Annotated in this window: 114 protein-coding genes and 1 tRNA gene (1 of these 115 cut by a window edge); 62 read left to right on the top strand and 53 right to left on the bottom strand. The window is 62.9% G+C overall.

All coding sequences use genetic code 11. The features are described from left to right. From NKI85_RS20360 to NKI85_RS20340, 5 genes are all read left to right on the top strand, one after another. Window positions 1-250: response regulator transcription factor (locus NKI85_RS20360; RefSeq protein ID WP_352777638.1), on the top strand; the 250-nt coding region annotated here is incomplete at its 5' end. Window positions 251-457: 207 nt separating this feature from the next. Further along, a complete protein-coding gene (locus tag NKI85_RS20355) occupies window positions 458-1,858 on the top strand; it encodes an ArnT family glycosyltransferase (protein ID WP_352777636.1) in 1,401 nt (466 codons plus the stop codon). A 95-nt stretch (window positions 1,859-1,953) separates the two neighbouring features. Continuing rightward, window positions 1,954-2,253: a hypothetical protein gene (locus NKI85_RS20350; RefSeq protein WP_352777634.1), complete on the top strand. Its 300-nt coding sequence runs from the start codon at window positions 1,954-1,956 to the stop codon at window positions 2,251-2,253. Window positions 2,254-2,401: 148 nt separating this feature from the next. Further along, window positions 2,402-3,613, top strand: coding sequence for a hypothetical protein (locus NKI85_RS20345; protein ID WP_352777632.1), 1,212 nt, complete (start codon window positions 2,402-2,404; stop codon window positions 3,611-3,613). Between the two features lie 58 nt (window positions 3,614-3,671). After that, window positions 3,672-4,103 carry a hypothetical protein gene (locus tag NKI85_RS20340; protein WP_352526508.1) on the top strand — a complete coding sequence of 144 codons (432 nt, stop codon included), beginning with the start codon at window positions 3,672-3,674 and terminating at the stop codon, window positions 4,101-4,103. A 16-nt stretch (window positions 4,104-4,119) separates the two neighbouring features. On the opposite strand, the gene NKI85_RS20335 is transcribed toward NKI85_RS20340, so the two are convergent. The 4 genes from NKI85_RS20335 to NKI85_RS20320 form a co-directional block, all read right to left on the bottom strand. Next, entirely contained in the window at window positions 4,120-4,608 is a 489-nt protein-coding gene (locus NKI85_RS20335; RefSeq protein ID WP_352526510.1) for a GNAT family N-acetyltransferase, read from the bottom strand. Window position 4,609: 1 nt separating this feature from the next. Continuing rightward, entirely contained in the window at window positions 4,610-6,109 is a 1,500-nt protein-coding gene (gene gatB / locus NKI85_RS20330; RefSeq protein WP_352526512.1) for an Asp-tRNA(Asn)/Glu-tRNA(Gln) amidotransferase subunit GatB, read from the bottom strand. A gap of 239 nt (window positions 6,110-6,348) precedes the next feature. Continuing rightward, a complete protein-coding gene (locus NKI85_RS20325; protein WP_023717464.1) occupies window positions 6,349-6,780 on the bottom strand; it encodes a CBS domain-containing protein in 432 nt (143 codons plus the stop codon). Window positions 6,781-6,880: 100 nt separating this feature from the next. Beyond that, complete coding sequence (locus NKI85_RS20320) at window positions 6,881-7,651, bottom strand: rhomboid family intramembrane serine protease (protein ID WP_352777629.1); 771 nt, start codon at window positions 7,649-7,651, stop codon at window positions 6,881-6,883. A 391-nt stretch (window positions 7,652-8,042) separates the two neighbouring features. Here NKI85_RS20320 and NKI85_RS20315 point away from each other — a divergent pair, with 391 nt between their 5' ends. The 3 genes from NKI85_RS20315 (at window position 8,043) to NKI85_RS20305 (ending at window position 10,421) form a co-directional block, all read left to right on the top strand. Continuing rightward, window positions 8,043-8,681: a PAS domain-containing protein gene (locus NKI85_RS20315; protein ID WP_352777627.1), complete on the top strand. Its 639-nt coding sequence runs from the start codon at window positions 8,043-8,045 to the stop codon at window positions 8,679-8,681. 116 nt (window positions 8,682-8,797) lie between these two features. Then, complete coding sequence (locus NKI85_RS20310; RefSeq protein WP_352526518.1) at window positions 8,798-9,415, top strand: PilZ domain-containing protein; 618 nt, start codon at window positions 8,798-8,800, stop codon at window positions 9,413-9,415. Window positions 9,416-9,815: 400 nt separating this feature from the next. Beyond that, window positions 9,816-10,421, top strand: a complete 606-nt coding sequence (locus tag NKI85_RS20305) for a transglutaminase-like cysteine peptidase (RefSeq protein WP_352777625.1) — start codon at window positions 9,816-9,818, stop codon at window positions 10,419-10,421. Window positions 10,422-10,551: 130 nt separating this feature from the next. Here NKI85_RS20305 and NKI85_RS20300 read toward each other — a convergent pair whose 3' ends face one another. Then, on the bottom strand, window positions 10,552-11,079 hold the full coding sequence (locus NKI85_RS20300; protein ID WP_352526522.1) for a gamma carbonic anhydrase family protein: 528 nt from the start codon (window positions 11,077-11,079) through the stop codon (window positions 10,552-10,554). A gap of 19 nt (window positions 11,080-11,098) precedes the next feature. Continuing rightward, entirely contained in the window at window positions 11,099-11,443 is a 345-nt protein-coding gene (locus NKI85_RS20295; RefSeq protein WP_352526524.1) for a DUF6949 family protein, read from the bottom strand. Window positions 11,444-11,569: 126 nt separating this feature from the next. On the opposite strand from NKI85_RS20295, the gene NKI85_RS20290 reads away from it, so the two are divergent. Next, window positions 11,570-12,301 (top strand): hypothetical protein, encoded by a 732-nt coding sequence (locus NKI85_RS20290; protein WP_352777621.1) that lies wholly within the window; start codon window positions 11,570-11,572, stop codon window positions 12,299-12,301. Window positions 12,302-12,373: 72 nt separating this feature from the next. Here NKI85_RS20290 and NKI85_RS20285 read toward each other — a convergent pair whose 3' ends face one another. Together NKI85_RS20285 and cysE are read right to left on the bottom strand one after the other, a co-directional pair. Then, entirely contained in the window at window positions 12,374-12,577 is a 204-nt protein-coding gene (locus tag NKI85_RS20285; RefSeq protein WP_023674799.1) for a DUF3126 family protein, read from the bottom strand. 333 nt (window positions 12,578-12,910) lie between these two features. Then, window positions 12,911-13,759: a serine O-acetyltransferase gene (gene cysE, locus NKI85_RS20280; RefSeq protein ID WP_352526528.1), complete on the bottom strand. Its 849-nt coding sequence runs from the start codon at window positions 13,757-13,759 to the stop codon at window positions 12,911-12,913. A 145-nt stretch (window positions 13,760-13,904) separates the two neighbouring features. On the opposite strand from cysE, the gene NKI85_RS20275 reads away from it, so the two are divergent. Then, window positions 13,905-14,528 (top strand): HD domain-containing protein, encoded by a 624-nt coding sequence (locus NKI85_RS20275; protein ID WP_352777619.1) that lies wholly within the window; start codon window positions 13,905-13,907, stop codon window positions 14,526-14,528. A 42-nt stretch (window positions 14,529-14,570) separates the two neighbouring features. On the opposite strand, the gene NKI85_RS20270 is transcribed toward NKI85_RS20275, so the two are convergent. From NKI85_RS20270 to NKI85_RS20255, 4 genes are all read right to left on the bottom strand, one after another. Next, complete coding sequence (locus NKI85_RS20270) at window positions 14,571-14,942, bottom strand: hypothetical protein (RefSeq protein WP_352777617.1); 372 nt, start codon at window positions 14,940-14,942, stop codon at window positions 14,571-14,573. 133 nt (window positions 14,943-15,075) lie between these two features. Then, window positions 15,076-15,843: an alpha/beta fold hydrolase gene (locus NKI85_RS20265; protein ID WP_352526533.1), complete on the bottom strand. Its 768-nt coding sequence runs from the start codon at window positions 15,841-15,843 to the stop codon at window positions 15,076-15,078. Between the two features lie 20 nt (window positions 15,844-15,863). After that, window positions 15,864-16,427: a DUF192 domain-containing protein gene (locus tag NKI85_RS20260; protein WP_352526535.1), complete on the bottom strand. Its 564-nt coding sequence runs from the start codon at window positions 16,425-16,427 to the stop codon at window positions 15,864-15,866. 19 nt (window positions 16,428-16,446) lie between these two features. After that, on the bottom strand, window positions 16,447-17,043 hold the full coding sequence (locus NKI85_RS20255; protein ID WP_502896009.1) for a cold-shock protein: 597 nt from the start codon (window positions 17,041-17,043) through the stop codon (window positions 16,447-16,449). A 215-nt stretch (window positions 17,044-17,258) separates the two neighbouring features. Between NKI85_RS20255 and gloA the strand changes: the two genes are divergently transcribed. Together gloA and NKI85_RS20245 are read left to right on the top strand one after the other, a co-directional pair. After that, window positions 17,259-17,699, top strand: a complete 441-nt coding sequence (gene gloA / locus NKI85_RS20250) for a lactoylglutathione lyase (RefSeq protein WP_352777614.1) — start codon at window positions 17,259-17,261, stop codon at window positions 17,697-17,699. Between the two features lie 168 nt (window positions 17,700-17,867). Then, window positions 17,868-18,161: a DUF2218 domain-containing protein gene (locus NKI85_RS20245; protein WP_352526539.1), complete on the top strand. Its 294-nt coding sequence runs from the start codon at window positions 17,868-17,870 to the stop codon at window positions 18,159-18,161. An 8-nt stretch (window positions 18,162-18,169) separates the two neighbouring features. On the opposite strand, the gene NKI85_RS20240 is transcribed toward NKI85_RS20245, so the two are convergent. Both NKI85_RS20240 and ilvA read right to left on the bottom strand, forming a co-directional pair. Beyond that, window positions 18,170-18,742, bottom strand: a complete 573-nt coding sequence (locus NKI85_RS20240; protein ID WP_352777611.1) for a DUF1697 domain-containing protein — start codon at window positions 18,740-18,742, stop codon at window positions 18,170-18,172. Next, window positions 18,739-19,995, bottom strand: coding sequence for a threonine ammonia-lyase IlvA (gene ilvA / locus NKI85_RS20235; protein WP_352777608.1), 1,257 nt, complete (start codon window positions 19,993-19,995; stop codon window positions 18,739-18,741). Before ilvA ends, NKI85_RS20240 begins: the two co-directional genes overlap by 4 nt. A gap of 128 nt (window positions 19,996-20,123) precedes the next feature. Here ilvA and NKI85_RS20230 point away from each other — a divergent pair, with 128 nt between their 5' ends. The 3 genes from NKI85_RS20230 (at window position 20,124) to NKI85_RS20220 (ending at window position 24,012) form a co-directional block, all read left to right on the top strand. After that, window positions 20,124-21,518: a hypothetical protein gene (locus NKI85_RS20230; RefSeq protein ID WP_352777606.1), complete on the top strand. Its 1,395-nt coding sequence runs from the start codon at window positions 20,124-20,126 to the stop codon at window positions 21,516-21,518. A 102-nt stretch (window positions 21,519-21,620) separates the two neighbouring features. Continuing rightward, the gene (locus tag NKI85_RS20225; RefSeq protein WP_352526546.1) at window positions 21,621-22,694 is read left to right on the top strand and encodes an alpha/beta hydrolase; all 1,074 of its coding nucleotides are present in this window, start codon (window positions 21,621-21,623) and stop codon (window positions 22,692-22,694) included. Between the two features lie 154 nt (window positions 22,695-22,848). Then, window positions 22,849-24,012, top strand: a complete 1,164-nt coding sequence (locus NKI85_RS20220) for an alpha/beta hydrolase (RefSeq protein ID WP_352777604.1) — start codon at window positions 22,849-22,851, stop codon at window positions 24,010-24,012. Window positions 24,013-24,030: 18 nt separating this feature from the next. Here NKI85_RS20220 and ade read toward each other — a convergent pair whose 3' ends face one another. Continuing rightward, on the bottom strand, window positions 24,031-25,842 hold the full coding sequence (ade, locus tag NKI85_RS20215) for an adenine deaminase (RefSeq protein ID WP_352777602.1): 1,812 nt from the start codon (window positions 25,840-25,842) through the stop codon (window positions 24,031-24,033). A gap of 487 nt (window positions 25,843-26,329) precedes the next feature. On the opposite strand from ade, the gene NKI85_RS20210 reads away from it, so the two are divergent. Further along, window positions 26,330-26,415 (top strand) — tRNA-Leu (locus NKI85_RS20210). Window positions 26,416-26,480: 65 nt separating this feature from the next. Here NKI85_RS20210 and NKI85_RS20205 read toward each other — a convergent pair. Next, window positions 26,481-27,059, bottom strand: coding sequence for an NUDIX domain-containing protein (locus NKI85_RS20205; protein ID WP_352526551.1), 579 nt, complete (start codon window positions 27,057-27,059; stop codon window positions 26,481-26,483). A 153-nt stretch (window positions 27,060-27,212) separates the two neighbouring features. Here NKI85_RS20205 and NKI85_RS20200 point away from each other — a divergent pair, with 153 nt between their 5' ends. The 8 genes from NKI85_RS20200 to NKI85_RS20165 all read left to right on the top strand — a co-directional run bounded on the left by NKI85_RS20200 (window position 27,213) and on the right by NKI85_RS20165 (window position 33,928). Further along, window positions 27,213-28,319, top strand: a complete 1,107-nt coding sequence (locus tag NKI85_RS20200; protein ID WP_352526553.1) for an NADH:flavin oxidoreductase/NADH oxidase — start codon at window positions 27,213-27,215, stop codon at window positions 28,317-28,319. A 125-nt stretch (window positions 28,320-28,444) separates the two neighbouring features. Beyond that, on the top strand, window positions 28,445-28,762 hold the full coding sequence (locus tag NKI85_RS20195; RefSeq protein ID WP_352526554.1) for an SH3 domain-containing protein: 318 nt from the start codon (window positions 28,445-28,447) through the stop codon (window positions 28,760-28,762). A 59-nt stretch (window positions 28,763-28,821) separates the two neighbouring features. Then, complete coding sequence (locus tag NKI85_RS20190; protein ID WP_352467305.1) at window positions 28,822-29,115, top strand: DUF982 domain-containing protein; 294 nt, start codon at window positions 28,822-28,824, stop codon at window positions 29,113-29,115. A 28-nt stretch (window positions 29,116-29,143) separates the two neighbouring features. Further along, entirely contained in the window at window positions 29,144-29,383 is a 240-nt protein-coding gene (locus NKI85_RS20185) for a DUF2188 domain-containing protein (protein WP_023674770.1), read from the top strand. A 154-nt stretch (window positions 29,384-29,537) separates the two neighbouring features. Then, window positions 29,538-30,623, top strand: coding sequence for an ABC transporter ATP-binding protein (locus tag NKI85_RS20180; RefSeq protein ID WP_352777598.1), 1,086 nt, complete (start codon window positions 29,538-29,540; stop codon window positions 30,621-30,623). 38 nt (window positions 30,624-30,661) lie between these two features. After that, window positions 30,662-31,987, top strand: coding sequence for an ABC transporter substrate-binding protein (locus NKI85_RS20175; RefSeq protein WP_352777596.1), 1,326 nt, complete (start codon window positions 30,662-30,664; stop codon window positions 31,985-31,987). Between the two features lie 194 nt (window positions 31,988-32,181). Then, on the top strand, window positions 32,182-33,033 hold the full coding sequence (locus NKI85_RS20170; RefSeq protein ID WP_502896011.1) for a carbohydrate ABC transporter permease: 852 nt from the start codon (window positions 32,182-32,184) through the stop codon (window positions 33,031-33,033). Between the two features lies 1 nt (window position 33,034). Continuing rightward, on the top strand, window positions 33,035-33,928 hold the full coding sequence (locus tag NKI85_RS20165) for a carbohydrate ABC transporter permease (protein WP_352526560.1): 894 nt from the start codon (window positions 33,035-33,037) through the stop codon (window positions 33,926-33,928). A gap of 81 nt (window positions 33,929-34,009) precedes the next feature. Here the strand turns inward: NKI85_RS20165 and NKI85_RS20160 are convergent, their stop codons facing one another. Then, window positions 34,010-34,288: a hypothetical protein gene (locus tag NKI85_RS20160; RefSeq protein ID WP_352777593.1), complete on the bottom strand. Its 279-nt coding sequence runs from the start codon at window positions 34,286-34,288 to the stop codon at window positions 34,010-34,012. Window positions 34,289-34,443: 155 nt separating this feature from the next. Then, window positions 34,444-35,430, bottom strand: a complete 987-nt coding sequence (locus NKI85_RS20155) for an alpha/beta fold hydrolase (RefSeq protein ID WP_352777590.1) — start codon at window positions 35,428-35,430, stop codon at window positions 34,444-34,446. Window positions 35,431-35,578: 148 nt separating this feature from the next. On the opposite strand from NKI85_RS20155, the gene NKI85_RS20150 reads away from it, so the two are divergent. From NKI85_RS20150 to NKI85_RS37935, 8 genes are all read left to right on the top strand, one after another. Beyond that, window positions 35,579-36,328 carry a competence/damage-inducible protein A gene (locus NKI85_RS20150; protein ID WP_352526566.1) on the top strand — a complete coding sequence of 250 codons (750 nt, stop codon included), beginning with the start codon at window positions 35,579-35,581 and terminating at the stop codon, window positions 36,326-36,328. A gap of 79 nt (window positions 36,329-36,407) precedes the next feature. Further along, the gene (locus NKI85_RS20145; RefSeq protein ID WP_352526568.1) at window positions 36,408-37,241 is read left to right on the top strand and encodes a universal stress protein; all 834 of its coding nucleotides are present in this window, start codon (window positions 36,408-36,410) and stop codon (window positions 37,239-37,241) included. Window positions 37,242-37,470: 229 nt separating this feature from the next. Next, on the top strand, window positions 37,471-37,971 hold the full coding sequence (gpt, locus tag NKI85_RS20140) for a xanthine phosphoribosyltransferase (protein WP_352526569.1): 501 nt from the start codon (window positions 37,471-37,473) through the stop codon (window positions 37,969-37,971). A 221-nt stretch (window positions 37,972-38,192) separates the two neighbouring features. After that, window positions 38,193-38,681, top strand: coding sequence for an NUDIX hydrolase (locus tag NKI85_RS20135; protein ID WP_352526571.1), 489 nt, complete (start codon window positions 38,193-38,195; stop codon window positions 38,679-38,681). A gap of 647 nt (window positions 38,682-39,328) precedes the next feature. Further along, window positions 39,329-43,087, top strand: coding sequence for a vitamin B12-dependent ribonucleotide reductase (locus tag NKI85_RS20130; protein WP_352526573.1), 3,759 nt, complete (start codon window positions 39,329-39,331; stop codon window positions 43,085-43,087). 7 nt (window positions 43,088-43,094) lie between these two features. Continuing rightward, complete coding sequence (locus NKI85_RS20125; protein ID WP_352526575.1) at window positions 43,095-43,295, top strand: type II toxin-antitoxin system HicA family toxin; 201 nt, start codon at window positions 43,095-43,097, stop codon at window positions 43,293-43,295. 4 nt (window positions 43,296-43,299) lie between these two features. Beyond that, window positions 43,300-43,506 (top strand): type II toxin-antitoxin system HicB family antitoxin, encoded by a 207-nt coding sequence (locus NKI85_RS20120; protein WP_352526576.1) that lies wholly within the window; start codon window positions 43,300-43,302, stop codon window positions 43,504-43,506. Window positions 43,507-43,713: 207 nt separating this feature from the next. Further along, a complete protein-coding gene (locus NKI85_RS37935) occupies window positions 43,714-44,097 on the top strand; it encodes a hypothetical protein (protein WP_502896010.1) in 384 nt (127 codons plus the stop codon). 203 nt (window positions 44,098-44,300) lie between these two features. Here the strand turns inward: NKI85_RS37935 and NKI85_RS20110 are convergent, their stop codons facing one another. Then, window positions 44,301-45,320: a GH25 family lysozyme gene (locus tag NKI85_RS20110; RefSeq protein WP_352526580.1), complete on the bottom strand. Its 1,020-nt coding sequence runs from the start codon at window positions 45,318-45,320 to the stop codon at window positions 44,301-44,303. Window positions 45,321-45,563: 243 nt separating this feature from the next. On the opposite strand from NKI85_RS20110, the gene NKI85_RS20105 reads away from it, so the two are divergent. Further along, window positions 45,564-46,478 carry a hypothetical protein gene (locus tag NKI85_RS20105; RefSeq protein WP_352777585.1) on the top strand — a complete coding sequence of 305 codons (915 nt, stop codon included), beginning with the start codon at window positions 45,564-45,566 and terminating at the stop codon, window positions 46,476-46,478. 13 nt (window positions 46,479-46,491) lie between these two features. On the opposite strand, the gene NKI85_RS20100 is transcribed toward NKI85_RS20105, so the two are convergent. The 5 genes from NKI85_RS20100 to NKI85_RS20080 form a co-directional block, all read right to left on the bottom strand. Next, window positions 46,492-46,704, bottom strand: a complete 213-nt coding sequence (locus NKI85_RS20100; RefSeq protein ID WP_352526584.1) for a hypothetical protein — start codon at window positions 46,702-46,704, stop codon at window positions 46,492-46,494. A 118-nt stretch (window positions 46,705-46,822) separates the two neighbouring features. Then, entirely contained in the window at window positions 46,823-47,221 is a 399-nt protein-coding gene (locus NKI85_RS20095) for a GFA family protein (protein ID WP_352526586.1), read from the bottom strand. Window positions 47,222-47,416: 195 nt separating this feature from the next. Further along, the gene (locus tag NKI85_RS20090; protein ID WP_352526587.1) at window positions 47,417-48,373 is read right to left on the bottom strand and encodes an alpha/beta fold hydrolase; all 957 of its coding nucleotides are present in this window, start codon (window positions 48,371-48,373) and stop codon (window positions 47,417-47,419) included. A gap of 24 nt (window positions 48,374-48,397) precedes the next feature. After that, entirely contained in the window at window positions 48,398-48,883 is a 486-nt protein-coding gene (locus tag NKI85_RS20085) for an SRPBCC family protein (protein ID WP_352777582.1), read from the bottom strand. A gap of 119 nt (window positions 48,884-49,002) precedes the next feature. Further along, window positions 49,003-49,251, bottom strand: coding sequence for a ParB N-terminal domain-containing protein (locus tag NKI85_RS20080; RefSeq protein WP_352777578.1), 249 nt, complete (start codon window positions 49,249-49,251; stop codon window positions 49,003-49,005). Window positions 49,252-49,406: 155 nt separating this feature from the next. Here NKI85_RS20080 and NKI85_RS20075 point away from each other — a divergent pair, with 155 nt between their 5' ends. Genes NKI85_RS20075 through NKI85_RS20055 form a run of 5 tightly spaced genes read left to right on the top strand, consistent with a single transcriptional unit; the run spans window position 49,407 to window position 54,912 of the window. Further along, window positions 49,407-51,047 carry a N,N-dimethylformamidase beta subunit family domain-containing protein gene (locus NKI85_RS20075; RefSeq protein WP_352777652.1) on the top strand — a complete coding sequence of 547 codons (1,641 nt, stop codon included), beginning with the start codon at window positions 49,407-49,409 and terminating at the stop codon, window positions 51,045-51,047. 1 nt (window position 51,048) lies between these two features. Beyond that, window positions 51,049-52,416, top strand: a complete 1,368-nt coding sequence (locus tag NKI85_RS20070; protein WP_352526592.1) for an aminotransferase family protein — start codon at window positions 51,049-51,051, stop codon at window positions 52,414-52,416. A 10-nt stretch (window positions 52,417-52,426) separates the two neighbouring features. Continuing rightward, the gene (kce, locus tag NKI85_RS20065) at window positions 52,427-53,356 is read left to right on the top strand and encodes a 3,5-dioxohexanoate:acetyl-CoA acetone transferase (RefSeq protein ID WP_352526594.1); all 930 of its coding nucleotides are present in this window, start codon (window positions 52,427-52,429) and stop codon (window positions 53,354-53,356) included. A gap of 15 nt (window positions 53,357-53,371) precedes the next feature. Continuing rightward, window positions 53,372-53,884: a GNAT family N-acetyltransferase gene (locus tag NKI85_RS20060; protein WP_352526596.1), complete on the top strand. Its 513-nt coding sequence runs from the start codon at window positions 53,372-53,374 to the stop codon at window positions 53,882-53,884. Next, window positions 53,881-54,912, top strand: a complete 1,032-nt coding sequence (locus NKI85_RS20055; RefSeq protein ID WP_352526598.1) for a histone deacetylase family protein — start codon at window positions 53,881-53,883, stop codon at window positions 54,910-54,912. The genes NKI85_RS20060 and NKI85_RS20055 overlap by 4 nt, the downstream gene beginning before the upstream one ends. A gap of 19 nt (window positions 54,913-54,931) precedes the next feature. Here NKI85_RS20055 and NKI85_RS20050 read toward each other — a convergent pair whose 3' ends face one another. Next, window positions 54,932-56,197: a cysteine desulfurase-like protein gene (locus NKI85_RS20050; RefSeq protein WP_352777572.1), complete on the bottom strand. Its 1,266-nt coding sequence runs from the start codon at window positions 56,195-56,197 to the stop codon at window positions 54,932-54,934. Between the two features lie 42 nt (window positions 56,198-56,239). Next, a complete protein-coding gene (locus NKI85_RS20045) occupies window positions 56,240-57,307 on the bottom strand; it encodes an aldo/keto reductase (RefSeq protein ID WP_352526600.1) in 1,068 nt (355 codons plus the stop codon). Between the two features lie 383 nt (window positions 57,308-57,690). Here NKI85_RS20045 and NKI85_RS20040 point away from each other — a divergent pair, with 383 nt between their 5' ends. Further along, a complete protein-coding gene (locus NKI85_RS20040; protein ID WP_352526601.1) occupies window positions 57,691-57,855 on the top strand; it encodes a hypothetical protein in 165 nt (54 codons plus the stop codon). Window positions 57,856-57,984: 129 nt separating this feature from the next. Here the strand turns inward: NKI85_RS20040 and NKI85_RS20035 are convergent, their stop codons facing one another. Beyond that, on the bottom strand, window positions 57,985-58,491 hold the full coding sequence (locus NKI85_RS20035; RefSeq protein ID WP_352526602.1) for a DUF1993 domain-containing protein: 507 nt from the start codon (window positions 58,489-58,491) through the stop codon (window positions 57,985-57,987). Between the two features lie 122 nt (window positions 58,492-58,613). Here NKI85_RS20035 and NKI85_RS20030 point away from each other — a divergent pair, with 122 nt between their 5' ends. Further along, window positions 58,614-59,663 (top strand): DUF1176 domain-containing protein, encoded by a 1,050-nt coding sequence (locus NKI85_RS20030; protein ID WP_352526603.1) that lies wholly within the window; start codon window positions 58,614-58,616, stop codon window positions 59,661-59,663. Here NKI85_RS20030 and NKI85_RS20025 read toward each other — a convergent pair. The 7 genes from NKI85_RS20025 to NKI85_RS19995 all read right to left on the bottom strand — a co-directional run bounded on the left by NKI85_RS20025 (window position 59,660) and on the right by NKI85_RS19995 (window position 66,160). Next, a complete protein-coding gene (locus NKI85_RS20025; RefSeq protein ID WP_352526604.1) occupies window positions 59,660-60,577 on the bottom strand; it encodes an alpha/beta hydrolase family protein in 918 nt (305 codons plus the stop codon). The genes NKI85_RS20030 and NKI85_RS20025 overlap by 4 nt on opposite strands. A gap of 33 nt (window positions 60,578-60,610) precedes the next feature. Next, window positions 60,611-62,221, bottom strand: a complete 1,611-nt coding sequence (locus tag NKI85_RS20020) for an NTP transferase domain-containing protein (protein ID WP_352526605.1) — start codon at window positions 62,219-62,221, stop codon at window positions 60,611-60,613. A 66-nt stretch (window positions 62,222-62,287) separates the two neighbouring features. Further along, entirely contained in the window at window positions 62,288-63,025 is a 738-nt protein-coding gene (locus tag NKI85_RS20015) for an XdhC family protein (RefSeq protein ID WP_352526607.1), read from the bottom strand. Window positions 63,026-63,090: 65 nt separating this feature from the next. After that, window positions 63,091-63,429: an XdhC family protein gene (locus NKI85_RS20010; protein ID WP_352526608.1), complete on the bottom strand. Its 339-nt coding sequence runs from the start codon at window positions 63,427-63,429 to the stop codon at window positions 63,091-63,093. Window positions 63,430-63,455: 26 nt separating this feature from the next. Next, the gene (locus NKI85_RS20005; RefSeq protein ID WP_352526610.1) at window positions 63,456-64,700 is read right to left on the bottom strand and encodes a vWA domain-containing protein; all 1,245 of its coding nucleotides are present in this window, start codon (window positions 64,698-64,700) and stop codon (window positions 63,456-63,458) included. Window positions 64,701-64,704: 4 nt separating this feature from the next. After that, window positions 64,705-65,634, bottom strand: coding sequence for an AAA family ATPase (locus NKI85_RS20000; RefSeq protein WP_352526612.1), 930 nt, complete (start codon window positions 65,632-65,634; stop codon window positions 64,705-64,707). A gap of 31 nt (window positions 65,635-65,665) precedes the next feature. Next, window positions 65,666-66,160, bottom strand: a complete 495-nt coding sequence (locus NKI85_RS19995; RefSeq protein ID WP_352526614.1) for a flavin reductase — start codon at window positions 66,158-66,160, stop codon at window positions 65,666-65,668. Between the two features lie 179 nt (window positions 66,161-66,339). On the opposite strand from NKI85_RS19995, the gene NKI85_RS19990 reads away from it, so the two are divergent. Next, the gene (locus NKI85_RS19990) at window positions 66,340-67,413 is read left to right on the top strand and encodes a branched-chain amino acid ABC transporter substrate-binding protein (RefSeq protein WP_352777567.1); all 1,074 of its coding nucleotides are present in this window, start codon (window positions 66,340-66,342) and stop codon (window positions 67,411-67,413) included. Next, complete coding sequence (locus tag NKI85_RS19985; protein ID WP_352777649.1) at window positions 67,413-68,432, top strand: P1 family peptidase; 1,020 nt, start codon at window positions 67,413-67,415, stop codon at window positions 68,430-68,432. Before NKI85_RS19990 ends, NKI85_RS19985 begins: the two co-directional genes overlap by 1 nt. A 31-nt stretch (window positions 68,433-68,463) precedes the next feature. Here the strand turns inward: NKI85_RS19985 and NKI85_RS19980 are convergent, their stop codons facing one another. Next, entirely contained in the window at window positions 68,464-68,718 is a 255-nt protein-coding gene (locus tag NKI85_RS19980) for a DUF2171 domain-containing protein (protein ID WP_352526617.1), read from the bottom strand. A gap of 262 nt (window positions 68,719-68,980) precedes the next feature. Between NKI85_RS19980 and NKI85_RS19975 the strand changes: the two genes are divergently transcribed. From NKI85_RS19975 to NKI85_RS19960, 4 genes are read left to right on the top strand one after another with little or no spacing between them, the layout of a single operon-like run. Beyond that, on the top strand, window positions 68,981-69,706 hold the full coding sequence (locus NKI85_RS19975; protein ID WP_352526619.1) for a DUF2259 domain-containing protein: 726 nt from the start codon (window positions 68,981-68,983) through the stop codon (window positions 69,704-69,706). Window positions 69,707-69,717: 11 nt separating this feature from the next. Then, on the top strand, window positions 69,718-70,218 hold the full coding sequence (locus NKI85_RS19970) for a hypothetical protein (protein ID WP_352526621.1): 501 nt from the start codon (window positions 69,718-69,720) through the stop codon (window positions 70,216-70,218). Window positions 70,219-70,277: 59 nt separating this feature from the next. After that, window positions 70,278-71,585, top strand: coding sequence for an adenylosuccinate lyase (purB, locus tag NKI85_RS19965; RefSeq protein ID WP_352526622.1), 1,308 nt, complete (start codon window positions 70,278-70,280; stop codon window positions 71,583-71,585). Beyond that, window positions 71,585-72,157 (top strand): RBBP9/YdeN family alpha/beta hydrolase, encoded by a 573-nt coding sequence (locus tag NKI85_RS19960; protein WP_352526624.1) that lies wholly within the window; start codon window positions 71,585-71,587, stop codon window positions 72,155-72,157. Before purB ends, NKI85_RS19960 begins: the two co-directional genes overlap by 1 nt. A gap of 7 nt (window positions 72,158-72,164) precedes the next feature. Here the strand turns inward: NKI85_RS19960 and NKI85_RS19955 are convergent, their stop codons facing one another. Further along, entirely contained in the window at window positions 72,165-72,977 is an 813-nt protein-coding gene (locus tag NKI85_RS19955) for a VOC family protein (protein WP_352777563.1), read from the bottom strand. A gap of 278 nt (window positions 72,978-73,255) precedes the next feature. Here NKI85_RS19955 and NKI85_RS19950 point away from each other — a divergent pair, with 278 nt between their 5' ends. Next, entirely contained in the window at window positions 73,256-73,804 is a 549-nt protein-coding gene (locus NKI85_RS19950; RefSeq protein WP_352526667.1) for an RBBP9/YdeN family alpha/beta hydrolase, read from the top strand. On the opposite strand, the gene NKI85_RS19945 is transcribed toward NKI85_RS19950, so the two are convergent. Together NKI85_RS19945 and NKI85_RS19940 are read right to left on the bottom strand one after the other, a co-directional pair. Beyond that, a complete protein-coding gene (locus tag NKI85_RS19945) occupies window positions 73,801-74,574 on the bottom strand; it encodes an HpcH/HpaI aldolase family protein (RefSeq protein WP_352526628.1) in 774 nt (257 codons plus the stop codon). The genes NKI85_RS19950 and NKI85_RS19945 overlap by 4 nt on opposite strands. Window positions 74,575-74,694: 120 nt before the next feature. Further along, a complete protein-coding gene (locus NKI85_RS19940) occupies window positions 74,695-75,015 on the bottom strand; it encodes a DUF1476 domain-containing protein (RefSeq protein WP_023674726.1) in 321 nt (106 codons plus the stop codon). Window positions 75,016-75,283: 268 nt separating this feature from the next. On the opposite strand from NKI85_RS19940, the gene purC reads away from it, so the two are divergent. From purC to NKI85_RS19910, 6 genes are read left to right on the top strand one after another with little or no spacing between them, the layout of a single operon-like run. Next, on the top strand, window positions 75,284-76,078 hold the full coding sequence (gene purC / locus NKI85_RS19935) for a phosphoribosylaminoimidazolesuccinocarboxamide synthase (RefSeq protein ID WP_023674725.1): 795 nt from the start codon (window positions 75,284-75,286) through the stop codon (window positions 76,076-76,078). 40 nt (window positions 76,079-76,118) lie between these two features. After that, the gene (purS, locus tag NKI85_RS19930) at window positions 76,119-76,361 is read left to right on the top strand and encodes a phosphoribosylformylglycinamidine synthase subunit PurS (protein WP_352526668.1); all 243 of its coding nucleotides are present in this window, start codon (window positions 76,119-76,121) and stop codon (window positions 76,359-76,361) included. Between the two features lies 1 nt (window position 76,362). Then, complete coding sequence (gene purQ / locus NKI85_RS19925) at window positions 76,363-77,031, top strand: phosphoribosylformylglycinamidine synthase subunit PurQ (protein WP_352526630.1); 669 nt, start codon at window positions 76,363-76,365, stop codon at window positions 77,029-77,031. Window positions 77,032-77,062: 31 nt separating this feature from the next. Beyond that, window positions 77,063-77,728: a glutathione S-transferase family protein gene (locus tag NKI85_RS19920; protein WP_352526632.1), complete on the top strand. Its 666-nt coding sequence runs from the start codon at window positions 77,063-77,065 to the stop codon at window positions 77,726-77,728. Window positions 77,729-77,730: 2 nt separating this feature from the next. Beyond that, entirely contained in the window at window positions 77,731-78,141 is a 411-nt protein-coding gene (locus tag NKI85_RS19915; protein ID WP_352777560.1) for a hypothetical protein, read from the top strand. A gap of 4 nt (window positions 78,142-78,145) precedes the next feature. Next, entirely contained in the window at window positions 78,146-78,790 is a 645-nt protein-coding gene (locus NKI85_RS19910; protein WP_352526634.1) for a Pr6Pr family membrane protein, read from the top strand. Window positions 78,791-79,213: 423 nt separating this feature from the next. Here NKI85_RS19910 and NKI85_RS19905 read toward each other — a convergent pair whose 3' ends face one another. Continuing rightward, window positions 79,214-79,516 carry a type II toxin-antitoxin system prevent-host-death family antitoxin gene (locus NKI85_RS19905; RefSeq protein ID WP_352526636.1) on the bottom strand — a complete coding sequence of 101 codons (303 nt, stop codon included), beginning with the start codon at window positions 79,514-79,516 and terminating at the stop codon, window positions 79,214-79,216. Window positions 79,517-79,684: 168 nt separating this feature from the next. After that, complete coding sequence (locus NKI85_RS19900; protein WP_352526637.1) at window positions 79,685-79,936, bottom strand: DUF1127 domain-containing protein; 252 nt, start codon at window positions 79,934-79,936, stop codon at window positions 79,685-79,687. Window positions 79,937-80,029: 93 nt separating this feature from the next. On the opposite strand from NKI85_RS19900, the gene NKI85_RS19895 reads away from it, so the two are divergent. From NKI85_RS19895 to NKI85_RS19885, 3 genes are all read left to right on the top strand, one after another. After that, entirely contained in the window at window positions 80,030-81,442 is a 1,413-nt protein-coding gene (locus tag NKI85_RS19895; RefSeq protein WP_352526638.1) for an aminotransferase-like domain-containing protein, read from the top strand. A 149-nt stretch (window positions 81,443-81,591) separates the two neighbouring features. Then, window positions 81,592-83,829, top strand: a complete 2,238-nt coding sequence (gene purL / locus NKI85_RS19890; protein ID WP_352526669.1) for a phosphoribosylformylglycinamidine synthase subunit PurL — start codon at window positions 81,592-81,594, stop codon at window positions 83,827-83,829. 101 nt (window positions 83,830-83,930) lie between these two features. Beyond that, window positions 83,931-84,164: a BolA/IbaG family iron-sulfur metabolism protein gene (locus tag NKI85_RS19885; protein ID WP_023798252.1), complete on the top strand. Its 234-nt coding sequence runs from the start codon at window positions 83,931-83,933 to the stop codon at window positions 84,162-84,164. A 12-nt stretch (window positions 84,165-84,176) separates the two neighbouring features. On the opposite strand, the gene NKI85_RS19880 is transcribed toward NKI85_RS19885, so the two are convergent. Beyond that, window positions 84,177-85,022 carry a phosphodiester glycosidase family protein gene (locus tag NKI85_RS19880; RefSeq protein WP_352777555.1) on the bottom strand — a complete coding sequence of 282 codons (846 nt, stop codon included), beginning with the start codon at window positions 85,020-85,022 and terminating at the stop codon, window positions 84,177-84,179. A 123-nt stretch (window positions 85,023-85,145) separates the two neighbouring features. Between NKI85_RS19880 and grxD the strand changes: the two genes are divergently transcribed. After that, window positions 85,146-85,481, top strand: coding sequence for a Grx4 family monothiol glutaredoxin (grxD, locus tag NKI85_RS19875; protein WP_352526641.1), 336 nt, complete (start codon window positions 85,146-85,148; stop codon window positions 85,479-85,481). A 162-nt stretch (window positions 85,482-85,643) separates the two neighbouring features. Next, window positions 85,644-86,888, top strand: coding sequence for a multidrug effflux MFS transporter (locus tag NKI85_RS19870; protein ID WP_502896012.1), 1,245 nt, complete (start codon window positions 85,644-85,646; stop codon window positions 86,886-86,888). 15 nt (window positions 86,889-86,903) lie between these two features. On the opposite strand, the gene NKI85_RS37930 is transcribed toward NKI85_RS19870, so the two are convergent. From NKI85_RS37930 to rpsD, 4 genes are all read right to left on the bottom strand, one after another. Beyond that, entirely contained in the window at window positions 86,904-87,311 is a 408-nt protein-coding gene (locus NKI85_RS37930) for a UCP034077 family protein (protein WP_352526643.1), read from the bottom strand. Window positions 87,312-87,333: 22 nt separating this feature from the next. After that, window positions 87,334-88,161, bottom strand: coding sequence for an inositol monophosphatase family protein (locus tag NKI85_RS19860; protein ID WP_352526645.1), 828 nt, complete (start codon window positions 88,159-88,161; stop codon window positions 87,334-87,336). After that, window positions 88,151-89,038 (bottom strand): tRNA 2-thiocytidine(32) synthetase TtcA, encoded by an 888-nt coding sequence (gene ttcA / locus NKI85_RS19855; protein WP_352526647.1) that lies wholly within the window; start codon window positions 89,036-89,038, stop codon window positions 88,151-88,153. The genes NKI85_RS19860 and ttcA overlap by 11 nt, the downstream gene beginning before the upstream one ends. 151 nt (window positions 89,039-89,189) lie before the next feature. Further along, on the bottom strand, window positions 89,190-89,807 hold the full coding sequence (rpsD, locus tag NKI85_RS19850; protein ID WP_352457789.1) for a 30S ribosomal protein S4: 618 nt from the start codon (window positions 89,805-89,807) through the stop codon (window positions 89,190-89,192). A gap of 379 nt (window positions 89,808-90,186) precedes the next feature. Here rpsD and NKI85_RS19845 point away from each other — a divergent pair, with 379 nt between their 5' ends. Further along, entirely contained in the window at window positions 90,187-90,393 is a 207-nt protein-coding gene (locus tag NKI85_RS19845; protein ID WP_352526649.1) for a hypothetical protein, read from the top strand. A 92-nt stretch (window positions 90,394-90,485) separates the two neighbouring features. On the opposite strand, the gene NKI85_RS19840 is transcribed toward NKI85_RS19845, so the two are convergent. The 4 genes from NKI85_RS19840 to NKI85_RS19825 all read right to left on the bottom strand — a co-directional run bounded on the left by NKI85_RS19840 (window position 90,486) and on the right by NKI85_RS19825 (window position 93,296). Beyond that, window positions 90,486-90,674 (bottom strand): DUF3008 family protein, encoded by a 189-nt coding sequence (locus NKI85_RS19840; protein WP_352526651.1) that lies wholly within the window; start codon window positions 90,672-90,674, stop codon window positions 90,486-90,488. Between the two features lie 18 nt (window positions 90,675-90,692). Beyond that, the gene (gene murI, locus NKI85_RS19835; RefSeq protein WP_352526653.1) at window positions 90,693-91,565 is read right to left on the bottom strand and encodes a glutamate racemase; all 873 of its coding nucleotides are present in this window, start codon (window positions 91,563-91,565) and stop codon (window positions 90,693-90,695) included. 140 nt (window positions 91,566-91,705) lie between these two features. Beyond that, window positions 91,706-92,350 carry a DUF805 domain-containing protein gene (locus NKI85_RS19830; protein WP_352777549.1) on the bottom strand — a complete coding sequence of 215 codons (645 nt, stop codon included), beginning with the start codon at window positions 92,348-92,350 and terminating at the stop codon, window positions 91,706-91,708. Between the two features lie 79 nt (window positions 92,351-92,429). Beyond that, window positions 92,430-93,296 carry an RNA methyltransferase gene (locus NKI85_RS19825; RefSeq protein WP_352777547.1) on the bottom strand — a complete coding sequence of 289 codons (867 nt, stop codon included), beginning with the start codon at window positions 93,294-93,296 and terminating at the stop codon, window positions 92,430-92,432. Between the two features lie 206 nt (window positions 93,297-93,502). Here NKI85_RS19825 and NKI85_RS19820 point away from each other — a divergent pair, with 206 nt between their 5' ends. Beyond that, window positions 93,503-94,714, top strand: coding sequence for an NADP-dependent isocitrate dehydrogenase (locus NKI85_RS19820; protein ID WP_352526658.1), 1,212 nt, complete (start codon window positions 93,503-93,505; stop codon window positions 94,712-94,714). A gap of 11 nt (window positions 94,715-94,725) precedes the next feature. Then, the gene (locus tag NKI85_RS19815) at window positions 94,726-95,352 is read left to right on the top strand and encodes a glutathione S-transferase family protein (RefSeq protein ID WP_352777545.1); all 627 of its coding nucleotides are present in this window, start codon (window positions 94,726-94,728) and stop codon (window positions 95,350-95,352) included. 201 nt (window positions 95,353-95,553) lie between these two features. Here NKI85_RS19815 and NKI85_RS19810 read toward each other — a convergent pair whose 3' ends face one another. From NKI85_RS19810 to recA, 3 genes are all read right to left on the bottom strand, one after another. Continuing rightward, window positions 95,554-96,333: a PhzF family phenazine biosynthesis protein gene (locus NKI85_RS19810; RefSeq protein ID WP_352777646.1), complete on the bottom strand. Its 780-nt coding sequence runs from the start codon at window positions 96,331-96,333 to the stop codon at window positions 95,554-95,556. Window positions 96,334-96,407: 74 nt separating this feature from the next. Next, window positions 96,408-99,074: an alanine--tRNA ligase gene (gene alaS / locus NKI85_RS19805; RefSeq protein ID WP_352528810.1), complete on the bottom strand. Its 2,667-nt coding sequence runs from the start codon at window positions 99,072-99,074 to the stop codon at window positions 96,408-96,410. A 262-nt stretch (window positions 99,075-99,336) separates the two neighbouring features. Further along, entirely contained in the window at window positions 99,337-100,434 is a 1,098-nt protein-coding gene (gene recA, locus NKI85_RS19800) for a recombinase RecA (RefSeq protein WP_352528801.1), read from the bottom strand. 277 nt (window positions 100,435-100,711) lie between these two features. On the opposite strand from recA, the gene NKI85_RS19795 reads away from it, so the two are divergent. Beyond that, window positions 100,712-101,659, top strand: a complete 948-nt coding sequence (locus tag NKI85_RS19795; protein WP_352528799.1) for a carbohydrate kinase family protein — start codon at window positions 100,712-100,714, stop codon at window positions 101,657-101,659. 44 nt (window positions 101,660-101,703) lie between these two features. Here NKI85_RS19795 and NKI85_RS19790 read toward each other — a convergent pair whose 3' ends face one another. After that, window positions 101,704-101,873 carry the 3' portion of a TfoX/Sxy family protein gene (locus NKI85_RS19790; protein ID WP_352528797.1) on the bottom strand. Its footprint extends 154 nt past the window's final position, so 170 of the gene's 324 nt are visible here — the last part of the coding sequence; the start codon falls outside the window, past its right edge — the gene reads right to left on this strand; its stop codon occupies window positions 101,704-101,706.

Below are 101,873 nucleotides of genomic sequence, written 5' to 3'. Positions count from 1 at the left end.
GGCCGGTTCAGCACCAATTCCGGCGCTGGACGCCATTGCGGCGCTGTTCGGACTGACCGCGGCGGAAAGGCGCGTCGCCGGTCACGTTGCCGCCGGCCTGACGCGAAAGGAAATCGCCGCAGCCGGCGGCGTCTCGGACGGCACCGTCAAGTCGCAGCTGGCGACGATCTTCGACAAGACCGGTACCGGCGATCAGCGCGAGCTCGAACTCTTGATGCGCGAATTGTCGCCGCCGTTGCGCTCCAGTTGATTTGCGCCGGTTTCCCGGACCGGCGGTGGTCCAAGGAGCTCGGCCGGTAAGTTTTCCAAGCCTTTAAGAACATCGTCCGCAAAATCTGCGAAACGAAACCGGCATCGTTGCAATTCGGCCAAAATCATGGTGCGGTCGTTCGCGGTCCAGAAACGCGGCGCTGTGCTCGGCTGGAAAGAAAATGGTTTCTGGCGCGGATCTCAATCTTTGACACCGACATCTACCGAGCGGCTGCTCCCCTACCTCTTCCTGCTTGGGCTGATCGTAATCGCGGTCGCTTTCCGGCCACTGCTGCCCGTCGACGAAACGCGATATCTCAGCGTCACCTGGGAAATATATCTGAGCGGACAGGTCTTCGTCCCGACGATGAACTTCGCGCCCTATCTGCAGAAGCCGCCGCTGCTGTTTTGGCTCATCGACCTTGTCTGGAGCATTTTTGGCGCCAGCCGGCCGGCGGCGATGCTGGTCATCTTCGCCGCCTCCTCGCTCGTCATCTGGCTGACGACGACTTTGGCAAAGACCCTGTTTCCCGGCCGCGACGACATCGCACGGCGCATCCCCTGGCTGGTCGCCGGAAGCAGCGTGTTCGTCATCTATTCGACGCTGATCCTGTTCGACCTGTTGCTGACGGTCTTCGTGCTCGCCGCGCTGTTGTCGTTGATTGCCTTTGCCCGGAGCGGCAACCGCTGGCACGCCATATTGGCCGGGCTGTTCATCGGAATGGGCGTGCTGACGAAAGGCCCGGTGGTGCTCATCCATATCGGCGCACCCATCCTGTTCTATCCGTTCTGGCGCGACCGGCGGGCGGGACTGGCGACGCCGAACTTCCTCGCTGGAGTGGGCCTGGCAGTGCTCGCCGCGTTAATTCCGGTGGCGATCTGGCTGGTGCCGGCGACCATCCTGACGAAAGGCGATTTCGTCTACGATCTCGTCTGGAACCAGTCGGCGGGGCGCGTCACCGGCAATTTGCGCAATTCGCACGGCCGGCCGTTCTATTTCTACCTGCTGCTGCTGCCGGTCATGTTCATACCGTGGATCTTCATACCCGAGGTGTGGCGGTTGAAGCTGCGCACGCGGATACGCAGCCTGATCGACGCGAAGTCGCCGGATCTGCGCGCCTTGCGCCTGCTGTCGTTCTCGTTCGTTGCCGTGTTGCTGGTGTTCAGCGCGATATCCGGCAAGCAGCCCCACTATGTCGTGCCGATGTTGCCGTTCGTGACCATCCTGTTCGGATATTTCATGGCGGAGATCCCGCTCGCCAGGCTGAAAAGCTCGGCCGTCGTCATGCTTGTCATTTTCGGCATCGGCCACGCGGTGGCATCGGCAACTGCGTTCAAACGCTATGACCTGACGCCGCTCGCCAACTTCATCGACGAGCGAAAGGATGCGGACTGGGCCGTGGCTTTCGACTATCAAGGCGAACTCGGCTTTCTGGCCCGGTTGCAAAGGCCATTCGAAAGCACCGACAAACCGGAAGAATGGCTTAGCTCGCATCCCAGCGGCTATGTCATCGACAAGGTTCCCAAGGATCCCGGGACTGCAGGGCAAATCGCGTTCCGGCTTCGCGTCGAACGCGGTTATCTCGTCGTGCTGAAGGGACAGCATTGACGATCGTCCCCGGTATGCGAGTTCGTCCCCCGCGCGGGAGATGAAGGCGTTGCTGCTCCGTGGTTCCATCGCTCGATAGAACCGGGAGGTATTTCATGCGCAAGCTCATCTCGACAATGCTTTTTGTCCTATCGCTCGCCGTGATCGGCCTTGCCGCCGATCCGGCGTGGAGTTTCAAATGTCAGTCCGGAACGATCGGGCAAGGCAGTTGCTCCTGCTCCGGGACCGCCGACTGCACCGACATGCGGCATTCGAAAATGTGCAAGGGCGACCTGAATTGCGGTTCGGGCAAATGCTCCTGCACGGCCGCGTTGATAAGCGATCCCGGCCCGAAAACCCCCAAGCCCAAGGTCGTCGCGCCGAAGGCGACGACCAAGGGCGCCGTGAAGCAGTAGACATCCACTCCGAAGAACCGGCGGCGGCTCGACGTCGCTGGTCCGCCCGGTGTTTCACGGTCCATCCCCCGTGCGGGCGATGAATCGCCATCGAAGAAATGGTGTTGTCCAGCCGGAGGGTGGTTTCCAACCACGGAGCGAGGGTACCATGTTGAAAACCTGCACGATGCTGTTCTTCTGCCTGATGGCGGCCACCGCGGCCGCCCAGCCGCCGCCTTCGGGGCCGCCGGTTCCCAGTGCGACACTTGCCTCATGCAATCCCGCACAATCGAACAAGCCCTGCAAAGCCGATCTCGGCGTGTTCCTGATCACCAACACCGTCCGCAACCTGGCGCAAGCCAAGGTAGACGCCACCAACGCACAGTTAAGCGCCCAGGGACGATCGTCGCGCGCATCGATCGAATCGCTGAAGCAATGGCGGCCGTCGCGCTTTGCGACGCAGATGCTGAACCAGCCGAACAGCTGGTTTGTCAAAGTTCCCTATATCCTGACCATCAAAGTCTCGATCCCGGTGACGTCCGACCGCCACATCGGCATTCCCATAGACGTCAACGTCTTCTGCAGCCGCTGGCAGACCGATTCCAGCCAGGTCATCATCCGCTCGCAACCCGGCCCGGCGAGCTTCGAAGGCGGCAACGTCCTCGAAGACGTTTTCAACGTCGGCAATTACATCGACGCCCAGGTACGCAGCTCGTTTTCGGCACCGCTGCCGGTGACGACGCCGGTTCCGAATTCGAAATGCTCGGCCATAGACGGCTCCGATGCCGGCACGCAAGCCACCGGCGATGATCTCATCTTCTGGACCGTGCCGCGGCGCGGCCTGGTGGTGACGGACGCCATAGCCAAGCCGACGGTTGAAGTGACATTCGACAGCCTCACGCGCCTGGCAGCCCGCGACTTCCACAACAATGTGGTCTATGCGGTATCCGAGGCCATAAACCTCAACGTCTACGCCAATCAGGACGGCCTTCAGAAGGCGCTGACGATGCGCGAAGGCGACGTGGCTGCGCTGAACCTTCCCGCACTCAGGCTCGACGCGCGAAAATACGATTCGCTGGTCGTCATCGGCAATGTCGACCAGCCGCCGAACGATCCCAGAGACAGCGCCTTCGCGGTAGCGGCCAAGACTGCGGGATTCGGTGCCGGTTCCAAGATCATGCAGATCCCGAAGTGGTATTCGAGGCCTCCGGACCAGTTCAATCACAAGCCTACATGGATCAGAGTTCCGGGCTACGAGCTGCACTATACGGTACGCTATCTCAACAGCGGCGGGCTGGCCGTCGACGGTGGAGCCAGTACGGTCCGGCCCCCAAAAGTCGCCGTTCCGATAAAGACGCTCATCAAGCCGAAAACGCCCTGACGCGGCCGCTCGCGGATGACGGCGGCGGTTCAGACTGCTGCCGCCCCCCGCGCGGCAGATGCGGCAGGCCCGGCTTCATGGCCTGATCTTGCGGGAACAAACGCGCCGCTTCGCCAAGAGCGAGTGGCGCCATCGATGGAGACAAACGATGCTGCACCTTCCCCACACCATGCCCGCCGCGCGGATCATTGCGGCAATCTCACTGCTTGCTTTACCGAACTTCTTGCCGCCGGTCACGAGCCCGGCGAACGCTTTGCCGGTCAGCCAATCCTGCCGGATCACCACCTATTACAAGACGGCGGCGAAGGCGACGGAGGTTGGCGTGCGCTCGACGTGCCAGGGCGTTAAAAAATGGGGCGTCACCTCGAAATATTACGAGGTCGAAAAAATCGAAGCCGCTACGCCCCCGCACACGTCGGGCGGCGGCGGCAGCCTGCCGTGCGAGTTTCTCGCTGCCGGTTGCTCCAACCTGCCTGAGAAACGCAACTGAGCGTCAGGCGAACGAGCTATCCGAGTGGCTTCTCCAAAACCAGCGCCGGCAACCCTGAGGCGCCACCGCAATCGGCCGTGTTACCGGCGGGCAAGAACCCCCTCGAGCGGTAGAAGGCGATGGCCGGAGCATTTGCTTCCTCGACCTCGACGCGCAGCGTTCGGGCCTCCGGAAAGCTGGCCTCGATCTCGTCCAGCAGCGCCTGGCCGATGCCTTGCCTCTGCCAGGCAGGATGCACGTAAAGCTGGTTCAGCATGACGATCCTGGCATCCGTGGTGGCGGCGGCGAAAGCCATGCCGCCAATGCTTTTGCCGTCGTCGGCGACCAGGAACTCCGAGTTCGGCCGCGTCAGCCGCGCTTTGAGCGCGGCGATCGAATGCCATTCATCGGTGATTTCGGTAACCCGCGCCGCGCCGTAGATGGCGTCATAGGTGGCATGCCACGTCTCGATCAGCAATGCGCGCACCGCCGCCAGATCGCGCTCGCCGGCGGTGCGGATGAACATCCTACTCGATCCCGAGCTTGGCCTTGACCAGCTCGTTGACCGCTTGCGGATTGGCCTTGCCGCCGGTCGCCTTCATCACCTGGCCAACGAACCAGCCGGCCATGGTCGGCTTGGCGCGCGCCTGCTCGACCTTGTCCGGGTTGGCCGCGATCACCTCGTCGACCGCCTTTTCGATGGCGCCGGTGTCGGTGACCTGCTTCATGCCACGGCTTTCGACCAGCTGACGAGGATCGCCGCCCTCGTTCCAGACGATCTCGAACAGATCCTTGGCGATCTTGCCGGAGATGGTGCCTTCCTTGATCAGGTCGATGACCGTACCAATCTGGTCGGGCGAAACAGGAGCGTTTTCAATATCCTGGCCGGCCTTGTTCAATGCACCCAGCAGATCGTTGATGACCCAATTGGCGGCGAGCTTGCCGTCGCGCCCGGCCGCCACCTTCTCGAAATAATCGGCAATCGCCTTTTCCGACACCAGGATCGAGGCGTCGTAGGTCGACAGGCCGAGCGAAGCGATCAGCCGCGTCTTCTTGGCGTCCGGCAGTTCCGGCAGGTCCTTTGCCAACTCGTCGACATAGGCCTGGTCGAATTCCAGCGGCAGAAGGTCGGGATCCGGGAAATAGCGATAGTCGTGCGCTTCTTCCTTGGAGCGCATCGAGCGCGTCTCACCCTTGTTGGGGTCGAACAGCCGCGTTTCCTGCTCGATCCTGCCGCCGTCCTCGAGGATGGCAATCTGGCGGCGCGCCTCATAGTCGATCGCCTGGCCGATGAAACGGATCGAGTTGACGTTCTTGATCTCGCAGCGCGTGCCGAATTCGCCGCCGGGCCGGCGCACCGAGACGTTGACGTCGGCGCGCAGCGAGCCTTCGTCCATATTGCCGTCGCACGTGCCGAGATAGCGCACGATGGTGCGCAGCTTGGTGACGTAGGCCTTGGCTTCATCGGCGGAGCGCATATCCGGCTTGGAGACGATCTCCATCAGCGCCACGCCGGAGCGGTTGAGATCGACATAGGACATCGTCGCATGCTGGTCGTGCATCGACTTGCCGGCATCCTGCTCCAAATGCAGGCGCTCGATGCCGACCTCGATGTCCTCGAACTCGCCCTGCCGATCCGGGCCGACCGAGACGATCACCTTGCCCTCGCCGACGATCGGCTGCTTGAACTGCGAGATCTGGTAGCCCTGCGGCAGATCGGGATAGAAATAGTTTTTCCTGTCGAAGACGGATTTGTGGTTGATCTCAGCCTTCAGGCCAAGCCCGGTGCGGATCGCCTGCTTGACGCATTCCTCGTTGATGACCGGCAGCATGCCGGGCATCGCCGCATCGACCAGGCTGACATTGGCATTGGGAGCGGCGCCGAAAGTGGTCGAGGCGCCGGAAAACAGCTTTGCCTGCGAGGTCACCTGCGCGTGGACCTCGAGGCCGATGATGATCTCCCAGTCGCCGGTGGCGCCGGGAACCAGGCGCTTGGCGTCGGGCGTGCGGGTATCGATGATGCTCATAGGGGCCTGCATATTGGAATTGCGGATATGCGAGAACGCATATTTGATGTGCAACTTCGCTAGTGCAAACCGCCAAAAGAGACAAGCGCAAAGCCGCAGGCTGGCCTGTTCCGCCGCTTTCGCCGCTCATCCCAATGGAGAGTGGATGTCCACTTACGCTCAGGCTCGGTAAGGCCCTGACCTCCTAGCCGCATCTACGGCGCCGCCCGTCCTTTTGGACGCGCAAAGGACGCCGTGCGCTATGCCGTGGCGATATAGGCCCTGATCTCCTCGGCCTCGCGCTCGACATCCTCGATGCGCCGCTTGACTACGTCGCCGATCGACACGATGCCGTCGAGCAGCCCGTTCTTTTCCACCGGCAGATGGCGGAAGCGGCCCTTGGTCATGATCTCCATGACCTCGTTGACGGTGTGGTTCTCGTTGCAGATCTTCACCTTAGGCGTCATCGCCGAGCGGATGGCAAGGTCGAGCGCCGCCGCCCCTTCCTTGGCGAGCACCCGCACCACATCGCGCTCGGAAAGAATGCCGACGATCTTGTGATCGCCGTTGGTGATGACCAACGCGCCGATCCTGTGTTCGGAGAGCATGCGAATGGCTTCGCTGAGCTTTTCGTTCGGCCCGAGCGTCACCACGTCGTGGCCTTTTGCCTCGAGAATTGCCTTAACAGTCATGGCGTCCTCCTCTGTATTTCCTGCCGGCTCCTGCCCTGGCCGGCTTTCCCTAGTATGAACATGGTGCGCCGCGATCGGTTTCATTTCAAGTGCGGAGGTCTCAGGTGTCCGGCTCGTCCGCCTGTTGGGGCGCCTGCTCTCGCCGGTCAAAAAACCGCAGGCCGAAGAAGCCGGCAAGAAAGCCGCCAATATGGGCTTCCCAGGCGATCTGGCCGTCGATGCCGGGCGCCAAGCCGAAGAGGCCGGTCGCCAGGTTGATCACCATCCACATGGCGAGAAAGGTGACGACGCCGCGCGAGCGCAGCACCGCCTCCATCGGCAAAGGCTGGCCGGCGAAGGCGGCCTTGCCCGACGAGCGGTCGATGCGGAAGCCGTAGCGCGCCGCCGCACCCATCATGCCGGAAATCGCGCCGGAAGCGCCGACCAGCGGCGCCTCGCCAAGCGGATGCATGGCCCAGAACAGTGCCACCGCCGCCAATCCGGTCGCGGCGAAGAACAGGCTGAAGCGCAACGCGCCGAAGCGGTTGGCCAGCGGTGAGCCGAAGGCCGCGAGCCACACCATGTTGACGGCAAGATGGGCAAAGCCGCCATGCAGGAAGGCATAGGTAAAGGGGCTTGAAAACGCGAAGAAATCCAGGTCGAAGCGGCCTGAATAGCGGATCGGCACAAAGGCTGCCCGTATCAGCAGTTCAAAGTCCTGGTCTTCGGTCAGCCAATAGACCCGGATCAGATGGACGGCGACGCAGATGCCGATCACCGCCAGCACAACGGGAGGCAGGTTGAACACCGGTTCGCGGCGCTGCTCCGGTTCGCGGGCGGCAGGCCCGCTCTCGCCCTGCTCGATCTCCGGTGGGCTTTCTGGGTCGCTCATATGGCTTGCACTCAGTCGCTGGATTGGACTTCGCGAGCATGTAGATCACGGCCAACCGAATCACAAACGGCGAATCAGGCAGCCCGAATCAAAAAAGAAGCCGTCCAAGGTTTCCCTTGAACGGCTGGTCGAGCCCCCTTGCTCCCCCTGAACTCTTGACTGAAGTGCTGCCGATCGTCGCAAAACGACCGCTTCTGGAGTGGTTTTGGTGTGCCACAGGCCTGGCCGGCGCGCAACGTAAACCACTTGTTAACCTTAACCGCCCCGACCCGTGAACAAGTATTAACGATGCTGGCACGCATCCTGCTCCGCAACGCATGTAGGTCATCGGAGGGCGCCCTTCTGTTCACCGATGGGACATCAGAAGACAGAATGCGCGGAGCAGCATAGCATGAACCAGAACGGATCGATCACGCTGTTCCATTATTGGAACCGGTTGCGTGACGGACGCCCTGCCCCGAAGCGCTCGGAAGTCGAACCGGCCGATATCAAGTCGCTGCTGGCCGACACGTTCATCCTGGAAAAGGACACGCGCGGCGAAGCGGTGTTCCGGCTCGCGGGCACCAGGCTCTGCGCGGTCTATGGCCGCGAACTCAAGGGGTTTTCGTTCCCGTCACTGTGGCGCGAGAAGGACCAGCGGCTAATCTCACGGCTGACCGATGGCGTCTTCGACCTGAAATCGGTGGTGCTCATCACCTATGAGGGTTTCAGCCGCAACGGCCGTTCCAACAGGTTCGAGCTGCTCGCGCTGCCGCTCGACGGCGGTGTCGAGAGCCCGCGTTGCCTCGGCGTTATAAGTGCCGTCGAAAAGCCCTTCTGGCTGGGTGCCGACCCGGTTCTCGACGCGTTGATCGATTCGATCCGTGTCGTCGATCCCGACAAGGAACCGATGTTCGTGAAGAACCGGCCGGCGATAGAGGTTCCCTCGCTCGCCCCGTCGGAATTCGACCCGCCCGAGACGATTTCGGCGCTCGGCCAGGCCCGCCGCATCCGTCACTTGGTCGTCTTCGACGGCGGACGCGAGGAATGATCCCAAAGCTTAAAGCAACAGTGCCGGGCTTTCCCCTTTGTTAACCTGCTTTGTTGTAGTTTTCCGCTGAAATTCCCCGCATCCAAGCGCGGAATGCCGAACGGGGTATGGCAGTGATGAGGTCAGCGGCGGTCGACCATGCACCGTCCCAAGCTGAAAGGCGTAACTTTCAGCGCGTCCGTGTGAAAATTTACGGACGTTTCATGCTGGAGGACCGCACCGAACATCCGTGCCAGGTCGTCGACATGTCGCCCGGCAACGTCGCGCTTCGCACCGAGCGCGTCGGCCTGCCGGGCGAAAAGGTCATTGCGTATATCGATCACATCGGCCGCATCGAAGGCGTCATCACCCGCACCTCGCAGGATGGCTTTGCAATGACCATCATCGCGTCGGACCGCAAGAGGGACAAGCTCGCCGCGCAACTGACCTGGCTTGCCAACAAGCACGAGCTCGACCTGCCGGAAGACCGCCGCCATGAACGCGTGGCGCCGCGCAACCCGACCAGCGTGCTGCAGCTTGCCGACGGACGGCAGTACCAGTGCCGCATCATCGACCTGTCGCTGTCGGGCGCCGCGATCGAGATCGACGTCAAGCCGGCGATCGGCGTCCAGGTCACGCTGGGCACCATGCGCGGCCAGGTGGTGCGCCATTTCGAAGATGGCGTCGCCATCGAGTTCGCCGTCATCCAGCGGCCGGAAACGCTCGACACCGAATTCAGCTCACCGCGCGGCTGACGTAGAAGCGCCAGCGCCATCCGAGAAGAGAGGCTGGCGATCCTTCGCGCCCCCTTGTGTCCTGCCGGACATCTCCCCCACGAGGGGGGAGATCGGCAGCTTCGGCGCCCCGCTCTCTCCTGCGACGCTGAAGATTGGCGAAAGCCGAGATGAAGGCCAATCTCCCCCCTTGTGGGGGAGATGTCCGGCAGGACACAAGGGGGGCGCTGTCCCGCCAACGTATGCTCGAACAGGGCCGGCGAAGCGCTTGAAGGGGTCGCCTAAAAACATGAACAATCTTATACTTGATTGATTCAAATTTTATGCGTGTTCTATTGGCGTTTTACTTAATGTCTACTTCGCGCTTTTGCGTCAAATAAATCCAGCCGTGTCATTGTCTCCTCAAACGGGAGACTGAATAATGAAAAAGACGAGGGGCAAGCTGTTGCTGGTGGCAATAGCGATGCAGCTTTTCGGCTGGGGGAGTGCAAATGCGGTGGAGCCGGCCTTCATGCACACCGGCGGGCGCACCACACAGCCGGTCGGTCACTACGAATTGTGCCAGCAGCTTCCGCAGGAATGCAATCAGAGGACGCCGAACCGGGCACCGGTCGAACTCACCCGCAAGCTGTGGGCGACGATCGTCAAGATCAACAATTCGGTCAACAGCAAGGTCGCGCCGCGCACCGACATGGAAATGTGGGGCAAGGAAGAAGTCTGGTCGTTTCCCAACGGCGTCGGCGACTGCGAGGATTATGCGCTGGAAAAGCGCCGCGAGTTGATGAGCATCGGCATTCCGGCCGGCGATCTGCTGATGACGGTTGTCCGCCAGCGCAACGGCGACGGCCATGCGGTGCTGACCGTGCGCACCAGCCTTGGCGAGTTCATCCTCGACAATCTCCAGCCTAAGGTGCTGTCCTGGACCAATACCGACTACACCTACCTGAAACGCCAGTCCGAGCGGAATTCCGGCGCTTGGGTAACGATCAACGACGGCCGCTCCGACGCGGTCGCCAGCGTCCGCTGAGGACGCGACGCAAAACCCGGTCGAGTCCCCACCCTCCCCGTCCCCAACGACCGGGTTTAGGAGCCGGCCCCGTCCCCGGGCCGGCTCCACCATTTCTAGGCAAGCGCCACCAGGCAATCCCGCGTTGAAACTAGACCTTTTTCAGCCCCGCCTTGAACCGCTTGCCGTTGGCGACGTAGTGCGCGGCCGAGGCGCGCAGCCTGGCGATAGCGGCGTCGTCCAGCGTCCTGACCACGCGCGCGGGTGAGCCGACGATCAGCGAATTGTCGGGGAATTCCTTGCCTTCGGTGACCAGCGCGCCGGCGCCGACCAGCGAATTGTTGCCGATCCTGGCGCCGTTCAGCACGATGGCGCCCATGCCGATCAGGCTGTTGTCGCCGATCGTGCAGCCATGCAGCAAGGCGCGGTGGCCGATCGTGCAGCCTTGGCCGATGGTCAGGGCAAAGCCGGGATCGGTGTGCATGATTGTGTGTTCCTGCACATTGCTGTCGGCGCCGATGACGATCGGCTCGTTGTCGCCGCGGACGACGACGCCGAACCAGAAGCCGGCATTGCGGCCGACCCGCACATCGCCGATCAGCGTGGCGTCGGGCGCGATCCAGTTGCTGTCGGCGTCCTCGAAAGCCGGCGCTTTCCCGTCAATCGCGTAGATCGGCATCGCTGTCTCCAGATCGTTCTCACACCGACAAGCCGCCAGACCCTAGAAGCGAAGCCGCCCATGAGGCAATGGGGATCACCACCATCCCCAGCGCCAGCGCCCAGATGGTGGCGGTGCAGCCGCAGGAGACCAGACCCAGCACCGAAATGCGACGCTCGCGCCAGGCGTCCAGCGCCTCGTTGGCAAACATCAGCGGCCCGGCGCAAGCAGTCGCGGCGAGCGAGCGCAGCATGTGCTTCGACGACACATAGGGTTGGACGAAGGCAAGTCTGCGGCCGGCGATCAGCTCCATCGCCGATCCGGCCAGGCCGCAAGCCGTCAGCCCAGCCATAAAACTGAATATGATTTGTTCGACCAGGCCCATCTTTACCCTCCGTTTACCATGAAATCGCACAGTCGCCTGCAAAAGCTGCGTAGCAAGAGCCGTGCCGCGCCGAGATGTGCCGCTCAGGCACACCCGATGGAACGGCGACGGCAAACGAGGATCGCGATGAAGCAGGCAGTCGCCACAGAGGGCCCGCAGCCCAGCGTCGTCGATTCGACGCTGATGAAGCGGGTGTTTTATGCATTCGCGACGCTGGCGCTGCTGTCGGTGGCAATCAGCCTCGGCGGCAAATGGTTCGGCCGCTCGATCGCCATGGCCGGGTACACCGACGACACCACGGTCCACGAGGTCGTCATCGGCAACAACGTCGTCGCCGTGCCGGCCAATGTCATCCGCTTTGCCCAGGCGCGGCGCGACGGCATCGCCTCGCGGCTCGATCTCTATGTGCGCTATCCCGAGATGGACGGCTACAGCGAGGCCGCCCGTGACGACTTCAACCACACCGGAGCCAGCAAGGACATCGTGTTCCTGTCGTTCGAGCCGCAAATGATGTCGCGCGACATGAGCGGCCGCTTCGCGCCGATCTACAGCGCGCTGATCGCCCAGCCCGGCACGCCCGGCCCTGGCGGGACGCTGCTCTATACGTTCAGCGACAAATCAGGCTATCTCAACGAAGTGCTGGCGGTCGCCAACCGCCCCGGCAAGGATCCGTTCGTTGCCCGCTGCCTGAGCGGCCCGAGCGCGGACGAATCGCTGGCGCCCTGCGAACGCGACATCCTGGTCGGCGATAATCTCAGCCTCACTTACCGCTTTCCCCGGGAATTCCTGGGCGAGTGGCAGGCGCTCGACGCAGCGATTTTGGGCGAGGCAGCGCGTGTCCTGAAGACGGGGCGGTAGGCAACGAAACGGGCCGTTACGTTGTGATCCTTCGCGCCCCACTGTCCCGCCGGCGCCAGCCGCAATTCCGGCTCAGGCCAGATCGATGTCGAGGATCGCCATCGAGAAATTATAATCGCCGTCGTCCTCGTCCTTGAAGACGATGCCGAGGAACTCGTCGCCGACATAGACCTCGGCCGAATCTTCCTTGCGCGGCCGCGCCTTCACTTCGAGTTTGGGGTTCTGGAAGGTGCGCTTGAAATAGGCGTCCAACTTTCTGATTTCGTCCGGCTTCAACAGTCTTCTCCGATCGTCGGCTTCTTCGTTTGAGCGCGCTTCTGGCACGTCGACAATGGCCATGTAAAGGCAAGCCGGCGAGAGAACACGGGCAATCGCCTCACGTTTGCGCTGCCCCTCATCGCCCTGCCGGGCACTTCTCCCCGTATAGTGACGGGGAGAAGGACGCCTTCGCAAAGAATTTCGCCAATCTCCAGCGTTATAGAAACAGTGCCGAGGCTGCAGTCAGCCCCTTCTCCCCGTCACTATACGGGGAGAAGATGCCGGCAGGCAGATGAGGAGCGGCGCCGACATCGATAGTTGGTCCGACGCGACAAGCCCCTGCTCGAGCACTCAGATGTCGAAGCTGACGACGTGGTCCATCGTCTGCGACGGCAACAGCTGATCCATCTGCCGCGAGGGCTGGTCGCAGCCGGTCTCGCCGACGACGCGGGCCGGCACGCCGGCAACCGTCTTGTTGTGCGGCACCGGCGATAGCACCACCGAGCCGGCCGCGATCTTCGAGCAATGACCGATCTCGATGTTGCCGAGGATCTTGGCGCCGGCGCCGATCAGCACCCCGTAGCGGATCTTAGGATGACGGTCGCCGCCGGCCTTGCCGGTGCCGCCCAGCGTCACGCCGTGCAGGATCGACACGTCGTCCTCGATCACCGCCGTCTGGCCGACGACGAGGCCGGTGGCGTGGTCGAGGAAGATGCCCTTGCCGATGCGGGCGGCCGGATTGATGTCGGTCTGGAACACCGAGGACGACCGGCTCTGCAAATAGAGCGCGAAATCCTGGCGGCCCTGGTTCCACAGCCAATGCGCCAGCCGGTGCGTCTGGATGGCATGAAAACCCTTGAAATAGAGCACCGGCATGATGAAGCGGTCGCAGGCCGGATCGCGGTCGTAATAGGCCTGGATATCGACGCGCACCGTCGTCGACCAGTCCTCGTCGTCGGCCGCCATCGCCTTGAAGGTCTGGCGGATGAGGTCGGAGCCTATGTCCTGGTGGGCGAGGCGCTCGGCCAGCCGGTGAATGACCGCTTCTTCCAGGTTTTCCTGATTGAGGATGGTCGAATAGAGGAACGCTGCCAGCAGCGGATCGCGGTTGACCGCTTCCATCGCTTCGTCGCGGATCGAACGCCAGATCGGATCTACCGGCTGCACCATGGTGGGACGGGAAATCGTAACGCTATTCATCTGATGTCTCCGGCCATCTAATGTCTCCGGCTTGGCGGCTTGCCTATTCTCCGGCCGCTCCTATAAGCCAGATCATAGCACGGGTGAACTCAATTTTCCTTAGTGCTTCGTCAAATGGATTTGGTTCGCGGAATTTCAAGCAGCCATGGAAAACGCAGCCTTGATGGACGAGAAGCTGAAGCGCGAGCTTTCGGCGCTCTACAAGGCCGAGGATCGCCACTATCACAGCCTTGGCCACATCGAGGCGATGCTGGCGCTGGCCAACGATTACAAGGCGTTGCTGCACGATCCTGAAGCGGTCGAAGCGGCGATCTGGTTCCACGACGCGATCTATGACAGCCGCGCCAGGGACAACGAGGCGAGGAGTGCCGCACTTGCCGAGAAAAAGCTCGCCGGCCGCGCCGACGCACAGCGCCTCGGCCGCATCGCGGCGATGATCGCTGCCACCGCCGGCCACGAATTGCCCAGCCTGCAAAGCCCCGGCGACGAACATTTTGTCCGTGACGCCGCGCTGTTCCTCGACATGGACCTGGCGATCCTGGGTGCTGTGCCTGACGTGTTCGACGCCTATGAACAGGCGGTCCGCCGGGAATATGGCTGGGTCGAGGCGCCGATGTGGCGCGCCGGCCGTGCTGCTGTCCTAAAGGGCTTCCTCGCCCGCCCGCATATCTTCCACAGCGAGGAATTCCGCCGGCGATTCGAAACCCAGGCCCGGCAAAACATGGCGCGCTCGCTCAAGGCGCTTGGGCACAGCCCGGGCGGATCGTAGCCCGACGCGTCGCTCGCTTGCCTGCCGGAGAGTTGCCCGAAATCAGGTAAACGCGCCGATGGTCGATGCCATTCCCCACAGCATGAACACCCCGGCCGCAAGCGACGCGCCGTTGACCACGATGCCAGCCAGACCGAGCACACGACTGTCGTTCGAACGACCGAGCGCCATCAACCCGAAAACCACGCCGGTAAGATGTGCCAATGGCCCGGCCAGAAAAAATACCGCGGCGAAGAAGCCTGTCGCACTGTTCTGGAGCAGTGGGGACGCGTCGCTCGGCATTGCTATCAATGCGGTGATCGCAATCGCCCCTACCGCCAATGCGGCCAGCGCTAGAATAACGGATCGTTTGCCGAACGTGCTTTTCGCAACAACGCCCGGCAAAGCGGCGTCGCTTCTTCCCCATTGTGCCATCGTACCCCCTACCCTTCGTTCAGCGTGGCGGTTTTGAACCGATCCACACGCGCGCTTATTTACTCCTGTATCGTTGCAAAACCGCTAAGGACCCCAGCTTCAGGCCCGATGGCCGCTCTTGGGGAGCCATCCATCAGAGCGGATGCTCGGCATAAAACTCCAGCACACGCTGCTTGAACGTCTTGTCGCCGACCGCCAGCATGTGGTCGCGACCTTCGATGTGAAACGCCCTGGCGTTCGGCATCAAGGCGGCGAGCTCATCCGGCGAGCCGCCGATGTCGTCCTTGGTGCCGACGGCGATCAGCGTCGGCTGGGCAATGCGGGCAAGGTCGGCCTCGCTCAGCAATTCGCGGGAGGTGGCGATGCAGGCAGCGAGCGCCCGGCGATCGCTGCGGGTCTGATCGGCGAAGGCACGGAACGAGCGGCCGCGCGGATCGGTAGCGCCTGCCGGATCTTCGGCCAGAAGTGCGTCGGCTATCGGATCCCAGTCGCCGACGCCGTCGACCATGCCGATGCCGAGACCGCCGAAGACCAGCGTCGCCACCTTGTCCGGATCGGAGAGCGCCAGGAACGCCGATATCCGCGCACCCATCGAATAACCCATGACATGGGCGCGTTCGATGCCGAGATGGTTCAAAAGCGCTGCCCCGTCGGATGCCATCCTGGCCGGCGTGTAGTCTGCTTCGTCATAACTTTTCGAGGAAGAGCCATGGCCGCGATTGTCGAAGGCGATGGCGCGGTAGCCGGCGTCGTTCAGCGTCTTGAACCAACCGGGCGACACCCAGTTGACGTAATGGCTCGAGGCAAAGCCGTGGATCATCAGCACCGGATCGCCCTGCCCCGATGCCGGCTGGCGATCGAGGAAAGCAAGGTCGAAACCGTCATGGGAGAAGAACTGCATCGGCCGAAGATCCTGCCCGTTCAGTCGGAATCGACACTCGGCGCATCGCCCTTGTCGGGCGGCGGCATGGCAGGACCCGGCGCCGTGCCGATGGCGGGATGGCGCAGCAGATCGCCGTCCTTAATGCCCTTTTTGGCGGCGGTGCCTGCCCTGAGCTCGAGCACGAAGCGCACCGGTTCGTCCGGCGAGATGATCGCCTCCGACTGCGGCTCGCCTTGCTTGATCGCCCGGATCCGGCCGTCCTGGCCGACAAAGATCAGGTCGAGCGGCATCGGCGTGTTCCTCATCCAGAAACTCACATCTTGCGGCGCGCCGAACACGAACAGCATGCCGTGATTGTCGGCCATGTGCCGCCGGAACATCAGGCCGGCTTCGCGCTCGGCGGGCGTATCGGCGATTTCGACCGAAAAAGAGCGCTCGCCGGCCTTCGTCACCGCGACCAGTGGCGCCGGGTCGACGGGAAGGATCATCGCCTTGCCGTCGGCCGAACTCGGTTGCTGGAAATAGAAGAAGGCGCTTGCGGCGACGATGAGGAAAATCCCGGCGCAGAGCGCGCCCGCCGTCAGCCGGTTCCTGTGAGCCATATGAAATCCTCGGCCGGAACTAATGCGAGACCGGCAAGGTACCCATATCGGGGTGAATTTCGGCAGCCATAAGGCCTTTGTCGCCGCGTCCGAAGCGGACCAGCACCACCTGGCCCGGCCGGAGCTCGGTGATGCCGTAGCGGCGCAGCGTCTCCATGTGGACGAAAATGTCCTCGGTGCCCTCGCCCCGGGTCAGAAAGCCGAACCCCTTGGTGCGGTTGAACCATTTCACCAGCGCCCGTTCGAGGCCGCTTTCCGGCGTCACCGCGACGTGGGTGCGCTGCTCCTGCAACTCTGCCGGATGGATCGCAGTGGTGACATCCATCGAGAGCACGCGGAAAGCCTGCAGCCCACGCTCGCCCTGTTTGACTAGGCAGACGACGCGGGCGCCTTCCAGCGCGGTCTGAAAACCGTCCTTTCGAAGGCATGTCACATGGAGGAGGATATCGCCCGAAGAACCATCATCGGGAAGGATGAAACCGTAGCCCTTGGCCACGTCGAACCATTTGATGGCGCCGGCAATTTCGACGAGATCGGCCGTATCGGCGCTCTCATCCCGCTTCAACGCATCGTTACCGGCCCCGTCCCGCCCCATGAAAGAGGCCTTTTCCCCCATAAGAACGCCCCCTTTTTCAAGAAACACTGCAACTGATTCTTGGTATCAGATTAACACCGCGGCTTCCGGTGTGTGCAAGACCTGACGTGCCTTTTTTCACGGTTGCATACAGGAATAGCGGATTTGTCGTTTGCCGGCGCCAGCAAGCGGGACCAATTGCCCTTTGTCCGGGCCGCCCCTATGTTGCGCCGCAACGCAACATCGGAGGAAATCCCATGCGCTATCTGCACACCATGGTCCGCGTCGCCGACATCGATGCCTCGCTCGATTTCTACTGCAACAAGCTTGGCCTGAAGGAAGTGCGCCGCCACGAAAACGAGCAAGGCCGCTACACGCTGATCTTCCTTGCCGCGCCCGAAGACGAGCAGAGCGGCATCTCCGAAAAGGCGCCGCTGGTCGAGCTCACCTTCAATTGGGACCCGGAAGACTACAAGGGCGGCCGCAATTTCGGCCATCTCGCCTATGAGGTCGACGACATCTACGCCACCTGCCAGCGGCTGATGGACAATGGCGTCACCATCAACCGGCCGCCGCGCGACGGCAACATGGCGTTCGTCAAATCGCCGGACGGCATCTCGATCGAGCTTTTGCAGAAAGGCCCGGCCAAGTCCAAGGCCGAACCATGGGCGTCGATGCAGAACACCGGAAGCTGGTAGCCGATCACGCCATCTTGAGCCGACGTCGTCAGGCGGATATGTCCCGCAGCTTTTGGTTTTCGCGGCAGGCGCCTATCTAACCGGCGTTGCGCCTGCCCGCGAAGGCTGGCGCAACATCATGCAATAGGCGCTCGCCAAGTCCACAATGGGCTCCAGGAGAATTCATTCATGCCGACCAGCCATGTCGACGTCGCCACCGAACATGCCAGCCGCTATTTGCAGCAGCTGTGCAAGCATTGGGCGCACAAGTTTCCCGTCGAGTTCGACCCGAACCACGGCACCATCGATCTCACGCTCGGCCGCACGGTTCTCGATGCCGACCCGGCAGCGCTGCACATCGCGGTGACGACCGACGAGGCCGGTTCGCTTGAGCGCCTGGAGACGGTCGTCGCCGACCACATCAAGCGCTTCGCCTTCCGCGAGGAGCTGACATTCGACTGGAAACGCGCTCCGGCTGCGTAGACGACCTGTCAACCGCCTGCCTTGGCCATCTCCAGCAGCATCAGCACGGTGCGCCAATTGCGCGCGGTGCCGGGCACCTTCAAAACGCGCGGGATGAGATTGGCAAAGACCGATTTGCCGAGCCCGTCGGGCGCATGCAGATAAAACACGTCACCCTTGATCTCGAAGCGTTCGGGCCCGGTGCATTTTTCCGCCAGCCGGGCGACCTCTTCGGCGGTCGGCTCGCGCTCCAGCGCATAGGCGTGCAGCTTGGTCGGCTCGCCGGCCATTTCCGGATAGGGGTTCTCCGCCGCCAGCCGCTCGAGCCAGCCGAGATCGCGCACCATGATGCGCGAGTGGAATCCCCATTTCTTCTCGAATTCCGCTTCCAACTGGCTGGTCAGCATGACTGCATCGCCGTTTGGCGACCGGAAGACGGCGTTGCCGCTCTGCACATAGGTGGCGATATCGGAGAAGCCGAGCCGCTCGAAGAATGACCTGAGTTCCGCCATCTTGACGATGCGATTGCCGCCGACATTGATGCCGGAAAACAGCGCGACAAAGATCTTTCCCTCGGTGGTCAGAAGATCGTTGCTGCTCATATGATGAACCCAGCGAGCGTCTCGTTATCGGTGATGTCCTGATAGTGGACGCTCTCGGCGTCGAAATTCGCCTTGAGCAGGTCGAAATTGCGGCGGTCCTTGGTTTCGATGCCGATCAGCACCGATCCAAAATTGCGCGCCGATTTCTTCAGATATTCGAAGCGGGCGATGTCGTCGTCGGGGCCAAGCAATTCGAGGAAATCGCGTAACGCGCCGGGCCGCTGCGGAAAGCGGATGATGAAGTATTTCTTCAAGCCCTCGAAGCGCAGCGCCCGCTCCTTCACGTCCGGCAGCCGCTCGAAATCGAAATTGCCGCCGGACACCACGGCGACGATGGTCTTGCCCCTGATTTCCTTTTTGGAAAAATCCTTCAGCGCATCGATCGCCAGCGCGCCGGCCGGCTCGAGCACGACGCCCTCGACATTGAGCATTTCGATCATGGTCGCGCAGAGCCGGTTTTCCGGGATCAGCCGCACCGCGTCGGCGGCAAACTCCCTGAGGTGGCGCAGCGGCTCGCGGCCGATCTCGGCCACCGCCGCGCCGTCGACGAAATTGTCGACCTTGGCGAGCTTGATCCGTTTTCCGGCGGCGAGACTCTCGCTCAGGCTCGGGGCGCCGGCCGGCTCGCAAAAGACGAAGCGTGTTTCGCGGTGCTGGTCGGCGAAATAATGGGTGACGCCGGCGGCCAGGCCACCGCCGCCGACCGGCAGCATGACGATGTCGGGCATGCGCGCGCCGGGCATCTGGCCTGATATCTCGTAGGCGACGGTCGCTTGCCCTTCGATGATGTCCTTATGGTCGAACGGCGGGACCATGTGGGCGCCGGCAGTTTCGGTGAATTCGAGTGCGGCGCGGTAGCAGTCGTCGAAAAAATCGCCGACCAGCCTGATCTCGACGAAGGCGCCGCCGAACAGCCGCGTCTTGTCGATCTTCTGCTGCGGCGTCGTCACCGGCATGAAGACGACGCCCTTTTTGCCGAAATGGCGGCAGACGAAGGCAAAGCCCTGCGCATGGTTGCCGGCCGAGGCGCAGACGAACAGCTCGGCATTGTTGCCGGCGGCGAGCGTCTTGCGGAAGAAGTTGAAGGCCCCGCGGATCTTGTAGGAGCGCACCGGCGTCAGGTCCTCGCGCTTCAGCAGCACCCGCGCGCCGGTCTTCTTCGACAGATAGTCGTTTTCCTGCAGTGGCGTTTCCGGAAAGATCTCGCGGATCGCCGCGGCGGCAGCAGCGACGCGAGAGGAGAAACTGGTCATGGCAAGAGCACCCCAAAAGCTATGCGAGTTCGGTCCCGCTATTGCATATCCGGCCTCGCGAAGCCATTGTCCGGCCGCCCCGAAGGGGCATTTCCGGAATCAACGTAAGCATTTGGGGGCGTTTGCTCATGCCTGTCGCATCGGTTGCCCGGAAAACCGTGTCGCTGCCGGAGTTCGGCGAGCCGACGGTGATGCCGCTGGTGCCCCGCGCCGCCTACGAGGCCCGTATCGCGGCGCTGGTCGCACGTGGCGGGTTCGATGCCTTCGTCGTCTATGGCGACCGCGAACATGCCGCCAATGTCGCCTACCTCTGCGGCTACGACCCGCGCTTCGAGGAGACGCTGCTCATCATCGTTCCCGGCAAGCCGCCGAAACTGCTGGTCGGCAATGAGGGCTGGGGCTATGCCGAGATCTGCGACGGGCCTTACGAGCGCGTGCTCTACCAGACGTTCTCGCTGCCGGCGCAGCCGCGCGACCGCTCGCAAGCGCTGGCCGACATCCTTGCCGATTGCGGCCTGAAGGCCGGCCAGCGTATCGGCGCCATCGGCTGGAAACCGTTCGGCCCCGGCGATGCCGGCTTTGGGGAAACGACGCTCGACCTGCCGTCCTTCATCGCCGACACGCTGCGTACCCTTGCCGGCGATAGGGGCACGGTCGTCAACGCGGCGAACCTTTTGATGAACCCCGCCGACGGCCTGCGCGCCATCAATGAGGCCGACCAACTGGCGGCGTTCGAATTCGCCGCGACCTATTCCTCGCAAGGCCTGCGCAACGTCCTGCAAGGCATCGAACCCGGCATGACCGAATTGCAGGCGGCGCGGCTGATGGGCATCAACGGCCTGCCGCAATGCTGTCACTCGATGCTGTCGGCCGGCAGGCGCGCAGCCTATGGCCTGCCGAGCCCGCGCCTCGACATCATCAAGCGCGGCGACCCGATCACCATGGCATACGGCATCCAAGGTTCGCTCAACGCCCGCGCCGGCTTTCTGGTCGAGGATGCGGCCGAGCTTCCGAAGGGCATCCAGGACTATGTCGAAAAACTGGTCGCGCCGTATTTCTGCGCCGTCGTCGACTGGTACGAAACGGTCGGCATCAGCGTTCCCGGCGGCGCGTTGTGGAAGGCGGTGCACAACCGCATAGGCGATCCCTTCTTCGGCGTCTCGCTCAATCCCGGCCATCTCGTCCATATCGACGAATGGATGCATTCGCCGGTATTTTCCGGCTCCGACATCAGATTGAAGTCGGGCATGGCCTTGCAGGTCGACATCATCCCGGCGACCGGCACCGATTATTTCACCACCAACATCGAGGACGGCATCGCGCTGGCCGACGAGGAACTGCGCGAAGAGATCGCCGCGCGCTATCCCGAAACCTGGCGCCGCATCGAGGCGCGCCGCGCCTTCATGACCGACGTGCTCGGCATAAGGCTGAAGCCGGAAGTGCTGCCGTTTTCCAACATCCCGGCCTTCCTGCCGCCGTTCTGGCTTTCGCGCAACAGTGCGATGGCAGTCGAGAGGCGCTGAGCGCATTTCGGCGTCCGCGACTTACTTCCGCCGCACTTCGCCTGTCCGGGAGGTGCGGCGGAGGTGATGGGCCTTTGGTTAGGCCGGAGTGGAATTTCTTAAGTGTTTTTGAAGACGATTTGCATCATTCTCATTGCCGGGCTGCTCGCCGGCTGCGGCGGCCGTCAAACCGAGGAACTGCTCGGCAGCGCCATGATGGCTGCGCCGGTGACGGAAATCGCCGGCAACCACTCGATATTCATCGCCACCACGCGCAAGCGCTCCGACGATCCCAACAAGGTCTTCGACGGCGAGCGCTCGGCGACGCTGAACTATGCCCGCGTCAACGTCACCGTCCCCGGCATCCACAAGACAGGCCAGATCGAGCGGCGCTCGCGCGGCAAGTCGGACGATCCGGCCAAATACTTCATGGCTTCCGAGGTCGTCGGCTACGACACCCAGCCGAAATTCTCCAGCGCGCTCAGTGCCGACATCGCGGCGCGCGGCGGCCGCGTCATGGTCTTCGTCCACGGCTACAACACCGGCTTCGACGACGCTGTCTACCGCGTCACCCAGATCACCCATGATTCCGGCTATCCGGGCACTCCGGTGCTGTTTTCCTGGGCCTCGGGCGCCAAGACCACCGACTATGTCTACGACAAGGAAAGCGCCAGCGTTGCCCGCGACCAGCTGGAAGTGACGCTGAGAATGCTGGCGCAGACCGGCGCGCGGCGCATCGACATCGTCGCCCATTCGCTGGGGACCTGGGTGACCATGGAGGCGCTGCGCCAGCTTGCCATCACCGGCGACCGCGATCTCGGCGGCAAGCTCGGCGACGTGGTGCTGGCCTCGCCCGATATCGACGTCGACGTGTTCAAGAGCCAGATGCGCCGCTACGGCAAGCCGGACAAGCCGTTCATCCTGCTTCTGTCCGACGACGACCGGGCGCTGCGGCTCTCCGGCCTGATCGCCGGCGCGCGGCCGCGGGTCGGCGACTACAAGGACGCCGCCGACCTGGCCAGCTATGGCGTGTCGGTCGTCGACCTCTCCAGCGTCAAGGGAGCCGACCGCTTCAACCACACCAAATTCGCCGACAATCCGGAATTGGTGCAGTTGATCGGCCAGAAGCTGCGCGAGGATGACGGGTTTGCCAGCGACCGCGAAGTGACCGACCGCATCGCCTCGGTCGGACAATAGCTATCGTCCGCCGACAGCTACCTTCCGCCAGCTCGCGATTCTGTTCACGATTGCCGCACCATCGGAATAGTTTGAACTGGACCGTGCCGGCCTCTGCCTCTATCGGAATAGTCCAAGACGTCTTCGGCTCGACGTCGCCCTTGCGGGAGCCCGCGTGATCGTGCGTTCGAAGATCTTTCTCGTCGTTGCGTTCGCGCTCGCGGTGGCAGGCTGCGCCGGCCAGAACACGCATGATTTGCTCAACAAGACGACGATCACGGTGCCTGCTTCCGACATCGCGGCCACGCATAAGATCTTCGTCGCCACCACCCGGCAGAAGGCAACGAAAGAGCCCCGGCAGGTGTTCGACGGTGACCGTTCGCCCACGACCAGCTTTGCCAGCGTCGAGGTGACGGTGCCGAAGATCCATCAGGTCGGCGCCATCGAGCGGGTCAAGGGCTCCGCCAACAGCAATCCGGCGAAGGATTTCACGGCGACCGGCGTCACCTTCTACGAAGGGGCGCCGCAATTCGCCAAGGCGGTCGGCGCCGACATCGCCATGCGCGGCGACCGGGCGCTGGTTTTCGTGCACGGCTTCAACAACGGCTTTGACGACGGCATCTACCGCCTGACACAGATCGCGCACGACACGAAATACCCCGGCACGCCGGTGCTGTTTTCGTGGGCGTCGAGCGGCAAGACAACCGGCTACATCTACGACAAGGAAAGCGCCAATGCGGCGCGCGACGATCTCGAAGCGACGCTGCGCATGCTCGCCAAGACCCGCGCCAAGAGCATCGATATCATTGCCCATTCGATGGGGACCTGGGTGACGATGGAAGCGTTGCGCCAGCTTGCCATTACCGGCGACCGCGACCTCGGCGGCAAGCTCGGCTATGTCATCCTGGCCTCGCCCGACATCGACGTCGATGTGTTCAAGAAGCAGATGATCCGCTACGGCAAGCCCGACAAGCCGTTCGCCGTGCTGCTTTCGGGCGACGACCGGGCGCTCAGGCTCTCGACCCTGATCTCCGGCGACAAGCCACGCGTCGGCGACTATGGCGACGCGGCCGACCTCGCCAGCTATGGCGTCTCGGTGGTCGACCTGACCAAGACCAAGGGCGGCGACCGGCTGAACCACGCCAAATTCGCCGACAACCCGTTCCTGGTGCTGCTGCTCGGCGACCGCCTGCGTGCCCCGGCCGGCCTGGCCTCCGAAGAGACCGCGCCGGCCCAGCTCGACAATCTCGGCCAGGGCCTCGGCAAGGCCGTCGGCTCGGTTGCCGAGATCGTCATCACCACGCCGTTCAAGGTGCTGACCATCGCCACCGGCGGGTGAGCCGCGCCCCGGCCGCGTTCAGACGAACAAATCGACCTTCTGGAACGTCGTCACGTCGATCAGGCCGACATCGGAAATCCTGAGCTCGGGGATGACGACCAGCGCCAGCAGCGAGTGCTGCATATAGGCGTTGTTCAGCGAGCAGCCCATCTGGCGCATGGCGTCGCTGAGTTGGTCCGCCTTGGCGGCGACGATTTCCGCCCGCTCGTTTGACATCAGCCCGGCGATCGGCATTTCGACCAGCGCCAGTTCCTTGCCCTTGGAGAACAGGACGACGCCGCCGCCGACCTCGCCCAGCCGGTTCACAGCCAGAGCCATGTCCTGCTTGTTGGTGCCGACGACGATGATGTGGTGGGCATCGTGGGCCACGCTCGACGCCATGGCGCAGTCGCCGATATAGCCGAAGCCGGAGACGAAGGCGTTGGTGACGCCGCCCGTGCCCTTGTGGCGCTCGACCAGCGCGATCTGGCAGACATCGTTGCGGCGGTCCATGGCGACCAGCCCGTCCTCGACCGCAAGATCGGCCTCCAGCGCCCGCGTCGGGGCCTGGTTCTCGATGACGCCGATGACGCGTACCCGCACCTCGTTGGCGCCCTTGGGTGCCGCGATATCGAAATCCGCAGGTTTGAGCTTCTTGCCGAGCTTGACGGTGTTCTTCGCCGTCCGCGGATAGTCATAGGCCGGAATGTCGATTTCGAGCTTGCCGCCCTTGGCCAGCCTGACGCCGCGGGCATAGACTTCGTCGATGGTCATTTCGGCCAGGTCGGAGACGATCAGCAGATCGGCGAGCCGTCCCGGCGCGATCGAGCCGATCTCGCGCTCCAGCCGGAAATGCTGGGCGGTGTTGAGCGTCGCCATCTGGATCGCCGTCACCGGCTTCAAGCCCTGGCTGATGGCATGGCGGACGACCCGGTCCATATGGCCTTCGTGCACCAGCGTGCCGGAATGGCTATCGTCGGTGCACAGGATGAAGTTGCGCGGGTCGAGCCCGCTCTCCGTCACCGCCTTGATCTGCGAGGCGACGTCATACCAGGCCGAGCCCAGCCGCAGCATTGCCTTCATGCCCTGGCGGACGCGGGCGATGGCATCCTCGGCGCGCGTGCCTTCGTGATCGTCCTCGGGGCCGCCTGCGACATAGCCGTGGAACGGCAGGCCGAGATCGCGCGAGGCATAATGCCCGCCGACGGTCTTGCCGGCCCTCACCGTCGCGGCGATCTCGCCCGACATCACCGGATCATTGGCGGCGACGCCCGGAAAATTCATCACCTCGCCGAGCCCGATGATGTTTTCCCAGGTCATTGCCTCGGCGACGTCGGCGACCGTCAGTTCAGCGCCGGCATGCTCCAGCCCCGGTGCTGACGGCACGCAGGACGGCATCTGCACATGCACGTTGACCGGCATGGCGACGGCCTCGTCATGCATCAGCCGGACACCCGGCAGGCCGAGCACATTGGCGATCTCATGCGGATCGATGAACATCGAGGTGGTGCCATGCGGGATCACCGCGCGGCAGAATTCCGTCACCGTCACCATGCCGCTCTCGACATGCATATGCGCGTCGCAAAGGCCCGGCACCAGGTAACGGCCGCCGGCATCAACCACCTTGGTGCCCTGGCCGATGGCATGGCCGGCATTCGGCCCGCAATAGGCGAAGCGGCCGCCGGCAATGGCGATGTCGGTGCCGGCGATGATCTCGCCCGAATGAACGTTGACCCAACGCCCGTTGCGGATGACGAGATCGGCGGGTTTGCGGCCCATGGCGACGTCGACCAGATGCGTCGCCATCTCGGCCCAGGGTTTTGGTTTCGTCGCATTGGCGGTCTTCGGCATGAACAGGCTCCAATTTGCCCGACTGTGCCAAGCCGCGAGGATTTTGACCAGTGAGGAAGCGCAAGACCGGCGCGGTGGAGGCGATCAATCATCGACGTTGGCGCTGCCCCTCAACCTCCTGCCGGGACCTTCTCCCCGTATAGTGACGGGGAGAAAGAACGGCCGCAAACGCCGGCGTCCCCCTCTCCCCGTCCTTCACGGGGAGAGGGTAGGGAGGGGCAGCGCCAACCTGACACGATTGCGTTCGGTATTTTGTTCTTGCTTTGTGCCGGCAGCTATGCTACTAATTTCAGTATGGTGCTGATTCGCGCCGACGACCCGCCGCCGAGGCGGGTTTTTTGTTTCGGCCGATTTTCGTCATCGGCGCCCAGTGCCGCTGCGACGGTTCAGAGCACAACAATCCGCCGGCCGATTTTCTCGACCGCGAACCGGCGGCGGCAGAAGACGGCTTGACGGCCCCTGCCCGGCATCTGAAAAGGACTGGCCTGCGGACGTGGCGGAATTGGTAGACGCAAGGGACTTAAAATCCCTCGATCTCTGATCGTACGGGTTCGATTCCCGTCGTCCGCACCAGATTGGTCTCGTTTGATATCCTTCGCCTCTCGGAGCCCAGGACGCTCAACCCAACTCCACCACCCTCACCCCCCGATCGGGTTCAGCTTCAGGTGCTGGATCAGGATGATGGTCTTGGCGTCGATGATGCTGCCGTTGTGGATGCCGGCCAGCGCCTCGTCGAGCGGCATTTCGAGAACCTCGATGTCCTCGCCTTCGTCATGCGCGCCGCCGCCGTCGGAAACGCGGTCGGCGGGCGAATAGCGGGCGACGAAGAACCAGAGCCGCTCGGTCACGCTGCCGGGGCTCATATAGGGCGAAAACAGCCGCTGCACGTCCTTCAACCGGTAGCCGAGTTCTTCCTCGGCCTCCTTGCGGATGCAGGTTTCGGGATCGTCTTCGTCGAGCAGGCCGGCGCAGGCCTCGATCAGTGGCTCGCCGTGGCCGGTGACATAGGCCGGATAGCGGAACTGCCGCACCAGAAGCACCGTCGAGCGCTGGGGATCGAAAGGCAGGATCACCGCGCCGTCGCCGCGATCGTAGGTCTGACGGGTGTGCGTTTCCCATTTGCCGTCGCGCCGGCGATAGTCGAAGACGGTCTTTTTCAAGACCGCCCATTCGTCGGAAAGCACTTCCTCAGAACGGATGCGAATGCGATCTTCCATGGTGGACTCCCTGATGCCGCGGCAAGGCGTAGCCGCGAACGGTGGTTCACGCAATCCGGCCAGCCATTGGTCTAGTGCGCCGGTTCACCCTCTCGTGTCTGGCGCATCTGCAAGTGGCTGCCTAAATAGCGGCAACCCTTTCCGGAGTTTTTTATGACCTCATCTCTTTTCCAGCCGATCACCCTCGACGGCCTCACCTTCCCCAACCGCATCGCCGTCGCGCCGATGTGCCAGTATTCGGCCGAGGACGGCTCGGCCAGCGACTGGCACCTCTATCACTGGATGAACCTGGCGATGTCCGGCGCCGGCATGGTCACTGTCGAGATGACCGACGTCGAACGGCGCGGCCGCATTTCGCATGGCTGTCTCGGCCTCTATTCCGAGGACAACGAGGCGGCGGCGCGACGCACGCTGGATGCAGCCAAGCGCGTCGCCGCGCCGGGCACGAAATTCGGTACGCAGCTTGCCCATGCCGGCCGCAAGGCCTCCAACCGCAAACCTTGGGAGGGCGGCGGCCCGCTGCACGCCGATCAGGATCCGTGGCCGATCGTGTCGGCCTCGGCGATCGCCTACGACACCGGCTGGCAAGTGCCGCGGGCGCTGGAGGATGACGAGATCCTGCAAATCATCGAACGCTTCGCCGAAGCGGCACGGCGGGCCGAGCGCGCCGGCTTCGACTTCATCGAGCTGCATGCCGCGCATGGCTATCTGATCTTCCAGTTCCTGTCGCCGCTCTCCAACCGGCGCACCGACCGGTGGGGCGGCTCGCTGGAAAACCGCATGCGTTTCGCCGTCGAGATCGCCAAGGCGGTGAAGCAGGCGGTGCCCAGGCTGATGCTGGGGGCGCGTCTGTCGATCAAGGAATGGGTCGATGGCGGCTTCGAGGTCGAGGATGCGATCGAAGTGGCAAAAGCGCTGAAGGAGGTCGGCGTCGCCTATCTCTGCTGCTCGAGCGGCGGCAACTCGCCGTTGCAGAAGCTGCCGACCGGCCCAGGCTACCAGGTGCATCTGGCCGAAGCGATGCGCAAGGCCACCGGCATCGCGACGCGGGCGGTCGGCCTGATCGACGATCCGAAACAGGCCGAGGCGATCGTCGCCGATGGGCGCGCCGACATGGTGGCGCTGGCGCGCGCCTTCCTTGCCGATCCGCGCTGGGGCTGGCGCGCCGCGGCCGCCTTCGGCGAGAAGATCCATCCGGCGCCGCAGCTTGCCCGCTCGGTGACGACGATGCAGCATTGGATGCGGGGCAGCACTGGATGAAGGCGGCGAACCGACGGCGGCGGGTTCGTCTCACTGGATAGGGCACCATAGCTTCGCTTTAATCCTCTGCCGGTGTAGAGTGGCCAGGGCTGCGGCTGAGCGCGGCGGGTCGGGGGAGCAGAGACATGTCGTTCAGGGGGACTTCCATTGCGGTCGTAGCCGCGGTTTTGGCCGGGCTGTCGTTCGCCGCATCGACGCCGGCCGGGGCGCAATATTGCGAAGGTACGGTGCACGGTCTTTCCAGGCACTACAGTCTGGCAACGGGAAGCGGCTTTCTCGCCGTTCGGGCGCGACCGAACTCGTCGTCGCGCATGATCGGGCAATTGTTCAACGGCGACCAAACCGAGATCTTCGACCGCCGCGGAAACTGGTACCAGGTCGATTTCGGCGGCCGCACCGGCTGGGCGAACGCACGCTGGCTGCGCAACGATTGCGACTATTGAGCTATTTTCGCCTGAGCTAAAATAGCTGCAACCAAATCGGCCGTTCCGCGTTGGCGGCGATGATGGACAGCAAGCCATTTGAAAAGCCTGTCGTGGTCGAGCTCGGCCATGTCGGCAAATATCGCCATATCCGCAGCGCCCAGGAGGCGGCGGAGTGCCTGATGACGGTCTGGCCACTCAATCGCGGGCCGCGTCATCGTGATGCCCTCGACACTTGCCTAAAAGTGCTGGAAGGTTATCGTTCGACGGCGGATGCGCGCCGGGCATTGATCGAAGCCGCCAGGGAATCGGACGTGCTGGTCGCAGACGACAGGCTGCCAGACGACAGACTGGCCGACGATAGGCTGCATTGAGGCAACGGGCTTTCAACCGGAGGGTTTCATGGCGAAACTGACCTACAAGATCGTCGAGCATGACGGAGGCTGGGCCTACAAGGTCGGCTCGACATTCTCCGAAACGTTCCCCACCCATCAGGACGCGTTGCGCGCCGCCGAGATCGCTTCGGCCGAACAGCAGGTCGCCGGCAATACCGACGGCATCCAGTACGAGGACGCCGACGGCAAATGGCACGACGAGCTCGCCGATGGCCGTGACAGGCCGCAAACCGAGGTTTCGGATTAGGACGAGGTCTTCAATTAGACTTGGGTCGCTTTACAGGCCGGTTTGGTAGCGCTACCGTTTTACGTCGCGCGTGACCAGGGAGGAGCTTGGTCGCGGTCCAGACAGGAAGCGGTTTCCTTCGAAGTCGTCGCAGGAATCAGTCGGGAGGAAATCGATGGCGTCTGTCGCGATCGGCGATGTCTACAAATCATTTGGGACCGTCGAGGTCCTGCACGGGGTCAGCGTCGATATAGACGACGGCGAGTTCGTCACGCTGGTCGGGCCTTCGGGTTGCGGAAAGTCGACCCTGCTCAGGATGATCGCCGGCCTGGAAAAGATCTCGCGTGGCCAGATCGCGATTGGGAAACGTGTCGTCAACAACGTTGCGCCAAAAGAACGCGACGTCGCCATGGTCTTCCAGAACTATGCACTCTACCCGCATATGACGGTCGCCGAGAACATGGCGTTCTCGCTGATGCTCAAGGGTGTTTCCAAGACAGAGAGCGATGCCGGCGTGCAGCGCGCAGCCGAAATTCTCGGGCTGGTGCCGCTGCTGTCGCGCTATCCGCGCCAGCTTTCCGGCGGCCAGCGCCAGCGCGTCGCCATGGGCCGGGCGATCGTGCGCGACCCGCAGGTCTTCCTGTTCGACGAGCCGTTGTCCAACCTCGACGCCAAGCTCAGGGTGCAGATGCGCGCCGAGATCAAGGAGCTGCACCAGCGCCTGAAGACGACGACGGTGTACGTCACCCACGACCAGATCGAGGCGATGACCATGGCCGACAAGATCGTCGTCATGCATGACGGCATCGTCGAGCAGATCGGGCCGCCGCTCGAACTCTACGACCGGCCGAACAACCTCTTTGTCGCCAGTTTCATCGGCTCGCCGGCCATGAATATGCTCAGGGGCGAGATCGCAACCGACGGTTCGCCGTTTTTTCGCGGCGCCGGAGGGATTTCAGTCCCGTTGGCCTCAGCACTTTCCATCGGCAATGGTGAGCCGGTAGTGCTGGGAATACGGCCCGAGCATTTACGGCTGTCCGACCATCAGGGCATTCCGGTCACCGTCGCGGTGGTCGAGCCGACAGGGTCCGAAGTGCAGCTCATCGGCCGCACCGCCGGCGGCGAAGAGATCGTCGCAAATTTCCGGGAACGCCATTCCTTCACGCCGGGCGAAACCATCCGGCTTACGGCCGAGCCTGGCCTCATCCATCTCTTTCACGGCGAAACCGGACAGCGATTCGAAACACTCATCGAGCAGTAGGACTGCACGGCAGGGACAATAAGCAGGAGGAAGCGAGCATGAAATTCACCAGACGCGACGTGATCCGCACCACCGCCGGCGCTGCGGCGGGAGCCTTGGGAAGCCGGCTCATCGGCTCTCCGGCCTTTGCCCAGGATGGATTGAAATACAAGCCCGAGGACGGCGCCAAACTCAGGCTGCTGCGCTGGTCACCTTTCGTGCAGGGCGACGAGGATCAATGGCTGGCCAACACCAAGCGCTTCACCGAAGCGACCGGCGTCGAGGTTCGCGTCGACAAGGAAAGCTGGGAGGACATTCGCCCCAAGGCGGCGGTCGCCGCCAATGTCGGCTCCGGCCCGGACCTGATGTTGGTCTGGTTCGACGACCCGCATCAATATCCCGACAAGCTGCACGACGTGACGGAGCTGGGCGAATATCTCGGCTCGAAATACGGCGGCTGGCACGACGGACCGCACCAATATGCGACACGCGAGGGCAAATTCATCGGCCTGCCGCTGGCCACCATCGGCAATGCCATAGTCTATCGTGAAAGCTGGGTGAAAGAGGCCGGCTTCTCCGAATTTCCGAAGGACACGGCAGGCTTGCTCGAGCTTTGCAAGGCGTTGCAGGCGAAGGGGCACCCGGCCGGCTTCACGCATGGCCACGGCGTCGGCGACGGCAACAACTACGCTCACTGGCTGCTGTGGAGCCATGGCGGTCAGATGGTCGACGAGAGCGGCAAGGTGACGATCAACAGCGCCGAGACGCTCAAGGCGATCGAATACGCGCAGCAACTCTACAAGACTTTCATTCCGGGCACCGAAAGCTGGCTCGACGTCAACAACAACCGCGCCTTCCTGGCCGGGCAATTGAGCGTCATCGCCAACGGCATTTCCGCCTACAACACCGCCAAGATCAACAAGGACAAGGATCCGAAGCTCACTGAGATAGCCAAGGACATCCGCACCACCAACCTGCCTATCGGTCCGGTCGGAAAATCCGTCGAGCTGTTCCAGGTGACCACGGCCGTCATCTTCGACTACACGCCCTACCCCAACGCGGCCAAGGCCTACCTGCAGTTCATGTTCGAGGATCCGCAAATGTCGCAGTGGATCACGTCCTCGGCGGGCTATTGCTGCCAGACGCTCAAGGCCTTCGACAACAACCCGGTGTGGACGGCCGATCCGAACAATGCCGCCTACGCCAAGGCCTCGGCGACGCTGCGGCCCAACGGCTATGCCGGGCCGCTCGGCTACGCCTCGGCGGCGACCATGGCCGATTATGTGCTGGTCGACATGTTCGCCAAGGCGGTGACCGGCCAGGCAACGCCGCAAGAGGCGATGGAAGAGGCCGAAAAGCGCGCAAACCGCTACTATCGCGTTTGAGCCGAGCTCAACCGGGCAGCCGCGACCGCGCTGCCCGGTTCGGCAATCGTGCACGGCCGCCCGGCCGATCAATGAGACCTTAGAGGAGCCGACCCATGGCCGTGACCTCCGCTGCCGCTCAGCCACGCCGGTCGACGCTGTCGCGCATTCTGACGTTTGTGTCTGAAAGTCATAACGCGCTTGGCTTCGGCTTCATGCTGCCGGCGGCGGCGTTGCTGCTGGTTTTCCTGACTTATCCGCTCGGGCTCGGCGTCTGGCTCGGCTTCACCGATGCCCGCATCGGCCGCCCCGGCATCTTCATCGGCTTCGAGAACTATGAATATCTATGGGATGACGCCGTCTTCTGGCTCTCCGTCTTCAACACCTTGCTCTACACGATCAGCGCCTCGATCCTGAAATTCGCGCTCGGCCTCTGGCTGGCGCTTATCCTCAACCAGAACCTGCCCTTCAAGTCGTTCTTCCGCGCGATCGTCCTGCTGCCATGGGTGGTGCCGACGGTGCTGTCGGCCATCGCCTTCTGGTGGATCTACGATTCGCAGTTCTCCATCCTGTCCTGGGCGCTTATGGAAATGGGCCTGATCGACCATCGCATCAATTTCCTCGGCGATCCGGAGAATGCGCGGGCTTCGGTCATCGCCGCCAATGTCTGGCGCGGCATTCCTTTCGTCGCCATCACGCTGCTTGCCGGCCTGCAGACGATTCCGCAGTCGCTCTACGAGGCCGCCACGCTCGACGGCGCCAGCCGCTGGCAATTGTTCCGCTATGTGACGCTGCCGCTGCTGACGCCGATCATCGCCATAACCATGACGTTTTCGGTGCTGTTCACCTTCACCGATTTCCAGCTGATCTATGTGCTGACACGCGGCGGGCCGGTGAATGCCACCCATCTGATGGCGACGCTGTCGTTCCAGCGCGGCATTTCCGGAGGCCAGCTTGGCGAAGGCGCCGCGATCGCAGTGGCCATGATCCCGTTCCTGTTGGCAGCAATCCTGTTCAGCTATTTCGGCCTGCAACGCCGCAAATGGCAGCAGGGCGGCGGAGATTGATATGACCGCGATCGAAACGAGCAAACGCCCGGAACTCGACGAAGGCGGCATGGACTACCTGCAGAGCGTGCCGCGCCGCGTGGTGACGGTCTATCTGCCGCTGCTGGTATTCGTCATCGTGCTGTTGTTTCCATTTTACTGGATGACGATCACGGCGGTTAAGCCCAATCTCGAGATGACCGACTACGCCAATTTCAATCCGTTCTGGGTGGTGCATCCGACGCTCGAGCATATCCGTTATCTTCTCTTCGAGACGTCCTATCCGGGCTGGCTGCTCAACACGATCATCATCTCGACCGCCGCCACTTTCCTGTCGCTGCTGGCTGCGGTGTTCGCTGCCTATGCGATCGAGCGCTTGAGGTTTTCCGGGGCGCGGCAGGTCGGCCTCGCGGTCTTCCTTGCCTATCTCGTGCCGCCCTCGATCCTGTTCATTCCGCTGTCGGTGATGGTGTTCAACCTTGGGCTTTACGACACGCCCTTCGCTCTCATCCTCACCTATCCGACCTTCCTGATCCCGTTCTGCACATGGCTGTTGATGGGGTACTTCCGCTCGATCCCGTTCGAGCTGGAAGAATGCGCGCTGATCGACGGGGCGAGCCGCTGGCAGATCCTCACCAAGATCGTGCTGCCGCTGTCGGTGCCGGGCCTGATTTCCGCCGGCATTTTTGCATTCACCCTGTCATGGAACGAGTTCATCTACGCCTTGACTTTCATCCAGTCGTCCGAAAACAAGACTGTGCCGGTCGGCGTGCTCACAGAGCTGGTGCGCTCGGATGTCTATGAATGGGGGGCGCTGATGGCGGGAGCGCTAATCGGTTCACTGCCGGTGGTGGTGCTCTATTCGTTCTTTGTCGAACACTATGTTTCCTCGATGACCGGAGCCGTGAAGGAATAGCCGACATCGTGATTAGGTTGAGGTATTCCCGGCGGCCGGGATGCCCGAGGCGGGCACCCTGCCGGCCGAGATCGCGGCCGATTACTTGCCGCAGTATTGATCGTTGACATTGGTGTTGGCGTTGGCGTCGGGGCCAGGCGTGTGCGATGCGCAAGGACCGAGCGGGCTTGGAATGACCTGAGTGCCCGGACCCGAGTTCCCGCCATAGATGCTGCCGGTGGTGTTCCGATCGACCGGCTGCTCGTTTTCGTAGACCGGGCGATGACGGGTCTGGGAGGAGTATGTGTCCGACGATTGGGCCATCGCCGAACTGGCGATGCCGAGTGCGAACACCGAGGCAGCAAGAATTTTCGTAATCATAAAGTCTTCTCCGTTTCGGGGGAGGTTTCAGATGTCGTCGCCTTTCTGCGACGGGTCTACAACCTGTGGCTCGGCCCGAGGTTGCATTAAAAATTGTTAAGGTGGGCAGGCTTGGACACCTTTGCGTGAGGAATGCGTGAGGTTCCGGGAGCGTGTCAGCTGCTGGTGTCGGACTTCGGCGCAAATGCGCGGTCGGCAATGCGTTCGATGAAAGCGACGACCCGTTCCGGCTCGACGAATTGCGGCATGTGGCCAAGCCCCTCGACAGCCTCGAAATCGAGCCCCCTGATCTTTTCCACCACCGGCCAGCCATGGATATCGATGCCCAGCACGAGATCGGAAGCACCAAACAGAATGCCGGCCGGCATGGTGATCTCACCATAGCGTTGCTCGATGCGGCCAAGGTCGTGCTCGATGGCCACGACATCGGTCGATGTCGCGTAGAAATGGCTGGGCCTCAGCCCGCACCAGCCGCCGCCCTCGACCATATAGTCGGCCGGCGCCGTCTCCGGCGCGAAGATGAAGGCCAGCGTGCGTTCTGCATATTTGAGAGCCGCCGGGATCGCCACCGTATGAGCCATGATTCGGCGCCGCAACGGCGACTTAATGTATAGCGGGCCGAACTTCTCGCGCGCGTCCGGCTCCATATGGGTCAGCGGCGCCAGCAAGGCGATGCCGGAAATCGCCTCGGGATGCTCGACAGCCAGCGTCAGCGCGATGGCGCCACCCAGTGAATGGCCGACGATCAGCGGCTTTTCCAGTCCCAGCATTTCGATGAGGCGCCGCACGATTTCGGCCTGCTCGGGCAGCCGCCCGCTGGCGCCCCTGGCCCGCACCGAATAGCCGGAGCCCGGGCGGTCGAGCGCGATCAGCCGATAGTTCAGGCCGAAACGTCCGAACAGCGTGTGGCGGAAATGATGAAGCTGCGCGCCGAGGCCGTGCAGGAAGACGATCGGCCGCCCCTCGCCCGTCTCGACATAATGGATGCGGTTGCCGTCGATCTCGATGAATTTGCCGCTGGCCGGCACCAGCCTTTCGGCTTTCGCCGCAATCCGCCGCGTCGCCAGCAGCGGATAGGCTGCCACGACCAGCACCAGCAGAAATAGCGCGCCGAGCAGCAATAGCAGAATTAATACCGGCATTTTTCACTCAGCGCCCGAACCAGCGCGCAGCATCACCCGCCGCAGGTTCCACCGCAAGAGAGGTGGCACAGGTGGATCCGTCGTTTGGCGGCATTGCCGCCGGCGGTCCGCCGCGCTATCTCAGGCGACCCGTTTGCCGGAGCCCGCCATGACCGAAATCGTCACCGCCGCCATGCTCGTCATCGGCGACGAGATTCTGTCCGGCCGCACCAAGGACAAGAACATCGGCCACCTCGCCGACATCATGACGGCGATCGGCATCGACCTGAAGGAAGTGCGCATCGTTCCGGACGAGGAAGACGAAATCGTCGCTGCGGTGAATGCGCTGCGCGCCCGCTACACCTATGTTTTCACCACCGGCGGCATCGGCCCGACGCATGACGACATCACTGCCGATTCCATCGCCAAGGCCTTTGGTGTGCCGTGCGAATACGACGCCAAAGCCTACGCCCTGCTAGAAGCAAGCTACGCCGCCCGCGGCATCGAATACACCGAAGCGCGCAAGCGCATGGCGCGGATGCCGCGTGGGGCCGATCACATCGACAATCCGGTGTCGGTTGCGCCGGGCTTTCGCATCGGCAACGTCCATGTCATGGCCGGCGTGCCGGCGATTTTCCAGGCGATGCTCGACAATGTCGTGCCGACGTTGCGGGCCGGCACCAAAATGCTGTCGGCCACCGTGGAATGTCCGTTCGGCGAAGGCCTGATCGGCGGACCGCTGGGTGACATCCAGAAGGCGCATCCGGACACGATCATCGGCTCCTATCCTAAATATGGCGACGGCAAATTCTGGACCGAACTCGTGGTACGCGCCCGCAGCCAGCAGGCGCTGGATGCCGCACGGATCGACGTCCAGGCTATGGTGGCGGGTTTGACCAAGGCAAGCAGGGTGGGCTGATCGGCCGGTGTGTCGGAACCAAGCATCGCGCAGTGACGTTTGTCACGGGTAGGATCGCCGTAAGAAATGAGGGACTGCCATGCGATTCAAGACCATCGTCGCCATATTGCAGAATGAACCGGACGCCGAGCGCGTCCTCGACTGCGCGATTCCACTGGCCAGCCGGTTCCAGAGTCATCTGATCGGCATTCATGCCGAGGCGCTGCCCGTGCCCTACACCTCGGCCACCGGCTTTCCGGACACCGAGTTCCTGCAGGTTTCCGCCGACATGAACCGGGAGCGCGCCGAGAAATTGCAGGCGGCCTTTCTCAGGCGCGTCGAGAATTCCGGCCTCTCCTTCGAATGGCGCAGCCTCGAGAGTTTTTCCGGCGACAGCGCGCTGACCGGCATCTCGACCGTTCGCACCGCGGACCTGATCATCGCCGCGCAGCGCGAATCGAGCGGCGATCCGAGCGCCGACGTCGACACGCTGGTCTACGATGCCGGCCGGCCGGTGCTGGTGGTGCCGCATTCGGGTCCGCTGGTCACCAGCTTCAAGCACGTGCTGCTCGCCTGGAACGGCAGCAAGGAAGCCGCGCGCGCGGCCTTCGATGCCCTGCCCTTCATCATCGAGGCCGAGAAGACGGACATTGTCGTCATCGACCCGCCGGACACGCTCGAAGAGGCGCCGGAAACGGCCGGCGCCGAGATCGCCGCCTCGTTGTCCAGGCACGGCGCGACCGTCAGCGTCTCGGTGCTGAGGTCCGGAGGCGCCTCAGTCGACGACATCATCCAGACCAGGGTCGCCGAATCGGGTGCGGACTTGCTTGTGCTCGGCGCCTACAGCCATTCCTGGCTGCGCCAGCTGCTGTTCGGCGGGGTGACGCGAACGGTGCTGCGCACCGCGCCGGTGGCGGCCTTCCTGTCGCGTTAGAGCATGATCCCGAAAAGTGGAATCCGGTTTTCGGAAAGATCATGCTCAAGAAAAAAGAATAGAGCCCCATCCCGATTATGTCGGGATGGAACAGGCTCTAGGTCCACAGGGATCGCTGGCAGGACAATCGCTTTGCCGCGCCCTTGCCAAGGCCAAGCCTTTCCAGTTAATTCCGCGCGCATTCCACCATGTTCTAGCGCGCAATGCGCGCTTGCGGAGTGCGCGAGAGATGTCCCTGCCCGAAAAAGCCTTCCCGGTCTCCTGGGACCAGTTCCACCGCGACGCGCGCGCGCTCGCCTGGCGGCTTGCCGGCGCCAACAAGGGGCAATGGAAGGCGATCGTCTGCATCACGCGCGGCGGCCTGGTTCCGGCCGCCATCATTTCGCGCGAGCTCGGCATCCGCATCATCGAGACGGTCTGCGTCGCCTCCTACCACGACTACACCAGCCAGGGGCAGTTGCAGGTGCTGAAGGAGGTCACGCCGGCGCTGCTCGTGGATGACGGGGCCGGCGTGCTGATCATCGACGACCTTACCGACACCGGCAAGACGGCAGGCATCGTGCGCGCGATGATGCCCAAGGCGCACTTCGCCACCGTCTACGCCAAGCCGAAAGGCAGGCCGATGGTCGACACCTTCATCACCGAGGTCAGCCAGGACACCTGGATCTATTTTCCCTGGGACATGGGCTTCACCTACCAGAAGCCGATCGCCGACGACCACGCCGGCTGATTCGCGGCACCGCCGCTCATTGCAACCAGCCCGCCCAAGGCACCATCCGCAGCCGAGAAATGCCGGCTTGATGCTCGCGCGGCCGCCCCATTTGGGCGAGACCGGCGCAAATCGGCAGAATCTCGCTGGTCCATGAAACATTTTTTACTTTTATTGCTTATAATTAGCCGTAAGATTCATGAGACGGCAAATGATTCTGGAAGCTGGGGCAAGCTTCTCCGATGTTGACGAGGCCAACGACGCACAACCATCTGGCCGAAAGGGTCCAGCGACTCTTCGGCGCGGTGCCGAGTCGCCTGCAGGTTGCAGCGCTGCCTTGGCGCGATAGCGAGGACGGCGTGGAGGTCATGTTGATCACCAGCCGCGATACCGGCCGCTGGGTGCTTCCCAAGGGCTGGCCGGAAGCAAAGGAGCCGCTTTGCGAAGCAGCGGCACGCGAAGCCGGCGAGGAGGCCGGCCTGAGCGGCACGATCTCGCATCACGAGGCCGGCCGCTATTTCTATGCCAAGGTGCTGGCTACCGGCGAGGAAGTGCCATGCGAGGTCCTGGTGTTCCCGCTGCAGGTCGACAAGGTCGCCGACCGGTGGAAGGAAAAGCGGGCACGCACCCGCAAATGGGTCAGGGCCGCCGAGGCAGTGCGTATGGTCAACGAACCTGACCTCTCCCAGGTCATCGCCCATTTCTGCACGGATCCGCACCGGTTCTCCTGAGCCCGAGTCGCGCATAGCCGCGGTCAGGTGCCGCGAAGGCGGCGGCCGAAGCGCCTCCACGCAGAGCCGAACCTCCTCCGTTGCGCTCCGCTTCTATCCCCGTTATCCACATATGTGACACACAAGATGTTGGGGTCATAAAAGCTACGCAAACGAATCCTTGACGCCGCAAAACGAGTCGCCTTTTATAGGCCATGCGCTCCTGTTGAGAGCGCGACCGGAAAAGTTTCGAGCCCGGTCTTTTTCCCGGAATATGTGCGTTTTACCCGCATTCCTGCCTGTTCACGAGGCCGGCGGAGGCGTGGAATTTCGAAGCCTTTTTGGGGCGAAAGGGAGGATTGTCGGACTTGAATAAATTGTCTGTTAATACTATATTTAGTGTTTGCAGGTAGGTTCGACGCTAGATAATGTGAATTTCCCTCGATTGAGGGTGTTGCAAAAAGTTTTCAGTTTTTGAGGGACCCACAGGGTCCGTCAGCGCGTTGGACAGCGACCTCGCAAGAGGTTCGACCGGCAGGGCGGCGGAGACTGTGAAGATGAGAGCCGGCGGTTTTCGAACGCCGGCAGACGGCGGACATGCGCGTTTCGTCAAGAGGGCAGAAATCCTCTGGGAAAAGCGCTATATGTAGACAAAAGGGACCGGACCAATGCGCATCGAGCGTCGTTTCACCAAGCCAGGACAATCTGCCTACGCGGAGATCGAATTCCGCAAGGCGCTTTCCGAGATCAAGAATCCGGATGGCTCGGTGGTGTTCCGCTTGGACAACATCGATGTGCCGGCTCAGTTCTCCCAGGTTGCCGCCGATATCCTGGCGCAGAAATATTTCCGCAAGGCGGGCGTGCCCGCACGGTTGAAGAAGGTCGAAGAAACGCAAGTCCCCTCGTTCCTGTGGCGCTCCGTCGCCGACGAGGCGGAACTGGCCAAGCTGCCGGAAGCCGAGCGCTACGGTTCCGAGACCGATGCCCGCCAGGTCTTCGACCGGCTTGCCGGCACCTGGACCTATTGGGGCTGGAAGGGCGGCTACTTCAAGTCGGAGGATGACGCGCGCGCCTTCCGCGACGAGCTCGCCTATATGCTGGCCACCCAGCGCGTCGCGCCGAACTCGCCGCAATGGTTCAACACCGGCCTGCACTGGGCCTATGGCATCGACGGCCCGAGCCAGGGCCATTTCTATGTCGACCCGTTCACCGGCAAGCTGACCAAGTCGAAGTCTTCCTACGAGCATCCGCAGCCGCATGCCTGCTTTATCCAGGGCGTGCAGGACGACCTCGTCAATGAGGGCGGCATCATGGATTTGTGGGTGCGTGAGGCGCGGCTGTTCAAATACGGCTCCGGCACCGGCTCCAACTTCTCGATGCTGCGCGGCGAAGGCGAAAAGCTGTCCGGCGGCGGCCGCTCGTCCGGCCTGATGAGCTTCCTGAAGATCGGCGACCGCGCGGCGGGCGCCATCAAATCGGGCGGCACGACGCGCCGCGCCGCGAAAATGGTCATTGTCGACGCCGACCATCCCGATATCGAGGAATTCATCGACTGGAAGGTCAATGAGGAGCAGAAGGTAGCCTCGCTGGTCACCGGCTCGAAGATCGTCAAGAAGCACCTCGAAGCGATCATGAAGGCCTGCATCAACTGCGAAGGCAATGGCGACGATTGCTTCGACCCGGCGGTCAACACCGCGCTGAAGCGCGAGATCAAGGCGGCCAAGAAGGACGCGGTGCCGGAGAACTACATTTACCGCGTCATCCAGTTCGCCAAGCAGGGCTACACCTCGATGTCGTTCAAGACCTACGACACCGACTGGGATTCGGACGCCTATCTCACCGTTTCCGGCCAGAACTCCAACAATTCGGTGTCGCTGAAGGACGATTTCCTGCGCGCCGTCGAGCAGGACGGCGACTGGCATCTCACCGCCCGCAAGGACGGCAAGGTGCTGAAGACACTAAAGGCGCGCGATCTCTGGGAAAAGATCGGCTATGCCGCCTGGGCGTCGGCCGATCCGGGCCTGCACTTCAACACGACGATGAACGACTGGCACACCTGCGCCTCGGCCGGTGCGATCCGGGCGTCCAACCCGTGCTCCGAATATATGTTCCTCGACGACACTGCCTGCAATCTGGCCTCGATTAACCTTCTGCCCTACCGCAACGCCGACGGCACCATCGACATATCAGCCTACGAGCACACGGTGCGGCTGTGGACCATGGTGCTGGAAATCTCCGTCATGATGGCGCAGTTCCCGTCGAAGGAGATCGCCAGGCTTTCCTACGAGTACCGCACGCTCGGCCTCGGCTACGCCAATATTGGCGGCCTGCTGATGACCTCGGGCATTCCCTACGATTCCGACGAGGGCCGCGCCATCTGCGCCGCGCTCACCGCGATCATGACCGGCACCGCCTATGCCACTTCGGCCGAAATGGCCGCCGAGCTCGGCGCCTTCCCCGATTATGACCGCAATGCGCAGAACATGCTGCGCGTCATGCGCAACCACCGCCGCGCTGCCTATGGCGAAAGGGACGGCTACGAGAAGCTTGCCGTCAACCCGGTGCCGCTGGTCGCATCGGATCTCAAGCAGCAGGAGCTTGCCGACCATGCCAAGGCCGCCTGGGACCGCGCCATTGAGCTTGGCGAGGAGCATGGCTATCGCAACGCACAGGCAACGGTGATCGCACCGACCGGCACCATCGGCCTGGTGATGGATTGCGACACCACCGGCATCGAGCCCGACTTCGCGCTGGTAAAGTTCAAGAAGCTCGCGGGCGGCGGCTACTTCAAGATCATCAACCGTGCCGTTCCGGAAGCGCTGCGCACGCTCGGCTATTCCGAGAGCCAGATCGCCGAGATCGAGGCCTATGCCGTCGGCCACGGCAATCTCAACCAGGCGCCTGCCGTCAACCCCGGCTCGCTCAAGGCAAAAGGTTTTACCGACGACAAGATCGCGGCGCTCAACGCCGCGCTGAAGTCGGCCTTCGACATCAAGTTCGTCTTCAACCAGTGGACGCTGGGCGCCGACTGGGTGAAGGAGACGTTTGGCTTCACCGACGAGCAGCTCAACGATTTCTCGTTCGAGATGCTGCCGGCGCTGGGTTTCTCGAAGAAGGACATCGAGGCCGCCAATATCCATGTCTGCGGGGCGATGACGCTGGAAGGCGCACCGTTCCTGAAGGCCGAACACCTGCCGGTGTTCGACTGCGCCAGCCCGTGCGGCAAGATCGGCAAGCGTTCGCTGTCGATCAACAGCCACATTATGATGATGGCGGCGGCGCAGCCCTTCATCTCCGGCGCCATTTCCAAGACCATCAACATGCCGAACGACGCGACGGTGGAAGACGCCAAAGGTGCCTACATGCTGTCGTGGAAGCTGGCGCTGAAGGCCAACGCGCTCTATCGCGACGGCTCGAAGCTCTCGCAGCCGCTCAACGCCTCGCTACTCGCCGACGGCGAGGAGGACGAGGACGAAGCCGTCGAGCAGCTGATCGCGGCACCGGCCGCGCAGCGCGCCGTGCAGGTGACCGAGAAGATCGTCGAGCGCGTCGTCGAGCGTCTCTACCGCGACCGCGAAAAACTGCCGAACCGCCGCAAGGGCTATACCCAGAAAGCGGTCGTCGGCGGCCACAAGGTCTATCTCAGGACCGGCGAGTTCGATGACGGTCGTATCGGCGAGATCTTCATCGACATGCACAAGGAAGGTGCGGCCTTCCGTGCGATGATGAACAACTTCGCCATCGCCATCTCGCTCGGCCTGCAATATGGCGTGCCGCTCGACGAATATGTCGAGGCCTTCACCTTCACCAAATTCGAGCCGGCCGGCATGGTGCAGGGCAACGACGCCATCAAGAACGCCACGTCGATCCTCGATTACGTGTTCCGCGAACTGGCCGTCTCCTATCTCGGCCGCCATGACCTCGCCCATGTCGACCAGTCGGACTTCGACAAAACCGCGCTCGGGCGCGGCATCAACGAAGGCAAGGCGACGCCCTTCTCCAAGGGCCTGACCCGCGGCGCCTCGCCGGTCAAGCTGGTGTCGGGTGCCGAGCCGAAAGGCTTTGCGGGTTCGGGTTCCGGAACTCCAGTCCGTACCGCCCCGACCGCCTTCTCCGGTTCCAACGTGCTGACGTTGAAGCCGGCCAGCGACGAAGCCATCGCCTACAAGCGCGACTACGAGGAGCGCGCCAGGGAACTGGTCGAGGACATCGTCTACGCGGAAGCGTCCGACCCGACGGAGCTGTTCACCGACGAAGCCGCGAAAGAAGCAGCCGAGGCCAAAGCGCTTGCCGCCAACCGGCGCCAGCAGTCGTTAATGCAGGGCTATACCGGCAACGAATGCTCGGAATGCCACAATTTCACGATGGTGCGGAACGGCACGTGTGAGAAGTGCGATACTTGTGGGGCGACGAGCGGGTGTAGCTGAGGAGCTGATGCCACCTCGGCTTACGGTCCGCGAGATTATTCGCCTGCTGGAGACCGACGGCTGGTACCTGGTTGCAACCAAGGGCAGCCATCGCCAATATAAGCATCAAATCAAAGCCGGCCGCGTCACCGTGGCCGGCAAGCCGTCTGAAGAGGTTGCGCCAGGAACCCTGAACAGTATCCTCAAGCAGTCCGGTTTAAAGGAGTGATGACATGCGCTACGCGGTGGTGATCGAAAAAGCCGGAAACAATTTTTCCGCTTACGTGCCGGACCTGCCTGGCTGCATCGCGACTGGTGCCACGGTGCCCGAAGTGGAAACTGAAATTCGCGCCGCAATACGCTTTCACATCGAAGGCTTGCGCGCCGATGGACTGGATGTGCCCAAAGGTGTCAGCCTGGCGGAATATGTCGAGGCATAGCGGGACGCCCTCCCTTCTCCCCTTGTGGGAGAAGGTGGCCGAGCGAAGCTCGGTCGGATGAGGGGTGTTCCAGCTTGGCAGCGACGCACTCCGTCCAACACCCCTCAACCGTCTTGGCGCAGCGCGCCAATCCAACTTCTCCCACAGGGGGAGAAGGGAAGACCGCGCTACCGCCACGGCTGCAAACTTTCATCTCGTACATAAGCGATGATGGTGTCACAGACGGCGTTTCAAATCCCGCAATACGTCGTCGTTCCAGAAGCGCAACACGCGAAAGCCCCTCGCCTTCAATTCGGCGTCTCGCTCTCCATCATGGTGCGAATCCGCGTGCTGGCTGCCATCGATCTCGACAATCAGTCTGGCCTCGGCGCAAATGAAATCGGCGATGAATTTGCCGACCGGAACCTGGCGCCGGAATTTGATGCCATCGAGCCTGCGTCCGCGCAGTTCATGCCACAGGCGGCCTTCCGCTTCCATCGGCTCGCGTCGCATCGAGCGGGCGAAACGACGTTTGGTCGGAGCAACGGGCTGATGCGGCATGGGACGACGTTATCCAATCCTGGGGACGACCTCCAAGGAATCCTCAGATAAGGGCCGACGTTCGAGACCAACCAAAGGGGGGATAGCGCGGCGCCCTCCCTTCTCCCCTTGTGGGAGAAGGTGGCCGAGCGAAGCTCGGTCGGATGAGGGGTGCTCCAGCTTGGCACCGACGCACTTCGTCCAACACCCCTCAACCGTCTTGGCGCTGCGCGCCAATCCACCTTCTCCCACAAGGGGAGAAGGGAAGAGCTGCCTCACTCCGCGTCGGCCACGTCCTGCCGTCCGCCAACCCAATCCCGCCAGGCCCTCTCGTCGCCATGGAACACGTTGAGGTCGATGCGGCCTCTTACCCCGTGCGACAGGCCGGAGCCGGAATATTGCCAGAACAGCCATTTGCGGCCGGGATAGACCTTTGACGGGTGCGCGGCCACGGCGCGTAGCCAGAAGGGGTAATCGGGGAAGGCGCCCCTGAGATTATCGCGGTAGAAATCAGGCGCGGTGTAGATGATCGGCCGCTGGCCGTAATGGCGTTCCAGCCTGTCCATGAACACCTGCATCTTCTCCAGCACTTTTTGGCGCGACGGGCGCCGCTTGCAGCTGGATTCGCCGTTCCACTCGACATCGATCACCGGCGGCAGCGCACCCTCGACCCGCGGCACGTTGCGGATGAACCAGTCGGCTTGCTCGCCGGCGGTGCGGCACCAGTAGAAGAAATGGTAGGCGCCGCGCTTCAGGCCCGCGGCGTCGGCATTGCGCCAGTTCCTGGTGAACATCGGGTCGAGATGGTCGCCCCCGTCAGTCGCCTTGATATAGGCGAAGTTGGCGCCCTGGGCGCGCAGCTTTTGCCAGTTCACATTGCCCTGCCAGCGCGAGACGTCGACGCCGTGGATGGCAAGGCGCCTGGGCGAGGATGCCTTGCCAAAATTGATCGGCTTGGCATCGCGAAAACCATAGCGCGTGACCGGCCCGGCAAGCATTGCTGGCGCTGCGCGTGTCAGCCGCCTCGGCGGCGATACCAGCGCGATCACCTCGGCCGGTGGCTCGACGCTTTGGTCGGGCTCCGCGATAGCGACCGGCTGTTCGTCCTGCTCCTGTTCCGCAAAAGCGGGCGCAGCATCGACTTTCGCCGCAGAGGCGATCGGCGCGGGTGGCCGCACAACCGAGCTGGTGGTCTCGCTGGACGGCACTTGCAGCGCATCGACGCCGGAGGTCGACGTGCAGCCGGCAAGGCACAGCGCTGCGATCGAGAAGATGACGACGCCTGATAACCGCATCTGGACCTGTACGCAAAACACAACAGACCGAAGGCAGGACAACGCCGCCGGACAAACCAAGCTGGATTCCTAACAAGAAACTACCAACAAAGTTTGAATCGAATTGTTAGGGCTTGCATCGGGACGTCGGCCGGCCCTCCAACGTTCGGCCACGTCGCTGCCTCGCAATCCCGCTTGACAACTCACGGCATGAGATTAATCTCCGCTAATCTTACAGTGTAAGGCCATACTTGGGAGGAAGACATGCAGCCCGCCGCCCTGTCAGAGTTGCCGCCCTTAGTCCCGCCGGAGCCACACTCGCCCGCCATCGGAATCAACGAGATATCCCGCGATCTCAGCCGCGCCATCGAAAGCGCCGAGGTCGATGCCTGGCTCGATCTTTATCGTGCCGCCCCGGCAGACTTTGCCGAAAGGCAAGGCCTGGCGATCGCCGAAGATGGCGATCTCGTCTGGACCACCTGCACGAAGATCCCGTTCATCCATTTCAACTGTGTCAAGAATTTCGGTGTCGATAGCGCTGCTACCGAGAGCCGGCTCGACGCGCTTCTGGCGCATTATCGCGACGCCGGCATTCTGCGGCCCTGGTTCTACACCAACCCACACACCGAGCCCGCGACGCTCAGCTGCTGGCTCGAGGCGCGCGGCCTGCAGCGTCAGGGCGGCTGGGAGCGCATCTTTCGCGACGGCACGCCATTGCCCGCTGAGCCGCTTTTCCCGACGGAGGATGTCTCGGTCGAGCGGGTGACGCCGGCAACGGCAAGGGAATGGGCTGGGTTCATCGACAGCCAATATCGGTTGCCGACCTCACCGTGGTTGCTGGCGCTGGCCGGTCGACGCGGCTGGCATCATTACATGCTGCGGCGGGAAGGCGCGGTGGCAGCGGTGCGCTCGATGTTCATCGGCGCCGACGGCATGGCCTGGAGCGGCATCGACGCGCCGGTGCCCGGCATCATGGCGCCGAGCTTCGACCTCGATGCAATGCTCGGCGAAGCGATGGTGCGCGACGGACTTGCGGCCGGTGCAAAACTGTTCGTGGCCGATATCGAGGCGCCGCGAGCCGAACGCGACGGGCCAGCCTATCGCAACTATGCACGCCTCGGCTTCAAGCTTGCCTATTTCCGCAGCCATTACAGCTATTTGCCGGCAAATTCCGGCTGACCGCTTGAAGACCCTAGCTGCACAGCCACAGCTTGTGGCAGGTCGTGGCCATCATGTGGGCCGGCGGTACAAAGCGATCGTTGACCGGCGCATCATCGTCTACCCGGCGGACCTTTTCTTCGAGCAGCGTGCGAAGTTCCGCCGGTTGCACGCGGTCGCGCTCCATCACCAGCTTGACCATCGGATCGCTCAAGAGTTCATCCAGGGTGTTGATGCTATCGTTCATCCGTCGCCTCCTCGACTGCCCGCCCGCCCGCCATAGATAGGCAGCAATGATGGCCCGCCAATGACGCTTTGCCGGCTATCTCGTGTCGCTCCGGATTAAATTTTGGACAGATTTCGCCTCATGCCGGCGGCGGCGCGCCTTCATATTGCGGCAGGCCGTCGTCGATCTGCACCCAGGGCTGCTTCGAGGCGGTCCAGATATGCATTTCAGGCCTGAACACCGAGGGATCGTCGAGCGAGCCGGTGGTGACGCCGATGATGCCGGCGGAATCGCGCCGGGAAAACATCGTCGTGCCGCAGCGCGGGCAAAAGCCGCGCTTGAGATCGGGCGAGGAATTCACCGTCGCCAGCGGTCCGTCGACCGTCACATCATCGATGCGGAACAGCACGCGCGCGTTGAAGGCGGCACCCAGCGCCTTCTGACACAGCCGGCAATGGCAGATGCGCTCATTGATCGGTGCCGCCTCGGCGCGGTAGCGCACCGCCCCGCACAAACACCCGCCCTGATACCCAACCATCGCCCGAGTCCCTTCCCTGTGAGAATGGGTGGCATACCTATCGATAGGCGTGGCAGCGTCAATTGAAAAGCTTTGATGGCGCCATCTATAGCTCTGATCCGGCCGACATGCGATTGGCCCGATGCGTCGGCCAAGGCCTCATAGATGAAAACCGGCCATCTCGCAGGAGACGGCCGGCAGACAATTGACTGGGCGTCAGTTCGTTTCGTTGACAACCTCGTCCCAGGTCTTGACCTTGGTCTCGCCATTGAGGAACGGCAGCGCGGCGGCTGTCAGTTCCGGCGCGAAGAACACATCGTAGTGGGTGCGGTTGGACAGGATCGCCAGGCGGTTCTGCGACAGGTTCTCGCGCATCCAGCCGGCGTCCTTCAATCCGCCGCCGAGCAGCTGGTAGAACTTGATCTCGTGCTCGGGCCGGTACATGTCGCCGTCAGCGAAAACCAGCATCACCGGCATTTTCAGCTTCTGCACGTCGGCGGAATAGTCGTAGTCCTTGCGCATATGGGCGCCGAGCTGGTCGAGCAGTTTCGGAAAATCCTCCGGATGCGGCGCAACCGCGACGTAGGATTTGTACATCGGCGTGTCCTTCATCATGTCGGCCATCGCCGCGCCGACCTGTGCCTGCTGGCCACGCATCTCGGCATAGAAGCCGTCCGCGGCGTAGCCGGTCGAGACCAGCACCAGGCAGCGCACCGTTTGGGGATGCTGGACGGCCATGCGGAAGGCGACGCCGCCACCCAGCGAATAGCCCATGACGTCGACCTTGTGGTAGCCGAGCGCCTTGACGATCGCCGCCACGTCGTCGCCCATCGCCTCCAGGCTGAGCGGCCGGTCGCCGAGTGCGGTGCGGCCATGGCCCTGCAGGTCAATGCCGATAACGGTGCGGTTTTCGGCAAGTTTTGGCAGGATCGGCGCGAACATGTCGGTCGTGCCGAGGCCGCCATGCAGTAGAAGCAGCGGCTCGCCCTTGCCGTAGACGGCGTAATAATAGTTCAGACCGTTGATCGGCAGCAGGCCGGATTTTTCCGGCTTCGGCAATGTTGCGGTTGCGGTCGTCATGGCGGGCTTGGCCTCCTCTGCGTTGATGGTGCCCGGCGCGGCAAACAGCGCGGCGGCCGAGGCGAAAATGGCGAAAAACATCGATCTGGACATATCAACCTCCCTCTCCCGTTTGCATCAAAGTCGCTTGGCGACCTCCTCAAGCTGTTCGGCGCACTGGCCCCAGCCCTCGTGAAAACCCATTTTCTCGTGCTGTTCGCGGTCGGCGACCGACCAATGCGCAACCCGGGCGATATAGCGGGTCTTGCCCTCGCCCACGTCCTCGAGTGTCACAACGCCAGTCATGAACGGTTTTGCGGAAGGCTCCCACGCCTTGGTATAGGCATCGGTGAAGACGAGCTTCCTGCCCGGCACGACTTCGAGGAAGACGCCAGGGTTCGCAAATTCGTTGCCGTCGGGACCGGCCATGACGACCAGGCTGGTGCCGCCGGCGCGAACGTCCATCTCTGCGCGTGGCGTCGTCCACGGCTTCGGCGCGAACCATTGCGTCAAGAGCTTGGGCTCGGTCCAGCAGCGATAGACGTTCTCGCGCGGCGCATCGATGATGCGGGCGAGTACCAGTTCGCGGTCGGAGTCGGGGGCGATATCGAGCTTGGTGGTCATGGTGTTTCCTCACATGTCGGTTTTGGCTTTCGTGTCTAGGACGAACCGACAAGACGCAAGCCGACACGGTCCGCGAAAAAATCCGCGGGACCGGCGATTCGAACGACCAAACTGGGAGCCTAGTGACGCTTGGCTTGCACCAGATAGGCATCGATCTCGGTCTCCCCGAGCCACTTTGCCGCTTCCAGCCGATGCAGCCCCTCGACGAGGATATGGCGCTTGCCGTCATGGCGCACCTGGATCGGCGTCTTCATGCCGTTTTCCAGAATGTCCTCGGCCAGATGGCGGACGGTCTCGGAATGCAGCGTCTTCTTGCGCGCGGTCGGCACGTAAATGTCGTCGATCTTGACCTTTTGCACTCGCAGCATGTCGGCTCCCGTGGCGGATAAGGCCGCCCTTTGTGAGATAGTCGGTTTGGCCGGCAAGGCCAAGGGAGCAGCCCGGCAATGGCTGGCCCGATCGTTTCCAATTGACGCTTGGCCGGCGGATGGCCGAAATGGGGCCTTCGACCTTACAGGCGTTCATGACCCATCTGCCGACCGAGTTTCCCGATTTCGGACTGACGCCGGAGCAGCGACGGCAGGCGGTGCGCAGCCATTACTGGGAATGGCCGGGCATGGATGGCGAGCGCGGCGAGATCTGGTGCTACAGCGACCGTTTTTCCTATCGTCCTGGCGAGACGGTGGCGCTGCATGTGAGTTCGACGGCCGCCAGCTTCGGCATCGTGGTCGTCCGTGACGGCGGCGCGGAAACGACAATGTTCGAAAGGACCGGGATCGCGGCGCGCTGGCAGGAGACGCCAGATCAATGTTCGGTCGACGGCTGCGGCTGGGAAGCGTCGTTCGAATTCCGCGTCGGCGACGATTGGCCGTGCGGGGCCTGTCGCGTCACGCTTGAAGCGGATGGCCGGGACGGCAAGCCGATCCTCTGCCAGCATCTTTTCATTGTCGCGCCGCAACCCGGCAAAAAACCCGGCCGCGTGCTGCAGGTTGCGGCCACCGGCACCTGGCTCGCCTACAACACATGGGGCGGTTCCAACCATTACGAAGGCATCACCGGGCCAGGCCGCGACCAGTATGCCCGGATGGTGTCGACGCAGCGGCCGTGGTGCCGCGGCTTCGTCGTGCTGCCCAAGGACGCGCCGCGCGTGCCGCTCGAAGTCGCCGTGCCGCCGAAAACCGTGCCGCGCTATCCGCATATGGAATGGGCCTTCGCCACCGGCCATTCGAAGAAATACGCTTCGTCCGGCTGGGCAAGCTATGACAGTCATTTCTTCCGCTTCGCCGAGCGCGCCGGCTACGCCGTCGATCTCGCCAGCCAGCACGATCTGCTTTTTTCGCCCGACATTCTCGACGGCTACGACTGCGTCGTGTTCGTCGGCCACGACGAATACTGGACCTGGGAGATGCGCGATGCGGTCGACGCCTATGTCGAGCGCGGCGGCCATGCGGCCCGCTTTGCCGGCAATTTCATGTGGCAGACGCGGCTGGAGGACGAAGGCCGCCGGCAGGTCTGCTACAAATACCGCGCCCGCGCCGAAGACCCGGCCTATCGCGGCGGCGATGTGAGGCGCGCCACCAATTCCTGGGAAGCGCCGGAAATCGGCCGGCCGGGTGCGGCGACCTTCGGGCTTAACGCGACAAAGGGCGTCTATGCCGGCTGGGGCGGCTGCGCGCCGCGCGGCGCGCGCGGCTTTCCGGTCTACCGGCCGGAGCACTGGGCCTTCGCCGGCACCGGCATCTACTATGGCGACCTGCTTGGCGCCGACAGCCACGTCTATGGCTATGAGGTCGACGGGCTCGATTTCGAGATCCGCGGCGGCCTGCCCTATCCCACGCCCGACAGCGGCGCACCGGAAGGCCTGCAGGTGCTCGCGGTCGGCATGGCGAGCCAGGTCGAGGAAAGCGCCGACATTCCATTCGCAGACCAGTTCCTCGGCGACGAGGACGGACGCTTCACCGCCGAAACGCTGTTCGGCGAGGCGAGCGACGCCAATCTCGACAAGATCAAACGCGGCAACGGCATGATCGTCAATTTCCAGCGCGGCAGAGGCGAGGTGTTTCACGCCGGAAGCTGCGAATGGGTTGCCGGCCTGCTAAGGCAGGACGCGATGGTCGAGCGCGTCACCAGAAATGTCCTCGACCGCTATCTTGGAAAGCCATGACATGTTGAAGTCCCCTGTCCCGGAAGCCCGCGAAGCCTCGCATCTGTTTTATCTGTCCAGCCTGCGCCGGCCGCTGATCGATCGCGCCGAAGGCATCTACATGTGGACGCAGGACGGCCGCCGTTTCATCGACGGATCGAGCGGGCCGATGGTCGCCAATATCGGCCATTCCAACCGCAACGTGCTCGATGCCATGAAGCGGCAGATGGACCGCGCCACCTTCGCCTACCGCCTGCATTTCGAAAACGAACCGGCCGAGGAGCTCGCGCGGCAATTGGCCGCCAAGCTCCCAGAAGGCATGGACCGCATCTTCTTCGTCTCGGGCGGCTCGGAAGCGACGGAATCCTGCATCAAACTGGCGCGGCAATGGGCAGTTGCCACCGGCCAGGCCAGCCGCTGGAAGGTGATCACGCGCTTTCCTTCCTATCATGGCGGCACGCTTGGTGCGCTCGCCGTCACCGGCGACGATGCCCTGGCTGAAACCTTTGCGCCGATGATGCAGGTCATGCCGACCGTGCCGGCGCCTGCCGCCTGGCGCGACCGCGACAATCTTTCGATGGAACAGCGCGGCATCCGCTACGCCGACATGCTGGAGGAACAGATCCTCGCCGAGGGGCCGCAAAGCGTGCTCGCCTTCATCATGGAACCGGTCGGCGGCGCTGCCACGGCAGCACTGGTGGCGCCGGACAGCTATTATCCGCGCATCCGCGAAATCTGCGACCGCTACGGCATCCTGCTCATCCATGACGAAGTGATGAGCGGTGTCGGCCGCACCGGAAAATTCCTCGGCGGCGACCATTGGAACTGCAAACCAGACATCGTCGCGCTGTCGAAGGGGCTGGGCTCGGGCTACGCGCCGCTTGGCGCGCTGGCGGCGCCGATGCGGCTGGTGCAGCCGCTGCTCACATCCGGCGGCTTCCAGCACGGCCACACCTATGCCGGAAACCCGCTGGCCTGCGCCGCCGGCCTTGCGGTGCTCGGCGAGATGGACCGTCTCGGCCTGATCGCCAATGCGGCTGACATGGGCGACCTTTTGATGGACGAGCTGAAGGGATTGGCGAAGCGGTTTCCATTCATCGCCGACGTGCGCGGCAAGGGCCTGCTCACCGGTGCCGAGATGGTTGCCGATCCCGACACACTGCGGCCGATCGAACCGGCAAAGAAAGCCACCCAGCGCCTGCTCGACCTCGCCTATGAGCGCGGCCTGATCATCTATGGACGCAAGGTCAAGGGCGGCGTCGACGGCGACAATTTCATGGTGGCGCCGCCGATGATCGTCACCGCCGAGCAGATCGGCGAGATCGTATCCATCATCGGCGACTCGCTCGAGGTGCTGGCCGGCGAGCTCGACCTGCCGGTCGAAGGCTGAGAGGCGAGCCATGGCGCCGCGAAAAGTCATCATCACCTGCGCCGTCACCGGGTCGGTGCACACGCCATCGATGTCGCCGCATCTGCCGGTGACACCGGACCAGATCGCCTCAGAGGCGATCGCCGCCGCCGAAGCCGGCGCTTCGATCCTGCATCTTCACGCTCGCGATCCCAAGGATGGGCGGCCGACCGCCGACCCTGATGTGTTCATGCAGTTCCTGCCGCGCATCAAGCAGGCGACCGACGCGGTGATCAACATCACCACCGGCGGCTCGTCGCTGATGACGCTCGACCAGCGGTTGGCCGCCCCGCTCAGGGCCGAGCCGGAAATGTGCTCGCTCAACATGGGCTCGATGAATTTCGCGCTGTTCCCGATGCTCGACCGTCCGCGGGAGTGGCAGCACGAATGGGAGCCGAAACTGCTCGAGGCCACCCGCGACACGATCTTCAAGAACACCTTTGCCGACATGGAGACGGTGCTCGACAGACTGGGCAAGGGTTGCGGTACGCGCTTCGAATTCGAATGCTACGATGTCGGCCATCTCTACTCGCTGGCGCATTTCCGGGACCGCGGGCTGGTATCGGGACCATTGTTCATCCAGTTCGTGTTCGGCATCCTCGGTGGCATCGGCGCCGATCCCGAAAACCTGATCCATATGAAGCGCATCGCCGACAAACTGTTCGGCGACAGCTACCAATTTTCGGTGCTGGCCGCCGGACGCCACCAGATGCCGATGATCTCGATTGCGGCGGCGATGGGCGGCAATGTCCGCGTCGGGCTGGAGGACAGCCTCTACGACGGGCGCCAACTGGCCAAGTCCAATGCCGACCAGGTCCGCCGTATCCGCAGCGTGCTCGACGGGCTGTCGCTGGAGGTCGCCACGCCCGCCGAGGCGCGGCAGATGCTGGCGCTCAAGGGTGGTGACCGGGTGGCGTTCTGAGATGCGGCCGTGACAATGACCAATCCACCGTCAAAAGACATTGTCATCCGGCCCGGCACCGTCGAGGACGTCGAGACCATCCACGCCGCACTCCTGCGGCTCGGCACCCACATCGGCGCGCATCAGGAGATCACCACGACGGTAGAAGACCTCCGCACCTATGGCTTTGGCGAGAAGCCTGCCTTCTCGACCCTGATCGCCGAAGTCGGTGGCGAGTTTGCCGGGCTCTGCCTCTATTTTCCGATCTTCTCGACGTGGATGGGACGGCCCGGCGTCTATGTGCAGGATCTCTATGTCGAGGACCGGTTTCGCGGCCGCAGGATCGGCGAGCGCCTGCTGCGCCGGGTCGCGGCGCAATGCCGGAAGGCCGGCGGCGTCTATCTCAGGCTCTCCGTCGACACCGACAACGAGACCGCCAAGGCTTTTTACGAACGGTTGGGCATTGCCTGGTCGAGCTACGAGCAGGTGCAGAAGATCGTCGGCGATGCCTTTTTCGCCTTCGCTGATGCACCGGAGGAGCCAACATGAAAGCCTTCTATGCCGAAGAACAGAAGCGCCACGACCCGAAGGCGTTCCTCTCCAGCGGCGCGCCGCAGCCCAACCCGGAAAAGCCGGAACGGGTCGAGCGATTGTTAGCCGGCGCAAAGGCTGCCGGCTGCACGATCGAACGGCCGCGGGATCATGGGCTTGGGCCGATTGCCGCGGTGCATACGCCGGAATATCTCGATTTCCTCCAGCATGTCTTCGCCCGCTGGCAGCGCATCGAGGGCGCCTCGGCCGAGGTCATCCCCAACATCCATCCGATCGCGCGGAACGGCTCCTATCCGGCCTCGGCCGTCGGCCAAGCCGGCTACCACATGGCCGACACCGCCTGCCCGATCTCAGGCGAGACGTGGGAGAGCGCGCTGTGGAGCGCCTGGAGCGCGATTGAAGCGGCCGAGGCGGTGATGTCGGGCGCGCCGGCCGCCTATGCGCTGTGCCGTCCGCCCGGCCATCATGCCTTTGCCGATGTCGCCGGCGGCTTCTGCTTCATCAATAATTCGGCGGTCGCCGCACAGGCTCTGCGCAAGCAGGCGGCGCGGGTGGCGATCCTCGATGTCGACCTGCACCACGGCAACGGCACGCAAGGCATCTTCTATGCCCGCCCGGACGTGCTCACCGTGTCGCTGCATGCCGACCCGGTGCGCTTCTATCCGTTCTTCTGGGGCCATGCCGACGAGCGCGGCGAAGGCGCCGGCCTCGGCTACAATCTCAACCTGCCGCTGGCGCGCAAATCCGGCGATGCCGCGTTCCTCGAAGCACTGACGGCGGCGTTCCAGCGCATCAACGCCTTCTCGCCAGATGCGCTTGTGGTGGCACTGGGGCTCGACGCCTTCGAGGGCGATCCGTTCGGTGGGTTGTCGGTGACCACGCCCGGTTTCTCGCGCATCGGCGAGGCCATCACCGGGCTCAGCCTGCCGACGGTCATCGTCCAGGAAGGCGGCTATCTCTGCGACGAGCTCGGCGACAATCTAACCGCCTTCCTCACCGGTTTTGGCAGCGCCCACAAGCGATGATCCGCCCCGCGAGGCTGCGTCAGGATCGTTCCTGCCTCAGCATGGCGATGACGCGATGCACGCTCGCCAGCGTCTCGTCGATCTCGGCTGAAGTGTTGTAATGAGCGATGCCGATGCGCACCACACCCTGCTCGGCCGGAATGCCGAGCTGGCGCACGATCTCCCAGGCGTAGTTGTGGCCGGACCAGAGGAAGATGTTTTCGGCATTCATCTGCCGCACGATCGTCTCAGGCACGATGCCCTCGACAGTGAACGACACCGTCGGCACGCGCTCATTGATCCGCTTCGGATCGATGATGCCGTGGATGGTCAGGCCCGCAATATCCGACAAGCCATCGATCAGCTGTAGCGCCAGCGGGTTTTCGTAAGCAATCGACACTTCGAATGCCTTGGTGATTTTCTGGCGGCGCGACGCTTGCGCGCCGGCTGCCGCGCCCAGCTCGGCAAAATAATCGACCGCGGCCGACAGGCCGGCCATCAGTTCGATCTGCGGCGTGCCGAGCTCCAAGCGCTCCGGCAGGGCACTGGACGAGCAGCGGCATTTGTACGGCTTCAGTGCATCGATGACGTCCAGCCTGCCCCATAATATCCCCATGTGCGGGCCGAAGAATTTATACGCCGAGCAGATCAGGAAATCGCAGCCGAGGCTTTGGACGTCGATCAGCCCATGCGGGGCAAACTGCACGGCATCGACATAGACCAGCGCACCGGCCTGTCTGGCGATGCGGGTCAACGACTTAACCCGGTTGATCGAGCCGGTGAGATTGCTGGCATAGTTGAGCGCGACGAGCCTCGTCCTCTCGGAAAGCAGCGCAGCAAGCGCTGCCTCCTCGACCTGCCAGCTCTGCTGGCCGAAGGGCAGCCAGCGCACGACGAGGCCAAGGTCTTCTGCCAGTTGCAGCCAGGGCGAGACGTTGCCCTCATGATCCATGCGGGTGAGGACGATCTCGTCGCCGGGCTTCATCGTGCGGCCGAGCGTTCGCGACATGTGGTAGGTCAGCGTCGTCATGTTGGCACCGATGACGATTTCCTGCGGACTTGCAGCACCCAGGAAATCGGCCATCGCCAGATGAGCCTCGTCGACGATTTCTTGTGCCGCAACGGTGGTCTCGAAGAAGCCGCCGAGATTGGCATTGGTGGCCAGCAAACAACCCGACACCGCGTCCGTCACCGCCTGCGGCACCTGCGTGCCGGCAGGATTGTCGAGATAGATGCGCCGGCGGCCCTTGTCGGTCAGCGACAATGCCGGAAACTTTTCGCGCACCGCGTCGATCCAAAAATCCATGGCCGTTCCCCTCCCCTTATAATGATCGGACAACCACGCCCCTCAAGGACACGGATTGCCGACGCGCTGGTGGATGGCATCGACCGCCTTCTGCATGTCCTCGGTCCAGACCACGGCGGCGGAAGAGAGCGCCATTTCGAGTTGCGGAATGGTAGTTGCTCCGATGATGTTCGAGGTGACGAAGGGCCGGCTCGAGACATAGGCGTTGGCAAACAGCGCCGGCTCCATGCCGAAAGCGCGCGCCAGCCGGTTGTATTCGAGCTGCACTTCCGCGGCGTTGGGCGTTTCATAACGCTGACCGCGGTTGAAGAGCTGCGAGCGCGAGCCCTGCGGCCGCGCGCTATGGTCATATTTGCCGGTCAGGTAGCCTTGCGCCAGCGGCGAATAGGCAAGCAGCGACACCTGCTCGCGCTCGCAGACTTCAGCGAGGTTCACCTCGAAGGTGCGGTTGACGAAATTATAGGCGTTCTGCAGCGAGGCGACGCGCGGGCCGACGCCCTTGTCGGTTTCGGCGATGAAACGCATGACGCCCCAGGAATTCTCATTCGACAGGCCGAAGTGGCGGATCTTGCCGGCCTTCACCAACTCGTCGAACACGCGAAGCGTCTCGGCGATTGGCGTCTCGCCGGCCGGCGCGCCGGCGGCATCGGCGCGTCGCGGCACGGCGCCGATACGATTTGGATTGGCACCCCATGGCACGTCGCGTTCCGGCCAATGGATCTGATAGAGATCGATGTAATCGGTGTTGAGCCTGGCCAGCGACTTTTCGACTGCGTCGAAGATGTCGGCGCGCACCAGCTTCGAGGGGCGGTCGCCGCGAAACCACGTATTGGCGGTGCGGCCGACCACTTTCGACGCGAGGATCACCTGACCGCGGTTGCGATTCGCCTTCATCCAGCTGCCGATGATTGTCTCGGTGCGGCCTTGGGTCTCCGCCTTGGGTGGGATCGGATAGAGCTCGGCGGTGTCGATGAAATTGACACCGCGCGCAAACGCCAGGTCCATCTGGGCATGACCGTCCGCCTCGGTGTTCTGCTGGCCCCAGGTCATCGAGCCGAGGCAGATCTGCGACACGAAAAGACCGGTCTGGCCGAGACGGCGTTTGTGCATGAAGTTTCTCCGGCGGGAATTTTTGCGCGGCTGCGCGAGGAGGAAGCAATAGCATACAGGAAAGCGTCGGCCGCTTCCAAGCCCGCCGGCGGCAGGCCAGGCGAGTTTCCGGGACGCCGGCGAACGGGGTTTATCCCTACGGCTAACAAAAAAGCCGGACTGCATTTTCATGCAGTCCGGAATTTCGCCAGGAATGGCGAGGAAAAACCGGCCAAGTGCCGGCACTGACGCATACGGTCGAAGCGCCGCAGAAGTTTCGCCGGAACAGCCGATTTATGTCAAAAAGATTGGGGCAGCATGGCTGCCATGCATATGCTGCACTGCACAAATTGTCGTGATCTGCCTATATTGGACGTCGTGGAGGTTCAATAAGGGCTTGAATCATGGGGTTCTTCACTGAAATGTTCGCCCGTCCGCGTCCTCGGGAACAGTTGCGCTATCGCGCGGCGCTGGCACTGCTCCATTCGATGAGCAATGCCGATCGCGCCAATATCGGCGTCAAGCCGGCCGATTTCCCGCGCATCGCCCGGGAAATGTCCCTGCGCTAGAGGCTGTTCCATCCCGTTAGAGTCGGGATGGGCTCTATCTTCCTGTTTGACCATGATCTTTTCCGAAAACCGGTTTCCACTTTTCGGGATCATGGTCCCGGTGCGGCCGGGATATCTCCTGAGCGAATCTCAACGCAATCCGAGGAAAATCGACTTGCCCAGCGGCACGCCGTTGTGGCGCAGGATGTCGTAGGCAGTGGTCAGGTGGAAATAGAAATTGGGCATGGCAGCGTGCAACAGATATTGCATCCCCGGCATCGAAACCTCGCGTCCCGCAAGCCTTAGTTCGACCATCCTGTCATCCGAGCCGTCGAACTCGGCCGCCGAAAATGTCGCGAGATGAGCCATCGTCTTGGCGATGCGCGCCTGCAGATCGGCGAAGCTTCCCTCATTGTCCTCATATTTGGGCACCTCGCGCCCGGCAAGCCGCGACGGTGCCCCCTTGGCGTGATCGGTGGCGATCTGCACCTGCCTGGTCAGCGCGAACATGTCGGGCGCCAGCCTCGACGTCAAAAACACCTGCGGGTCGATCTTGCGCTCAACCGCATTCTGCTCGGCAATGTCCAGCACGTTGGACAGCGCCTTCAGCCTGGCCGAAAACACCGGCACAGAAACCTCATACATTGATATGCTCACTGGGTCCTCCACGCGGCCCGACTGCCGACGGCGAGAGGTAGCGCTTTCGCAGGCGATTGTTCAAGCGTCACCACGTCGCCGCAATCGATATGGTAGGATTTTTCATCGAGTGGAGGTTCCCGATGAGACGCGCCCGTTTCGCAGCGACCGCTTTTCTTTCCATTGCCGTTACCTGCCAATCGGTGCTCGCCGCCGAGGCGCCCTATATCGACGACAGGTCGGATGCCGAAGCAGTCATCCGCTCGCTCTACAGCGCCATCAGCCGGCACGAATTCGCGCGCGCCTGGGACTATTTCGGCGACACCAAGCCGGCTAAGGATTTCAATAGCTTCGTCAAAGGCTATGACGGCACCGACACGGTCGAAGTCAAAACCGGTGGTGTGTCTGAAGACGGTGCCGCCGGCAGCATTTACTACAGCGTTCCCGTCGCCATCCGGGCGACGGCCAAGGACGGCAGCGAAAATGTCTTTGCCGGCTGCTATACGCTGCGCCAGATCAACGCCTCGATCCAGGAACCGCCATTTCGCCCGATCTTCATCGACAAGGGTGCACTGAAACCGTCAAAGGCCGATTTCGACGAGGCCGTGCCGGCAAGCTGTGGCGACGGACCGCCGCCGCCGAAGAAGGACGCAGCCCTTGAGCAGGCCAAGAAGGCCTTCGCAGCGACCTATGGCGAGCAATGCGACAAAGACATGCCCGGCGGCGATCCGCCTGGAGAGCCGGACGCCTACTCGCTCCGCTACAAGGATGCGGGTGCCGCCGATGACGAGCCCGAACGCGAGACGCGGCTGTTCCGCTTTTTCTGTTCGATGGCTGCGTACAATGAGAGCGCCGTCTACTACATTTACGACGACGTATCGGGCGTCCGGCAACTTCAATTCGCGTCACCGGAACTCGATATTCGTTATGAGAACAACAACAGCGAAGGCAAGGTCGAGGGCATCAACATCATCGGCTTCCAGACCGACGATCAGTTGGTCAACTCCGAATATGACGAGGCCACCAAAACGATTTCATCTTCGAACAAATGGCGCGGCGTTGGCGACGCCTCGTCGGCCGGCACCTACCTGTTTCGCCACGGCAATTTCTCGCTGGTGCAGTACGAGGTCGACGCGTCTTATGACGGCGAGATCAACCCGCAGACCGTGCTCGACTACAATACCGCACCTTAGGGAGTCTTCGACAGCATCCAATTGAGCGTGCCGCGCCAGTCGGTCATTCGGATCGGCGTGCCATGCGTACCAGTCTCGAAGCGGACGAAGCGGGTCGGGTAGGTTTTCGATTTGGCCAGAATCGATCGGAAGAAGGCTTCCTGTTTCTCGATTGGAAACACCGGATCCTTGCTGCCCTGGCCGAAGAAGACCGGCACACGGCGCTTGAATGCGGAGCTTGCGAAGAAACTCTCGTCCCATAATGAGCCGAGCAGCAGCAGACCGTCGATGCGCACGCCGGTGTCCTCGCGGGCGGCCAGCTTCCAGCACAACGCGCCGCCCATAGAGCCGCAGGTGACGAAGATTTTTGCGCGCGGCGACTGTTCGGCATAGTGGCCGATCAATGCGGCGATCTGGGCGGCACCGGTGTCGCCGAAATCGGAAAAGTCCGGCGACAGATAGAGGCCGCCATTACCGGCCATCAGGTTCTTGATGCGGTTGAAATTGCCGCCGAAAGTGAAATCGTCAGCACCCTGCTTACGGCTACCGCCCTGCCCGTGCAGATAGAGCACGATGATGCTGGCGCCCTCGGCCTTGCCGACGGCGATGTGGCGGACGTCACCGGCATCGGTCTTCAGCAACAAATCCTGCTGCACCTTGCGCACACCGGTATCGGTGTATTGCGCATGCACCCGGCGCTCAGGCACTTCGTCGCGGGCGTTGATATCGCGCAGCTCACGATAATCGATGACCGTATAGGCGCCGTTGCTCTCGGACGAAAGTGTGGCCGGATAGGCGAACAGATCGTCCTTGAAAGGTTTGAGTTCGAGAGCGCTGGCGTAAGCGGCAAAGGAGAACGAGAAGAATATCGAGATCAGAAGGGCTGGCAGGCCAGAGGAGGGTAACCGGACAGCGAAGCGGAAACGAAAAGCCATGCCCAAAGGCATGCGTTTTTCGGCTTCGGTTTGTCAATCCTGCAGCACGCCGCCAGCACTTTCCAGCGCCTCGCGCGTGTCGACATCGACGGCTGCCCCTTCGCCGATCTCGACATCGATGACGTCGAGCCCTTCGGCCTCGACCAGATGGCGGGCACCGGTATCGCCTTCGAGGTGAGCGATCGCGGCGAACAGCGAGCGCGGCAGCAGCACCGGGTTGCCGCGCCGTCCATCATGGGAGGCGCGCACCACCGATCGCCCTTCGGATTTGCGGAACGCCTCGATCAGCCTGTCGAGGTCGGCCGAGGCGACGCCGGGCATGTCGCCGAGGACGATCATGACGCCAGCGGCGTCGCCGGCAACCTTGGCAATGCCTGCCTTCAGCGACGAAGACAGCCCCTCGGCGAAATCCGGATTGTCGGAGAAGGTCACATCGAGGCCCGCCAATGCACTGCGCACGCGCTCGCGCTGGTGGCCGGTGACGACTATGGTGCCCGCTGCTTTCGAACCGACCGCGCGTTCGGCGGTGCGGCGGACCAAGGGCTTGCCGTCGAATAGGGCCAAGAGCTTGTTCGGCCCGCCCATTCGGCTGGAGCGGCCGGCGGCCAAAAGCACGATCTCGACCTTGGGTTCGGCTTTGGCCGGCAGCGGCTCGCGCGGCTGCGGCCGCGTCGGTATTTCCATCAGCAGCCCGCCGACGCCCATGCCGGCAATATCTCTCGCGGTCACGTCGAGGCCTGCGATCAGCCGGTCGAGCACCCAGTCGAAGCCGTTCTCCTTGGGGCTGCGGGCGCAGCCCGGTGCACCGATGATGCGCTTGCCGTCTAGCGTGCCGAGCACCAGCAGATTGCCGGGATCGACCGGCATGCCGGCGCGGATGACGGTGCCGCCTGCCCTTTCGATGGCGGCGGGCACGACGTCGCCGAAATCGGCCATCGCCGAGGCGCCGAAGATCACCACCATGTCGGTATCGCGGATCAGCGAGGCGGCAGCTTCTGCCACGGGTGCGACTTCATGCGGCGTGCGGCGCTCGGTCGTCAGCCTGCCGCCCGAACGCGCCAGGCGCGCTTCGGTGACGCGCAGCGTCTTGTCGAGCACGCTCGGCTTGATACCGGGCAGCACCGTCTGGATGACGCCGACCCGCACCGGCTGATAGGCGTTGACGGCAAAGATCTCGCCGCCGGCGCAGATCCTTGCCACGGCTTCGACCAAAGCCGAGGCGACCGCAAACGGAATGATCTTCACCGTCGCAACCATCTGACCTTTTTCGACCGGCGCATGCTGCGCCAGCGTGGCGATGGTAATGGTCGGATCGACGGCATTGATGGCGTCGATCATCGCCGCGTCGACGGTGAATATGCCGGACGCCTTGGCGTGGAGGTTGACTCGCCCGGTCGCGGCGGGCTTCGCCTCCACGTTGCGATGGATCATGCTTTTTGCGATTTCTTCGGCGGCGGAGTCCTCGCTGAGATCATCGGGCGCCAACACGGCCGCGACGACTTCCGAAACACCGACCGCCTTCAACGACGACACGTCGTCGGCGCTAAGCCTGTGCGCCTTGCGGAAGCGGCGATCTCCGGCCGCAGTCGCGTGCGCCAGCACTGCCCCTTCGGCCGCATCGATCGGAATGGGGCCAAATTTCACGCGACCGCGCCCGCAGAGCGCCGCGCGTCCCTTTGGACGCGCAAAGGACGCTCTGCTCTTTTGAATCTACGCATCGTGCTTTTCCAAAATCGGTTCCGATCTTTGGGCCGATGCGGAGGCTTCCAGGCCGCGAGAGCGAAAAGCGTGAATTGCTTGCGCCAGCACCGCGACGGCGATCTCGGCGGGGCTGGCAGCCCCAATGTCGAGGCCGATCGGGGCGTGGATGCGGGCGATCTGGTCGGCTGTGGCGCCCAAGGCCAGCAGGCGTTCGACGCGTTTCGCATGGGTCTTGCGGCTGCCGAGCGCGCCGACGTAGAAGCAGCCGGCGTCGAGCGCCGCCTTCAGCGCAAAATCGTCGATCTTCGGATCGTGGGTGAGAGCAGCCAGCGCAGTATAGCTATCGAGCGGCTGGCGCTTCAGGACATCCTCCGGCCATTCGGCATGCAGCGCGATGTCGGGAAAGCGGTCGGACGTGGCAAACGCCGTGCGCGGGTCGATGATCTCTACGGGATAACCGGCGATCCTGGCCATCGGCGCCAGCGCCTGGCTGATATGGACGGCGCCGATCACCACCAGGCGAGGCTGCGGTAGATGTGCGTTGAGGAAGAAGGTCCGTCCCTCAGCTTCGACCGTACCGGAATTGCCGGCGCGGAATGTCTTGGCGATGGCTGCCCCGAGTTCGCCGGCGACCTGGTCGCCCTCGCGCACGACACGGTCGCGGCCGTCGCCGAGATCGGTAACCAGGATTGCCGCGCGGCGGGCGCGGCGTTCGGCGTTCAGTGTTTTTAAGGTGTACGGATCCATCAAGATATCTCTTTTTTGAGCATGATCTTGTCCCAAAACCGGCCGCCACTTTTCGGGATCATGCTCTAACCCAGCCGCTCGACATAGACCTTGATGCGGCCACCGCATGACAAGCCGACCTGCCAGGCGGTCTCGTCGGCGACACCGAATTCCAGCATTTTCGCCTTGCCCTTGTCGATGACATCGATCGCTTCGGTGACGACCGCGCCTTCGACGCAGCCGCCAGAGACAGAGCCGTGGAAACTGCCTTCGGCGTCGATGACCAGATGGCTGCCGACCGGCCGTGGCGCAGAACCCCAGGTTTCGACGACCGTAGCGATGGCGACATCCTTGCCGTCCTTCATCCAGCCCTCCGCGATGATCAGCGGGTCGCGGGCCTCATCGAGATAGATACTGTGTTCCATGATTTTTCTCCGTGGGAGACATGTGGTTATGCGACGCGCTTCGCACCAGCCTCGATCCACCTGCGCGGGTCGACCGAACGCACCGAATTCTTATCCAGCGACGCACAGAGATCGGCGAGCGCATCTAGATTGTGCACCGAGCGGAACTCGTCGACATGCGGCAGCATCGCCTTGACGCCGCGGGCGCGGGCCTCGAAGCCGTCGAAGCGCAGCAGCGGGTTAAGCCAGATCAGCCGCCGGCAGGATTTATGCAGCCGCTCCATCTCTTCCGACAGGCCGGCGACATCGTCGCGCTCCAGCCCATCGGTGATCAACAGCACCACCGCGCCCTGCCCCAGCACGCGGCGCGACCACAGCCGGTTGAATTCGGCCAGCGCGTCGCCGATGCGCGTGCCGCCCGACCAGTCCCTCACCGCGGCAGAACAGTCGGCGAGTGCGGCATCGGGATCGCGATGGCGCATCTGCCGCGTCAGATTGGTGAGTCTGGTGCCGAAGACGAAGGCGTGCACGCGCCGGCGCTTTTCCGTCAGCGCATGCAGGAAATGCAGGAAGATGCGCGTATACTGGCTCATCGAACCGGAAATGTCGGCAAGCACCACCAGCGGCGGATGGACTTCGCGGGGCGAGCGGAATTTCGGCAGGATCAGCTCGCCGCCGGTGCGCGCGGCCGAGCGCATCATGGCGCGCGGATCGATACGGCGGCCATGCGCATCGGCTTTGAAACGCCGCGTCCGAACCATGTCGAAGGGAAGCCGCAACTGGGCGATCGCTTTCTTGGCGTCGGCCATTTCGGCGGCGTTCATCTGGGCAAAATCCTTGCCTCTCAGCACCTCGTTGCCGGAGAAGGTGAAGCGCGCGTCGATCTCGATCTCGGGGACTTCCTGCACCGGCTGGTTCTTCTGGTGGCCCTCGAACATCGCCTGGCTGACGCGGTTCTCGGCGGCGCGCGGCTTCTGTTTCTCACGCTTGTCGGGAGCGATCGGCGAAAACATCGCCAGCATCTTTTCGATTAACTCGTGCGACTTCCAGAACAGCCGGAAGGTCTCGTCGAAGGTGGCGTGATCTTCGTGCCTCGAGACCAGCACGGCGTGCAGCGTCCAGTAGAAATCGTCGCGCGAGCCGATCCCGGCAGCGAGCACCGCCTCGATGGCATCCTTGACCGAGGCCGGTCCGACCCGCATCCCGGCCTTGCGCAAGGTGCGGGAGAAATAGACGATGTTGTCGGCGATGCGCCCGTCCGCCGTTGCCTCTTTGGGTTCCGCACGCGGCATCGCCCTACTCCGCCGCCGATAGCTCGGCCTTGACCTCGTTGAGGATGCGCCGGCCTTCGCCCTCACCGATGCGGGCAATATCGTCCTGGTATTTCAGCAGCACGCCAATCGTGTCGGAAACCGTCTCAGGGTCCAACGCCACCTTGTCGAGTTCGGTCAGCGCGCCGGCCCAATCGATGGTCTCGGCGACACCTGGTACCTTGAACAGCTCGATCTGGCGCAGCTTCTGGATGAATGAAACGATCTCGGCCGAAAGCCGGCTGTTGGCCTGCGGCACCTTTCGGCGCACGATCTCAAGCTCGCGCTCGGCATTGGGATAATCGACCCAGTGATAAAGGCAGCGCCGCTTCAGCGCGTCGTGTATCTCGCGCGTGCGGTTGGTGGTGATGATGACGATCGGCGGCTCCTCCGCCTTGATCGTGCCGAGCTCCGGCACCGTCACCTGGAAGTCGGAGAGGATTTCGAGCAGGAACGCCTCGAAGGCCTCGTCGGTGCGGTCGAGTTCGTCGATCAGGAACACCGGGGCGGCACCCGCCTTGCCGGTCAGCGCGTCGAGCACCGGGCGGCGGATCAGGTACTTTTCGGAAAAGACGTTGCGCTCCATGTCGGAGCGGTCGACCTTGCCGGCCGCCTCCTCCATGCGGATCTCGATCATCTGCGCGGCGTAGTTCCACTCGTAGACGGCAGACGAGACATCGAGGCCTTCATAGCATTGCAGGCGGATCAGCCGACGGCCGAGCGCCTTGGCCAGCACCTTGGCGATCTCGGTCTTGCCGACGCCGGCCTCGCCCTCGAGGAAAAGCGGCCGCCTCATGCGCAGCGATAGAAAAAGTACGGTCGCCAGTGACCGGTCCGCCACATAATCCGCGCCGGTCAGGAGCTCGAGCGTCTCGTCGATGGTCCGCGGCGCGGGGCGCGGTTTCAGCTCGGTCATTCGATCTCCGTGGGCGCGGCCATCAAAGCCTCTACAGAGCGTGGTAGCTGCGGTCGTGATAGATCAACGGCCGCAAATTATCGCCGATGCGCAGGCCTGTCACCTTGCCAAAAAGCACACGGTGGGTGGCCAGATCCTTGGTGTCGATCAGTTCGCAGTCGAAGACCGCCAGCGCGCCCTTCAGCGTCGGCGCGCCGGTCGAGATGACGTCCCATTCGGCCAACGCGAAACGCTCCTTGACTGGCAGGCCGGTAATGCCGGAAAAGCCAATCGACAGCGGCTCCTGATCCGAAGCCAGCGTGTTGAGGGCAAATTTGCCGTTCTTCACAAACGGCTCGTTCTTGGGATTTTCTCGATTGAGGCAGACCAGGATGGTCGGCGGCGCGTCCGACACAGAGCAGGCCGCAATCACGGTCGCACCGCGCCTGCCGGCGGGGCCATCGGTGGTGACCACATGCACGTGGCCGGCAAAATGGGCCATCGCATCGCGATAGGCCTGCGGCCCTATGTCGTTCTTCTTCAGCACCGATGATTTTCCATAAGCCAGAACCAGCCGTTATATATGACGGCATATTGCATGCCACAAGCGAAGTGCTTGACCTATATCCCGAATTCGCGTGTTGCGCCGAAGCTGGCCAGCCTTTAGGTCTTGACGGCATTGGCGCCGGCAAACACGCGACCGGCGCGGAGGAATTCTTCGCTCGCATGCGACCTTGGACAACGACAATAGTGGTGCTGGCCTGGTTCCTCCTCGCCGGCAATGCGAGTGCTGGGACGCTGCGGGTCGGCGTCGCGGGACCTTTGTCGGGGCCGTCGGCGATCCTCGGCAAACAGATCGAAGCAGGCGCGAGAATGGCGGCTGAAGTCCGCGGTACCGAGATCAGGACGATCGATGACGCCTGCACCGCCGCCGGCGGCGCTGCCGCCGCGAGGGAATTCGCCGCGGCCAAGGTCAATGTCGTCGTCGGTTTTCTATGCACGGACGCAATCGAGGCTGCACTGCCGATCCTCAAGGATGCCGACATCCCGGTGATCACCGTCGGCGTGCGCACGGAAAGCCTGACCGACCGGCGCGCCAAGACGGGATGGCCGATCTATCGTCTCGGGCTGCGCGGCGACGACGAGCGCAATGCCGTCGCCGCCATCCTCACCCGCCTATGGCAGAACGAGCTGTTCGCCATCGTCGACGATGGCACGATCTATGGCCGCGAAATGGCCGAGACGTTTCGGGCAGCGGCCGAGCAGGCGGCGCTGAAACCGGTGTTCGTCGACACCTTCCGGCCGCAGCTCGACAACCAGATCGGTCTGATCGGCCGGCTGAAGAAAGCCGGCGCGACGCGCGTCTTTGCCGGCGGCGACGGCGACGACGTCGCGATCATGGGCCGGGACGCCGGCCAGCTCGACGCCGGCATGGTGTTTGCCGGCGGCGAAGCGTTGCGCGCGCCGCTCGGCGACGTGCCCTATGCTGTTGGCACGCTGATGATCGCGCCGCCCGAATGGGCCGACGTCGCCGACCCCAAGGTGCTGCAAAGCTTTGCGGCACAAAACATCGTGCCGGAAGGCTACACGCTGCCCGCCTATGCCGCGGTCGAGATCGCCAAGGCGGCTTCGGCACTGGCGCAAAGCTCCGGCGAGAAGCTCACCAACGCGCTCACCGGGCATGATTTCACCACCGCGATCGGACCGATCCGTTTTGACGAAAAAGGCGACCTGACGCAAAATCCTTATCGCGCCTTCCGCTTCGATGGCGCCCGTTTCGTGCCGGCGGAGAGCCAATGATGTTCCGTACCGGTCCGCGCAATCTCATCACCGACGTCGCCGGCCTGCTGGTCGGCAATGCCGCCAATGCCAAGCTGAAATCCGGTGTGACTACCGTCATCTGCGATGAGCCGACCGTGGCCGGCGTGCAGATCCTGGGCGGTGCGCCAGGCACCCGCGAAACCGACCTGCTCGAGCCGCACAATTCGATCCAGGCCATCCATGCCGTGGTGCTTTCGGGCGGTTCGGCCTTTGGCCTCGACGCCGCCTCTGGCGTGCAGGCGGCATTGCGCGAAAGAGGCATTGGCGTGGAGGTGGGCGGCTTTCGCGTGCCGATCGTGCCGGCGGCAATCCTGTTCGACCTGCGCAATGGCGGCGATAAGGATTGGGGCCGGTATCCACCCTACCGTGACCTCGGCTACCAAGCCGCCCAAGCCGCCGCGATCGACTTTGCGCTCGGCAGCGCCGGCGCGGGTACCGGCGCGTTGAGCTCCGGCCTGAAGGGCGGGCTCGGCTCGGCATCGACGGTACTGGACAGCGGCGTCACCATCGGCGCGCTTGCCGCGGTCAACCCGACCGGCTCGGTGACGGTCGCCCGGACCCGCCATTTCTGGGCGGCACTGTTCGAGATCGGCGACGAGTTCGGCGGGTTAGGCTATCCCCACCCGATGCCTGACGATGCCAGAAATATCCTGCTGAAATTCCGCGACAAACATATCGGAGAGCGGACGGAAGTCGGCGGCAACACCACTATCGCCGTGATCGCCACCGATGCCGTCCTTACCAAGGCCGCCGCCAAACGCCTGGCGATATCAGCGCATGACGGCTTCGTGCGCGCCATTTGGCCGACGCACACGCCCGCCGACGGCGATCTGGTCTTCGCGCTGGCAACGGGCAAGAGCGGCATTGAGCTCGCGCCCAACGATGCCATCGATCTCTACGCCGCGGCCGGCGCCACCATGGCGCGCGCCATCAGCCGCGGCGTCTTTGCCGCGACGCCTGCCGAGGGCGATCTGTTCCCGGTCTGGTCGTCGCGCTGAACGCGCCGACGCTATGGTCGGGCGACCGCGATCAGGTGAGGTCGGATTTTTCTTCCTCGAACGTGACCGCAACATCCGAGTTTGCCGACAGCCGCACCTTCTGACCCTCGACCTCGGCAACGAGGCTGAGAGGAATGAAGTGGTGATGGCCTTTGTGAACGCCCTCGCCGCTGTCGCGCTTGGTCAGCTTGATTCTTTGTCCATCCACCTTGTCGACGGTGCCGACATGGACGCCGTCGGCGCCGATCACTTCCATATGTTCGCGAATCTTGGCTGCATCGGTCATGGGGGTCTCCATTGTCATGGGGGTCTCCATTAGAGCGCCGCGCGTCCCTTTGGACGCGCAAAGGACGCTCTAAACACTTTAAATCAGCGCATCGTACTTTCGGAAAATCGATTCCGATTTTCGGGCCGATGCGGTGAAGCTGCCGACAATAACAAACGGCGGCCGGATTGGATGCATCGACTTTGTGTTTCAGGCAGCACGATCTTTTGACGGCATCGTGATAGGGAATTTAACGACGTCGACTGCCTGAACGGAAAGCCCCATGCGAAATCTTGCCCTGTTTGCCGTCTGCCTGCTTGCCCAGCTTGCAACTTTGGTCGCCGCCCACGCAGGCGATGTCGCCGAGCTTGAGATCCTCGGCTTCAGCCGTGACGGCGGGGTCTTCGCCTTCGAAGAATATGGCGTCCAGGACGGATCGGGATTCCCGTATGCCAACCGCTACTACATCGACACCGCCGACGACAGTTTTCTGAAGGGCTCGCCGATCCGGATTCGGCACGAAGACGAGAATGCCACGCCGGAGGCAGCGCGGCTGCAGGCCCGGCAAAGGGGCGAAGCGATCGTCAGCCAGGCGGAACTCACGGCAAATCGCGGCATCACCGCCGGCTTCAACCCGGTGACCGAGCTTTCTGCCGATCCCTTCCGCATGGTAGTCAACCCGCGCCCGATCTTTTCGCCCGTCGACGATCCGCTCGAGTTCCGGCTCGACCAGATCGGCATGAACGACACCGAACGTTGCCAGAGCCAGGGCGAGATCAACGGCTTTCGCCTGCTGCGCATCGAGGCAAAGGACGGCGGCCAGACAAAGATTATCCACGAGGACAAATCCGTACCGCAAAGCCGCGGTTGTCCGAATGGCTACCGGATCGGCGCGGTTCAGACATTTTCGCTGGATAGCCTCAGCACCTATGCCGTGCTGATCGCGGTGCGCCAATACGACTTCGAAGGGCCGGACTATCGCTGGATCGCTGTGACCGGCCGCCTGTGACGCCTCCCGCCATGCGCTACCGCGCCCTGCATCGTCTCCGCCGCGCTCTGCCGCCGCTGTGCACCGCATTTGTCGGTGCCTTGCTGTGGGCCATGGCGATGGGCGTCAGCGCACTGCTCAATCTAATGCAGTACGATTGGGAGACCCCGGTAAAGATCCGCTACGTCTCATTGATTTATGCTGCCGGCGGTGCGCTGGCCTTCCCGGTTGGGCTTTTCCTGGCGCGGCTGGTCTCGCTCGGACGCCACTGGGAGATCGCCCTCGCCGCCGCCTTCGTCTGCCTTCTCGCCGCGACTAGCGCCTTCACCGGCGGCCTTTTTGGGCTGCAATACCGCTCCTACTATGTCCAATGGCATGCGCCCGCGCTCACCATCACCTGGGCTTTGCAGTTCGTGTTCACGATGTTGACGGCGCTCTACCAGTTCGTCGTCCTCGGCATCCGGTTGTATTTTCCGCTCGGTTTCATTGCGCTCGCAGTCGCCAGCGTCTGGTTTGCGCGGCAGCAGCGTTGAGCATTTTGCCTGCCTCTGTTAGGACGCGGGCAAACGCTCTCGCAAGTCAGGACCGACTGATGATCCCTCGCTACTCCCGGCCGGAAATGGTGGCCATCTGGTCGCCCGAAACCCGGTTCCGCATCTGGTTCGAAATCGAGGCCTATGCTTGCGACGCACTGGCCGAACTCGGCGTCATTCCGAAGGAGGCCGCCAAGACCATCTGGGAAAAAGGCGGGGCGGCGAAGTTCGACGTCGAAGCGATCGACGAGATCGAGCGCGTCACCAAGCACGACGTCATCGCCTTCCTCACCCATCTTGCCGAATTCGTCGGACCGGATGCCCGTTTCATCCATCAGGGCATGACATCCTCCGACGTTCTCGACACCTGCTTTGCCGTGCAGCTCACCCGGGCCAGCGACATCCTCCTGGCCGACATTGACGGGCTGCTTGCGGCGCTCAAGCGCCGCGCCTTCGAGCACAAGGATACTATCACCATCGGCCGCAGCCACGGTATTCATGCCGAGCCGACCACCTTCGGGGTCAAGCTGGCGCAGGCCTATGCCGAATTCTCGCGCTGCCGCGAGCGGCTGGTGCACGCGCGTGAGGATATAGCGACTTGCGCCATCTCGGGTGCGGTCGGCACCTTCGCCAATATCGATCCCTATGTCGAAGAATACGTGGCCAGGAAACTCGCGCTGAGGCCGGAGCCGGTGTCGACGCAGGTGATCCCGCGCGACCGCCATGCGATGTTCTTCGCCACGCTCGGCGTCATCGCTTCGTCGATCGAGCGGCTGGCGATCGAGGTGCGCCATCTGCAGCGCACCGAGGTGCTGGAGGCGGAAGAGTATTTTTCGCCCGGCCAGAAGGGCTCGTCGGCGATGCCGCACAAGCGCAACCCGGTGCTGACCGAGAACCTCACCGGCCTCGCCCGCATGGTGCGCTCCTTCGCATTGCCGGCAATGGAGAATGTGGCGCTGTGGCACGAGCGCGACATCTCACATTCGTCGGTCGAGCGCATGATCGGGCCAGACGCGACGGTGACGCTCGATTTCGCGCTGTCGCGACTGACCAGCGTCGTCGACAAATTGCTGGTCTACCCCGACAACATGCTGAAGAACATGAACAAGTTCCGCGGCCTGGTGCATTCGCAACGCGTGCTGCTGGCGCTAACGCAAGCCGGTGTTTCACGCGAGGACGCCTACCGGCTGGTACAGCGAAACGCCATGAAGGTGTGGGAGCAAGGCGCTGATTTCCTTGAGGAACTGCTGGCCGACAAGGACGTTGCCGCAGCCCTGCCCGAGGCCGAGATCCGCGAGAAATTCGACCTCGGCTATCATACCAAGCATGTCGACACGATCTTCAGCCGAGTGTTCGGAGAAGCCTGATGATTTCGGCGGCCGGAGATTTCGATTTCCTTGCCCTGCCCGGGCGCGGCAATTCCGGGCCGGATCACTGGATGTCGCATTGGTGCCGGGTGTTCCCCAATTCAAGCCGCGTGCTGCAGGCCGAGTGGGACCGGCCGAAGCCTGAAGACTGGATCGGCCAGGTGGATGCCGCGGTGGCTGCAGCACCACGCCGCGTCGTGCTGCTTGCGCACTCGCTGGCCGTGGCGACGGCAGTGAAGTGGGCTGCCGACGCCAGCCAAAGCCAACTCAATAAGGTTGCGGCGGCATTCCTGGTTGCCGCGACCAATGTCGAGGATAGCGATCCGTCATTCGACCTGGTGCGCCCGTTCGCGCCGATGCCGCTGAAGCGCCTGCCCTTCCCGACTTTGGTGGTGGCGAGCCGCAGCGACCCACGCGTCACTTTCGACAAGGCGACCGCCTTCGCCGCAGCCTGGGGCGCGGAACTCGCCGATGCCGGCGATCTCGGCCATATGGGAAACGAGACCCGCCTCGGCGTGTGGCCGGCGGGCCTGCTCATGCTCGGACGCTTGCTCGAGAACGCGAACCTCTAGCCAGAGGTTACGCCTTGCCGGGAACCGTCCTGATCACCGTGCCCCACGGATCCTCGCGGGTCGTCGCATCAGTTACATTGTCCGAACGCATCTCGACCCAGGCCAGGCCGGAGCGGGCAGGATCGCGGCGGCCGGCGCCCGGGCTCTGCCAGGCGTTGGCGCCGATATGATGATGATAGCCGCCGGACGACAGGAATACCGCTGCGCCACCGTATTTTGCCACCGTGTCGAAACCAAACTCCTGGTGCCACCAGGCCTCGGCTTCTTCCGGCCTTCCGACCCGCAAATGGACGTGGCCGATGATGCTGTTTTCCGGCGCGCCCTGCCAGCCGGCATCGCCCGCCGGCAGGTCGGCAACGACTGACGGGATATTCAGCCGCTCCGTCGCCATCGCGATCTTGTCGCCGTTCCATTTCCAGTCTTGAGGACGGCGGTCGGCATAGATCTCGATGCCGTTGCCTTCCGGGTCGGTCAGATACAGCGCCTCGCTGACAAGATGATCGGAAGCGCCCTCGATGCCGATCTTGCTGGCGATGGCGTGATTGATCCAGCGGCCGAGATCGGCCCGGCTGGGCAGCAGGAAGGCAGTGTGGAAAAGACCGGCGCTGCGCGGGTCATCGGGTTTGGCCGCGGGATCCGATTCGATGTCGAGCAAAGGGCGGCTGGCTGCGCCGAGCGTGATCGTGCCGCCGGCGCGGCTCAGTTCCTGCAAACCGACGACTTTGCGATAGTAAGCAGCGAGATTTTCTGCATCGCGCGCCCGCAAGCCGACGCGGGCAACGCTGACCGGAGTCGTCGCGGCAAAAGGCAGTTCGCTCATCAAAGTGCTCCGTTCAGGCGGCGTTCGACAAGCTTCCAACAGAGGAATCCGGCGCCACCAATCATTCTACGCCGTGTCCGTGCCAAAATCCCGGTCATGCGCGGCGGTTTCTTTCCTGCCGACAGATCGTAGATCGCGATCGTTCACACAAGAGCGCAAGAAGCGAACATGGTGTTCACTATTATGAGCAAAGCCGAGCCCGTCAGAAGCCGTTTGCATATCGCCGGTTGGGCTCATACCCGGTTGCACCCGACAGCGCCGCTCGCTACATGCGCGCCATGAAAGTCAAGGAAGCAGATATTCTCATCGTGCCGGGCTACACCAATTCCGGCCCCGATCATTGGCAGAGCCGCTGGCAGTCGAAACTGTCGACGGCGCGCCGCGTCGAACAGGCGGAATGGTCGAAACCGGTGCGGGAGGACTGGACGGCAGGTGTCGCCAAGGCGGTCAACGAGGCTGAGCGGCCGGTCGTCATCGTCGCTCACTCGCTCGGCGTCGCCGCGGTCATCCAGGCGTTGCCTCGGTTCGAGCGGCCGGTCGCCGGCGCTTTTTTCGTGGCGCCGCCCGATGTCGCCAATCCCAAGATAAAGCCGAGGCACCTGATGACCTTCGGCCCCTATCCGCGCGACCCACTGCCGTTTCCCTCGGTGGTGATCGCCAGCCGCAACGACCCGTTCTGCGCCTTTGGCATCGCCGAGGACATTGCCGCAGCCTGGGGCTCGCGGTTCATCGACGCCGGCGATGCCGGCCATCTCAACGCGGATTCCGGTTTTGGCCCCTGGCCCGAAGGCACCATGACGTTCGCGAAATTCCTGACGGATCTCTAGGAACCGATCGAATCTCTGACGCTCGTCAGCAGGGTCTTTGCCCCGAGCGAAATCAGCGAATGCTCGGAGCCCATCGCCAGCAGCCGGTAGCCCATCGACACCACGCGGCCGGCGATTGCGGGTTCCATCACATAGATCGCTGCATGCTTGCCGGCTTTGCGTGTCCGCTCGGCCACTGACGCAACGGTCTCCATCATGCTCTCCAGCGTCGAACTGACGGTGGTGCCCTTCGACCAGGCGATCGAGAAATCCGACGGGCCGAGGAAGATGCCGTCAATGCCCGGCGTATCGAGGATGCCGTCGAGTGCATCAAGCGCGGCGCGCGTTTCGACCATGGCGAACGCCATGGTGCGCTGGTTGCTGTCGCGCAGCCAGTCGGCATAGTCGCCCTTGCCGTGGCGCGGAAAGGCATAGGTCGGGCCCCAGGAGCGCTCGCCGAGCGGCGGGTATTTCATGGCGGCGGCAAACAACTTTGCGTCCGCCGCTGAATTCACCATCGGCGCAATCACCGCCTCGGCGCCGAAGTCGAGCGCGCGGCTGGCCATGTCGAAGCGGCCGACCGGAATGCGCACCAAAGCCGGCTTGTTGGCGGCCAGCACCGGCATAAGCCCGCGCAGCACGCTGTCCTCGTGGTGGCCTCCGTGCTGCATGTCGAGCGTAACCGCGTCGAACCCTTGCCTGGCCAGTATCTCGACCGTCAGGGCATCCGGCACGCCGGACCATGCGCTGAACAGCGTTTCGTCGGCCGCAAGGCGTGACTTCAGGGACATCGGCGGCTTCCTCTTTGGTTACAGCAATTCAGCCGGAAACGGCTGCAAAGGCAAAGAAAAACCGCCCGGTTAGGCCGGGCGGTCGATTGGTCCAGCATTCGATCGGTATCGGTGGAAGGATCAGGTGTTCTTGATCTGCTCGATCGCCTGCGCCATCAATTCATCCATGGTGCGGCGGATCTGATGGTCAGACTGGTCGATGCCGGCTGCATCGAAATCCTTGCGTATCTTACGGAAAACGTCGTGATCGCCGGCTTCCTCGATGTCGCTGACGACCACTTCCCTGGCATAGGCGTCGGCATCGGCGCCGGACTTGCCGAGCTTTTCGGCAGCCCACAGGCCGAGCGCTCTATTGCGGCGTGCCGCAGCCTTGAACCGAAGTTCCTCGTCGAATGCGAATTTGCGCTCAAAGCCCTCTTCGCGGTCTTTCATGCTGCTCATGGCATCCTCCGGTGAAATCCGATTCGTTGGGTCAATATGTGTTGCCGGAGCACAAACCAAAAGGCCGTCGGCCGGTCAATATACTACATTGCTTGCTGCGCTGCGGCATTTCGGTCCCGAAAGCGGTTGATTGAAAGGATTGCCGATTGAGCAATCAGTGCGATTGGGATAGACACCGGCATTGAACCCCACCGTCGCCATCTTATTTTAGGCAGACGGACAGGAACTGGTCGCTTGCCGCCTGCCCGCAAATCCAGAGAAAAATCAGATGAAAAATCGCCGCCGCATTTATGAAGGCAAGGCCAAGATCCTCTATGAGGGACCGGAGCCTGGCACGCTGATCCAGTTCTTCAAGGACGACGCCACCGCCTTCAACAAGAAGAAACACGAAATCGTCGATGGCAAAGGCGTGCTCAACAACCGCATTTCCGAGCACATCTTCAACCATCTCAACCGGATGGGCATTCCGACCCACTTCATCCGCCGGCTCAACATGCGCGAGCAGCTGATCAAGGAAGTCGAGATCATCCCCCTCGAAGTGGTGGTGCGCAACGTCGCCGCCGGCTCGCTGGCCAAGCGCCTCGGCATCGAGGAAGGCACCGTGCTGCCGCGCTCGATCATCGAATTCTATTACAAGGCCGATGCGCTCGACGATCCGATGGTCTCGGAAGAGCACATCACCGCCTTCGGCTGGGCGAGCCCGCAGGAGATCGATGACGTCATGGCGCTGGCCATCCGCGTCAACGACTTCCTTTCCGGCCTGTTCATGGGTGTCGGCATCCAGCTCGTCGATTTCAAGATCGAATGCGGCCGCCTGTTCGAAGGCGACATGATGCGCATCGTCGTTGCCGACGAGATCTCGCCGGATTCCTGCCGGCTGTGGGACGTGGCGACACAGGATAAGCTCGACAAGGATCGTTTCCGCCGTGACATGGGTGGGCTGGTCGAAGCCTATCAGGAAGTTGCCCGCCGCCTCGGCATCATGAACGAGAACGAGCCGCCGCGCCCGGCCGGACCGGTGCTCGTCGCATCGACCGACGGCGTCAAAGGCAAGCCACATTGATGGCTTGCCAGCTCAACAGGTGAACAGGAGCATGTCCAGCGTGATCAAGGCCCGCATTACCGTAACCCTCAAGAACGGCGTGCTCGACCCACAAGGCAAGGCAATCGAGCATGCGCTGTCCGGAATGGGTTTCGGCGGCGTCGGCCAGGTACGGCAAGGCAAGGTTTTTGATATCGAGCTTGCCGAGGGCGACAAGGCCAAGGCCGAGGCGGATCTGAAAGCCATGTGCGACAAGCTTCTGGCGAATACGGTGATTGAGAATTACGCGGTGGAGATCGCCTGAGGTGAAATCAGCCGTCGTCCTTCTCCCCGGCCTCAATCGCGACCGCGACATGATCGCGGCGCTGACCAACATTTCCGGCACGCCGCCGGTCACCGTCTGGCAGACCGACACCGAAATCCCCGATGTCGACCTGATCACCATTCCCGGCGGCTTTTCGTTCGGCGATTATCTCCGCTGCGGCGCCATTGCCGCGCGCATGCCGGTGATGCGGGCTGTAGCCGAAAAGGCTGCCAAGGGCGTCACGGTCATTGGCGTCTGCAACGGCTTCCAGATACTGGTCGAGGCCGGCCTGCTGCCGGGCGCATTGATGCGAAACACCTCGCTGAAATTCGTCTGTCGCCAGGTGAAGCTGCAGATCGCCAACGCCAACACGATGTTCACCCGCCGCTACCAGCCGGGCCAGATCATCCGCGCGCCGGTGGCGCATCATGACGGCAATTATTTTGCCGATGCCGAAACGCTGGCCCGCCTCGAAGGCGAAGGCCAGGTGGTGTTCCGTTATGCCGAAGGCACCAATCCCAACGGCTCGATCAACGACATTGCCGGCATCGTCAACGGGCGGGGCAACGTGCTCGGCCTGATGCCGCATCCCGAAAACCTGATCGAAGCGGCACATGGCGGCAGCGACGGCCGGGCGCTGTTCGAAAGCGCGCTGGGCATCGCCGCTTGATGCCTTCCATTTTCCTCCTGGAGCGACGGTCATGAAACTCTATTCGCGGCCGTTGTCGCCCTATTCGTCGATCGTGCGGGCGCTGGCCTACATCAAGAACGTGCCGCTCAAGATCATTGCGCCGCCACCCGGATTTCCAGTCCCCGAGGCATTTCGTGCCATCTCGCCGCTCAACCGGATTCCGGTGCTGATCACCGGCTCGGGCGAAACGATCGTCGAATCGGTGGTCATTGCCGAATATCTGGAGGAGCGATTTCCGGAGCCGGCGCTGCTGCCCGAGGATTCGAAGGACCGGGCGCTGGTGCGCATGTTCGCCCGCATCACCGACCTCGACGTGCTCGCCCCGACGATGAAGCTGTTCGAGCTCTATTTCGTGCCGCAGCGCAACGAGGCGGAGATCAAGGCGCAGTTCGACCGGCTGCATCACGGGCTTGCGGCAATCGAGGCGCGCATGGCGCACGGCCCCTTCGCGCTCGGAGACGACATCTCATTCGCCGATGCCTGGCTGACGCCGACCCGCTTCATCTTCAACAATTTCCGGGCCACGATCGGCCGCCCCGACCTGCTCGACACCTATTCGAAATTCGATGCCTATGAGCAAATCGCCTTGCAGCATCCGGCGCTGTCGCGCGTCTGGGGTGAGATGACAGACGGTCTGAAGATCTTTTTGTCGGAACTCGAGATGGGCGCCGCTTGAGCATGAGCCCGAGGATCGCCCGCCTCGCTCTCGCCACTGCCGCCGGGCTTGTACTCGCCTCCTGTCAGTCGAGCCCGAAGAACACGCCGGCGCCGGCGGGCAAGAGCGCGTCGCTGCTTGCCATGGAACAGGTGGCAATCGCCGCCCACAAATGCTGGATCGCCAGCAAGGACCCTGCCTTCAAATCTTATCAGATGGCCAACGAGCTGAATTCGTTCAGCGGTACGCCGCGCTTCCTCTTGGTACCGGCCAAACATTATGGCGGAAAGCCGTTGCTGGTCGTGCAGGCGCAAGGCAATTCGAGCCGCGTCGACGTGTTCGGCCCGCTGATGGCGGAACCGCTCGGTGCGCGCATAAGCTCGGACATCGCCCGCTGGCAGGCGGGCAATCCGGCCTGCGGTGCGGCGGCGTAGCGCCATGGCCCGCTTGCTGCAGATCGCCGGTCTGGTCATTGGCCTTGCCGGACTCGTCCTGCAGCTTTTCATCACGGTCCCGGCCTCGATGGAAGCCGGCCGCAGTTTTGTCGGTTCGCTCGTCTTTTATTTCAGCTTTTTCACCATCCTGACCAATATCGGCGCCGTGCTCGTCCATGCCTCGTTGCTGTCATCGACGGGCTATGCCTGGTTTCCAGCGTTTGCCGGGCCTCGGATGCGGGCGGCCGTAGCGGCCGCCATAACGCTGGTCTTCATCGTTTATGCGACGGTCTTGGCGCAACTTTGGCAGCCGCAAGGGTTGTTCCTGCTCTGCGACGTTCTCCTCCACTATGTGACGCCGGTGCTGTTCGTGCTGTGGTGGCTTGTGGCGGGCGCCGACGGCTCGACGCGGTGGCGCGACATCTCCTGGTGGATGATCTATCCGGTCGCCTATCTGGCCTACGCATTGCTGCGGGCGCCGATTGCCGGCGAAGTGCCTTACCCGTTCCTCGATGTCAAGAATGGAGCGGTCAGCGTCGCCGTCTCGGCTGTGGCCATCACGGGGCTTTTTCTCGTGCTGTGTATTGTGGCGGTGCTTGTTGACCACGGCGTCGCGCGGATCAGGGCGGCGCGCGTCCATCCGCGATGATGCTCTCCCGCCGCGGCAGCCTTTAGCGTCTTGGCACGGTTCGCGCGGCGCCTGCACGGATCGCCGCAGCAGCTTCGCCAGCGATCCGTGACATGAACTTGCGCGTGAATTGGCCGAGCGGCTTGGCATCTTCGAGCGCCCAGCTCGTCGCGAGATCATCGGTGTTGAATTTTCGACGATAACCCAGGCTGGGGTAAAGAGGGTGGCGCGGCGGGCCTCGGTCTCAGGAATCTCGACACATAGTGCGCGCCAGGTCGTGGCGGCTGGCTCGTGATTGGAAAGAGCAGGGCCTGCTTGCGGCCATTCTTGCCGGCAACGATCAGCATAACGCAAGTCGGCCGCGCCTTGCGTCCGCTTTCCTCGCCCCGGTCATATTCCCTTGCCCACAAATAGGAATAGAGAATGATCTGTCCGTGGCCGGGTTCAGTCATCCCGGACATCGTCTCGCGCGACTGCGTCGAGGCCGGTTAGAAGCTTGTCGCGTTCCTCGGCCGACAGATCCTCGACCCGGTGTGCCCGTTGCGCGCTGCGACTGGTGATGCGGTCGAACTGCTCTGCCGTCAGGAGAACAAACTTGCGCTTGCCGCGCTTGGTGATGTCAACAGGACCGCGGAACGCGGCCTCAACAACCTCGCCGGATTTGTTGCCGAGATCTGTGAGGGTGAAACTTGCCACGGTCATCTCCTTCGTCGTCCCGAAAATAAGGGAATTAGCTGTTTTCAGCAATACCCCTATTCACTGGAGACGTCGCGAGCGAATGCTGTGAGGGCACGAAGGAGGATGGTATCTCAGTGATGAAGAAGATCGCTTTGGTGTCCGATGTCGATATTGACGCTCTCGTCTACCCCGCCGATATGACACGCGACGTTCGAGACGGAGCATCCGGCGGCTCTCTCAGTCCCAGAACGGCCTCAGCCCCTCACGATGGGCATCGCAACGCGAGATACCGATGTCCTTGAGCTGGTCGTCACTCATCTCGAGCAGGACCAGCCGGCTGCGCCGGCGATCCATTAGCCCGTCGATCCACCTCGCGAAGGATCTGAGCGTACGCACCAGCCGGCTGACATAGGTTGGCCTGCCTGACGGGCGCGCCACCTGCACCTGCAATTCAGCCCCAGCGGAGCGGATTGTCTCTATTGTAGCCATTTTCTTTCTGCCAAGATTGCAATTGTGCCCTTTTGTACAGCCCGCTTCATATGTATTGACTCTCATTTCGGTGCAATATAAAAAATTGTCACCATGACAACTTGGCTTCCAGACCTTACCGCCGGCACTGGCCCGCTCTATCAGCGGCTTGCCGATTCCATCGAGACGGACATCGACCGCGGCCTGATCGGTGCAGGAGCAAAGCTGCCGCCGCAGCGCGATCTGGCATACGACATCGGCACGACCGTCGGCACGGTTGGCAGGGCCTATCAATTGCTGCGCGAGCGGGGATTGGTCAGCGGCGAGGTCGGCCGCGGAACCTATGTTCTCGCTCAGCAGTCGGAGAGCGCAAAGCCGGATTTCCTGGGGCCGGTCGAACAAGGCACGCGCTATATGGATGCGCCCGGCGACAAGCTGCGCTTCGATAGCACCGCCGCACCGGATGTCGGCCAGGGTGCCATCGTCGCCGATGTATTGACACGCACGGCGCAAGACCATCCGCATGAGATTTCAAGCTACACGCGTGATTTCCCGGACCGCTGGTTCGAAGCCGGCAGGCGCTGGCTGGCGCGCAATTCGTTTCGCCCGGCCGCGGACGCCATCGTTCCGACGCTCGGCACCCACGCCGCGGTGATGGCAACCATTGCGGGGCTCACCTCCCCCGGCGACTATGTCGTCTTCGAGCACCTCACCTATTCGCAGATTTCCCGCAGCGCCGGCCTGATCGGTCGCCGGACCGCACTGGTGGTGGCGGACGACGAGGGCATCGATCCCCAGGATTTCGAGCGCGTCTGTGCGCAAAAGCACCCGAAGATGATGTTTTTGATGCCAACGGCCAAGAACCCGACGCTGACAACGCTGTCGGCACCGCGCCGCGAGGCAATCGCGCGTGTCGCCCGTCACTATAATGTCGTCCTGATCGAGGACGATCTCTATGGCGGACTGACTGACGACCCGACGCCCTTATTGGCCGAATATGCTCCCGAACGGACCATCGTTGCCGGCGGCCTGTCGAAATCGGTCGCGGCGGGTGTTCGCGGCGGTTGGCTCGCTTGCCCGCCGGCCTATCGTCACCGCATCCGGGTTGCCCACAAGATGATGACGGGCGGCTTGCCCTTTCTGCTGGCAGAGGTGGGCAGCCGGCTGGTGCTGTCCGGTCAGGCCGCCGAGATGCGCAAGCGCAGCATTGCCGAGATCCACGCGCGCATCGCGATCGTGCGCGAGACACTCGACGGCTTCGACTTCAAGGCGCTGGATAATGTGCCCTTCGTCTGGCTCACTTTGCCCGACCCATGGCTTTCCGGCACTTTCAAACAGGCCTGCCTCGAACATGGCGTGCTTATCGATGACGAGGACGAGTTCAAGGCGGGGCGTTCCGACCAGGCCTTTCACGGCGTGCGGTTTGGCATCTCGCAACCGCGGCAGCGGGAAGATATTGCGCAGGGCGTCGCGGTGATCCGGCGGCTTCTGGACGAAGGCCGCGCCGGCTACGACAGCTTTTCCTGAACCGGCTTGAAACCGGCGAGTCGAGTGGCGATCTTTCGCTACTGGCGGTCAGCTGTTGCTTTCCGTCGTTTTAGTTATCCGACGGGGTGTATCGGCCGCAAAGCTTGCGATAAGACGGGACTCGATCCCAGGGACATAAATTGCCGACCATGACCATTTCCAATTCCGTGCCGATCACTCCGGAACTCATTGCCGCGCACGGGCTGAAGCCCGACGAGTACCAGCGCATCCTCGACCTGGTCGGGCGCGAACCGAGCTTTACCGAACTCGGTATTTTTTCCGCGATGTGGAACGAGCATTGTTCCTATAAATCCTCAAAGAAGTGGCTGCGCACGCTGCCGACCACCGGGCCGCAAGTCATCCAGGGCCCGGGCGAGAATGCCGGCGTGGTCGACATCGGCGACGGCGACTGCGTCGTCTTCAAGATGGAGAGCCATAACCACCCCTCCTATATCGAGCCATATCAGGGAGCGGCGACCGGCGTCGGCGGCATCCTGCGCGATGTCTTCACCATGGGCGCGCGGCCGATCGCGGCGATGAACGCGCTGCGCTTCGGGGCGCCGGACCATCCCAAAACCAGGCACCTCGTTGCCGGAGTGGTTTCCGGCGTTGGCGGCTATGGCAATTCCTTCGGCGTGCCGACGGTCGGCGGCGAGGTCAACTTCGAGGCCCGCTACAATGGCAACATTCTAGTCAACGCCTTTGCCGCTGGGCTCGCCAAGACCGATGCGATCTTCCTGTCGGAAGCCAAGGGCGTCGGCCTGCCGGTCGTCTATCTCGGCGCCAAGACCGGCCGCGACGGCGTCGGCGGCGCCACCATGGCCTCGGCCGAATTCGACGACAAGATCGACGAGAAGCGGCCGACGGTCCAGGTTGGCGATCCCTTCACCGAAAAATGCCTGCTCGAAGCCTGCCTCGAACTGATGGCGTCCGGCGCCGTCATCGCCATCCAGGACATGGGTGCCGCTGGCCTCACTTGCTCGGCGGTCGAAATGGGCGCCAAAGGCGACCTCGGCATCGAGCTCGATCTCGACAAGGTGCCGGTGCGCGAAGAGCGCATGAGCGCCTATGAGATGATGCTGTCGGAGAGCCAGGAGCGCATGCTGATGGTGCTGCGCCCCGAGAAGGAAAAACAGGCCGAGGCCATCTTCCACAAATGGGGCCTCGACTTTGCCATCGTCGGCAAGACCACCGACGATCTGCGCTTTCGCGTCCTGCACCAGGGCGACGAAGTCGCCAATCTGCCGATCAAGGATCTCGGCGACCAGGCGCCGGAATATGACCGTCCCTGGGTCGAGCCGAAGAAGCCGGCGCCACTGGCTGGCAATGCACCGCAAGCCGACGTGGCCGAGGCACTGCTCAAGCTGCTGGGCGGACCGGACCTCTCCTCGCGCCGCTGGGTATGGGAGCAGTACGACACGTTGATCCAGGGCAATTCGTTGCAGCTTCCCGGCGGCGATGCCGGCGTCGTGCGCGTCGACGGTCATCCCACCAAGGCGCTCGCCTTCTCCTCCGACGTGACGCCGCGTTATTGCGAGGCCGACCCTTACGAGGGCGGTAAGCAGGCGGTCGCCGAATGCTGGCGCAATCTTACCGCCACCGGCGCACTACCGCTCGCCGCCACCGACAATCTCAATTTCGGCAATCCGGAACGGCCCGAGATCATGGGCCAATTGGTCGGCGCTGTGAAAGGCATCGGCGACGCTTGCAGGGCGCTCGGCTTCCCGATCGTCTCGGGCAACGTCTCGCTCTACAATGAGACCAACGGACAAGGCATCCTGCCGACACCGACCATCGGCGGCGTCGGGCTGATTGCCGACTGGTCGAAAATGGTCCGGATCGGCTTTGCCGCCGAAGGCCAGATGATCGTGCTGGTCGGCGCGCCGACCATGTGGGGAACGCATCTTGGCCAATCGGTCTATATGCGCGACATCCATGGCCGCGCCGAGGGCCCGCCGCCGCCGGTCGATCTCGATCACGAGAAGTGCGTCGGCGACCATGTGCGGGCGCTGATCGCCTCCGGTGTCGTTACCGCGGCGCATGACGTTTCCGATGGTGGCATCGCGGTGGCGCTTGCCGAGATGGCGATGGCCTCCGGCATCGGCGCGACCATTCCCGGCCTGATCGGTGCAGATCCGATCCCGGTCTTGTTCGGCGAGGATCAGGGCCGCTATCTGCTGACGCTGTCGATCGACCCGCAGAGCGAGGCGTGGGACGCCATTCGCCAACAGCAAAGCAAGCTCGGCATCTTCGCACCATGGATCGGCTCGACCGGCGGCAGCGAATTGAAACTCGGCGAGGCGCGTGCAATACCGGTCAGCGAATTGACCGCCGCCCACGAATCCTGGTTCCCTCGCTTCATGGCAAACGAGGTCGTGGACCCATAAAGATGATCGAAATGGCGCCGGATCTAGCTTGCATTCGGATGTGGTCTCTCTGCCATTTCGAGCCTATTTATGAGATCACGGGCTAGACAAGGAAACACTGCATGGCAATGGACGCGCATGACATCGAACGGCTGATCAAGGAAGGCATTCCGGACGCCAAGGTGACGATTCGCGACCTGGCCGGCGACGGCGACCATTATGCAGCCGAGGTGGTGGCGGAAAGCTTTCGCGGCAAAAGCCGCGTCCAGCAGCACCAGATGGTCTATGACGCGCTGAAGGGCAATATGGGCGGCGTACTGCACGCGCTGGCCCTGCAGACCAGCGTGCCTGAGTGAACAGTTTCCAAGTTACTGGGTCGCGAGCTTCTTGCCGGTGACGGCAATGATCGGCCCCGCCAGATAGCTTCCACCGACGATCATTCTCTCGCCGTTCGACAGCGCCGAAACCACCCCGTCGAAGAAAAGCGCGTTGCGGCAGTCGAGCGCATCTCGAAACAGCCGTGCGAAGCTGCCGAGGCTGACTTCAGAGCGTGAGATCGCCAGCACGACAGTGTTATCGTCACGCACGCCGACGCCATTGCGGATATAACGCGACGTGCCGTTCTGCTCGAAGCGAGGATGAAGCCGGCCGTCGATCACCAGCATCGGGCCGGATTGCGTGGCGAACATCACGTCCGGCCTGGCAGCGGCATAGGCGCTTGTCTCCATGATCGCCGTCTTGCCGTCCTTCCGAACCAGGAACACGCCGTTCGGTTTCAGGAAGAAATTGCCTTCGCTGTCGGCGAGGTTGAGCGGCGCCTTCTCCTGGCCGTATTCGACGAGAAGGCCGACTGGGGTCAGGTCTTGGTGATACATGCCGGCGTTCATGGCGAGCAACACCGGCCGGCCCTGATCGGCCATCGCCTTGTCGAATTTTTCCAGCGAGCCGAAAGCCTTGCCGTCCGCGCCGGATTGGAACACACCGATGTCATAGCTGCGCAGATCGATCTCGCAGACGACGTAGGCGACCGCCTCGAAGCTCGCGTCGCGGCACGGCGCCGGCAATTCACCGCCGACGATGAGGGGTGGCTGTCTCGACGACTTGGCCCACCAAATCAAGGCCAACGCGGCGAGCAGAACGGCGAGGAGGAACCCGGCGAGATATCGTCCTTTCATCACGCCTCGGGAAAGATGGTGGCCTACGGCTTGGCCCAAGATCAGACGTTCCTTTGCGCCATTTGCATGGCACGGCGGCAAACATCTTGTTTCGCGCAACCCATGGGTTTATTTGAAGGGTAGTGTTCGAGCCTGACTCCCACAGGCATGAAAGGGTATTCCATGAGCGGCATCAACGACTACATCGACAATGAAGTGAAGGGCAACGACGTCGTTCTCTTCATGAAGGGCACGCCCGGTTTTCCGCAATGCGGATTTTCCGGTCAGGTCGTGCAGATCCTCGACTATATCGGCGCCGACTATAAGGGTGTCGACGTGCTGACGTCGGCCGAGCTACGGCAAGGCATCAAGGACTATTCCAACTGGCCGACCATCCCGCAGCTCTACGTCAAGGGCGAATTCGTCGGCGGCTGCGACATCATCCGCGAGATGTTCCAGGCGGGCGAATTGCAGACCTTCCTCGTCGAAAAGGGCGTCGGCGTCAAAGGCGCCGCCTGACTTCTGCGTATGATCCTCCGAAGATCGACTGCGATTTTCGGGACCATACGCTAAGCGCCGGGGCAGCCCCACCTCGGCAAAAAGTTCTGCCCGATATCGGGGCAATGAACGAATGGATGCGTCGGCGCGCCGGCGCATTTTCGTTTGAAGATCGGACTGGCCGTGGATCAGCAAGCGGAAGCCCAGCAAAAGGCAAGCACCTTGCCTATTCCGCGCTGGGAATTTATTGCGCTGTGCGCGGCGCTAATGGCACTCAATTCGCTGGCCATCGACATCATGTTGCCGGCGCTGCAGCAGATCGGCGCCTCGCTGGGCGTCGAAAATGAAAACCACCGGCAATATGTGATCACCGCCTACATCCTTGGCTTTGGCGGCGGACAGTTGTTCTTCGGACCTGTCTCGGACCGCTTCGGGCGCCGCGCTCCGCTTGTCGCCGGGCTGGTGATCTATGTCGCGGCGGCGGGTGCTGCGGCAATCGCCCCGTCATTCGCCACGCTGCTACTATGCCGGGCGGTGCAAGGCATCGGCGCGGCGGCGACGCGCGTGATTGCCGTCTCGATCGTGCGCGATACGTTCGACGGAAGGCGCATGGCCGAAGTCATGTCCTTGATCTTCATGGTGTTCATGGCCATTCCGGTGGTGGCGCCTGGCATCGGCCAGTTCATCATGCTGTTTGCGACCTGGCATGTGATCTTCCTCACTATGGCGGCCGGCGCGCTGGTCGTGTCCGCCTGGTCGCTGCTGCGCCTGCCCGAAACGCTGCACCCCGAATATCGCCGGCCGCTGACAGTGTCCTCCATCATCGGCGGTTTCCGTATCGTGCTGACCAACCGCATCGCGCTTTGCTATGCGTTCGCCAGCACCTTCATCTTCGGGGCCATGTTCGGCTTCATCGCCTCGGCCCAGCAGATCTATGTCAGCGTGTTCAATGTCGGCGAGATGTTCCCGGTCATCTTCGCGGGGGTTGCGGGCGTGCTCGCTTTTTCGAACTACCTCAACTCGCGCCTCGTCGGCCGCATCGGCATGCGCCGGCTGTCGCAAAGCGCGCTGCTGCTGTTTCTGGCCATCAGCCTTGCCTGGCTGGTCGTTTCCATCGAAATGAAGATGCCGCTCTGGCTCTTCATTACTTTCTTCGCCTGCGCCATGGTCCCGTTCGGCGCGCTCGGCGCGAACTTCAACGCCCTCGCCATGGAGCCGCTCGGTCGACTGGCGGGCACGGCCTCATCGATCCTGGGATTCATGCAGACATTTCTCGGCGGCCTGCTCGGAACGCTGATCGGCCAGGCCTTCAACGGCACGGTGACGCCGCTGGCCGCCGGGTTCTGCAGCGTGTCGGTGGCGGCGCTGCTGATGATCCTCCTAGCCGAGCGCGGCAGGCTGTTCCAGCCGCACAACCCGCCCGTTTGATGCACGCGCCGCGCTTTAGGATTTGCCTTCAGAGGTTGCCGTGAAGCGAGGGGCAAGCATACGCCCTGCGATTGCTCCACCCATGCTTTCGGAAAAGGGCAATGGCAACGCCTTGTCGAGAGCCTTGAGGATGGAAGCCACGAACGCCCGATTGAGCCTTTCATCTGCAGCCAGATCGGAGTAAGTCGCGCGAGGTTTGCCGATGAGCGTGCCGTCTCGGCGAAGCGAGAACCGCAACGTCAAGGACATGCCTGCAGTCCCTGGCGGCGGCTCCCAACAGGCAAAGATTGCCTCGGACATTTCCTTTATGGTGTCGACGGGATCGGGACTGCGACAGGTGCGTTCTTGCGCTCCTGCTCCGTCGGAACCGGCAACCGCGGCAATAACAAGGGCCGCTGCGACAATCGCGAACCGAGATTTCATTCGGAGGTCTCCGGCCTTGAGCCTATTCCGCCCAGAGTTCGCGGCGCAGTTCCCGCCAGCTTTCCGCGTCCGGCGCGACCAGCAGGCCACCTCCGACATGCGATGGCAGATAGGTGCTGCCGTCAAAGCGCGCGGCATAGCCGCCGGCTTCGGCATGGATCAGCACACCGGCTAGATGATCCCAGGGCATCAGCTTGTTATAGACGACGAAATGGCCGTGGCCGCTGGCCAGCAGGCGGTATTCGTGGGCTGCGCAGCGATAGTTGAACTGCGACAGCGACTTCGTCTGATTGCGCGCCAGGCGTGAGCGGTCCGGCTCGGGTAGATAGTGCCACGAGACCGCGCCAGTCATTTCCGATATCGGCGCCGGTTTGGCGACATGGACCTTTTCCAGATCGCCATGCGCATGGCGGATATGGCTGCCGGCGCCGCGAACGCCGACCAACCAGTCCTTGCCGACGGGATCGTGGATAATGCCGGCGACGGTCTCGCCCTTGACCACGACGCCCAGCATAACGCCGAACAGCGGCACGCCGGAGGCGAAGTTGAAGGTGCCGTCGACGGGGTCGACGACGAAGGCCAGGTCGGCATCGCCGAGACCGTCGAGCAGCGTCGGGTCATCGGAGCAGGCCTCCTCGCCGACGATCATCGCCTGGGGATAACGCTGAAGCAGCCTGGCGGTGATCAGCCGCTCGGCATTGACGTCGGCCTCGGTCACAAGGTCGGCGGCCGAGGTCTTGCGACGGACGTCGCCCTCGCTCAACCGGCGAAAGCGCGGCATGATCTCGGCGACGGCGGCGTCCGACAGAAGCTCGGCAAGCCAGTCGATCGCGCTGTCGTCAAATGTCATCGGGACGCCTGGTGGTGAGGGTTTCGTTGAGGGCGGCGAAATCGAACAGCGTCCTGTCGAGCAGATGCGAGCGCCGCACATTGGCCATGGCACGGATCATGGTGTCCTTGCGGCCGGGCATGCGCTTCTCGATGTCGTGGAGCATCGCTTTCATGGCGTTGCGCTGGAGGCCTTCCTGGCTGCCGCACAGATCGCACGGAATAATCGGGAATTCCATGGCACCGGCGAATTTTTCGAGATCGGCTTCCGCGCAATAGGCGAGCGGCCGCAGCACCATGACGTCGCCTTCGTCATTGAGCAGTTTCGGCGGCATGGCGGCGAGACGTCCGCCATGGAACAGGTTCATGAAGAAGGTTTCCAGTATGTCCTCGCGATGATGGCCGAGCACCAGCGCCGAGCAGCCCTCCTCGCGGGCGATGCGATAGAGATGGCCGCGCCGCAGCCGCGAGCACAGCGAACAATAGGTGCTGCCTTCGGCCAGCTTGTCGGTGACCACCGAATAGGTGTCCTGATATTCGATGCGATGCGGAATGGCATGGCTGTCGAGATAGTCGGGCAATATGTGCTTGGGAAAGTTCGGCTGGCCCTGGTCGAGATTGCAGGCCAACAGCTCGACCGGCAGCAGCCCGCGCCATTTGAGATCGAGCAGCACGGCAAGCAGGCCGTAGGAATCCTTGCCGCCCGACAGAGCGACCAGCCAACGGTCACCGGGCCTCACCATGGAGAAATCGTCGATCGCCTGGCGGGCAAGCCGCAACAGCCGCTTGCGCAGCTTGTTGAACTCGACGGAGGACGGCACATCGGCAAACAGAGGATGAAAGCCGCCTTCGGCATCGGCGACCGGTTCGAGTGTTTCGGCGTCTGGTTGCATGTTCACGGCGGGTCGGCCCTAAAGTCCTGTTGCCGCTCGCAGTAGCGCATCGGACCGAAAATCGAAATCGATTTCGGAATCACGCCGCGGAAAGAAGGGAAAAAGAAAAGGCCGCCTCGACGGGCGGCCTTCGGTTGTATCGCGACGAACGCGCCGATCAGCGCGAATAGAATTCGACGACCAGATTCGGTTCCATCTGCACGGCGAACGGAACGTCCGCCAGGCCAGGGATGCGCGTGAAGGCCGCGGTCATCTTGTTGTGGTCGGCCTCGATGTAATCGGGCACGTCGCGCTCGGCCAGGCCCACCGATTCCAGCACGATGACCAGCTGCTTCGACTTCTCGCGTACTTCGACAACGTCACCCGGCTTGCAGCGGTACGAGCCGATATTGACGCGCTTGCCGTTGACGTTGACGTGGCCGTGATTGACGAACTGGCGCGCCGCAAAGATGGTCGGCACGAACTTGGCGCGGTAGACGACTGCGTCGAGGCGCGATTCGAGCAGGCCGATCAGGTTCTCCGAGGTGTCGCCCTTGCGGCGGTCCGCCTCTTCGTAGACCTTGCGGAACTGCTTTTCCGAAACGTCGCCATAGTGGCCCTTCAGCTTCTGCTTGGCGCGCAGCTGCAGGCCGAAATCGGAAAGCTTGCCTTTGCGGCGCTGACCATGCTGGCCGGGACCGTATTCACGCTTGTTGACCGGGGATTTCGGGCGGCCCCAGATGTTTTCGCCGAGACGGCGGTCGATCTTGTACTTCGCGGATTCGCGCTTGCTCATCGCATTCCCTTTCAAAACAACGCACCCGGAACCTTATGGTCCGGGTGAAGGAAACGCGCCCTCCTCTGGCCTCCGTTTTCGAGACCTGACAGGGTTTTCCACGCAACGCGACGGAAAACCCACGGGACACGTCATTTCAAACAAGACATAAGGAAAGTAAAACCGGCTTCCCAAACGTCTCGCACACATAAAGAAAACCACCGGGCGTTGCGCCCGGTGTTGGGGGGCTGGTTAAACGGAGATTTAACCGCTGTCAAGCTTCCGGCTGGCGCGAATCGCCGAACCGGATAGTGTTGCGGTTGTAGAACGTGCCGGATGTGGCGGGAGGTTGCGCTAGCGGCATCAGGAAGGGACTGAAGTCAGAGGAGCTGGAATTCGCATGAAGAAGTTCTTCCTTACGTTGGTAGGAGCTGCGGTGATGGCCGGCACGATGGCCGTCGCGCCCGAGCCGGCGCAGGCCCGGCATTGGCACGGGCACAGGCATCACCAGGTCTGCCGCATCGTGGTCAAGAAGAAGGTGGTGTGGCGGCACGGTCATCGCAAGGTCATCCGCTACAAGGTGCGGCGCTGCGGTTGGGGCTGGTAATTCTCGCCCTCGCCAGTTGAGGGTTCAGGGCCCGCGGTTCAGCCGCGGGCCCTTTTATTGAACGGCATCCGCCGCCAGAATTGATCTGTTGGTCAGTGTTTCGACTTCTTTTCCGGCAGGCCCTTGCGCTTGGTCTCGGCGAATTCCTCGAGCTGTTTTTCGCTCATGGATTTATACATTCCCTTCGACGCGCCTTTGAGCTCGCCCTTCTTGGTCTCGCCGCGCTTAGCGGACAGTGCTGCGCCGGCGGCTTTCTGCTGGGCTTTCGAGGTGGCTGGCATGATCGTTTCTCCTGTTCCTCAATGAGAAAAGAACGCATCGCCCTGGGCTGATGTTCCCGGAGCACCAAAGTGCCTGGGGTCAGGATACCCCAGGCCAAATCCCTGCATCAGCCGGCGCGTCGGAAAATCGGCCCCGTTCGAGGTGAAGACGGCAAAATCGGCGCCTTCCGGCAGTGCCTCTCTGCGATAACGGGCCTCGCTATCCGCGAGCAGCGACAGCGCGCGGCGTGCGATCGCCTCGGCCGGGTCGAGCCAGTCGACCGGCCAAGGTGCTGTCTTGCGCATGCGGTTGGCCAAAAAAGGATAATGGGTGCAGGCAAGCACGACGATGTCGGTGCGCAACCCGTCATGCTCGACGAAGCACGGCGCGATCTCGGCGCGCACGGCATCCTCGTCGACAAAACCGTCGCGCATATAGGCTTCGGCCAATCCGGCCAGCCTGTCGCTGCCGACCAGGCGGACATGGCATTTCTGCGCCCATTTGCTGATCAGGTCGCGCGTGTACTGGCGCTTGACGGTGCCGGGCGTAGCCAGCACCGAAACCAGGCCGGAGCGCGTGCGTTCCGCCGCCGGCTTGATGGCCGGCACGGTGCCGACGAAAGGGTGGCCGGGAAATCTCTCGCGCAACGCTTCGATGACCAGCGTCGAGGCAGTGTTGCAGGCGATGACCGAAATGGCCGGCGTGAACCGGTCGAGCAGCCTGGCGAACAACTCCAGGATATGTGTTCTCAGCGCCGGTTCCTCCCAGGCGCCGAAGGGGAACGCCGCGTCGTCGGCGACATAGATGAAGCGGCGGTCAGGCATCAGGACGCGCGCCTCACGCAGCACGGTGAGGCCGCCAATGCCGGAATCGAACATCAGGATCGGACGGGCGCTCGATGGACTGGTCATTGTCATTGAGTCACTAAGGGCTGGGAATCACAAACGAGATCACGAGAGAAGGCTCGGCCCATGCTTTTTGCTTCGGCCAATGATGCTTTATCCCGGCCGCTTCTATCTGGAACCATCATGGCCTTGATGCGGCGAGACGGTCACACAAGGCCCCGCTTGCCGAAGCCGCCGGGCCGCGGCCGGCCGTTTGCCAGAGATGCAGGTTGAGATGCAGGGTGGTTCGACGGCACCTGTGCGGCCCGCATGGCGTAGGCCGGAGCCTGGGCCGTCATGCCGGCGGCTGACTCTGAATGGGGCGCCCCGCGGCCGCGCAGCGGCCCGGGCGGGTCGAAATCGTCGAAGCTCAGGGATGACGCCATATCCGCAGAGCCGCCGCCCGCCGGCTTGGCCGCCAAGATGACCGCCCACAGTCCGACAAGAGCGAGTCCCAGCATGTTAAGGCCGGAATGCGACTCGTCGCCGTCGAATTTTACGACAAGAACAGTGCCGGCCTGCAGAATGGCAAACAGGGTCGAGAACACGATATACGACCAAAGGATCCAACCCGACCCTTGCGCGTCGCGGCTTCGACGCCAAGCGAAATTCGCGCGGAACAGAACGATCACCAGCGAGGCGACGAGAACGGCCGCGGCCAGCCCTTCCCTGGAAGGTCCGGGCTTCGAATTCGCCAAACCCTCGATGCCGATGGTCAGCACGACGCATAGCACAAAGGTCACGATTTCCGCAACCAGCAAGGCAGCGGAATAGAAGAAAAAGCGAGGACGACCGATATCCGAGCTAAACATCCGAGGATCCATCGTTTTCCCGACAATGGATCACATCAAATAACATTCGGTTACTGGTGAGATATGGATAACTCGAAGGCTAGTCTTTGTCCTTCGCCTTGCCGGCGCGTGCCGCGGCTGCCGGGAGCCGCCTTGGATCGTCGCCGGGCGATCCGTCGCCGCGCGGCATGGCCGGCGAGAACCTGTCCAGCGATGATATTATACCACGCAGCACTTTGAGCTCCGGCTCGGCAAAGCCTGCGCGGGTCAGCACTGCGCGCAAATTGTCGACCATCTTCGGCTTCTTCGGTGCCGGGCGGAAATAGCCGCGCGCCTCGAGTGCACCTTCCAGATACGCAAACAGGCCGTGCAATTCTTCCTTGGTAGCCGGCGGCATTTCGGGGCCGGAGAAGTTGGTCCTGGTCTCGTCTTCCAGGCCGGACTTCATCCATTCATAGGACATCAGCAGGGCCGCCTGGGCGATGTTGAGCGAGGAGAAGGCTGGATCGACGGGGAAGGTGACGAGCTCGTCGGCAAGGCCGACCTCGTCATTATAGAGGCCGAAGCGCTCGCGGCCGAACAGGATGCCGGTGCGCTGGCCGGCCCGCTGCCGCGCGCGCAGCGCCCTGCCCGCCTCGACCGGCCCGCGCACCGGCTTGAAATTGTCGCGCGCGCGCGCCGTGGTGGCGAAGACGAAGTTCAAATCGGCAACCGCCGAGGCCAGGTCGTCGAACACCTTGACGGCGTCGATGACGTGGTCGGCGCGGCTTGCGGCGGCACGCGCCTTCTCGCTCGGCCAGCCGTCGCGCGGGTTGACGAGGCGCAGCTCGGCAAGGCCGAAATTGGCCATGGCGCGCGCAACCATGCCGATATTCTCGCCGAGCTGCGGCTCGACCAGGATGATCGCCGGTCCGGACGCAGCAGTTCCGGAGGCACGAGGGTTGTCGGGATCCTGGGTGGCGGTCATGGCTGTCAATGAACTGCTGTTTGCGGCATTTCGCAGTCCCCTGCCACATTTGGCGGCGAAAATGAAGCTTTCGCAAAGAATGCCGGCACTACGGCGCGGTTCACCGTTTGCGCGGCCAAAAAGCCTTTGATATACGGGCCGCATCCCAGGGCCGGCAGCCGTGCGGGCAAGGCCGTTCCGTTCCCCAAAAGCGAGGCATTCTTTCCATGGCGAAGATCAAGGTGGCGAACCCGGTCGTCGAACTCGACGGCGACGAGATGACCCGCATCATCTGGCAGTTCATCAAGGACAAGCTGATCCATCCTTATCTCGACCTCAAGCTCGATTACTACGACCTCGGCATCGAGCACCGCGACGCCACCAACGACCAGGTGACCATCGATTCGGCCAATGCCATCAAGAAATACGGCGTCGGCGTGAAATGCGCGACGATTACGCCCGACGAGCAGCGCGTCGAGGAATTCAAGCTGAAGAAGATGTGGAAGTCGCCGAACGGCACCATCCGCAACATCCTCGGTGGCACCATCTTTCGCGAGCCGATCATCATGAAGAACGTGCCGCGGCTGGTGCCCGGCTGGACCAAACCGATCATCGTCGGCCGCCACGCCTTCGGCGACCAGTACCGCGCCACCGACTTCCGCTTTCCCGGCAAGGGCAAGCTGACGATCAAGTTCGTCGGCGAGGACGGTCAGGTGATCGAGCACGACGTCTTCGACGCACCCGGCGCCGGCGTCGCCATGGCCATGTACAATCTCGACGAGTCGATCCGTGAATTCGCCCGCGCCTCGCTGAATTACGGCCTGCTGCGCAACTATCCGGTCTATCTGTCGACCAAGAACACCATCCTCAAGGCCTATGACGGCCGCTTCAAGGACATCTTCCAGGAGGTCTACGAGGCGGAGTTCGAAGCCGAATTCAAGGCGAAGAAGCTCTGGTACGAGCACCGGCTGATCGACGACATGGTGGCCTCCAGCCTGAAATGGTCGGGCGGCTATGTCTGGGCCTGCAAGAACTATGACGGCGACGTTCAGTCCGATACGGTGGCGCAAGGCTTCGGCTCGCTCGGCCTGATGACTTCGGTGCTGATGACGCCGGACGGCAAGACCGTCGAGGCGGAGGCCGCGCACGGCACCGTCACCCGCCACTATCGCCAGCACCAGAAGGGCGAGGAGACCTCGACCAATTCGATCGCCTCGATCTTTGCCTGGACGCGCGGCCTCGCGCACCGCGCCAAGCTCGACGACAACGCCGAACTGAAGCGCTTTGCCGAGACGCTGGAAAAGGTCTGCATCCAGACGGTCGAGTCCGGCTTCATGACCAAGGATCTGTCGCTGCTGATCGGCCCCGACCAGCCATGGCTTTCGACCACCGGCTTCCTCGACAAGATCGACGAGAATTTGCAGAAGGCGATGGCCTGAGCTCCTCCGACATGGGCAAGCCCGTCGTCTACGGCGCGGATTACAGCGTCTATGTGCGCATCGTCCGGCTGGTGCTGGAGGAAAAGGGCGTCGGCTACGAGCTGGTGCCCGTCGATGTCTTTGCCGCGGACGGCATTCCCGGCTGGTATTTCGAGCACCAGCCGTTCGGCCGCATCCCAGCCTTCGAGCATGACGGCTTTCGCCTCTACGAGACCGGCGCCATTGCTCGTTATGTCGATGAAGCCTTTGACGGCCCGCCGCTGCAACCGGGCGAAGCCCGGCCTCGAGCCCGCATGAACCAGATCGCCGGTATGCTCGACGCCTACGCCTACAGGGCGATCGTCTGGGATGTCGCCGTCGAGCGGCTGGAGAAAACATCCCCCAATGAGGTCGTGATCGCCAACGGGTTGCGGCAGGCGAGAACCGCGCTGCAGGCGCTCTCTTCGCTGAAAGCCGAAGGGCCATGGCTATTGGGGACGGACCTGACGCTGGCAGACCTGCATGCGGCTCCAATCATCGGCTATTTCATCAAGGTCGCCGAGGGACGAAGCCTGCTGGCGGAGTTTCCGGACATCCAAGATTGGTATGCGCGCATCGCGGCGCGCGCGAGTTTTGCGAAGACCGAAAAGGCTGAATGACCCGTTGCGAGGCACGCAACGTGGCAGGACTTGGGTTCCTCGCCCCGCTCGCGGGGAGAGGTGGCTCGGCGAAGCCGAGACGGAGAGGAGAAATCGGCACCCCTCCTCGAACGTCTTTTGGTTGCGCAGGGCCCCCTCTCCGGCCGCTTCGCGGCCACCTCTCCCCCACTTCGTGGGGGCGACGAACCCGAGCCAGGCCGCTCATTCGGGAAGGTAGATTTCCGCCTTCATGAAGGTCTTCGCACGACCTGTGATCAGCACACGATCTCCGGCCAGCTCGCATAGCAAGTGCCCGCCGCGTTGCGAGCATTGGAATGCCGACAGATGCGCCTTGCCGAGCTTTTCAGCCCAGTACGGCACCAATGTCGCATGAATGGAGCCAGTCACCGGGTCCTCGGGAATGCCAGCTCCGGGCACGAAATAACGCGAAACGAAATCATGGGCCTGCCCAGGCGCCGTAATGACCAGGCCGAGAGGATGAAAACCTCCGATCCTGAGCAGATCGGGAACGAAAGATCGTATGGATGTCTCGTCGGCTAGCTCGACAAACAGGTTCTCGAAATTGCGGAAGCCCGCAACCGGCTGCAGAGGAAATATCTGTTGCAGCGCCGGCAGCAACTCATCCCCGACGGGCTGCGGCGGAAAACACGGTAGATCGAGCTGATAGGCTCCTTCCCGCCGGGAAACCCGCAACTCGCCTACGCGGGTGGCGAAGGCAATTTCGCCCTCAACATTGTGTTCCGCAGCCAGCACGTGGGCGGCCGCAATAGTGGCATGGCCACAGAAGTCGACTTCATGCACCGGCGCGAACCAGCGCAAATCCCAACCTTTGCCATTCGGCTGCACAAACGCGGTTTCGGCCAGATTGTTCTCGTTGGCGATGGCCTGCATTACATCGTCCGACAGCCAGTTCTCCAGAACGAGAACGGCAGCAGGGTTGCCCTGGAAGGCCCGTTCGGCAAAGGCGTCGACCTGATACATCGTCAGCGTCGGCATATCAGGCCCTCAAAGATATCCGCTGGGCGGCGCGCCGTTTCGGCCGCCCCGGTGCAGGTTCACGCCGCTTCGTTGATCGCCGCTTTCACCGCAGCGATCGCATCGCCGGCCTTGGAGGCGTCGGGACCGCCTGCCTGGGCCATGTCGGGGCGGCCGCCGCCGCCCTGCCCGCCCAAGGCCGCGGACGCGACGCGCACCAGATCGACGGCGCTGAAGCGGCCGGTCAGATCATCGGTGACGGCGACGACGACGCTTGCCTTGTTGTCCTCGCCGGCGCCGACGAAGACGACGACACCGGAGACGAGCGACTTCTTGCCGGCATCCGCCAGCGGCTTCAGATCCTTCGGCGCGACGCCGGAGACCGCCTTACCGAGGAAGCCGACACCGGCGACGGTCTCGTTCTCAGCAGGCGCGCCGGCCGCGGCGCCGCCCAGCGCCAGCTTCTTGCGCGCTTCGGTCAGTTCCTTTTCGAGCTTCTTGCGCTCGTCGAGCAGCGCCTCGACGCGGGCCGGCACGTCGGCCGGCGAAATCTTCAGCGCGGCGGCGGCCGCCTTCAGCCGCTTGTCCTGTTCGTCGAGATGCTTTCTGGCCGCTTCGCCGGTCAACGCCTCGATGCGGCGCACGCCGGCGGCGACCGCGCCGTCCGAGACGATGCGCACCAGACCGATATCGCCGGTCGCCCTGACATGGGTGCCGCCGCAGAGCTCGACCGAATAGGGCCGGTTGGCCTTGGCGCCATGCAGGCCCGTGCCCATCGAAACGACGCGCACTTCATCGCCATACTTCTCGCCAAACAGTGCCATGGCGCCTTCGGCAATGGCGTCGTCGACAGACATCAGGCGCGTGGTTACAGGGCTGTTCTGAACGACGATCTCGTTCGCCATGCGCTCGACCTCTTCGAGCTCGTCAGGTAAGATTGGCTTGTTATGTGAAATGTCAAAGCGGAGGCGCTCGGGCGCGACCAGTGAGCCCTTCTGCGCCACATGGGTACCCAGCACCTCGCGCAGCGCTTCATGGATCAGATGCGTCGCGGAATGGTTTGCGCGCAGCCTGGAGCGGCGCGCGTGGTCCACCTTCAGCTCGACGGTTGCGCCCGTCTTGACCGTGCCGCTGACCACCTTGCCGACATGGACGAAAAGCCCATCGGCCTTTTTCTGGGTGTCGGAGATCTCGATCGAGAACCCTTCGCCTGAAATGACGCCGGTATCGCCCATCTGTCCACCGGACTCGCCATAGAACGGCGTCTGGTTGACAACCACAGCAACAGCGTCGCCCTTGCCGGCGCTATCGACGGTCTTGCCGTCCCTGACCAGCTCCTGGATGAGGCCTTCCGCCTGCTCGGTCTCGTAGCCCAGGAATTCGGTGGCGCCGGTCTTCTCACGCACCGCGAACCACACCGTCTCGGTCGCTGCCTCGCCGGAACCAGCCCAGCTTTTGCGCGCCTCCGCCTTCTGCCGCTCCATCGCATCCGTGAAGCCGGCAAGATTGACCGAGATGTTGCGCTGGCGCAGCGCGTCCTGCGTCAGGTCGAGCGGAAAGCCATAGGTGTCGTAGAGCTTGAAGGCTGTCTCGCCATCCAGCATGTCGCCGGCGGCCAGCTTTTCCGTCGCCTCCGAAAGCAAGCCCAAGCCGCGCACCAGCGTTTTGCGGAAACGGGTTTCCTCAAGCTTCAGCGTCTCGGTAATCATCTGTTCGCCGCGCACCAGTTCGGGATAGGCTTGGCCCATCTCGCGCACCAGCGCCGGCACCAGGCGCCACATCAGGGGATCGCGGGCGCCGAGCAACTGCGCATGGCGCATGGCGCGGCGCATGATACGACGAAGCACATAGCCGCGGCCTTCATTGGACGGCAGCACGCCATCGGCCACCAGGAAGCAGGACGAACGCAGGTGGTCGGCTATGACGCGGAACGATCCTACAGTGTCCGCATCCGGATCGCGGCCAAGCGTGGACGACGCAGCGTCGATCAGGTGGCGGAACAGGTCGGTTTCGAAGACGCTTTCAACCCCTTGCAGGATGGAGGCCATGCGCTCCAAGCCCATGCCTGTGTCGATCGACGGACGTGGCAGGTCGATGCGCTCGTCTTTCGTCACCTGTTCATACTGCATGAACACCAGGTTCCAGAATTCAAGGAAACGGTCGCCATCCTCCTCAGGGCTGCCGGGAGGGCCACCCCAGATATGCTCGCCACGGTCGATGAATATCTCCGAGCACGGCCCGCAAGGTCCGGTGTCGCCCATTGCCCAGAAGTTGTCAGAGGTCGGGATGCGGATAATGCGATCGTCGGAAAAGCCGGCGATCTTCTTCCAGTAGGCGGCGGCCTCGTCGTCGGTGTGATAGACGGTGACCAGCAGCTTGTCCTTCTTCAGCCCGAATTCCCTGGTGATCAGGTTCCAGGCAAGCTCTATGGCGCGCTCCTTGAAATAGTCGCCGAAGGAGAAATTGCCGAGCATCTCGAAGAAGGTCAGGTGGCGCGCAGTGTAGCCGACATTGTCAAGGTCGTTGTGCTTGCCCCCGGCGCGAACACTCTTCTGGGCGGTCGTGGCACGCGAATAGGGCCGCTTCTCCAGACCGGTGAAAACGTTCTTGAACTGCACCATGCCGGCGTTGGTGAACATCAGCGTCGGGTCGTTGCGCGGCACCAGCGGGCTCGACGCGACGACCTCGTGACCTTCCTTGCGAAAATAGTCGAGAAATGCCGACCGGATCTCGTTGACGCCACTCATGAATACTGCCTTTTCGAGAGAACCGCCGGCCATCGGCGGAAAATAGACATGGCCTTTTAGCGGTCGCACCGCAGCCTGTCCAGAAACACGAAACGGGCTCAAATCACGGCCTTCACCGGCACTTTGAAATGGCTTCTGCCCCGCCATAAAACGCAAACCGCCGGCACGGGGCCGGCGGTTCGAAACGCATCGATTAAGCAAACTCAGATCAAAACATCAACCGAAACCTGGCTGAAGCTCCGCGGGGCGTCGCTCGCCAAGCCTACATCGCGCCGGCGTCGTCCTCGAAACCGTCGTCGCTGCTTTCGGAGCCGCCGTTCTCAAGGAATTTCTCGGCGATCAGCCCGGCATTCTGCCGCAGCGCCAGCTCGATCTCGCGCGCCGTGTCGGGATTGTCGCGCAGGAACAGTTTTGCGTTTTCGCGGCCCTGGCCGAGACGCTGGGAATTGTAGGAGAACCAGGCGCCCGACTTTTCGACCACGCCGGCCTTGACGCCGAGGTCGACCAGCTCGCCGGTCTTGGACACGCCCTCGCCATACATGATGTCGAACTCGACCACCTTAAAGGGCGGCGCCAGCTTGTTCTTGACGACCTTGACGCGGGTCTGGTTGCCGACGACCTCGTCGCGATCCTTGACCGAGCCGATGCGGCGAATGTCGAGGCGGACCGAGGCATAGAATTTCAGCGCGTTGCCGCCGGTCGTCGTCTCGGGCGAACCGAACATGACGCCGATCTTCATGCGGATCTGGTTGATGAAGATGACCATGGTGTTGGAGCGCGAGATCGAGGCGGTGAGCTTGCGCAGTGCCTGACTCATCAGGCGGGCCTGCAGGCCGGGCAGCGAATCGCCCATCTCGCCTTCGATTTCGGCGCGCGGCGTCAGCGCCGCCACCGAATCGACGACCAGCACGTCGATGGCGCCGGAGCGCACCAGCGTGTCGCAGATCTCAAGCGCCTGCTCACCGGTATCGGGCTGCGAGATCAACAGGTTTTCGAGATCGACGCCGAGCTTGCGGGCATAGACCGGGTCGAGCGCGTGCTCGGCATCGACGAAGGCGCAGATGCCGCCCTTCTTCTGGGCTTCGGCCACCGTGTGCAGCGCCAGCGTCGTCTTGCCCGAGCTTTCCGGCCCGTAGATCTCGACGATGCGGCCGCGCGGCAGGCCGCCGACGCCAAGCGCGATGTCGAGGCCAAGCGAGCCGGTCGGCACCGTTTCGATCTCGACGACCTGCTCGTTTGCGCCGAGCCGCATGATCGAGCCCTTGCCGAAGGCACGCTCGATTTGCGACAGCGCCGCATCCAGAGCCTTTGATTTGTCCACCGCTTTGTCCTCTACAAGCCGCAAAGTATTCTGAGCCATGATACATCACCCCGTGGTCGTCAATGAAGGCCGGACAATCCCGTAATCCTTGTTAGAATGTACCTTATTTGTTCTCGTTTGTCAACGGACGGCAAGCACCTGAAAAACAAACGATATCGCGATTTGTTCTATTTTTGTTTCGCGCTTTCGGCGGGAGACATACCCTGCATCCTATGCGGGGCCGTTACTGCCATGTTGCGAATCGCGCCTGTGATTGCGGGCTTCCGCAGGGCAACCTAGTCTCCTCCCGGGCAACAGCAAAGGTCATTTTGCCGGCATGATGAAATCCTCGACGATCCTGGCCGTGGGCGGCGCCTATATCGAGCGGCGCGGCCGGCTTGTCGGCGCCTTCGTGCCGGCCGCATCGAACCCCGGCACGATGCGCGAGCATGTCGGCGGCGCCGTCTTCAACGCCTTGCGCTGTGCGGTGCGGCGCGGCGTCTCGGCCTCGCTGCTTTCGGTGCGCGGCGGCGATGCCCAAGGCGACACGGTTTTACGCGCCATCACCGAGGCCGGCATTGCCGATCTGTCGGCGGTGTTCCTCGATCGCGCGACGCCGAGCCATACGGCGTTGGTCGATAGCGACGGTGGGCTGATCGCCGGCCTTGCCGACATGGTGCTCTACGAACTGGCGCTTCCCAAGCAGATCCGCCGCGCCAAGGTGCGTGAGGCGATCGGCACCGCCGACGCGGTGCTGTGCGACGCCAACCTGCCGTCGACCGCGTTGGAGCGGCTGGCGGCGCTCGCTGCCGGCAAGCCGGTCTTTGCGCTTGCGGTCTCGTCCAGCAGAGCGGCGCGGCTGACGCCGGTGCTTGACCTTCTGGCGCTGACCTTCATGAACCGGCAAGAGGCCGGCGTGCTCGCCGGCGTGGACATAGATGCCGACGGGCGCGGCATCGTCGACGGGCTGAGACATGCAGGCTTGAAAGGCGGCGTGGTGACCGCCGGCGGCGGACCGGTGCTCGGTTTCGACGAAGCCGGCGCTTTTTCGATCTCGCCGCCGCTGCCACAAAAGCGGGCCGACGTGACCGGCGCCGGCGACGTGCTGGCGGGCGCGACGATCGCCGCCCTGCTGCGCGGCTTGACGCTGCGCGCGGCGCTGCGTGAAGGCGTCGCCGCGGCGATGCTCGCCGTCGTCGAGAGCGCCGATACGGCTGCGGCGTTCAGCGGCACCGGCTTTGCCGAGGCACTGGCGCTGGTGCCCGAGGCGCGCGAACTGGCGTGAAGTGCGCCCTGGATTGCCGGCGGCAGCTAGCGGACCGGCGCAGCCTACTTGCCGGCGCGCCGTCCCGCCTCATAGGCCCGGCGCGCCCAGATCGCCATCTCATCGGGATCGTCGAAAGCGCTTTCTGGAACGCTCCAATAGGGCATCGATACGAGCTTGCCATGGCGCGAGCCGGTATAGGTCCATTGCCGGCAACCGGCCGCTTCGAAATCCG

It is taken from the genome of Mesorhizobium sp. M0571, assembly GCF_040320985.1.
Classification (GTDB): Bacteria; Pseudomonadota; Alphaproteobacteria; order Rhizobiales; family Rhizobiaceae; genus Mesorhizobium.
The sequence above is the reverse complement of the archived record's forward strand: the minus strand, read 5'-3'. Positions and strand labels throughout refer to the sequence as shown.

Excerpts from the sequence above, each read along its gene's own strand:
- NKI85_RS20350 (WP_352777634.1), top strand. The coding sequence starts at position 1,954 with ATGCGCAAGCTCATCTCGACAATGCTTTTTGTCCTATCGCTCGCCGTG.
- NKI85_RS20345 (WP_352777632.1), top strand. The coding sequence starts at position 2,402 with ATGTTGAAAACCTGCACGATGCTGTTCTTCTGCCTGATGGCGGCCACC.
- NKI85_RS20340 (WP_352526508.1), top strand. The coding sequence starts at position 3,672 with ATGCGGCAGGCCCGGCTTCATGGCCTGATCTTGCGGGAACAAACGCGC.
- NKI85_RS20335 (WP_352526510.1), bottom strand. The coding sequence starts at position 4,608 with ATGTTCATCCGCACCGCCGGCGAGCGCGATCTGGCGGCGGTGCGCGCA.
- gatB (WP_352526512.1), bottom strand. The coding sequence starts at position 6,109 with ATGAGCATCATCGATACCCGCACGCCCGACGCCAAGCGCCTGGTTCCC.
- NKI85_RS20325 (WP_023717464.1), bottom strand. The coding sequence starts at position 6,780 with ATGACTGTTAAGGCAATTCTCGAGGCAAAAGGCCACGACGTGGTGACG.
- NKI85_RS20320 (WP_352777629.1), bottom strand. The coding sequence starts at position 7,651 with ATGAGCGACCCAGAAAGCCCACCGGAGATCGAGCAGGGCGAGAGCGGG.
- NKI85_RS20315 (WP_352777627.1), top strand. The coding sequence starts at position 8,043 with ATGAACCAGAACGGATCGATCACGCTGTTCCATTATTGGAACCGGTTG.
- NKI85_RS20310 (WP_352526518.1), top strand. The coding sequence starts at position 8,798 with ATGAGGTCAGCGGCGGTCGACCATGCACCGTCCCAAGCTGAAAGGCGT.
- NKI85_RS20305 (WP_352777625.1), top strand. The coding sequence starts at position 9,816 with ATGAAAAAGACGAGGGGCAAGCTGTTGCTGGTGGCAATAGCGATGCAG.
- NKI85_RS20300 (WP_352526522.1), bottom strand. The coding sequence starts at position 11,079 with ATGCCGATCTACGCGATTGACGGGAAAGCGCCGGCTTTCGAGGACGCC.
- NKI85_RS20295 (WP_352526524.1), bottom strand. The coding sequence starts at position 11,443 with ATGGGCCTGGTCGAACAAATCATATTCAGTTTTATGGCTGGGCTGACG.
- NKI85_RS20290 (WP_352777621.1), top strand. The coding sequence starts at position 11,570 with ATGAAGCAGGCAGTCGCCACAGAGGGCCCGCAGCCCAGCGTCGTCGAT.
- cysE (WP_352526528.1), bottom strand. The coding sequence starts at position 13,759 with ATGAATAGCGTTACGATTTCCCGTCCCACCATGGTGCAGCCGGTAGAT.
- NKI85_RS20275 (WP_352777619.1), top strand. The coding sequence starts at position 13,905 with ATGGAAAACGCAGCCTTGATGGACGAGAAGCTGAAGCGCGAGCTTTCG.
- NKI85_RS20270 (WP_352777617.1), bottom strand. The coding sequence starts at position 14,942 with ATGGCACAATGGGGAAGAAGCGACGCCGCTTTGCCGGGCGTTGTTGCG.
- NKI85_RS20265 (WP_352526533.1), bottom strand. The coding sequence starts at position 15,843 with ATGCAGTTCTTCTCCCATGACGGTTTCGACCTTGCTTTCCTCGATCGC.
- NKI85_RS20260 (WP_352526535.1), bottom strand. The coding sequence starts at position 16,427 with ATGGCTCACAGGAACCGGCTGACGGCGGGCGCGCTCTGCGCCGGGATT.
- NKI85_RS20255 (WP_502896009.1), bottom strand. The coding sequence starts at position 17,043 with ATGGGGGAAAAGGCCTCTTTCATGGGGCGGGACGGGGCCGGTAACGAT.
- gloA (WP_352777614.1), top strand. The coding sequence starts at position 17,259 with ATGCGCTATCTGCACACCATGGTCCGCGTCGCCGACATCGATGCCTCG.
- NKI85_RS20245 (WP_352526539.1), top strand. The coding sequence starts at position 17,868 with ATGCCGACCAGCCATGTCGACGTCGCCACCGAACATGCCAGCCGCTAT.
- NKI85_RS20240 (WP_352777611.1), bottom strand. The coding sequence starts at position 18,742 with ATGAGCAGCAACGATCTTCTGACCACCGAGGGAAAGATCTTTGTCGCG.
- ilvA (WP_352777608.1), bottom strand. The coding sequence starts at position 19,995 with ATGACCAGTTTCTCCTCTCGCGTCGCTGCTGCCGCCGCGGCGATCCGC.
- NKI85_RS20230 (WP_352777606.1), top strand. The coding sequence starts at position 20,124 with ATGCCTGTCGCATCGGTTGCCCGGAAAACCGTGTCGCTGCCGGAGTTC.
- ade (WP_352777602.1), bottom strand. The coding sequence starts at position 25,842 with ATGCCGAAGACCGCCAATGCGACGAAACCAAAACCCTGGGCCGAGATG.
- NKI85_RS20205 (WP_352526551.1), bottom strand. The coding sequence starts at position 27,059 with ATGGAAGATCGCATTCGCATCCGTTCTGAGGAAGTGCTTTCCGACGAA.
- NKI85_RS20200 (WP_352526553.1), top strand. The coding sequence starts at position 27,213 with ATGACCTCATCTCTTTTCCAGCCGATCACCCTCGACGGCCTCACCTTC.
- NKI85_RS20195 (WP_352526554.1), top strand. The coding sequence starts at position 28,445 with ATGTCGTTCAGGGGGACTTCCATTGCGGTCGTAGCCGCGGTTTTGGCC.
- NKI85_RS20190 (WP_352467305.1), top strand. The coding sequence starts at position 28,822 with ATGATGGACAGCAAGCCATTTGAAAAGCCTGTCGTGGTCGAGCTCGGC.
- NKI85_RS20185 (WP_023674770.1), top strand. The coding sequence starts at position 29,144 with ATGGCGAAACTGACCTACAAGATCGTCGAGCATGACGGAGGCTGGGCC.
- NKI85_RS20180 (WP_352777598.1), top strand. The coding sequence starts at position 29,538 with ATGGCGTCTGTCGCGATCGGCGATGTCTACAAATCATTTGGGACCGTC.
- NKI85_RS20175 (WP_352777596.1), top strand. The coding sequence starts at position 30,662 with ATGAAATTCACCAGACGCGACGTGATCCGCACCACCGCCGGCGCTGCG.
- NKI85_RS20170 (WP_502896011.1), top strand. The coding sequence starts at position 32,182 with ATGCTGCCGGCGGCGGCGTTGCTGCTGGTTTTCCTGACTTATCCGCTC.
- NKI85_RS20165 (WP_352526560.1), top strand. The coding sequence starts at position 33,035 with ATGACCGCGATCGAAACGAGCAAACGCCCGGAACTCGACGAAGGCGGC.
- NKI85_RS20160 (WP_352777593.1), bottom strand. The coding sequence starts at position 34,288 with ATGATTACGAAAATTCTTGCTGCCTCGGTGTTCGCACTCGGCATCGCC.
- NKI85_RS20155 (WP_352777590.1), bottom strand. The coding sequence starts at position 35,430 with ATGCCGGTATTAATTCTGCTATTGCTGCTCGGCGCGCTATTTCTGCTG.
- NKI85_RS20150 (WP_352526566.1), top strand. The coding sequence starts at position 35,579 with ATGACCGAAATCGTCACCGCCGCCATGCTCGTCATCGGCGACGAGATT.
- NKI85_RS20145 (WP_352526568.1), top strand. The coding sequence starts at position 36,408 with ATGCGATTCAAGACCATCGTCGCCATATTGCAGAATGAACCGGACGCC.
- gpt (WP_352526569.1), top strand. The coding sequence starts at position 37,471 with ATGTCCCTGCCCGAAAAAGCCTTCCCGGTCTCCTGGGACCAGTTCCAC.
- NKI85_RS20135 (WP_352526571.1), top strand. The coding sequence starts at position 38,193 with ATGTTGACGAGGCCAACGACGCACAACCATCTGGCCGAAAGGGTCCAG.
- NKI85_RS20130 (WP_352526573.1), top strand. The coding sequence starts at position 39,329 with ATGCGCATCGAGCGTCGTTTCACCAAGCCAGGACAATCTGCCTACGCG.
- NKI85_RS20125 (WP_352526575.1), top strand. The coding sequence starts at position 43,095 with ATGCCACCTCGGCTTACGGTCCGCGAGATTATTCGCCTGCTGGAGACC.
- NKI85_RS20120 (WP_352526576.1), top strand. The coding sequence starts at position 43,300 with ATGCGCTACGCGGTGGTGATCGAAAAAGCCGGAAACAATTTTTCCGCT.
- NKI85_RS37935 (WP_502896010.1), top strand. The coding sequence starts at position 43,714 with ATGATGGTGTCACAGACGGCGTTTCAAATCCCGCAATACGTCGTCGTT.
- NKI85_RS20110 (WP_352526580.1), bottom strand. The coding sequence starts at position 45,320 with ATGCGGTTATCAGGCGTCGTCATCTTCTCGATCGCAGCGCTGTGCCTT.
- NKI85_RS20105 (WP_352777585.1), top strand. The coding sequence starts at position 45,564 with ATGCAGCCCGCCGCCCTGTCAGAGTTGCCGCCCTTAGTCCCGCCGGAG.
- NKI85_RS20100 (WP_352526584.1), bottom strand. The coding sequence starts at position 46,704 with ATGAACGATAGCATCAACACCCTGGATGAACTCTTGAGCGATCCGATG.
- NKI85_RS20095 (WP_352526586.1), bottom strand. The coding sequence starts at position 47,221 with ATGGTTGGGTATCAGGGCGGGTGTTTGTGCGGGGCGGTGCGCTACCGC.
- NKI85_RS20090 (WP_352526587.1), bottom strand. The coding sequence starts at position 48,373 with ATGTCCAGATCGATGTTTTTCGCCATTTTCGCCTCGGCCGCCGCGCTG.
- NKI85_RS20085 (WP_352777582.1), bottom strand. The coding sequence starts at position 48,883 with ATGACCACCAAGCTCGATATCGCCCCCGACTCCGACCGCGAACTGGTA.
- NKI85_RS20080 (WP_352777578.1), bottom strand. The coding sequence starts at position 49,251 with ATGCTGCGAGTGCAAAAGGTCAAGATCGACGACATTTACGTGCCGACC.
- NKI85_RS20075 (WP_352777652.1), top strand. The coding sequence starts at position 49,407 with ATGACCCATCTGCCGACCGAGTTTCCCGATTTCGGACTGACGCCGGAG.
- NKI85_RS20070 (WP_352526592.1), top strand. The coding sequence starts at position 51,049 with ATGTTGAAGTCCCCTGTCCCGGAAGCCCGCGAAGCCTCGCATCTGTTT.
- kce (WP_352526594.1), top strand. The coding sequence starts at position 52,427 with ATGGCGCCGCGAAAAGTCATCATCACCTGCGCCGTCACCGGGTCGGTG.
- NKI85_RS20060 (WP_352526596.1), top strand. The coding sequence starts at position 53,372 with ATGACCAATCCACCGTCAAAAGACATTGTCATCCGGCCCGGCACCGTC.
- NKI85_RS20055 (WP_352526598.1), top strand. The coding sequence starts at position 53,881 with ATGAAAGCCTTCTATGCCGAAGAACAGAAGCGCCACGACCCGAAGGCG.
- NKI85_RS20050 (WP_352777572.1), bottom strand. The coding sequence starts at position 56,197 with ATGGATTTTTGGATCGACGCGGTGCGCGAAAAGTTTCCGGCATTGTCG.
- NKI85_RS20045 (WP_352526600.1), bottom strand. The coding sequence starts at position 57,307 with ATGCACAAACGCCGTCTCGGCCAGACCGGTCTTTTCGTGTCGCAGATC.
- NKI85_RS20040 (WP_352526601.1), top strand. The coding sequence starts at position 57,691 with ATGGGGTTCTTCACTGAAATGTTCGCCCGTCCGCGTCCTCGGGAACAG.
- NKI85_RS20030 (WP_352526603.1), top strand. The coding sequence starts at position 58,614 with ATGAGACGCGCCCGTTTCGCAGCGACCGCTTTTCTTTCCATTGCCGTT.
- NKI85_RS20025 (WP_352526604.1), bottom strand. The coding sequence starts at position 60,577 with ATGGCTTTTCGTTTCCGCTTCGCTGTCCGGTTACCCTCCTCTGGCCTG.
- NKI85_RS20015 (WP_352526607.1), bottom strand. The coding sequence starts at position 63,025 with ATGGATCCGTACACCTTAAAAACACTGAACGCCGAACGCCGCGCCCGC.
- NKI85_RS20010 (WP_352526608.1), bottom strand. The coding sequence starts at position 63,429 with ATGGAACACAGTATCTATCTCGATGAGGCCCGCGACCCGCTGATCATC.
- NKI85_RS20005 (WP_352526610.1), bottom strand. The coding sequence starts at position 64,700 with ATGCCGCGTGCGGAACCCAAAGAGGCAACGGCGGACGGGCGCATCGCC.
- NKI85_RS20000 (WP_352526612.1), bottom strand. The coding sequence starts at position 65,634 with ATGACCGAGCTGAAACCGCGCCCCGCGCCGCGGACCATCGACGAGACG.
- NKI85_RS19990 (WP_352777567.1), top strand. The coding sequence starts at position 66,340 with ATGCGACCTTGGACAACGACAATAGTGGTGCTGGCCTGGTTCCTCCTC.
- NKI85_RS19985 (WP_352777649.1), top strand. The coding sequence starts at position 67,413 with ATGTTCCGTACCGGTCCGCGCAATCTCATCACCGACGTCGCCGGCCTG.
- NKI85_RS19980 (WP_352526617.1), bottom strand. The coding sequence starts at position 68,718 with ATGACCGATGCAGCCAAGATTCGCGAACATATGGAAGTGATCGGCGCC.
- NKI85_RS19975 (WP_352526619.1), top strand. The coding sequence starts at position 68,981 with ATGCGAAATCTTGCCCTGTTTGCCGTCTGCCTGCTTGCCCAGCTTGCA.
- NKI85_RS19970 (WP_352526621.1), top strand. The coding sequence starts at position 69,718 with ATGCGCTACCGCGCCCTGCATCGTCTCCGCCGCGCTCTGCCGCCGCTG.
- purB (WP_352526622.1), top strand. The coding sequence starts at position 70,278 with ATGATCCCTCGCTACTCCCGGCCGGAAATGGTGGCCATCTGGTCGCCC.
- NKI85_RS19960 (WP_352526624.1), top strand. The coding sequence starts at position 71,585 with ATGATTTCGGCGGCCGGAGATTTCGATTTCCTTGCCCTGCCCGGGCGC.
- NKI85_RS19955 (WP_352777563.1), bottom strand. The coding sequence starts at position 72,977 with ATGAGCGAACTGCCTTTTGCCGCGACGACTCCGGTCAGCGTTGCCCGC.
- NKI85_RS19950 (WP_352526667.1), top strand. The coding sequence starts at position 73,256 with ATGAAAGTCAAGGAAGCAGATATTCTCATCGTGCCGGGCTACACCAAT.
- NKI85_RS19945 (WP_352526628.1), bottom strand. The coding sequence starts at position 74,574 with ATGTCCCTGAAGTCACGCCTTGCGGCCGACGAAACGCTGTTCAGCGCA.
- NKI85_RS19940 (WP_023674726.1), bottom strand. The coding sequence starts at position 75,015 with ATGAGCAGCATGAAAGACCGCGAAGAGGGCTTTGAGCGCAAATTCGCA.
- purC (WP_023674725.1), top strand. The coding sequence starts at position 75,284 with ATGAAAAATCGCCGCCGCATTTATGAAGGCAAGGCCAAGATCCTCTAT.
- NKI85_RS19920 (WP_352526632.1), top strand. The coding sequence starts at position 77,063 with ATGAAACTCTATTCGCGGCCGTTGTCGCCCTATTCGTCGATCGTGCGG.
- NKI85_RS19915 (WP_352777560.1), top strand. The coding sequence starts at position 77,731 with ATGAGCCCGAGGATCGCCCGCCTCGCTCTCGCCACTGCCGCCGGGCTT.
- NKI85_RS19910 (WP_352526634.1), top strand. The coding sequence starts at position 78,146 with ATGGCCCGCTTGCTGCAGATCGCCGGTCTGGTCATTGGCCTTGCCGGA.
- NKI85_RS19900 (WP_352526637.1), bottom strand. The coding sequence starts at position 79,936 with ATGGCTACAATAGAGACAATCCGCTCCGCTGGGGCTGAATTGCAGGTG.
- NKI85_RS19895 (WP_352526638.1), top strand. The coding sequence starts at position 80,030 with ATGACAACTTGGCTTCCAGACCTTACCGCCGGCACTGGCCCGCTCTAT.
- purL (WP_352526669.1), top strand. The coding sequence starts at position 81,592 with ATGACCATTTCCAATTCCGTGCCGATCACTCCGGAACTCATTGCCGCG.
- NKI85_RS19885 (WP_023798252.1), top strand. The coding sequence starts at position 83,931 with ATGGCAATGGACGCGCATGACATCGAACGGCTGATCAAGGAAGGCATT.
- grxD (WP_352526641.1), top strand. The coding sequence starts at position 85,146 with ATGAGCGGCATCAACGACTACATCGACAATGAAGTGAAGGGCAACGAC.
- NKI85_RS37930 (WP_352526643.1), bottom strand. The coding sequence starts at position 87,311 with ATGAAATCTCGGTTCGCGATTGTCGCAGCGGCCCTTGTTATTGCCGCG.
- NKI85_RS19860 (WP_352526645.1), bottom strand. The coding sequence starts at position 88,161 with ATGACATTTGACGACAGCGCGATCGACTGGCTTGCCGAGCTTCTGTCG.
- rpsD (WP_352457789.1), bottom strand. The coding sequence starts at position 89,807 with ATGAGCAAGCGCGAATCCGCGAAGTACAAGATCGACCGCCGTCTCGGC.
- NKI85_RS19845 (WP_352526649.1), top strand. The coding sequence starts at position 90,187 with ATGAAGAAGTTCTTCCTTACGTTGGTAGGAGCTGCGGTGATGGCCGGC.
- NKI85_RS19840 (WP_352526651.1), bottom strand. The coding sequence starts at position 90,674 with ATGCCAGCCACCTCGAAAGCCCAGCAGAAAGCCGCCGGCGCAGCACTG.
- murI (WP_352526653.1), bottom strand. The coding sequence starts at position 91,565 with ATGACCAGTCCATCGAGCGCCCGTCCGATCCTGATGTTCGATTCCGGC.
- NKI85_RS19830 (WP_352777549.1), bottom strand. The coding sequence starts at position 92,350 with ATGTTTAGCTCGGATATCGGTCGTCCTCGCTTTTTCTTCTATTCCGCT.
- NKI85_RS19825 (WP_352777547.1), bottom strand. The coding sequence starts at position 93,296 with ATGACCGCCACCCAGGATCCCGACAACCCTCGTGCCTCCGGAACTGCT.
- NKI85_RS19820 (WP_352526658.1), top strand. The coding sequence starts at position 93,503 with ATGGCGAAGATCAAGGTGGCGAACCCGGTCGTCGAACTCGACGGCGAC.
- NKI85_RS19815 (WP_352777545.1), top strand. The coding sequence starts at position 94,726 with ATGGGCAAGCCCGTCGTCTACGGCGCGGATTACAGCGTCTATGTGCGC.
- NKI85_RS19810 (WP_352777646.1), bottom strand. The coding sequence starts at position 96,333 with ATGTATCAGGTCGACGCCTTTGCCGAACGGGCCTTCCAGGGCAACCCT.
- alaS (WP_352528810.1), bottom strand. The coding sequence starts at position 99,074 with ATGAGTGGCGTCAACGAGATCCGGTCGGCATTTCTCGACTATTTTCGC.
- recA (WP_352528801.1), bottom strand. The coding sequence starts at position 100,434 with ATGGCTCAGAATACTTTGCGGCTTGTAGAGGACAAAGCGGTGGACAAA.
- NKI85_RS19795 (WP_352528799.1), top strand. The coding sequence starts at position 100,712 with ATGATGAAATCCTCGACGATCCTGGCCGTGGGCGGCGCCTATATCGAG.